Origin of the sequence: Phytopseudomonas daroniae, from assembly GCF_004327275.1 — a bacterium.
In the GTDB taxonomy this organism is placed as follows: Bacteria; Pseudomonadota; Gammaproteobacteria; order Pseudomonadales; family Pseudomonadaceae; genus Aquipseudomonas; species Aquipseudomonas daroniae.
The window spans coordinates 336,238-450,288 of the sequence record NZ_QJUJ01000001.1 but is presented as its reverse complement, the minus strand read 5'-3'; the positions used below and the strand labels follow the sequence as shown (position 1 = coordinate 450,288).

99 protein-coding genes, 2 tRNA genes, 1 other RNA gene and 4 pseudogenes (1 of these 106 only partly in view) are annotated in these 114,051 nt (G+C 61.8%); 80 read left to right on the top strand and 26 right to left on the bottom strand.

The genetic code is table 11. From position 1 onward, the window contains the following. The first annotated feature begins 129 nt into the window (after positions 1-129). A complete protein-coding gene (locus tag DNK10_RS02175) occupies positions 130-897 on the top strand; it encodes a GntR family transcriptional regulator (RefSeq protein ID WP_131190435.1) in 768 nt (255 codons plus the stop codon). Between the two features lie 267 nt (positions 898-1,164). Here DNK10_RS02175 and smpB read toward each other — a convergent pair whose 3' ends face one another. Then, a complete protein-coding gene (gene smpB / locus DNK10_RS02170) occupies positions 1,165-1,647 on the bottom strand; it encodes an SsrA-binding protein SmpB (RefSeq protein WP_131190434.1) in 483 nt (160 codons plus the stop codon). A gap of 205 nt (positions 1,648-1,852) precedes the next feature. Between smpB and DNK10_RS02165 the strand changes: the two genes are divergently transcribed. Beyond that, positions 1,853-2,290, top strand: a complete 438-nt coding sequence (locus DNK10_RS02165; RefSeq protein WP_131178796.1) for a type II toxin-antitoxin system RatA family toxin — start codon at positions 1,853-1,855, stop codon at positions 2,288-2,290. After that, positions 2,280-2,609 carry an RnfH family protein gene (locus DNK10_RS02160; protein ID WP_131178797.1) on the top strand — a complete coding sequence of 110 codons (330 nt, stop codon included), beginning with the start codon at positions 2,280-2,282 and terminating at the stop codon, positions 2,607-2,609. Before DNK10_RS02165 ends, DNK10_RS02160 begins: the two co-directional genes overlap by 11 nt. A 91-nt stretch (positions 2,610-2,700) precedes the next feature. Here DNK10_RS02160 and DNK10_RS02155 read toward each other — a convergent pair whose 3' ends face one another. After that, a complete protein-coding gene (locus DNK10_RS02155) occupies positions 2,701-3,210 on the bottom strand; it encodes an outer membrane protein assembly factor BamE (protein ID WP_131190433.1) in 510 nt (169 codons plus the stop codon). A gap of 96 nt (positions 3,211-3,306) precedes the next feature. Between DNK10_RS02155 and fur the strand changes: the two genes are divergently transcribed. Further along, on the top strand, positions 3,307-3,720 hold the full coding sequence (fur, locus tag DNK10_RS02150) for a ferric iron uptake transcriptional regulator (RefSeq protein ID WP_131178799.1): 414 nt from the start codon (positions 3,307-3,309) through the stop codon (positions 3,718-3,720). Positions 3,721-3,793: 73 nt separating this feature from the next. Here fur and recN read toward each other — a convergent pair whose 3' ends face one another. After that, positions 3,794-5,467 carry a DNA repair protein RecN gene (recN, locus tag DNK10_RS02145; RefSeq protein WP_131190432.1) on the bottom strand — a complete coding sequence of 558 codons (1,674 nt, stop codon included), beginning with the start codon at positions 5,465-5,467 and terminating at the stop codon, positions 3,794-3,796. 178 nt (positions 5,468-5,645) lie between these two features. Between recN and grpE the strand changes: the two genes are divergently transcribed. From grpE to DNK10_RS02120, 5 genes are all read left to right on the top strand, one after another. Further along, positions 5,646-6,212, top strand: a complete 567-nt coding sequence (gene grpE / locus DNK10_RS02140) for a nucleotide exchange factor GrpE (protein WP_131190431.1) — start codon at positions 5,646-5,648, stop codon at positions 6,210-6,212. 99 nt (positions 6,213-6,311) lie between these two features. Continuing rightward, entirely contained in the window at positions 6,312-8,231 is a 1,920-nt protein-coding gene (gene dnaK / locus DNK10_RS02135) for a molecular chaperone DnaK (RefSeq protein ID WP_131178802.1), read from the top strand. A 123-nt stretch (positions 8,232-8,354) separates the two neighbouring features. After that, positions 8,355-9,482, top strand: coding sequence for a molecular chaperone DnaJ (dnaJ, locus tag DNK10_RS02130; RefSeq protein WP_131178803.1), 1,128 nt, complete (start codon positions 8,355-8,357; stop codon positions 9,480-9,482). A gap of 85 nt (positions 9,483-9,567) precedes the next feature. Next, a complete protein-coding gene (gene dapB, locus DNK10_RS02125; RefSeq protein ID WP_131190430.1) occupies positions 9,568-10,368 on the top strand; it encodes a 4-hydroxy-tetrahydrodipicolinate reductase in 801 nt (266 codons plus the stop codon). A gap of 70 nt (positions 10,369-10,438) precedes the next feature. Then, complete coding sequence (locus tag DNK10_RS02120) at positions 10,439-11,170, top strand: PmeII family type II restriction endonuclease (RefSeq protein WP_131190429.1); 732 nt, start codon at positions 10,439-10,441, stop codon at positions 11,168-11,170. 10 nt (positions 11,171-11,180) lie between these two features. On the opposite strand, the gene DNK10_RS02115 is transcribed toward DNK10_RS02120, so the two are convergent. After that, complete coding sequence (locus DNK10_RS02115; protein ID WP_131190428.1) at positions 11,181-12,584, bottom strand: DNA cytosine methyltransferase; 1,404 nt, start codon at positions 12,582-12,584, stop codon at positions 11,181-11,183. Between the two features lie 259 nt (positions 12,585-12,843). Here DNK10_RS02115 and carA point away from each other — a divergent pair, with 259 nt between their 5' ends. The 4 genes from carA to DNK10_RS02095 are packed head-to-tail and all read left to right on the top strand — an operon-like array spanning position 12,844 to position 18,144. Beyond that, a complete protein-coding gene (carA, locus tag DNK10_RS02110) occupies positions 12,844-13,980 on the top strand; it encodes a glutamine-hydrolyzing carbamoyl-phosphate synthase small subunit (protein WP_131178807.1) in 1,137 nt (378 codons plus the stop codon). A gap of 36 nt (positions 13,981-14,016) precedes the next feature. Beyond that, on the top strand, positions 14,017-17,238 hold the full coding sequence (gene carB / locus DNK10_RS02105) for a carbamoyl-phosphate synthase large subunit (protein WP_131190427.1): 3,222 nt from the start codon (positions 14,017-14,019) through the stop codon (positions 17,236-17,238). Next, a complete protein-coding gene (gene greA, locus DNK10_RS02100; protein ID WP_131178809.1) occupies positions 17,235-17,711 on the top strand; it encodes a transcription elongation factor GreA in 477 nt (158 codons plus the stop codon). The genes carB and greA overlap by 4 nt, the downstream gene beginning before the upstream one ends. Further along, entirely contained in the window at positions 17,689-18,144 is a 456-nt protein-coding gene (locus DNK10_RS02095) for a DUF4149 domain-containing protein (RefSeq protein WP_341869457.1), read from the top strand. The genes greA and DNK10_RS02095 overlap by 23 nt, the downstream gene beginning before the upstream one ends. A gap of 9 nt (positions 18,145-18,153) precedes the next feature. Here DNK10_RS02095 and yhbY read toward each other — a convergent pair whose 3' ends face one another. Continuing rightward, positions 18,154-18,465, bottom strand: a complete 312-nt coding sequence (gene yhbY, locus DNK10_RS02090) for a ribosome assembly RNA-binding protein YhbY (protein WP_131178810.1) — start codon at positions 18,463-18,465, stop codon at positions 18,154-18,156. Positions 18,466-18,563: 98 nt separating this feature from the next. Between yhbY and rlmE the strand changes: the two genes are divergently transcribed. The 15 genes from rlmE (at position 18,564) to pnp (ending at position 33,822) form a co-directional block, all read left to right on the top strand. Then, positions 18,564-19,196: a 23S rRNA (uridine(2552)-2'-O)-methyltransferase RlmE gene (gene rlmE / locus DNK10_RS02085; RefSeq protein ID WP_131190426.1), complete on the top strand. Its 633-nt coding sequence runs from the start codon at positions 18,564-18,566 to the stop codon at positions 19,194-19,196. Positions 19,197-19,383: 187 nt separating this feature from the next. After that, entirely contained in the window at positions 19,384-21,300 is a 1,917-nt protein-coding gene (gene ftsH / locus DNK10_RS02080; protein WP_131178812.1) for an ATP-dependent zinc metalloprotease FtsH, read from the top strand. Positions 21,301-21,308: 8 nt separating this feature from the next. Next, a complete protein-coding gene (gene folP, locus DNK10_RS02075; RefSeq protein ID WP_131190425.1) occupies positions 21,309-22,160 on the top strand; it encodes a dihydropteroate synthase in 852 nt (283 codons plus the stop codon). A gap of 22 nt (positions 22,161-22,182) precedes the next feature. Beyond that, positions 22,183-23,520 carry a phosphoglucosamine mutase gene (glmM, locus tag DNK10_RS02070; RefSeq protein WP_131190424.1) on the top strand — a complete coding sequence of 446 codons (1,338 nt, stop codon included), beginning with the start codon at positions 22,183-22,185 and terminating at the stop codon, positions 23,518-23,520. A gap of 65 nt (positions 23,521-23,585) precedes the next feature. Beyond that, positions 23,586-24,341 (top strand): triose-phosphate isomerase, encoded by a 756-nt coding sequence (gene tpiA, locus DNK10_RS02065; protein WP_131190423.1) that lies wholly within the window; start codon positions 23,586-23,588, stop codon positions 24,339-24,341. 4 nt (positions 24,342-24,345) lie between these two features. Then, entirely contained in the window at positions 24,346-24,735 is a 390-nt protein-coding gene (secG, locus tag DNK10_RS02060) for a preprotein translocase subunit SecG (RefSeq protein ID WP_131178816.1), read from the top strand. An 11-nt stretch (positions 24,736-24,746) separates the two neighbouring features. Continuing rightward, positions 24,747-24,832, top strand: a tRNA-Leu gene (locus DNK10_RS02055). A gap of 97 nt (positions 24,833-24,929) precedes the next feature. Then, positions 24,930-25,006, top strand: a tRNA-Met gene (locus DNK10_RS02050). Positions 25,007-25,132: 126 nt separating this feature from the next. Further along, a complete protein-coding gene (gene rimP, locus DNK10_RS02045) occupies positions 25,133-25,591 on the top strand; it encodes a ribosome maturation factor RimP (protein ID WP_131178963.1) in 459 nt (152 codons plus the stop codon). A 66-nt stretch (positions 25,592-25,657) separates the two neighbouring features. Next, complete coding sequence (gene nusA / locus DNK10_RS02040; RefSeq protein WP_131178817.1) at positions 25,658-27,139, top strand: transcription termination factor NusA; 1,482 nt, start codon at positions 25,658-25,660, stop codon at positions 27,137-27,139. Positions 27,140-27,165: 26 nt separating this feature from the next. Continuing rightward, positions 27,166-29,661, top strand: coding sequence for a translation initiation factor IF-2 (gene infB, locus DNK10_RS02035; protein ID WP_131190422.1), 2,496 nt, complete (start codon positions 27,166-27,168; stop codon positions 29,659-29,661). 109 nt (positions 29,662-29,770) lie between these two features. Then, positions 29,771-30,178 carry a 30S ribosome-binding factor RbfA gene (gene rbfA / locus DNK10_RS02030; RefSeq protein WP_131178819.1) on the top strand — a complete coding sequence of 136 codons (408 nt, stop codon included), beginning with the start codon at positions 29,771-29,773 and terminating at the stop codon, positions 30,176-30,178. A 4-nt stretch (positions 30,179-30,182) separates the two neighbouring features. Then, positions 30,183-31,100, top strand: coding sequence for a tRNA pseudouridine(55) synthase TruB (truB, locus tag DNK10_RS02025; protein WP_131190421.1), 918 nt, complete (start codon positions 30,183-30,185; stop codon positions 31,098-31,100). A gap of 140 nt (positions 31,101-31,240) precedes the next feature. After that, positions 31,241-31,510 (top strand): 30S ribosomal protein S15, encoded by a 270-nt coding sequence (gene rpsO, locus DNK10_RS02020; RefSeq protein ID WP_042554902.1) that lies wholly within the window; start codon positions 31,241-31,243, stop codon positions 31,508-31,510. A 206-nt stretch (positions 31,511-31,716) separates the two neighbouring features. Next, positions 31,717-33,822, top strand: a complete 2,106-nt coding sequence (gene pnp, locus DNK10_RS02015) for a polyribonucleotide nucleotidyltransferase (RefSeq protein WP_131178821.1) — start codon at positions 31,717-31,719, stop codon at positions 33,820-33,822. Positions 33,823-33,978: 156 nt separating this feature from the next. Here the strand turns inward: pnp and DNK10_RS02010 are convergent, their stop codons facing one another. The 4 genes from DNK10_RS02010 to DNK10_RS01995 all read right to left on the bottom strand — a co-directional run bounded on the left by DNK10_RS02010 (position 33,979) and on the right by DNK10_RS01995 (position 37,348). Then, positions 33,979-34,512 (bottom strand): BON domain-containing protein, encoded by a 534-nt coding sequence (locus tag DNK10_RS02010; RefSeq protein ID WP_131178822.1) that lies wholly within the window; start codon positions 34,510-34,512, stop codon positions 33,979-33,981. Next, the gene (locus DNK10_RS02005) at positions 34,509-35,102 is read right to left on the bottom strand and encodes a phosphoheptose isomerase (protein WP_042554905.1); all 594 of its coding nucleotides are present in this window, start codon (positions 35,100-35,102) and stop codon (positions 34,509-34,511) included. Before DNK10_RS02005 ends, DNK10_RS02010 begins: the two co-directional genes overlap by 4 nt. Before the next feature lie 102 nt (positions 35,103-35,204). Then, positions 35,205-35,570 (bottom strand): YraN family protein, encoded by a 366-nt coding sequence (locus DNK10_RS02000; RefSeq protein ID WP_131178823.1) that lies wholly within the window; start codon positions 35,568-35,570, stop codon positions 35,205-35,207. Continuing rightward, the gene (locus DNK10_RS01995) at positions 35,567-37,348 is read right to left on the bottom strand and encodes a penicillin-binding protein activator (protein ID WP_131190420.1); all 1,782 of its coding nucleotides are present in this window, start codon (positions 37,346-37,348) and stop codon (positions 35,567-35,569) included. Before DNK10_RS01995 ends, DNK10_RS02000 begins: the two co-directional genes overlap by 4 nt. A gap of 184 nt (positions 37,349-37,532) precedes the next feature. Between DNK10_RS01995 and rsmI the strand changes: the two genes are divergently transcribed. From rsmI to ltrA, 19 genes are all read left to right on the top strand, one after another. Continuing rightward, entirely contained in the window at positions 37,533-38,405 is an 873-nt protein-coding gene (gene rsmI / locus DNK10_RS01990; RefSeq protein WP_131190419.1) for a 16S rRNA (cytidine(1402)-2'-O)-methyltransferase, read from the top strand. A gap of 41 nt (positions 38,406-38,446) precedes the next feature. Then, an RNA gene (rnpB, locus tag DNK10_RS01985) (RNase P RNA component class A) lies at positions 38,447-38,804 on the top strand. Between the two features lie 302 nt (positions 38,805-39,106). After that, positions 39,107-39,562, top strand: coding sequence for a division/cell wall cluster transcriptional repressor MraZ (gene mraZ, locus DNK10_RS01980; protein WP_013792660.1), 456 nt, complete (start codon positions 39,107-39,109; stop codon positions 39,560-39,562). Positions 39,563-39,564: 2 nt separating this feature from the next. Beyond that, on the top strand, positions 39,565-40,506 hold the full coding sequence (gene rsmH / locus DNK10_RS01975; protein ID WP_131190418.1) for a 16S rRNA (cytosine(1402)-N(4))-methyltransferase RsmH: 942 nt from the start codon (positions 39,565-39,567) through the stop codon (positions 40,504-40,506). Further along, the gene (ftsL, locus tag DNK10_RS01970) at positions 40,503-40,796 is read left to right on the top strand and encodes a cell division protein FtsL (protein WP_131178827.1); all 294 of its coding nucleotides are present in this window, start codon (positions 40,503-40,505) and stop codon (positions 40,794-40,796) included. Before rsmH ends, ftsL begins: the two co-directional genes overlap by 4 nt. Then, entirely contained in the window at positions 40,793-42,532 is a 1,740-nt protein-coding gene (locus DNK10_RS01965; RefSeq protein WP_131190417.1) for a peptidoglycan D,D-transpeptidase FtsI family protein, read from the top strand. The genes ftsL and DNK10_RS01965 overlap by 4 nt, the downstream gene beginning before the upstream one ends. Next, positions 42,532-43,995, top strand: coding sequence for a UDP-N-acetylmuramoyl-L-alanyl-D-glutamate--2,6-diaminopimelate ligase (locus DNK10_RS01960; protein WP_131178829.1), 1,464 nt, complete (start codon positions 42,532-42,534; stop codon positions 43,993-43,995). Before DNK10_RS01965 ends, DNK10_RS01960 begins: the two co-directional genes overlap by 1 nt. After that, on the top strand, positions 43,988-45,367 hold the full coding sequence (locus tag DNK10_RS01955) for a UDP-N-acetylmuramoyl-tripeptide--D-alanyl-D-alanine ligase (RefSeq protein WP_131178830.1): 1,380 nt from the start codon (positions 43,988-43,990) through the stop codon (positions 45,365-45,367). The genes DNK10_RS01960 and DNK10_RS01955 overlap by 8 nt, the downstream gene beginning before the upstream one ends. Further along, complete coding sequence (mraY, locus tag DNK10_RS01950; RefSeq protein WP_131178831.1) at positions 45,368-46,450, top strand: phospho-N-acetylmuramoyl-pentapeptide-transferase; 1,083 nt, start codon at positions 45,368-45,370, stop codon at positions 46,448-46,450. 7 nt (positions 46,451-46,457) lie between these two features. Then, positions 46,458-47,804 carry a UDP-N-acetylmuramoyl-L-alanine--D-glutamate ligase gene (gene murD, locus DNK10_RS01945; RefSeq protein ID WP_131190416.1) on the top strand — a complete coding sequence of 449 codons (1,347 nt, stop codon included), beginning with the start codon at positions 46,458-46,460 and terminating at the stop codon, positions 47,802-47,804. Then, on the top strand, positions 47,801-49,030 hold the full coding sequence (ftsW, locus tag DNK10_RS01940; protein ID WP_423228045.1) for a putative lipid II flippase FtsW: 1,230 nt from the start codon (positions 47,801-47,803) through the stop codon (positions 49,028-49,030). Before murD ends, ftsW begins: the two co-directional genes overlap by 4 nt. Continuing rightward, on the top strand, positions 49,020-50,090 hold the full coding sequence (murG, locus tag DNK10_RS01935) for an undecaprenyldiphospho-muramoylpentapeptide beta-N-acetylglucosaminyltransferase (protein ID WP_131178834.1): 1,071 nt from the start codon (positions 49,020-49,022) through the stop codon (positions 50,088-50,090). The genes ftsW and murG overlap by 11 nt, the downstream gene beginning before the upstream one ends. A 34-nt stretch (positions 50,091-50,124) precedes the next feature. Then, a complete protein-coding gene (gene murC, locus DNK10_RS01930; protein ID WP_242674621.1) occupies positions 50,125-51,531 on the top strand; it encodes a UDP-N-acetylmuramate--L-alanine ligase in 1,407 nt (468 codons plus the stop codon). Beyond that, positions 51,528-52,478 carry a D-alanine--D-alanine ligase gene (locus tag DNK10_RS01925; protein ID WP_131190415.1) on the top strand — a complete coding sequence of 317 codons (951 nt, stop codon included), beginning with the start codon at positions 51,528-51,530 and terminating at the stop codon, positions 52,476-52,478. Before murC ends, DNK10_RS01925 begins: the two co-directional genes overlap by 4 nt. 2 nt (positions 52,479-52,480) lie before the next feature. Next, positions 52,481-53,338 (top strand): cell division protein FtsQ/DivIB, encoded by an 858-nt coding sequence (locus tag DNK10_RS01920; RefSeq protein WP_131178837.1) that lies wholly within the window; start codon positions 52,481-52,483, stop codon positions 53,336-53,338. Between the two features lie 22 nt (positions 53,339-53,360). Continuing rightward, positions 53,361-54,608, top strand: coding sequence for a cell division protein FtsA (ftsA, locus tag DNK10_RS01915; RefSeq protein WP_131178838.1), 1,248 nt, complete (start codon positions 53,361-53,363; stop codon positions 54,606-54,608). 78 nt (positions 54,609-54,686) lie between these two features. Continuing rightward, positions 54,687-55,877: a cell division protein FtsZ gene (gene ftsZ / locus DNK10_RS01910; RefSeq protein WP_131178839.1), complete on the top strand. Its 1,191-nt coding sequence runs from the start codon at positions 54,687-54,689 to the stop codon at positions 55,875-55,877. A 112-nt stretch (positions 55,878-55,989) separates the two neighbouring features. Continuing rightward, positions 55,990-56,901, top strand: coding sequence for a UDP-3-O-acyl-N-acetylglucosamine deacetylase (gene lpxC, locus DNK10_RS01905; RefSeq protein WP_131178840.1), 912 nt, complete (start codon positions 55,990-55,992; stop codon positions 56,899-56,901). Positions 56,902-57,354: 453 nt separating this feature from the next. Next, on the top strand, positions 57,355-58,722 hold the full coding sequence (gene ltrA, locus DNK10_RS01895; protein ID WP_131190414.1) for a group II intron reverse transcriptase/maturase: 1,368 nt from the start codon (positions 57,355-57,357) through the stop codon (positions 58,720-58,722). Between the two features lie 285 nt (positions 58,723-59,007). Here ltrA and DNK10_RS01890 read toward each other — a convergent pair whose 3' ends face one another. Next, entirely contained in the window at positions 59,008-59,466 is a 459-nt protein-coding gene (locus tag DNK10_RS01890; protein WP_131178841.1) for a DciA family protein, read from the bottom strand. 86 nt (positions 59,467-59,552) lie between these two features. On the opposite strand from DNK10_RS01890, the gene DNK10_RS01885 reads away from it, so the two are divergent. The 7 genes from DNK10_RS01885 (at position 59,553) to DNK10_RS01855 (ending at position 68,760) form a co-directional block, all read left to right on the top strand. Further along, entirely contained in the window at positions 59,553-60,479 is a 927-nt protein-coding gene (locus DNK10_RS01885; protein WP_131190413.1) for a M23 family metallopeptidase, read from the top strand. Positions 60,480-60,647: 168 nt separating this feature from the next. Then, entirely contained in the window at positions 60,648-63,401 is a 2,754-nt protein-coding gene (gene secA / locus DNK10_RS01880; protein ID WP_131190412.1) for a preprotein translocase subunit SecA, read from the top strand. 261 nt (positions 63,402-63,662) lie between these two features. Further along, positions 63,663-64,880, top strand: coding sequence for a bifunctional glutamate N-acetyltransferase/amino-acid acetyltransferase ArgJ (gene argJ / locus DNK10_RS01875; RefSeq protein ID WP_131190411.1), 1,218 nt, complete (start codon positions 63,663-63,665; stop codon positions 64,878-64,880). Between the two features lie 171 nt (positions 64,881-65,051). Beyond that, positions 65,052-65,675 carry a glutathione S-transferase family protein gene (locus tag DNK10_RS01870; protein WP_131190410.1) on the top strand — a complete coding sequence of 208 codons (624 nt, stop codon included), beginning with the start codon at positions 65,052-65,054 and terminating at the stop codon, positions 65,673-65,675. Between the two features lie 2 nt (positions 65,676-65,677). Continuing rightward, positions 65,678-66,622: a Nudix family hydrolase gene (locus tag DNK10_RS01865; protein WP_131190409.1), complete on the top strand. Its 945-nt coding sequence runs from the start codon at positions 65,678-65,680 to the stop codon at positions 66,620-66,622. Positions 66,623-66,918: 296 nt separating this feature from the next. Beyond that, the gene (locus DNK10_RS01860) at positions 66,919-67,848 is read left to right on the top strand and encodes an AEC family transporter (RefSeq protein ID WP_131190408.1); all 930 of its coding nucleotides are present in this window, start codon (positions 66,919-66,921) and stop codon (positions 67,846-67,848) included. 21 nt (positions 67,849-67,869) lie between these two features. After that, on the top strand, positions 67,870-68,760 hold the full coding sequence (locus tag DNK10_RS01855) for an RluA family pseudouridine synthase (RefSeq protein ID WP_131190407.1): 891 nt from the start codon (positions 67,870-67,872) through the stop codon (positions 68,758-68,760). Here the strand turns inward: DNK10_RS01855 and DNK10_RS01850 are convergent. The 4 genes and pseudogenes from DNK10_RS01850 to DNK10_RS01835 all read right to left on the bottom strand — a co-directional run. Next, the gene (locus tag DNK10_RS01850; protein ID WP_131190406.1) at positions 68,750-69,325 is read right to left on the bottom strand and encodes a cob(I)yrinic acid a,c-diamide adenosyltransferase; all 576 of its coding nucleotides are present in this window, start codon (positions 69,323-69,325) and stop codon (positions 68,750-68,752) included. The genes DNK10_RS01855 and DNK10_RS01850 overlap by 11 nt on opposite strands. 14 nt (positions 69,326-69,339) lie before the next feature. Beyond that, positions 69,340-71,343 carry a sensor histidine kinase gene (locus DNK10_RS01845; RefSeq protein ID WP_131178850.1) on the bottom strand — a complete coding sequence of 668 codons (2,004 nt, stop codon included), beginning with the start codon at positions 71,341-71,343 and terminating at the stop codon, positions 69,340-69,342. A gap of 46 nt (positions 71,344-71,389) precedes the next feature. Further along, a complete protein-coding gene (locus DNK10_RS01840; protein ID WP_131190405.1) occupies positions 71,390-72,301 on the bottom strand; it encodes a putative 2-dehydropantoate 2-reductase in 912 nt (303 codons plus the stop codon). Beyond that, positions 72,298-73,269, bottom strand: a pseudogene (locus tag DNK10_RS01835) (GGDEF domain-containing response regulator); the annotation flags it as partial. The pseudogene DNK10_RS01835 and the gene DNK10_RS01840, both read right to left, overlap by 4 nt. A gap of 269 nt (positions 73,270-73,538) precedes the next feature. On the opposite strand from DNK10_RS01835, the gene DNK10_RS01830 reads away from it, so the two are divergent. Continuing rightward, complete coding sequence (locus DNK10_RS01830; protein WP_131178853.1) at positions 73,539-74,018, top strand: YajQ family cyclic di-GMP-binding protein; 480 nt, start codon at positions 73,539-73,541, stop codon at positions 74,016-74,018. Positions 74,019-74,153: 135 nt separating this feature from the next. Further along, positions 74,154-74,990 (top strand): mechanosensitive ion channel family protein, encoded by an 837-nt coding sequence (locus tag DNK10_RS01825; protein WP_131178854.1) that lies wholly within the window; start codon positions 74,154-74,156, stop codon positions 74,988-74,990. Positions 74,991-75,041: 51 nt separating this feature from the next. On the opposite strand, the gene DNK10_RS01820 is transcribed toward DNK10_RS01825, so the two are convergent. Continuing rightward, the gene (locus tag DNK10_RS01820; RefSeq protein ID WP_131190404.1) at positions 75,042-76,598 is read right to left on the bottom strand and encodes an AmpG family muropeptide MFS transporter; all 1,557 of its coding nucleotides are present in this window, start codon (positions 76,596-76,598) and stop codon (positions 75,042-75,044) included. 102 nt (positions 76,599-76,700) lie between these two features. Next, a complete protein-coding gene (locus DNK10_RS01815) occupies positions 76,701-77,069 on the bottom strand; it encodes an MGMT family protein (protein ID WP_131190403.1) in 369 nt (122 codons plus the stop codon). Positions 77,070-77,221: 152 nt separating this feature from the next. Here DNK10_RS01815 and DNK10_RS01810 point away from each other — a divergent pair, with 152 nt between their 5' ends. Then, complete coding sequence (locus DNK10_RS01810; RefSeq protein WP_131190402.1) at positions 77,222-78,226, top strand: DUF481 domain-containing protein; 1,005 nt, start codon at positions 77,222-77,224, stop codon at positions 78,224-78,226. A gap of 330 nt (positions 78,227-78,556) precedes the next feature. Here DNK10_RS01810 and DNK10_RS01805 read toward each other — a convergent pair whose 3' ends face one another. Next, positions 78,557-79,315, bottom strand: a complete 759-nt coding sequence (locus DNK10_RS01805) for an SDR family oxidoreductase (protein ID WP_131178858.1) — start codon at positions 79,313-79,315, stop codon at positions 78,557-78,559. Positions 79,316-79,407: 92 nt separating this feature from the next. On the opposite strand from DNK10_RS01805, the pseudogene DNK10_RS01800 reads away from it, so the two are divergent. The 7 genes and pseudogenes from DNK10_RS01800 (at position 79,408) to DNK10_RS01770 (ending at position 84,958) form a co-directional block, all read left to right on the top strand. Beyond that, positions 79,408-80,139 (top strand): annotated as a pseudogene (locus DNK10_RS01800) (HugZ family pyridoxamine 5'-phosphate oxidase). A 63-nt stretch (positions 80,140-80,202) separates the two neighbouring features. Continuing rightward, the gene (locus DNK10_RS01795; protein ID WP_131178860.1) at positions 80,203-80,667 is read left to right on the top strand and encodes an FxsA family protein; all 465 of its coding nucleotides are present in this window, start codon (positions 80,203-80,205) and stop codon (positions 80,665-80,667) included. Between the two features lie 271 nt (positions 80,668-80,938). Then, on the top strand, positions 80,939-81,232 hold the full coding sequence (locus DNK10_RS01790) for a co-chaperone GroES (protein WP_042554944.1): 294 nt from the start codon (positions 80,939-80,941) through the stop codon (positions 81,230-81,232). A gap of 48 nt (positions 81,233-81,280) precedes the next feature. After that, positions 81,281-82,921: a chaperonin GroEL gene (gene groL / locus DNK10_RS01785; protein ID WP_131178861.1), complete on the top strand. Its 1,641-nt coding sequence runs from the start codon at positions 81,281-81,283 to the stop codon at positions 82,919-82,921. A 174-nt stretch (positions 82,922-83,095) separates the two neighbouring features. Continuing rightward, the gene (locus tag DNK10_RS01780; protein WP_131178862.1) at positions 83,096-83,323 is read left to right on the top strand and encodes a hypothetical protein; all 228 of its coding nucleotides are present in this window, start codon (positions 83,096-83,098) and stop codon (positions 83,321-83,323) included. A 112-nt stretch (positions 83,324-83,435) separates the two neighbouring features. Beyond that, the gene (locus tag DNK10_RS01775) at positions 83,436-84,266 is read left to right on the top strand and encodes an isocitrate lyase/PEP mutase family protein (protein WP_131190401.1); all 831 of its coding nucleotides are present in this window, start codon (positions 83,436-83,438) and stop codon (positions 84,264-84,266) included. Between the two features lie 2 nt (positions 84,267-84,268). Next, positions 84,269-84,958, top strand: a complete 690-nt coding sequence (locus DNK10_RS01770) for an extensin-like domain-containing protein (protein WP_131190400.1) — start codon at positions 84,269-84,271, stop codon at positions 84,956-84,958. Between the two features lie 4 nt (positions 84,959-84,962). Here the strand turns inward: DNK10_RS01770 and DNK10_RS01765 are convergent, their stop codons facing one another. Continuing rightward, positions 84,963-85,370, bottom strand: a complete 408-nt coding sequence (locus DNK10_RS01765) for a hypothetical protein (protein WP_131190399.1) — start codon at positions 85,368-85,370, stop codon at positions 84,963-84,965. 237 nt (positions 85,371-85,607) lie between these two features. Between DNK10_RS01765 and DNK10_RS01755 the strand changes: the two genes are divergently transcribed. Continuing rightward, a complete protein-coding gene (locus DNK10_RS01755) occupies positions 85,608-86,387 on the top strand; it encodes a class I SAM-dependent methyltransferase (protein ID WP_131190398.1) in 780 nt (259 codons plus the stop codon). Positions 86,388-86,453: 66 nt separating this feature from the next. Here the strand turns inward: DNK10_RS01755 and DNK10_RS01750 are convergent, their stop codons facing one another. Next, positions 86,454-87,365, bottom strand: a complete 912-nt coding sequence (locus DNK10_RS01750) for a DMT family transporter (RefSeq protein WP_131190397.1) — start codon at positions 87,363-87,365, stop codon at positions 86,454-86,456. Positions 87,366-87,463: 98 nt separating this feature from the next. Here DNK10_RS01750 and DNK10_RS01745 point away from each other — a divergent pair, with 98 nt between their 5' ends. From DNK10_RS01745 to DNK10_RS01735, 3 genes are all read left to right on the top strand, one after another. Next, the gene (locus DNK10_RS01745; protein ID WP_131190396.1) at positions 87,464-88,318 is read left to right on the top strand and encodes a LysR family transcriptional regulator; all 855 of its coding nucleotides are present in this window, start codon (positions 87,464-87,466) and stop codon (positions 88,316-88,318) included. Positions 88,319-88,773: 455 nt separating this feature from the next. Further along, positions 88,774-90,111, top strand: coding sequence for an MFS transporter (locus tag DNK10_RS01740; protein ID WP_131190395.1), 1,338 nt, complete (start codon positions 88,774-88,776; stop codon positions 90,109-90,111). Positions 90,112-90,132: 21 nt separating this feature from the next. Next, on the top strand, positions 90,133-91,395 hold the full coding sequence (locus DNK10_RS01735) for a gallate dioxygenase (RefSeq protein WP_131190394.1): 1,263 nt from the start codon (positions 90,133-90,135) through the stop codon (positions 91,393-91,395). A 19-nt stretch (positions 91,396-91,414) separates the two neighbouring features. On the opposite strand, the gene DNK10_RS01730 is transcribed toward DNK10_RS01735, so the two are convergent. Continuing rightward, positions 91,415-92,617, bottom strand: a complete 1,203-nt coding sequence (locus tag DNK10_RS01730) for a LysR family transcriptional regulator (RefSeq protein WP_131178871.1) — start codon at positions 92,615-92,617, stop codon at positions 91,415-91,417. A 157-nt stretch (positions 92,618-92,774) separates the two neighbouring features. Between DNK10_RS01730 and galB the strand changes: the two genes are divergently transcribed. Genes galB through DNK10_RS01715 form a run of 3 tightly spaced genes read left to right on the top strand, consistent with a single transcriptional unit; the run spans position 92,775 to position 95,291 of the window. Beyond that, a complete protein-coding gene (gene galB / locus DNK10_RS01725) occupies positions 92,775-93,509 on the top strand; it encodes a 4-oxalmesaconate hydratase (protein ID WP_131190393.1) in 735 nt (244 codons plus the stop codon). Beyond that, complete coding sequence (locus DNK10_RS01720; protein ID WP_131178873.1) at positions 93,506-94,222, top strand: 4-carboxy-4-hydroxy-2-oxoadipate aldolase/oxaloacetate decarboxylase; 717 nt, start codon at positions 93,506-93,508, stop codon at positions 94,220-94,222. The genes galB and DNK10_RS01720 overlap by 4 nt, the downstream gene beginning before the upstream one ends. Before the next feature lies 1 nt (position 94,223). Beyond that, positions 94,224-95,291 (top strand): 4-oxalomesaconate tautomerase, encoded by a 1,068-nt coding sequence (locus DNK10_RS01715; RefSeq protein WP_131190392.1) that lies wholly within the window; start codon positions 94,224-94,226, stop codon positions 95,289-95,291. An 87-nt stretch (positions 95,292-95,378) separates the two neighbouring features. Here DNK10_RS01715 and DNK10_RS01710 read toward each other — a convergent pair whose 3' ends face one another. After that, complete coding sequence (locus tag DNK10_RS01710) at positions 95,379-95,771, bottom strand: GFA family protein (RefSeq protein ID WP_131178875.1); 393 nt, start codon at positions 95,769-95,771, stop codon at positions 95,379-95,381. Between the two features lie 161 nt (positions 95,772-95,932). Then, positions 95,933-96,568, bottom strand: coding sequence for a TetR/AcrR family transcriptional regulator (locus DNK10_RS01705; protein WP_131190391.1), 636 nt, complete (start codon positions 96,566-96,568; stop codon positions 95,933-95,935). A gap of 90 nt (positions 96,569-96,658) precedes the next feature. On the opposite strand from DNK10_RS01705, the gene DNK10_RS01700 reads away from it, so the two are divergent. Both DNK10_RS01700 and DNK10_RS01695 read left to right on the top strand, forming a co-directional pair. Next, positions 96,659-97,762 (top strand): efflux RND transporter periplasmic adaptor subunit, encoded by a 1,104-nt coding sequence (locus DNK10_RS01700; RefSeq protein WP_131190390.1) that lies wholly within the window; start codon positions 96,659-96,661, stop codon positions 97,760-97,762. A gap of 6 nt (positions 97,763-97,768) precedes the next feature. After that, positions 97,769-100,855 (top strand): efflux RND transporter permease subunit, encoded by a 3,087-nt coding sequence (locus DNK10_RS01695; protein ID WP_131190389.1) that lies wholly within the window; start codon positions 97,769-97,771, stop codon positions 100,853-100,855. Positions 100,856-100,938: 83 nt separating this feature from the next. On the opposite strand, the gene DNK10_RS01690 is transcribed toward DNK10_RS01695, so the two are convergent. Together DNK10_RS01690 and DNK10_RS01685 are read right to left on the bottom strand one after the other, a co-directional pair. Then, positions 100,939-101,616, bottom strand: coding sequence for a DUF4197 domain-containing protein (locus DNK10_RS01690; RefSeq protein WP_131178879.1), 678 nt, complete (start codon positions 101,614-101,616; stop codon positions 100,939-100,941). A gap of 127 nt (positions 101,617-101,743) precedes the next feature. Further along, on the bottom strand, positions 101,744-102,841 hold the full coding sequence (locus DNK10_RS01685) for a peptidoglycan-binding domain-containing protein (protein WP_131190388.1): 1,098 nt from the start codon (positions 102,839-102,841) through the stop codon (positions 101,744-101,746). 134 nt (positions 102,842-102,975) lie between these two features. Between DNK10_RS01685 and DNK10_RS01680 the strand changes: the two genes are divergently transcribed. Beyond that, positions 102,976-103,745 (top strand): IS5 family transposase gene (locus DNK10_RS01680; protein WP_131190387.1). Its coding sequence is split into 2 segments (ribosomal slippage): positions 102,976-103,306 and positions 103,306-103,745, totalling 771 coding nucleotides; the frame shifts between segments, so codons are not numbered across the junction. 308 nt (positions 103,746-104,053) lie between these two features. Here the strand turns inward: DNK10_RS01680 and plsB are convergent. After that, positions 104,054-106,537 (bottom strand): glycerol-3-phosphate 1-O-acyltransferase PlsB, encoded by a 2,484-nt coding sequence (plsB, locus tag DNK10_RS01670; RefSeq protein ID WP_131190385.1) that lies wholly within the window; start codon positions 106,535-106,537, stop codon positions 104,054-104,056. A 605-nt stretch (positions 106,538-107,142) separates the two neighbouring features. Here plsB and DNK10_RS01665 point away from each other — a divergent pair. From DNK10_RS01665 to DNK10_RS01640, 6 genes and pseudogenes are all read left to right on the top strand, one after another. Continuing rightward, the gene (locus DNK10_RS01665) at positions 107,143-108,411 is read left to right on the top strand and encodes an SfnB family sulfur acquisition oxidoreductase (RefSeq protein ID WP_131190384.1); all 1,269 of its coding nucleotides are present in this window, start codon (positions 107,143-107,145) and stop codon (positions 108,409-108,411) included. 3 nt (positions 108,412-108,414) lie between these two features. Beyond that, a complete protein-coding gene (locus tag DNK10_RS01660) occupies positions 108,415-109,614 on the top strand; it encodes an SfnB family sulfur acquisition oxidoreductase (protein ID WP_131190383.1) in 1,200 nt (399 codons plus the stop codon). Further along, a complete protein-coding gene (locus DNK10_RS01655; protein WP_131190382.1) occupies positions 109,614-111,014 on the top strand; it encodes an LLM class flavin-dependent oxidoreductase in 1,401 nt (466 codons plus the stop codon). Before DNK10_RS01660 ends, DNK10_RS01655 begins: the two co-directional genes overlap by 1 nt. Before the next feature lie 19 nt (positions 111,015-111,033). Further along, entirely contained in the window at positions 111,034-111,828 is a 795-nt protein-coding gene (locus DNK10_RS01650; protein WP_131190381.1) for a MetQ/NlpA family ABC transporter substrate-binding protein, read from the top strand. 59 nt (positions 111,829-111,887) lie between these two features. After that, positions 111,888-112,928: pseudogene (locus tag DNK10_RS01645) on the top strand (methionine ABC transporter ATP-binding protein); the annotation flags it as partial. After that, positions 112,912-113,565 (top strand): methionine ABC transporter permease, encoded by a 654-nt coding sequence (locus DNK10_RS01640; RefSeq protein ID WP_165493573.1) that lies wholly within the window; start codon positions 112,912-112,914, stop codon positions 113,563-113,565. The pseudogene DNK10_RS01645 and the gene DNK10_RS01640, both read left to right, overlap by 17 nt. Before the next feature lie 183 nt (positions 113,566-113,748). Here DNK10_RS01640 and DNK10_RS01635 read toward each other — a convergent pair. Beyond that, a pseudogene (locus DNK10_RS01635) lies at positions 113,749-114,051 on the bottom strand (LysR substrate-binding domain-containing protein) (its annotated part continues 126 nt past the right edge of the window); the annotation flags it as partial.

Below are 114,051 nucleotides of genomic sequence, written 5' to 3'. Positions count from 1 at the left end.
GCTTGGATGCTCTGTCAAATCGCGATGCTTGGACTTTGGTCGTAGAATGGTCGCTTGTTCCCCGATGATGAGCGCTATAGGCTTGTGCCACGGGGCTTGCGGCCTGGTCGAAGCAATGGAGAGTATGGGATGGAGGTAGGGCTGGTGCGGCAACGTCGTCTATCGGACGACATCGTCGCGCAACTGGAAACCATGATTCTCGAGGGCACCCTGCGTGCTGGCGAGAGGCTGCCCGCCGAACGTGCCTTGGCCGAGCAATTCGGTGTCTCTCGGCCATCGCTGCGCGAGGCGATCCAGAAGCTGGTAGCCAAGGGGTTGCTGGTCAGCCGCCAGGGGGGCGGCAACTATGTCGTTGAGTCCCTCGGCTCGACCTTCAGCGACCCGTTGATGCAGTTGCTGGAAAGCAATACCGATGCCCAACGTGATCTTCTCGAGTTCCGCCATACGCTGGAAGGTTCTTGCGCTTACTACGCCGCACTACGCGCGACGGATATTGATCGCGGGCGCCTGGCCGAGGCGTTCGACAGGTTGCAGGACTGCTACGGACGTGTCGGCGAAGTGACCCGTGCCGAGGAGGGGGCCGCCGATGCGAATTTCCACCTGGCAATTGCCGAGGCCAGCCACAATGCGGTGTTGCTGCATACCATCCGTGGCCTGTTCGACCTGCTCAAGCGCAACGTGGTAACCAACATCGGCGGTATGTACGCCTTGCGCGGCGATACGCGCGGCATGCTGATGGCGCAGCACCGGGCGCTCTATGACGCGATCATGCAGGGGCGTGCCGAGGATGCGCGGGCGCTCTCCAACCAGCATATCGATTACGTGCAGGAGGTGCTTGCGGATGTGCTGCAGCAGGAAGTTCGTGAACTGCGCGCGCAGCGGCGGCAGGGGCTTTAGGGCAGCCACAAGCGGCAAGTAGGAACAGGACGCCCGTAGGGTGGGTTGGCGCCGCCGGGCGTCGAACGATCAGGCAGCGCAATCGTGGAGCGCCGCGTAACCCACCAGGCGATATCCGGCATTGCGTCAATGGAGGGTTACGGCGCCACGCGGATCGGAGCGTTCATAAAAGGTTGCGTTAGGCGCCTAACCCACCCTGCGGATGGGTCGGGTAGGTTAAGAGTGTATGCCGCCGACGGGCTTGCAGCTTGAGGCTTGCCGCTGCTTCTATTCGTCCTTGCCCTTGCTGCGCATGGCGCGTTGTACTTCGCGGTCGGCGTCGCGTTCTTTCTCGGTGTGGCGCTTGTCGAAATCCTTCTTGCCCTTGGCCAGAGCGATTTCGCATTTCACCAGATGCTTCTTCCAGTACAGGGACAGGGCGACGCAGGTGTAACCCTTCTGCTGCACGGAACCGAACAGCTTTTCCAGCTCGCGCTTGTTCAGCAGCAGCTTGCGCGTGCGTGTCGGGTCGGCGATGACGTGGGTGCTGGCGGTTTTCAGCGGCGTGATGTGGCAACCCATCAGCCAGGCTTCGTCGTCTTTGAGCAGCACGTAGCTGTCGACCAGTTGGGCCTTGCCGGCGCGCAGACTTTTCACTTCCCAGCCGGACAGAGCCAGGCCGGCTTCGAAGCGTTGCTCGACGAAGTAGTCGTGCATCGCTTTCTTGTTCTGCGCGATGCTGCCTTGCGGATGTTTCGTTTGTTTAGCCATAGGCGGCGCATTATATGGAGTATGGCGGCGGTGCGCCATGCATCCTCACGCTAAAACCGCTGCGGCAGCGGTACGCTTGAGCCCTCCGGGTGAATCCTCGACAATGTGGGCGCTTCTCGCCTTGTGGTCGATGCCTGTTTGCATGCCGTATCGCCCTGCGCCGTCGCGGTAATGCGATGTCGCCAACCGTGGAAATCCAATTGTTATGAGCACTCACATTCAACGCTCGGCCTTGCTGCCTTACCCGGCACAAGCGCTGTATGACCTGGTCAACGATGTTGCGCGCTATCCGGAGTTTCTGCCCTGGTGCGCCTCGAGCGAGGTCATCGAGGTCAGCGACACGCATATGCGCGCCAGCCTGGAAGTGGCCAAGGCCGGATTGAGCCAGCGCTTTACCACCAGCAATGTGCTGGTGCCTGGTCAGTTGATCGAGTTGAATCTGGAGAGCGGCCCATTCGAGCACCTGCATGGGCAGTGGACATTCAAGGCGCTGGGCGACAAGGCCTGCAAGATCAGCCTGGATCTGACTTTCGATTACGCCGGCCCGATCATGCGCGCGACCCTTGGCCCGCTGTTCAATCAGGCGGCCAATACCATGGTCGATGCGTTCTGTCTGCGGGCCAAGGAACTCCATGGCCAGTGAGTGGGTGTCGGTCGAAGTGGTCTTCGCCGCTCCTGACAGGCAGTTGCTGATTAAGCTGCAATTGCCGTCCGGCAGCACTGTACGCCAGGCTGCGCTGCAGTCTGGTCTGCAGGATCATTTCCCTGATATCGATCTGGCTGGCGCGCCACTGGGGATATTCGGCAAGGCCGTGGTCTCGCCTGAAGCCCGCGTGCTCGAAGAGGGTGATCGCGTGGAAATTTATCGCCCGCTGCTCGCAGACCCCAAGGATGTCCGCAAGCGTCGTGCTGCTCAGGCCGTCGAGCGGGCAAAGCTGGCAGGCGACGCCGGCAAGCGCTGAGCGAGAGGCATGAGGGTAGAGCCGTGCGGCTCTACGCAGGCATCAACAAAAAGCCCCGGCATTGGCCAGGGCTTTTTTATGGAGGCGTGCCTTACTGGGGAGAGGTTTCCAGTGGCTCTGGTGTCGGTACCGGTACGGTTTCGACGTCATCCACATCGCGCTGGATCTGCTCGAGCAGCGAGCCGGGAGCGGCGGGCTCTTCCTGCTGCTGAGTCGGTGCGGTCTGTGGAGCGCCATCGCGGCCCAGGATCGCATCGTCACGGCTGACACCGGGCACGAAGTCGCCGGACAGACCGACCAGCTGATCCTCGCCGTTGAATATCACGCTTACGCGCTCCTGCTGACGCTGACTGCCGCCGGCCTGCATGCTGTACAGGTAATCCCAGCGATTGGCGCGGAAGGTGTCGGTCAGCAGAGGATTGCCCATGATAAACCGCACTTGACGTCGGGTCATTCCCGGCCTCAACTGGTCTATCATGTCCTGCGTGACGACATTGCCCTGTTGGATGTCGATTTTATAAACCCCGGGGAATGAGCAACCGGCGAGTGCGATGAGCCCCATGAACATGAGGCTGGTCAGCAGGAGTTTGGTTTTTTGCATCGGTGCGCGTCTTCCACTATCTTGGCTGGGCAACGTAAACCCCGATCATACCCGCAATAAGGGAAGCTGCGAAGCGCTTCCGCGAGAAAGCAGACCATGGTTGAAAATAGCGAACTCCGCAAAGCTGGCCTGAAAGTGACCCTGCCACGGGTCAAAATCCTGCAGATGCTCGACTCTGCTGAGCAGCGTCACATGAGTGCAGAAGATGTCTACAAGTCCCTGATGGACGCCGGTGAAGATGTCGGTCTGGCTACTGTGTACCGGGTTCTGACCCAGTTCGAAGCGGCCGGTCTGGTGGTACGCCACAACTTCGATGGCGGCCATGCCGTCTTCGAGTTGGCCGATGGTGGTCACCACGATCATATGGTGTGCGTGGATACCGGCGACGTGATCGAGTTTTTCGATGCCGAAATCGAAAGACGTCAGAAGGAAATCGTTCGTGAGCACGGTTTCGAGCTGGTGGATCACAACCTGGTTCTGTACGTGCGCACCACCGGTGCTCAAAAGTAAGTACGGCCAGTAGTGAAAAAGGCGACCCTGGGTCGCCTTTTTCATGCCTGCCATAAAATGGTGGCTGAATTGCCTAACCTTGCGCGTTACTGACCAGCTTGCGGGCGTGAGCCAGTGACTCTTCGGTGAGGTCGATGCCGCCGAGCATGCGGGCAATTTCTTCCACCCGCTGGGCATCGCTCAGTTTGCTGACCGCGGTGCGGGTGGCATTGTTGGCGCGCACCTTGTGCACGAACAGGTGCTGGTGACCCTGGGCCGCGACCTGGGGTAGGTGAGTGACGGTGAGTACCTGGCCGCGCTCGCCCAGGCGACGCAGTAGCTGGCCGACGACTTCGGCGGTGGGGCCGCCGATGCCCACGTCCACTTCGTCGAACACCAGTGTCGGTACGCGCGACGTCTGTGCCGTGATCACCTGGATCGCCAGGCTGATACGCGACAGCTCGCCACCGGACGCGACCTTGGCCAGTGCCTTGATCGGTTGCCCCGGGTTGGCGCTGACCAGGAACTCCACCTGCTCCAGGCCGTTGGCGTTTGGTTCGCCGCTGGCATTTTCCTGTAGCTGGATGCTGAAACGTCCGCCGGGCATACCCAGCGCCTGCATTTCCTTTTCCACTGCCTTACCCAGTTTGCCTGCCGCCTTTTGTCGGCGGGCGCTCAGTTCTGCGGCCTTTTCCTGGTAATGCCGGCCATAAGCCGCCAGCTCTTCGCTCAGGCGTTCCGTGGCCTGGTCATCGGCATTCAGGTCTTCCAGTTCGTCGAACAACTGTTGCTGCATGGCGGGCAGTTCACTGGGGTGAATGCGATGCTTGCGGGCCAGGGTGTAGATGGTGTCCAGGCGCTCTTCCAGTTGTTGCTGGCGCTCGGGGTCGGCCTCGAAATGGTCGAGAAAGCGGTTCAGCTCACCCACCGCTTCTTCGACCTGGATCTGCGCGCTGGCCAGCAGGTTGGCAGCTTCGTTGAGCGCACCCGGCTGGCCCTGGACGCCGCTGAGTCGGCTCAGGCTGCTGGTCAGGGCGGACAGTACGTTGCCGGCATCGCTCTCGCTGCATTGTTCGATAACCTGACGGCAGGCGGCGAGCAGGCCTTCGGCATTGGTCAGGGCCTTGTGATCCTGTTCGAGTTGCTCCAGTTCATTGTCGCCGAGCCCCAGGTTCTCCAGCTCTTCCAGTTGATAGCTGAGCAGTTGATGGCGCGCGCGCTGCTCATCGCCCTGGGAGGCGAGGCGTTCGAGTTCGCTGCGGGTCTGCTTCCAGCGCTGCGCGGCCAGGTGCACCTGGCGGGCCAGCTCCTGGGCATTGGCATACTCGTCGAGCAGGCGGCGATGGGTATCGGCCTTGAGCAGGGACTGATGTTCATGCTGGCTGTGGATGTCGATCAGCAGCTCGCCCAGCGCCTTGAGGTCGCCGAGCGGGCAGGGCGTGCCATTGATGTAGCCACGCGAGCGGCCTTCGGCGGTGATTACGCGGCGCAGAATGCACGGGCCGTCATTGTCCAGATCGCGCTCGGCGAGCCAGGTGTGGGCTTCGGGGATGTCGGCCAGGTCGAAGCTGGCGAGAATGTCGGCCTTGTCGGCACCGGGTCGCACTACGCCGCTGTCCGCGCGATCGCCCAGGGTCAGGCCGAGGGCATCGAGCATGATCGATTTGCCGGCGCCGGTTTCGCCGCTGATGACGCTCATGCCGCGATCCAGTTCCAGATCGAGGTGTTCGACGATGGCGTAATTGTGTACGGACAGGTGCACCAGCATGGCGGGGCCTCCCAGAATTTTGTCTGGTTATTTATACAGTGTTTTGTTCGTGGGTGGCAATCCTGTGTCTTCTGTAGCGCTGTGATGTGGTCGCGCCCCTTGAAACCCTACAAATCGTCCTTATATAGGCGGCAGACGCGCGAGTTGAGGCTCGTCGAATCATTTAGAGGAGAAATGCATGGCTGACGAACAGAACCTGGATCCGCAGACTCCCGAGGCTGAAGCGAATGACGCTGCGCTGAGTGACGACCTGGCTGCTCGCGTGCAAACGCTGGAAGAGCAACTGGCGGCTGCGCAGGATCAGTCGCTGCGCATGGCTGCCGATCTGCAGAACGTGCGCCGCCGCGCTGAGCAGGATGTCGAGAAGGCGCACAAATTCGCCCTCGAGAAATTCGCCAACGACCTGTTGCCGGTGGTGGATAGCCTGGAGCGTGGTCTCGAGCTGTCCAGTGCCGACGACGAGTCGATCAAGGCGGTACGCGAAGGTATGGAGCTGACGCTCAAGTTGCTGCTCGACACCCTCAAGCGTCATCAACTGGAAGCCATCGACCCGCATGGTGCGCCGTTCAATCCGGAGCACCATCAGGCCATGGCCCTACAGGAAAGCACCAATGTCGAGCCCAACAGCGTGCTCAAGGTGTTCCAGAAGGGCTATATGCTCAACGGTCGCCTGCTGCGTCCGGCCATGGTCGTGGTCAGCAAGGCACCGGCCGAAACGCCGCCGTCCATCGACGAGCAGGCTTGAAATCGGCCAGCGAGCCCCCATTTAGTAAGTCAAGCGTATTAGTGCTACCGCAGCAGTCACGACACCGCTGCGGATATATCAAAGTTTCGGGAGAGTGAAATGGGCAAAATCATCGGTATCGACCTGGGGACCACCAACTCCTGCGTCTCCATTCTTGAAAACGGTAACGTCAAAGTCATCGAAAACGCCGAAGGCGCGCGCACCACGCCGTCGATCATCGCTTACGCCAACGATGGCGAGATTCTGGTCGGCCAGTCCGCCAAGCGTCAGGCCGTGACCAACCCGCACAACACCCTGTATGCGGTGAAGCGTCTGATCGGCCGTCGCTTCGACGAAGAAGTCGTACAGAAAGACATCCAGATGGTTCCGTACAAGATCGCCAAGGCGGACAACGGCGACGCCTGGGTCGAAGTCAACGGCCAGAAGATGGCGCCGCCGCAAATCTCGGCTGAAATCCTCAAGAAGATGAAGAAGACCGCCGAAGACTACCTCGGCGAAGCGGTCACCGAAGCGGTGATCACCGTTCCGGCCTACTTCAACGACAGCCAGCGTCAGGCTACCAAGGATGCCGGTCGCATCGCCGGTCTGGACGTCAAGCGCATCATCAACGAGCCGACTGCGGCTGCGCTGGCCTATGGCATGGACAAGGCCAAGGGCGACCACACCGTGATCGTCTATGACCTGGGCGGCGGTACCTTCGACGTGTCGGTGATCGAGATCGCTGAAGTCGATGGCGAGCACCAGTTCGAAGTACTGGCCACCAACGGTGACACCTTCCTCGGTGGCGAGGACTTCGACATCCGCCTGATCGACTACCTGGTCGACGAGTTCAAGAAAGAAACCGGCATGAACCTCAAGGGCGACCCGCTGGCCATGCAGCGCCTCAAGGAAGCTGCCGAGAAGGCCAAGATCGAGCTGTCCTCGAGCCAGCAGACCGACGTCAACCTGCCGTACATCACTGCAGATGCCACCGGTCCCAAGCACCTGAACGTGAAGATCTCCCGCGCCAAGCTGGAATCGCTGGTCGAGGATCTGGTGCAGCGCACCATCGAGCCTTGCCGCATCGCGCTGAAAGATGCCGGTATCGACGTTGCCTCGATCAACGACGTGATCCTGGTCGGCGGTCAGACCCGCATGCCGCTGGTACAGAAGCTGGTCACCGAGTTCTTCGGTAAGGAAGCACGCAAGGACGTCAACCCGGACGAAGCCGTGGCCATGGGCGCTGCCATTCAGGGCGCGGTTCTGGCTGGCGACGTCAAGGACGTACTGCTGCTCGACGTTTCCCCGCTGACCCTGGGTATCGAAACCATGGGCGGGGTGATGACCGCGCTGATCGAGAAGAACACCACCATCCCGACCAAGAAGTCGCAGGTGTTCTCCACCGCCGACGACAACCAGAGCGCCGTGACCATTCACGTGCTGCAGGGTGAGCGTAAGCAGGCGGGTCAGAACAAGTCCCTGGGCAAGTTCGACCTGGCCGAGATTCCGCCGGCTCCACGCGGCGTACCGCAGATCGAAGTGACCTTCGATATCGATGCCAACGGCATCCTGCACGTCGGCGCGAAGGACAAGGCGACTGGCAAGACTCAGTCGATCGTGATCAAGGCCAACTCCGGTCTGTCCGATGACGAGATCGAGCGCATGGTGCGCGACGCCGAGGCCAATGCCGAGGAAGACCGCAAGTTCGAAGAACTGGCCACTGCCCGTAACCAGGGTGATCAGCTGGTTCACGCCACGCGCAAGATGCTCACCGAAGCGGGCGACAAGGCCACTGCGGACGAGAAAGCGGCCATCGAAACTGCGTTGGGCGAGCTGGAAGTTGCCGTCAGAGGCGACGACAAGGCTGCCATCGAAGCGAAGATGAATGCCCTGTCCGAGGCGACCACGCCGCTGGCGCAGAAAATGTATGCCGAACAGCCGCAGCCAGGTGCTGCCGACGCGACGGATGCCGGCGAAACCAAAGGCTCTGCGGACGACGTGGTCGACGCCGAGTTCGAGGAAGTCAAGGACAACAAGTAAGCCCCGGCTTGCCTGTGTTTGCGCCCTGCCGCACTGCTGTGCGACAGGGCGATCCGCCGCGCGGGGGCTTGCTCCCGCGTTGGCGTGTCTGGACGGTACGAATTTTGAGAGTGTTAGAAACCAATGTCTAAACGTGACTACTACGAAGTGCTCGGGGTCGAGCGCGGTGCCAGTGAGGCGGAGCTGAAGAAGGCATACCGTCGCCTGGCGATGAAGCATCACCCCGATCGCAACCCCGGCGACAAGGCTGCCGAAGACGCCTTCAAGGAGGCCAACGAGGCCTACGAAGTGCTGTCCGATGCGGGCAAGCGCAGCGCTTACGATCAGTACGGTCATGCCGGTGTCGACCCGCAAATGGGTGGCGGTGGCGGCTTTGGCGGCGCAAGTGCCAACTTCTCCGATATCTTCGGCGACGTGTTCAGCGATTTCTTCGGTGGCCAGCGTGGCGGGCAGCGCGGCGGTGCGCAGCGCGGCAGTGACCTGCGTTATACCCTGGAGCTGGATCTCGAAGAGGCGGTGCGTGGCACCACGGTGACCATTCGTGTGCCGACCCTGGTCAACTGCAAGGTCTGCGAAGGCTCTGGCGCGAAGAAGGGTACCAGCCCGGTTACCTGTACCACCTGCGGCGGCATCGGCCAGGTGCGCATGCAGCAGGGCTTCTTCTCGGTGCAGCAGACCTGCCCGCGCTGCCACGGCAGTGGCAAGATGATCACCGACCCTTGTGGTTCCTGCCACGGCCACGGCCGTGTCGAAGAGCACAAGACACTGTCGGTCAAGGTGCCGGCTGGCGTCGATACCGGCGACCGTATTCGTCTGTCCGGCGAGGGCGAGGCGGGCACCATGGGTGGCCCTGCGGGCGATCTGTACGTGGTGGTCAACGTGCGTGAGCACGCGATCTTCCAGCGTGACGGCAAGCACCTGTACTGCGAAGTACCGATCAGCTTTGCCGATGCGGCGCTGGGCGGCGAACTGGAAGTGCCGACCCTTGACGGTCGGGTCAAGCTGAAGATCCCGGAAGGTACTCAGACCGGCAAGCTGTTCCGTCTGCGCGGCAAGGGCGTGGCCCCGGTGCGTGGCGGTGGCGCAGGCGACCTGATGTGCAAGGTGGCGGTGGAAACGCCGATCAACCTGGATCGTCGTCAGCGCGAGCTGCTCGATGAGTTCCGTCAGTCCCTGGCGGGCAACAGTTCTCACTCGCCCAAGGCCAACGGCTGGTTCGAAGGCGTCAAGCGCTTCTTCGGCGATCTCTGAAACCAGCCGCAAGCTGCAAGACCCGGGCAACCAGAAGTGGTGCGCTTGGCTTGTAGCTTGAGGCTTGCAGCTTGGAGCTGTTTTTATGCGTATTGCAGTGACAGGCGCCGCCGGGCGCATGGGCAAATACCTGATCGAAGCCGTGCAGCAAGCCGAAGGCGCCAGCCTTGGTGCTGCGCTGGCGCGCCCTGAAAGCACGCTGCTGGGGGCTGATGCTGGCGAGCTGGCGGCTGTCGGCAAGCTGGGTGTGGCGCTGTCCGGAAACCTGGAAAGCGTGCTCGATCAGTTCGACGTACTGATCGACTTCACCCATCCCTCGGTGACCCTGAAGAATCTTGAAATCTGCCGTCAGGCAGGCAAGGCGATGGTGATAGGTACCACGGGTTTCAGTGCGGCCGAAAAGCAACTGCTGGTCGATGCGGGCAAGGAGATTCCAATCGTCTTCGCCGCCAACTTCAGTGTTGGCGTCAACCTTTGCCTGAAGCTGCTGGATACCGCGGCCCGGGTGTTGGGGGACGACGTGGATATCGAGGTGCTCGAAGCCCATCACCGCCACAAGGTCGATGCGCCGTCCGGTACGGCACTGCGCATGGGCGAAGTCGTCGCCAATGCCCTGGGGCGTGATCTCGAGAAGGTCGCGGTCTATGGTCGTGAAGGCCAGACTGGCGCCCGCGCTCGAGAAACCATCGGCTTCGCCACCGTGCGTGCCGGCGATGTGGTCGGTGAGCACACCGTGCTGTTCGCTGCCGACGGCGAGCGCGTGGAAATTACCCACAAGGCATCCAGCCGCATGACCTTCGCCAAGGGCGCCGTACGCGCGGCCTCCTGGTTGCGCGAGCGTTCCGCGGGTCTGTACGACATGCAGGATGTACTTGGTCTGAAGTGACCGTGATGCGGATGGGGCCACTGGCGCTATCCGTTGTCATGCGCAAGTCTCGTGAGCAAGGATGTCGGCGATGAGTCCGTTGAACCTCAATGATGTGGCGCGTTACGTCGAGCTGAATATTGGTGCCTTTCACCAGAAGCGTATCGCCAGCCTCGGGCGGCTCAAGCTCAAGGATGTGCTCAAGCGCAAGAACCCTTACATGTATCGCGCCAAGCACGTCCTCACTGCGGAACAGATCATTCGCGGGATCGTCGACGCGCATATTTCCTCCAATGAAGAGACCCTGTTCGGCGACTGGCTCGAGGGGCTGGCGATCTTCATCAATGGTCAGGTCTATGGCGGCTGGAAGTCCGGAATCACCGGCGTCGACCTGGAGTTCGACAACGAGGGTTTGCGTTACATCGTGGCGATCAAGTCCGGGCCTAACTGGGGCAATAGCTCGCAGATCGGTCAGATGAAAAGCAATTTTCTCACCGCCCAGCGCACCCTGCGTACGGGCAACTCGGGGCTGCAGGTGGTTGCGGTCAATGGTTGTTGCTACGGGCGCGACAACAATCCTGACAAGGGCGGCTATTTCAAGTACTGCGGTCAGCGCTTCTGGGCGTTCATTGCGGGTGATGAGAATCTTTATTTGGAGCTGATCGAGCCGCTGGGCTTCAAGGCCCGCGAGCGCAACGACGAGTTCGCCGAGAGCTACGGGCAGATGATCAACAAGTTCACCCGGGAATTCACCCTTGAGTTCTGCGATGAACAGGGTGCGATCGATTGGGCGCGCTTGCTGCGTTTCAACTCCGAAGCCTGAGCGCCTGGGGCTAGCTGATTGCCAGTTCCAATTGCGCCTTGCGTCGCTGCTGTTCGAAGGCTTTCAGCCATTCCTCGTGGCAGGTCGCCTGGTAGCGCGAGAACTTGAAAGGGCTCGGCGCAGGGCGAGCCTTGCCAGCGAGCAAGTCGCGCAACAAGACGCCGACAGCGTGGCCGAGGCTCACCGGTACCGCGTTGCCGACCTGCTTGTACTGCTGGATCAGCGGCCCTGCCAGTTGCCAATCGTCCGGAAATTCCTGAATGCGCTTGTACTCCTGGATCGACAGCGGACGATCTTCCTGTGGGTGTGCCAGATCCGTGGCGGGCATCGCTGGGTGAGTGACCAGTGTTGGCGAGGGTTTGTCCCAGGCCAATCGACGCAGGAAGCCGGTCTTGCCGCCGCCGGAGAAGTAGGACTTGCCCATCGCCTCGCGCTGCAGATCCTCTGGCAGGTTGCGCCAGTTCTGCCCAGCCTCGAGCTGGCGGTAATAGCGCAGGCGTTTTTCCGGGAAATTCAGGTGGGTGTGGCTGCTCAGGCCCTCCAGCGCCTGCCGTACCGTGCGCCAGGCGGGTAACCCCAGCGCGCCGTTCTCGCTGTGGGTTGGCGTCATGAAGGGTGCGGTTTGTCCATCTCGCGAGCAGATGATGATGACCCGCTCGCGCACTTGCGGGGTGCCGAAGTTTGCCGAGTTGTACAGGTTGAACGAGCAGGCGTAGCCCGCACTGCGCAGCTTGCTGAGCACGAAGTTCAGTGCGCCGCCTTTCATCTCGTCCAGCGAAAGATCTGGGAAATCCGCGCCGCGTTGGTCGTGAGGGCGATGATCCATGGGGCAGGAGAGCAGGCCGCGGACGTTTTCGATAACGATGAATGGCGGGCGAATCTCCAGCGCCAGGTCGATGTACTTGAGAAAGGCGTTGCCGCGCTGGTCATTGAAGGCCTTGCGCTTGCCGGCGGTGCTGAAGGCCTGGCAGGGCGGGCCTCCGACTATCACGTCGACCTCATTGGCCGCTGCGCCAGCGGCTTCCAGTACCTGCTCGGCTGAGCAGGTGTTGATATCGCCGAGCAGTGCGGTGTCCGGACGGTTCAGGGCGATGGTCTGGCGGCAGTACTTGTCCGACTCGCAGGCCAGGCGAATATCGAAGCCGGCTTTCTCCAGGCCCAGATCCAGGCCCATGGCGCCGGAAAAGAAGCTCAGGGCGATGGGGTTGCCGCTCTGGCGCTGCCGCGCCGGGTGATCGTGTGCAAGCATATGGGCCGTTTTCAAACCGTAGTGGGTGACGCTGAGTGGGTCGATGATCCAGCTGCTACCGATCTTTTCGGCGGCCAGCTCGCCGTTTCGGCACAGGGTTCTCACGCGCTGTACGCTGATCTTCAGTGCGGCCGCGGTGGCTGTAATACTGAGGTGGGTACTCATTTAGAGTTTCCCTGCCGAAACCTGTAGGAAGTACCGAATTTTACGGCCAGGGGATGGTGTGTCAATTCGCGTTGGATCGGATGTTAAGTTTTTCCCTGGTTATGGCTTTCGAAAAACCGGGTTTTCCTGTAAGCTTTTCGCTTTAGTGTGTCCACTAAAAGTTGCGCAGAATGAATCAATCAAAAAAGCGGGATGACCTTCACACGTCATCCCGCTTTTTTACAATCTGCGTTCGCTCCACGATCTACGGGAGGTCTTCTTGAGTAAGCCAGCCATACTCGCCCTTGCTGACGGCAGCATTTTTCGCGGCGAGGCCATCGGGGCCGATGGCCAGACTATCGGAGAGGTGGTGTTCAACACCGCCATGACCGGCTATCAGGAAATTCTCACCGATCCTTCCTATGCCCAGCAGATCGTCACCCTGACGTATCCGCATATCGGTAATACCGGCACCACCCCAGAGGACGCCGAGTCGAATCGCGTCTGGGCTGCCGGCCTGATCATCCGTGACTTGCCGCTGACCGCCAGCAACTGGCGCAACAAGCAGTCCTTGCAGGATTACCTCAAGGAAAACGGCACAGTCGCCATCGCCGGTATCGATACCCGCCGCTTGACTCGCATTCTGCGCGAGAAAGGTTCGCAGAACGGCTGCATCCTGGTCGGTGCTGATGCCACCGAGGAAAAAGCCCTCGAACTGGCGCGTGGCTTCCCGGGCCTCAAAGGCATGGATCTGGCCAAGGAAGTCAGCTGCACCGAGCGCTATGAGTGGCGTTCCAGCGTGTGGGATCTGAAGGATGACAGCCATCCCGAGATCGCCGCCAGCGAGCTGCCTTACCACGTGGTCGCCTACGATTATGGTGTCAAGCTGAACATCCTGCGCATGCTGGTCGCGCGTGGCTGCCGCCTGACCGTGGTGCCGGCGCAGACTCCGGCCAAGGACGTGCTGGCGCTCAACCCCGATGGCGTATTCCTGTCCAATGGCCCTGGCGACCCCGAGCCTTGCGATTACGCGATCCAGGCGATCAAGGACGTGCTGGAAACCGACATCCCGGTATTCGGCATCTGCCTCGGCCATCAGTTGCTGGCCCTGGCCTCCGGCGCCAAGACCGTGAAGATGGGAACTGGCCACCATGGTGCCAACCACCCGGTTCAGGATCTGGATACCGGCGTGGTGATGATCACCAGCCAGAACCACGGATTCGCCGTCGACGAGGCGACCCTGCCGAGCAATCTGCGCGCGATCCACAAGTCGCTGTTCGACGGCACCCTGCAGGGCATCGAGCGTACCGACAAGGACGCCTTCAGCTTCCAGGGGCACCCCGAGGCCAGCCCGGGCCCGAACGATGTCGCTCCGCTGTTCGACCGCTTCATCGAAGCCATGGCCAAACGCCGCTAAGCCCGCCGACTGACCTACGGATTCGAGAGAGAGAAAATGCCAAAACGTACAGACATCAAAAGTATCCTGATCCTCGGCGCCGGCCCCATCGTCATCGGCCAGGCCTGCGAGTTCGACTACTCCGGCGCCCAGGCCTGCAAGGCCCTGCGCGAGGAAGGTTTCCGCGTCATCCTGGTGAACTCCAACCCGGCCACCATCATGACCGACCCGGCCATGGCCGACGCCACCTACATCGAACCGATCAAATGGGCCACCGTGGCCAAGATCATCGAGAAGGAGCGTCCTGACGCCCTGCTGCCGACCATGGGTGGCCAGACCGCACTGAACTGTGCCCTGGATCTCGAGCGCCATGGCGTGCTGGAAAAATTCGGCGTCGAAATGATCGGCGCCAACGCCGACACCATCGACAAGGCCGAAGACCGTTCGCGTTTCGACAAGGCCATGAAGGACATCGGCCTGGCCTGCCCGGTTTCGGGTATCGCCCACAGCATGGAAGAAGCCTACGGCGTCCTGGAGAAGGTCGGTTTCCCGTGCATCATCCGTCCGTCCTTCACCATGGGCGGCACTGGTGGCGGCATCGCCTACAACCGCGAAGAGTTCGAGGAAATCTGCACCCGTGGTCTGGATCTGTCGCCGACCAACGAACTGCTGATCGACGAATCGCTGATCGGCTGGAAGGAATACGAGATGGAGGTGGTCCGTGACAAGAAGGACAACTGCATCATCGTATGCGCCATCGAGAACTTCGACCCGATGGGCGTGCACACCGGTGACTCGATCACCGTCGCACCGGCCCAGACCCTGACCGACAAGGAATACCAGATACTGCGTAACGCCTCCCTGGCGGTGCTGCGTGAGATCGGCGTGGAAACCGGCGGCTCTAACGTGCAGTTCGGCATCTGTCCGAACACCGGCCGTATGGTGGTCATCGAGATGAACCCGCGCGTGTCGCGTTCCTCGGCCCTGGCTTCCAAGGCTACCGGTTTCCCGATCGCCAAGATCGCCGCCAAGCTGGCTGTCGGCTACACCCTCGACGAGCTGTCCAACGACATCACCGGCGGCCGCACTCCGGCATCGTTCGAGCCGGCGATCGATTACGTGGTCACCAAGATCCCACGTTTCGCCTTCGAGAAATTCCCCAAGGCAGACGCTCGTCTGACCACCCAGATGAAGTCCGTCGGTGAGGTCATGGCCATCGGCCGTACCTTCCAGGAATCCCTGCAGAAAGCTCTGCGTGGTCTGGAAGTTGGCGTGTCCGGCTTCGATCCGAAGCTGGATCCGACTGACCCCGAGGCTGAAAGCACACTCAAGCGCGAACTGATCGTGCCGGGCGCGGATCGTATCTGGTATGTGGGCGACGCCTTCCGTGCCGGCAAGACGGTCGATGAAGTGTTCGAGCTGACGCGCATCGACGAGTGGTTCCTGGTGCAGATCGAGGATCTGATCAAGGACGAGGAGCGAGTGAAGACCCTCGGCCTGTCCAGCATCGACCGCGATGTCATGTACAAACTCAAGCGCAAGGGTTTCTCCGATGCGCGCCTGGCCGAACTGCTCGGTGTCACCGAGAAGAACCTGCGCAACCATCGCCACAAGCTCAAGGTGTTGCCGGTGTACAAGCGCGTGGACACCTGCGCCGCCGAGTTCGCCACCGATACCGCCTACATGTACTCGACCTACGAGGAAGAGTGCGAGGCCAATCCGAGCGGTCGCGACAAGATCATGATCCTCGGGGGCGGTCCGAACCGCATCGGCCAGGGGATCGAGTTCGACTACTGCTGCGTGCACGCGGCGCTGGCCATGCGTGAAGACGGTTACGAGACCATCATGGTCAACTGCAACCCGGAAACCGTTTCCACCGACTACGACACCTCCGATCGCCTGTACTTCGAGCCGGTGACCCTGGAAGACGTGCTGGAAATCGTTCGCGTAGAACAGCCGAAGGGGGTGATCGTGCAGTACGGCGGGCAGACCCCGCTGAAGCTGTGCCGCGCTCTGGAAGAAGCTGGCGTGCCGATCATCGGTACCAGCCCGGACGCCATCGACCGCGCCGAAGACCGCGAGCGCTTCCAGCAGATGGTGCAGCGCCTCGGCCTGCGTCAGCCGGCCAACGCCACCGCGCGTAGTGAAGAGGAAGCCCTGGCGCTGTCCAAGAACATCGGTTACCCGATGGTGGTGCGCCCGTCCTACGTACTGGGCGGTCGGGCGATGGAAATCGTCTACCAGGAAGAAGAACTCAAGCGTTACATGCGCGAAGCGGTGAAGGTGTCCAACGACAGCCCGGTGCTGCTCGATCGCTTCCTCAACTGCGCCATCGAAGTGGACGTGGATGCCGTGTGCGACGGCGAGACCGTGGTCATCGGCGCCATCATGCAGCACATCGAACAGGCTGGCGTGCACTCCGGTGACTCCGCCTGCTCGCTGCCGCCGTACTCGCTGCCGGCTCACATCCAGGACGAGATCCGCGACCAGGTCAAGAAAATGGCTCTGGAGCTCGGTGTGGTCGGGCTGATGAACGTGCAGATGGCCGTGCAGGGCGAGGACATCTACGTGATCGAGGTCAACCCGCGTGCCTCGCGTACCGTACCGTTCGTGTCCAAGTGCATCGGCGAGTCGCTGGCCAAGATCGCGGCGCGTGTGATGGCCGGCAAGACCCTGGCCGAAGTGGGCTTCACCCAGGAAATCATCCCGCCGTTCTTCAGCGTCAAGGAAGCGGTGTTCCCGTTCAACAAGTTCCCGGGTGTCGACCCGATCCTTGGCCCGGAAATGAAGTCCACCGGTGAAGTGATGGGCGTCGGTGACAGCTTCGGTGAGGCGTTCGCCAAGGCGCAGTTGGGTGCCAGCGAGATTCTGCCCAATGCTGGTGTCGCATTCATCAGTGTTCGTGAGGACGACAAGCCAGAGGCCGTTCAAGTGGCGCGTGATCTGGTCGGCCTGGGCTTCGATGTGGTTGCTACCGCCGGAACCGCCAAAGTGATCGAGGCTGCCGGTCTGCCGGTGCGTCGCGTGAACAAGGTGACCGAGGGTCGTCCGCATGTGGTCGACATGATCAAGAATGACGAAGTCACCCTGATCATCAACACTACCGAAGGTCGTCAGTCCATCGCTGACTCCTACTCCATTCGTCGTAACGCTCTGCAGCACAAGATCTACTGCACCACCACCATCGCGGCTGGTCAGGCGATCTGCGAGGCGCTGAAATTCGGTCCAGAGAAGACCGTGCGCCGCCTGCAGGATCTGCACGCAGGAATCAAGGCATGAATAAATACCCCATGACCATCGAGGGCGCTCGCGCCCTCGAGGAAGAACTGGCCCACCTGACCAAGGTGGTTCGGCCCAAGCTCAGCCAGGATATCGGCGAGGCGCGCGAGCTGGGTGACCTGAAAGAGAACGCCGAATACCACGCCGCCCGCGAACAGCAGGGCATGGTCGAGGCGCGTGTGCGCGATATCGAAGGGCGCCTGCAGAATGCGGTGGTGATCGATGTCACCACCATCGCCCATACCGGCAAGGTGATCTTCGGTACCACGGTGGAAATCGCCAACGTCGAGACCGATGAAAGCGTGTCCTATCGGATCGTCGGCGAAGACGAAGCCGATATCAAGCAGGGCAAGATTTCCGTCGGCTCGCCCATCGCCCGTGCCCTGATCGGCAAGGAAGAGGGCGACGTGGTCGCGGTGAACACCCCAAGCGGTCTGATCGAGTACGAGATTGTCGAAGTTCGCCACATCTGATCCGGCGGTAACGCCCGACATGGCCGCAGGTTTCTGGGTGCTGCTGCAAACCCTCTGGGTGGGCGGCATCTGGATACTGCACTTCGTGGTGCTGCCGGGCATGTCCAGCGTAGGGCTGGCATCGCTGCTGATCGAAGAAATCGCCGGCGTGCTGATGCCGCAGATGGTGTTCATCACCCTGATCTGCGTGCTGATGCAGGCTGGCTTGTTGGTCAGGCAGTGCCGCTTGTCGGCACTCTGGGGCGAGCGCCGCGGGCAGTTGCTGCTCGCGGTGCTGGCGATTGCCTCTGGCTTGCTGGTTTCGCTCGCGCTATGGCCAGATGCCGTGCGCTGGCAACTCTTCAGTTACCTGCTGCTGGCATTTTTCGGTCTGCTGTTGGTGCTGCAGCCCGTGCCTCGCAAATCCGTGGCAGCCGACCCGACGATCGGCTGATCCACCGGCTCAGCCCTGAAAGCGGCTGATGTTGGACAGGTTGCGATTGGCCTTGGGGTTCTTGCGGTACAGCAGCGCCATTTTACCGATCACCTGCGCCAGGTCGGCCTTGCTGGCCTTGCACAGCTCGTCGATCACCGCCAGGCGGTCTTCACGTTCGGTGATGCGCAACTGAATCTTGATCAGTTCGTGATCGTTCAGGGCGCGCTCCAGCTCTGCCAATACGCCTTCGGTAACACCGTTATCGGCAACGATCAATACCGGTTTCAGGTGGTGGCCGATAGATTTGAACTGTTTCTTCTGCTCTTGAGTGAGCGGCATAATCTGAACCCTGCGTCTTAATCTGGGGAAAGCGGGCTATTTTAACCGAGCCGCTTGAAGACCGCCCAGTTATTCATTTTGTTCTTCCGAGGTGTTGTGTGGCCCGTTCCAAGACCAGCCTGCGTTGGCTGAAAGAGCATTTCGACGATCCGTACGTCAAAATGGCGCAAAGGGACGGCTACCGTTCACGTGCCAGTTACAAGCTGCTGGAGGTTCAGGAGAAGGATCGCATCCTGCGTCCCGGCATCACCGTGGTCGATCTCGGTGCCGCACCAGGTGGCTGGTCTCAGGTCACCAGCCGGGTCATCGGTGACAAGGGCCGATTGATCGCCTCGGACATCCTGGAAATGGACAGCATTCCCGACGTGACCTTCATTCAGGGTGACTTCACCGAAGATACGGTGTTCGCGCGCATCCTCGAGGCCATCGACAATCATCCGGTAGACCTTGTGATTTCCGATATGGCCCCCAATATGAGTGGAGTAAGGGAGTCGGATCAGCCTCGTGCCATGTATCTGTGCGAGCTGGCGCTGGATCTGGCTACTCGGGTATTGCGCCCTGGTGGTGATTTCCTGATCAAGATCTTCCAGGGCGAAGGTTTCGATGAGTACCACAAGCAGGTGCGCGGTCTGTTCGAGAAGGTGCAGATGCGCAAGCCGCTGTCGTCACGCGGTCGCTCCCGCGAGCAGTACATGTTGGCGCGCGGATTCAAGGGCCCGCGCGAAGAGTAAAACCAAAGGCTTGGTTGTCAGTCCAAGCCGATGCGCGCATCGTTACGGGCGGATGTCTCATAAAGGGTTACAGACGGTGTCAGCCACGAGCGGGCGTTTGTAGTAAGTTAGATCGGTATATAACTGGTCGTCATGCGAAGCACGCTTCGGCAAGAGGCCTGCTTCAGAGGGTAGCTAATTGAACGACATGGCAAAGAATCTGATCCTGTGGCTGATCATCGCCGCCGTCCTGGTTACGGTGATGAACAATTTCTCCAGTCCGAGCGAGACCAACAAGCTCAACTACTCGGAGTTCATCCAGCAGGTTCAGGATGGTGGGGTCAAGCGCGTTACCGTCGATGGCTACATCATCAGCGGCATGCGTTCCGACGGCTCGTCGTTCGAGACCGTGCGCCCGGCGATCCAGGACAATGGCCTGATCAAGGATCTGATGGACAACAATGTCGAGATCGTCGGCAAGCAACCTGAGCAGCAGAGCATCTGGACTCAACTGCTGGTCGCCAGCTTCCCGATCCTGGTGATCATCGCCGTGTTCATGTTCTTCATGCGCCAGATGCAGGGCGGTGCCGGCGGCAAGGGCGGGCCGATGAGCTTTGGCAAGAGCAAGGCGCGGCTGCTCTCGGAAGACCAGGTCAAGACCACTTTCGCTGACGTTGCCGGTTGTGACGAGGCCAAGGAAGAAGTCAGCGAGCTCGTCGAATTCCTGCGCGACCCGGGCAAGTTCCAGCGCCTCGGTGGCCGTATCCCACGCGGTGTGCTGATGGTCGGCTCGCCGGGTACTGGTAAGACCCTGCTGGCCAAAGCCGTTGCCGGTGAGGCGAAAGTGCCTTTCTTCACCATTTCCGGTTCCGATTTCGTGGAAATGTTCGTCGGTGTCGGCGCGTCCCGCGTGCGTGACATGTTCGAGCAGGCCAAGAAACATGCGCCTTGCATCATCTTCATCGACGAGATCGACGCCGTCGGTCGCCACCGTGGCGCCGGCATGGGTGGTGGTCACGACGAGCGCGAGCAGACCCTCAACCAGTTGCTGGTCGAGATGGACGGCTTCGAAGTGAACGATGGCATCATCGTCATCGCGGCGACCAACCGTCCGGACGTGCTCGATCCTGCGCTGCTGCGCCCGGGCCGTTTCGACCGTCAGGTCGTGGTTGGTCTGCCGGATATTCGTGGTCGTGAGCAGATCCTCAACGTGCACATGCGCAAAGTGCCGATGGGCGAAGACGTCAAGGCTGCGGTCATCGCCCGCGGCACGCCTGGCTTCTCCGGTGCCGACCTGGCCAACCTGGTCAACGAGGCGTCGCTGTTCGCCGCTCGCTCCGGTAAGCGTGTGGTGGAGATGAAGGAGTTCGAACTGGCCAAAGACAAGATCATGATGGGCGCCGAGCGCAAGACCATGGTCATGTCGGACAAGGAAAAGCTCAATACCGCATTCCACGAGGCAGGCCACGCCATCGTCGGGCGCCTGGTGCCTGAGCATGACCCGGTCTACAAGGTATCGATCATTCCCCGCGGCCGTGCCCTGGGCGTAACCATGTTCCTGCCGGAAGAAGATCGCTACAGCCTGTCCAAGCGTGCGCTGATCAGCCAGATCTGTTCGCTGTACGGCGGCCGTATCGCCGAGGAAATGACCCTGGGCTTCGACGGTGTCACCACGGGCGCTTCCAACGACATCATGCGTGCCAGCCAGATCGCCCGGAACATGGTCACCAAGTGGGGCCTTTCCGAGAAGCTCGGCCCGCTGATGTATGCAGAAGAAGAGGGTGAGGTCTTCCTGGGTCGAGGTGGTGGTGGTCAGAGCAGCAATATCTCTGGCGAGACTGCCAAACTGATCGACCTGGAAGTGCGTAGCATCATCGATCACTGCTACGACACGGCCAAGCGTTTGCTCGAGGAGAACCGCGACAAGCTCGATGCCATGGCCGAAGCACTGATGAAGTACGAGACCATCGATGCCGATCAGATCGACGACATCATGAGTGGTCGCACGCCGCGTGAGCCGCGTGATTGGACTGGCGGCGGCAGCGATGCCGGCAAGCCGGCAGCCAAATCCGACGAGGCCGATCGTCCCGAGAAACCTATCGGCGGGCCTGCCGCCGAGTTGTAAGGTCACTCATGTCGCTTGCAATACCCCGGAGCCGGCTGCCTTGTGGCAGCCGGTTTCTTGATTTGACCCGTCCCCAGGTAATGGGGATTCTCAATGTCACGCCTGACTCCTTTTCCGACGGGGGGCGCTTTGCCAGGCGTGATGCGGCGCTGCGCCATGCCGAAAGCATGGTGCGGGCGGGGGCTACCCTGATCGATATCGGCGGGGAGTCCACGCGTCCTGGCGCCCAGGCGGTTTCCGTGGAGCATGAACTTGCCCGCGTAGCGCCCATGGTGGAAGCCATAGCTGCCGAGCTGGACGTGATCATCTCCGTGGACACCTCGACCCCGGAAGTCATGCGTGAATCGGCAAGGTTGGGCGCCGGGCTGATCAACGACGTGCGTTCGTTGCAGCGCGACGGCGCGCTACAGGCGGCTGCCGAAACAGGCTTGCCGATTTGCCTGATGCATATGCGCGGCGAGCCCACAACCATGCAGCAAAGCCCGCAATACGATGATGTATTGGTCGCGGTGGAGGACTTCCTGCGTGAACGTCTGGCTGCCTGCGAGCAGGCAGGTATCCCGGCGGAGCGTGTGGTGCTCGACCCGGGGTTCGGCTTTGCCAAGACCCTGGAACATAATCTCAGCCTGTTCCGGCGCATGCCGGCCCTGCATGCCTTCGGTCTTCCGCTTCTGGTCGGTGTTTCGCGCAAGAGTATGATTGGTGCGGTGCTGGGGCGTGAGGTCGATCAGCGTCTGTATGGCAGTCTGGCCCTGGCGGCCCTGGCCGTTGCCAAGGGCGCAAGCATTCTGCGCGTTCACGATGTGGCGGAAACCGTCGACGTGGTGCGCATGGTCGCCGCAGTCGAAGCGGCGCAGTAATCAGAAAAAGGGAGTTGTCGTTTTGAGTCGCAAGTATTTTGGCACCGACGGTATTCGTGGGCGCGTCGGTCACTACCCCATTACCCCGGATTTCATGCTCAAGCTCGGCTGGGCTGCCGGCATGGCCTTTCGCAAGCAGGGCAAGTGCCGGATTCTGATCGGCAAGGACACGCGTATTTCCGGCTACATGTTCGAATCGGCGCTGGAGGCGGGCCTGTCGGCCGCAGGCGCGGACGTCATGCTGCTGGGGCCGATGCCGACACCGGCGATCGCCTATCTGACGCGTACCTTTCATGCCGAGGCGGGCATCGTCATCAGCGCTTCGCACAACCCTCACCATGACAATGGCATCAAGTTCTTCTCCGGCCAGGGCACCAAGCTGCCGGACGACGTCGAGTTGATGATCGAAGAGTTGCTCGATACGCCGATGACCGTGGTCGAATCCGAGCAGTTGGGCAAGGTCTCGCGGATCAACGATGCGGCGGGTCGCTACATCGAATTCTGCAAGAGCAGTGTGCCGAGCAGTACCGATTTCGCCGGCCTGAAAATCGTCCTCGATTGCGCCCATGGAGCGGCCTACAAGGTGGCTCCGGCTGTTTTCCAGGAGTTGGGTGCCGAGGTTTCGGTGCTCTCGGCCCAGCCTGACGGGCTGAACATCAACGCGGGTTGCGGTTCGACTCACATCGAAAACCTGCAGGCTGAAGTGGTGGCGCGCCAGGCGGATCTGGGGATCGCCTTCGACGGTGATGCCGACCGGGTGTTGATGGTCGATCACACTGGTGCGGTGGTGGATGGTGACGAGCTGCTGTTTATCATTGCCCGTGATCTGCATGCCCGCGGCAAGCTACAGGGCGGGGTTGTCGGTACCTTGATGAGCAACCTTGGTCTTGAGCTTGCCCTCGACGAGCTGCAGATTCCCTTCGTGCGCGCCAACGTTGGTGATCGTTATGTGATTGCCGAGCTCCTGGGGCGCGGTTGGCAGTTGGGTGGTGAGAATTCGGGGCACCTGGTGTGCTTTCAGCATGTCACCACGGGCGATGCCATTGTCGCAGCGCTGCAGGTTCTGCTCGCCATTCGTCGTCGCGAGCAAGGCCTGGCCGAAGCGCGCCAGGGCTTGCACAAGTGTCCGCAAGTGCTGGTCAATGTGCGTTTCGGCGGCGGTGTCGATCCGCTCAAGCATCCAGAAGTTCAGGCTGCCAGCGATAGCGTGACCGCGCGTATGGCCGGGCGTGGGCGAGTACTGTTGCGCAAGTCCGGTACCGAGCCGTTGGTGCGAGTCATGGTCGAGGGCGAGGACGAAGTCCAGGTGCGGGCCTATGCCAATGAATTGGCTGAGGTTGTCTCTCGAGTCTGTGTCTGATTCGGCTTGCCAGTCCACAAGCTGTTGGGTAACATCTGCGCCCTCTTTGACCAACGAGGTAAAGCATGCGCCGCCCAATGGTTGCTGGTAACTGGAAAATGCACGGTACCCGCGCCAGTGTCGCAGAGCTGATCGAAGGTCTGAATCGACAGGCGTTGCCTGTCGATGTCGAGGTCGCTGTGTTCCCTGTCAGTGTTCATCTCGGTCAGGTTGTCGAGGGGCTGAGTGGTATTGCTGTGTCGATAGGCGCGCAAAACTGTGCAGTAGAGCCGGGGCAGGGGGCGTTGACTGGCGAGGTGTCGGGCGAGCAATTGCGCGATGCCGGTTGCAGGCTCGTGTTGGTTGGCCATTCCGAGCGTCGCCTGATTCTGGGTGATAGTGAGGAGCAGGTCGTGCGCAAGTTCGCAGCGGCCCAGGTCGGCGGGCTCGTTCCGGTGCTGTGTGTGGGGGAGACCCTCGAGCAGCGCGAGGCGGGTGAGACGCTTGCGGTCGTCGAGCGTCAGCTCGATAGCGTGATCGATGCGCTGGGTGTTACGGCGCTTTCGCGCGCTGTGGTGGCGTACGAGCCAGTCTGGGCCATTGGTACCGGTCTGACGGCATCACCCGAGCAGGCTCAGGATGTGCATGCGGCGATTCGTGCTCGTGTCGCGCGCAAAGATGCAGATGTAGCAGGTGCTTTGAGAATTCTTTATGGCGGCAGTGTCAAGGCCGCCAATGCAGCCGAGCTTTTCGGCATGCCTGATATCGATGGGGGGCTTGTGGGTGGAGCCTCTCTGAATGCGGATGAGTTCGGCGCGATCTGTCGCGCTGCAGGAAACTAAGAATATGCTGGAAACAGTCGTTGTGGTTCTTCATCTGCTGGGCGCGATCGGTGTGGTTGTGCTGGTTCTGCTGCAGCAGGGTAAGGGTGCCGATGCAGGTGCTTCGTTTGGTGCTGGTGCTTCGAATACCGTTTTCGGTAGTCAGGGAACTACTACCTTTCTGAGCCGAGTTACTGCTATACTCGCCACCGCTTTTTTCATTACCAGCTTGGGGTTGGCGTTCTTTGCTAATCAAAAAGCTGATACGCTAGGCCAGGCTGGTTTGCCTGATCCGGCAGTGATGGAAGTGCCGCGGGAAAGCAAACCTGCAGCGGAAGATGTACCGGTGCTTGAGCAGCAGCAGGCGCCAACTTCGGGTGAGCAAGACGTACCTCAAACTCCCGAAGAGCAGTAAGCGTTAAATTTGCCGAGGTGGTGGAATTGGTAGACACGCTACCTTGAGGTGGTAGTGGCCATAGGCTGTAGGGGTTCGAGTCCCCTTCTCGGTACCAATTGAACAGGAGAGCCCGCTGCATGCGGGCTTTTCTGTTTCTGGGGGTTGGTTGACCCACAGAGTGGTTCGGTCGTATAATCCGCTCCCAGTTTTGAAGCGGGGTGGAGCAGTCCGGTAGCTCGTCGGGCTCATAACCCGAAGGTCGTTGGTTCAAATCCAGCCCCCGCAACCAGTAGTAGCGGAGCCCCTTTCAAGGGGCTTTTTGCTAGCTGGTGGACAGATTTGCCGTCGCACGGACGGTTTTATGGATGGGCGTTTCGCCCATTTTTCATTTGCACAGCATGCGCGAGGGGTTCGGGTGTCGAGCAAGCTAGAACAGTTGCAGGCCTTGGTGGCCCCGGTAGTCGAGGCGCTTGGCTACGAGTGCTGGGGTATCGAGTTCCTGTCTCAGGGGCGGCATTCGCTGCTACGTATCTACATCGATCATGCCGATGGCGTTCTCATCGACGATTGCGAGAAGGTCAGTCGGCAGATCAGCGGTGTTCTCGATGTCGAGGATCCAATTGCGGCGGAGTACACCCTCGAGGTGTCCTCTCCGGGCATGGATCGACCGCTGTTCACGTTGGCGCAGTTCGCCAGTCACGCCGGCGAGCAGGTAAAAATCAAGTTGCGCTCGCCGTTCGAAGGGCGCCGCAACTTTCAGGGTCTGCTCCGCGGTGTGGAGGAGGAAGACGTGGTGGTGCAGGTGGATGACCACGAGTTCCTTTTGCCGATCGATCTGATCGACAAGGCCAACATTATCCCCCGGTTTGATTGAGACACGGATCCCGCGGGATTCGCGGAATGCGTGGATCCCAATGGATTGCGAAAGGCGAGGCGTACGATGAGCAAAGAAGTACTGCTGGTTGTTGAGTCGGTATCCAATGAAAAGGGTGTGCCGGCCGCTGTGATTTTCGAGGCGCTCGAGTTGGCCCTGGCCACGGCGACCAAGAAACGTTTTGAAGACGAAGTCGAGCTGCGCGTGGCGATCAATCGCCAGAGCGGTAGCTATGAGACCTTCCGTTGCTGGACTGTGGTCGATGAAGAGCACTTCGAAGATCCGGCACATCAGGTGACCACCGACATGCCGCGTGCTGTCGAGGCGAATGCCAAGGTCGGTGATGTACTCGAAGAAAAAATCGATTCCATCGAGTTTGGCCGCATTGCTGCCCAGACCGCCAAGCAGGTCATCGTGCAGAAAGTGCGCGAGGCCGAGCGTGCTCAGGTCGTCGAAGCCTATCGCGAGCGCCTTGGCGAGATCATCGCCGGCACCGTGAAGAAGGTGACCCGTGACAATGTCATCGTCGATCTGGGTGCCAATGCTGAAGCGTTGCTGGCTCGCGAAGACATCATTCCGCGTGAAACCTTCCGGGTTGGCGTGCGCTTGCGTGCGCTGCTCAAGGAAATCCGCACCGAGAACCGCGGCCCTCAGCTGATCCTGTCGCGTACCGCGCCGGAAATGCTGATCGAGCTGTTCCGCATCGAAGTGCCGGAAATCGCCGAAGGTCTCATCGAGGTCAAGGCCGCTTCTCGTGATCCGGGCTCGCGGGCCAAGATCGCAGTGCGTTCCAAGGACAAGCGTATCGACCCGCAGGGCGCCTGCATCGGTATGCGCGGTTCGCGCGTGCAAGCGGTTTCCGGTGAGCTGGTCGGTGAGCGCGTGGACATCGTGTTGTGGGACGACAACCCGGCGCAGTTCGTCATCAACGCCATGTCGCCGGCTGAAGTCGCAGCGATCATCGTTGACGAAGACGCTCATGCCATGGACATCGCCGTTGGCGAGGACAACCTGGCTCAAGCGATTGGCCGTGGTGGCCAGAACGTTCGCCTGGCCAGCCAGCTGACCGGCTGGACGCTGAACGTGATGACCGAAGCGGACATCCAGGCCAAGCAGCAGGCAGAGACCGGCGACATCCTGCAGGGCTTCATCGACGAGCTGGAAGTCGACGAAGAACTGGCCCAGGTGCTGGTCGAAGAGGGCTTCACCAGCCTGGAAGAAATCGCTTACGTGCCGATGGAAGAGATGCTCAGCATCGATGGTTTCGACGAAGAAATCGTCAACGAACTGCGCTCGCGAGCGAAGGATCGTTTGCTGACCAAAGCCATCGCCACAGAAGAAAAGCTGGCAGACGCCCAGCCGGCCGAAGACCTCCTCGAACTCGAGGGTATGGACAAAGGCCTGGCGCAGGAACTGGCAGTACGCGGTGTGGTTACCCGCGAAGACCTGGCCGAGCAGTCTATTGACGACCTGCTCGACATCGACGGCATCGACGAAGAGCGTGCCGGCAAGCTGATCATGGCCGCCCGAGCCCACTGGTTCGAGTAAGTTTTACGGCCTGAGGAGAGAAGTGCATGACGCAAGTCACGGTGAAAGAACTGGCCCAAGTGGTCGACACACCGGTAGAGCGCCTGCTGCAGCAGATGCGAGAGGCGGGTTTGCCGCACAGCAGTGCCGAGCAAGTTGTCACCGATAACGAGAAGCAGGCCCTGCTTGCTCATCTGAAGAGCAGCCACGGCGAGAAGAAAGCCGACGCGCCGCGCAAGATTACCTTGCAGCGCAAGACCACCAGCACCCTGCGGGTCGCTGGCAGCAAGACCATCAGCGTTGAAGTGCGCAAGAAGAAGACCTTCGTCGAGCGCAGCAACGAAGAGATCGAAGCCGAAAAGCAGCGTGCGCTCGAAGAGCAGCGCGCCGCCGCGGAAGCCGTTCGCCTGAAGGCCGAGGAAGAAGCCAAGCGCAAGGCCGAAGAAGAGGCCAAGCGTCAGACTTCTTCGCCAGCCGCCGAGCAGGCTCCTGTGGTCGAAGCCGCTGCACCGGCACCGACTATTGCCCCTGTCGCAGCTCCTGCTGTCGATGAGCGCAAGAAGGACGAGCCGCGTCGCCCGGACAAGGCCCGTAACGACGACGCCGATCGCCGTGGTGGTGATCGCAAGACCACCCAGCACCGCCCGACTGTCAAAGAGAAGGCGCCTGCTCCGCGCGTGGCCCCGCGTACCACAGACGAAGAAAACGATAGCTTCCGTCGTGGTGGTCGTGGCAAGGGCAAACTGAAGAAACGCAACGTCCACGGTTTCCAGAGCCCGACTGGCCCTATCGTGCGCGAAGTGAAGATCGGCGAGACCATCACCGTGGGCGATCTCGCCCAGCAGATGTCGGTCAAGGCTGCTGAAATCATCAAGTTCATGTTCAAGCTGGGCACGCCGGCGACCATCAATCAGGTATTGGATCAGGAAACTGCCCAACTGGTTGCTGAAGAGCTGGGCCACAAAGTGACCCTGGTCAGTGATACGGCACTGGAAGATTCTCTTGCCGAATCCCTGAAGTTCGAAGGCGAGACGTTCTCCCGTGCGCCAGTGGTGACCGTCATGGGTCACGTCGACCATGGTAAGACATCGCTGCTCGACTATATCCGTCGTGCCAAGGTGGCTTCCGGTGAAGCGGGTGGTATCACCCAGCACATCGGTGCCTACCACGTGGAAACCGAGCGCGGCATGGTCACCTTCCTCGATACCCCGGGTCACGCCGCGTTCACCGCGATGCGTGCCCGTGGTGCCAAGGCTACCGACATCGTGATTCTGGTGGTTGCGGCGGACGACGGCGTGATGCCGCAGACCATCGAAGCTGTCCAGCATGCCGTCGCTGCTGGCGTGCCGCTGGTGGTTGCCGTGAACAAGATCGACAAGCCAGGTGCTGACCTCGATCGCATCCGTAGCGAACTGTCGGTGCACGGCGTGACGTCGGAAGAGTGGGGCGGTGACACGCCGTTCGTGCCTGTCTCGGCCAAGGTCGGTACCGGTGTGGACGAACTGCTCGAAGCCGTTCTGCTGCAAGCCGAAGTTCTGGAACTCAAGGCAACCCCGTCGGCCCCTGGCCGTGGTGTGGTGGTCGAGTCCCGTCTGGACAAGGGGCGCGGTCCGGTTGCTACCGTACTGGTTCAGGACGGTACGTTGCGTCAGGGCGACATGGTGCTGGTCGGTTCGAACTACGGCCGCATTCGCGCCATGCTCGACGAGAACGGCAAGTCGATCAAGGAAGCAGGCCCGGCCATTCCGGTCGAGATCCTCGGTCTTGATGGTACGCCGGAAGCCGGTGATGACATGACTGTCGTCGCCGACGAGAAGAAGGCGCGTGAAGTTGCACTGTTCCGTCAGGGCAAGTTCCGCGAAGTGAAACTGGCGCGTGCTCATGCAGGCAAGCTGGAGAACATCTTCGAGAACATGGGGCAGGAAGAGAAGAAGACGCTCAACATCGTCCTCAAATCCGACGTCCGTGGTTCTCTGGAGGCTCTGCAGGGCTCGCTCAGCAGTCTGGGTAACGATGAAGTGCAAGTGCGCGTCGTCGGTGGCGGGGTGGGTGGTATCACCGAATCCGATGCCAACCTGGCACTGGCTTCCAACGCTGTACTGTTCGGCTTCAACGTGCGTGCCGATGCGGGCGCTCGCAAGATCGTCGAGCAGGAAGGTCTGGACATGCGTTACTACAACGTCATCTACGACATCATCGAGGACGTCAAGAAGGCGCTCACCGGTATGCTCGGCAGCGACGTTCGCGAGAACATCCTCGGCATCGCCGAAGTACGTGACGTGTTCCGTTCGCCGAAGTTTGGCGCGGTCGCCGGTTGCATGGTGGTCGAAGGTACCGTGCACCGTAACCGTCCGATCCGCGTGCTGCGCGACGACGTGGTGATCTTCGAAGGCGAGCTGGAGTCGCTGCGTCGCTTCAAGGACGACATGGCCGAAGTGCGTAACGGCATGGAGTGCGGTATCGGCGTGAAGAGCTACAACGACGTCAAGGTCGGCGACAAGATCGAAGTGTTCGAGAAAGTCCAGGTGGCTCGCAGCCTGTAATCGCGAGTCGCAACACGCAGCGCCCGGCCCCGCATTCGCGCGGCCGGGCGTTTGCCGCTTTTGAGTCCGATGCTTTTTCAGGCATCGCGACGAGTGGAAGGTAGCAGAGATGGCAAAAGACTATAGCCGTGCCCAGCGTATCGGCGACCAGATTCAACGCGAATTGGCGCAGCTGATTCGAACCGAAGTCAAAGACCCGCGCCTGGGTGGCCTGGTGACCGTCACGGCGGTCGATGTCAGCCGCGACGCCAGCCATGCCAAGGTGTTCGTCACCATCATGGGCGCCGAGCCGGAAGAGGGCGTCGACCCTGTCGTGCAGGGTCTCAGGGTGCTCAATGACGCCAGCGGCTTCCTGCGCATGCAGTTGGGCAAGGCGATGAAGCTGCGCAGCGTGCCGAACCTGCGTTTTCACTATGATGAGAGCGTGATTCGCGGTGCTCAGCTGTCGGCGCTCATCGAGCGTGCGGTGAGCGAGGACAGCAAGCACGGCGACACCGATACCGAAGCCAAGGAGTAAGTACGTGGCTCAGGTAAAGCGTATTCGTCGCAAGGTCGACGGCATCATCCTGCTCGACAAGCCCAAGGGCTTCAGCTCCAACGCTGCGCTGCAGAAGGTGCGCTGGCTGCTCAATGCCGAGAAAGCCGGGCACACCGGCAGCCTCGACCCGTTGGCCACTGGCGTATTGCCGTTGTGCTTCGGTGAGGCGACCAAGTTTTCCCAGTACCTGCTCGATGCCGACAAGGGCTACGAAACGGTCATGCAGCTTGGCGTCACTACCACCACGGCCGATGCCGAGGGTGAGGTGCTCGAGCGTCGTGAGGTGAAGGTTGCGGCTGCCGATATCGAAGCGCTGTTACCGCGTTTTCGCGGTGACATCAGCCAGATCCCGCCGATGTACTCGGCACTCAAGCGCGACGGCCAGCCGCTGTACAAGCTGGCCCGGGCAGGAGAAGTAGTGGAGCGCGAGGCGCGTTCTGTTACTATTGCGCGCCTGGAGTTGCTCGACTGCACCGCCGACAAGGCGAGCCTGGCAGTCGATTGCAGCAAAGGCACCTATATTCGTACCCTGGTCGAGGATATCGGCCAGTTGCTGGGTTGCGGTGCTCACGTCGCCGAGCTGCGTCGAGTCAAGGCCGGGCCGTTCGGGCTGGTACAGACGGTCAGCCTCGAAGAGCTCGAGCGTGTGCACGCCGAAGGCGGCAACGAGGCGGTAGATCGTTTTCTGCAGCCCGTGGACAGTGGTCTGGAACATTGGCCGCTGCTGAGCTTCTCGGAGCACAGCTCGTTCTATTGGCTGCAAGGGCAGCCCGTCCGTGCGTCGGATGCGCCGAAGTTCGGCATGGTGCGGGTGCAAGATCACAATGGTCGCTTCATCGGTATCGGTGAAGTGAGCGAAGACGGGCGCATTGCGCCGCGTCGACTGATTCGGTCTGCATGACCGTGGCGAGCCGCTCAGGCGGCTCGTATCGAGGGTGGCTGTCAATAGGCACGGTCATTCCTCCTTTTAAAACACGGGAAGCGATTCCTGGCCTATTGAGACCGTCGTTCGCGACGATCTCCAGATGAGAGGATGCCCACATGGCACTCAGCGTTGAGGAAAAAGCTCAGATCGTTAACGACTACAAGCAAGCCGAAGGCGATACCGGTAGCCCGGAAGTCCAGGTTGCTCTGCTGTCCGCCAACATCAACAAGCTGCAAGGCCACTTCAAGGCCAACGGCAAAGACCACCACTCGCGTCGTGGCCTGATCCGCATGGTCAACCAGCGTCGTAAGCTGCTGGATTACCTGAAGGGTAAAGACACCAGCCGTTACAGCGCCCTGATCGGTCGCCTGGGTCTGCGTCGCTAAGCAATGCTTATGCGCCGTTGACCGCAAAAGCTGGAAGTGAGCTCGCCTCGCTTCCAGCTTTTGCGTTTATGCTTCACCCGTTTTGATGCTTGAACCGTTGGATGCTTCACCCATTTTGGACAGCGCCGGGCCGATCCCCGAAGCCACTGCCCACGAATTCGCAAGAAACCGTTTCCCCCAAAGGCAACAGAGAGAAGGAAAACACCGTGAACCCGGTAATCAAGAAATTTCAGTTCGGTCAGTCGACCGTCACCCTCGAGACTGGCCGTATCGCCCGTCAAGCCTCCGGCGCAGTGCTGGTCACCGTCGACAACGATGTCAGCGTGCTGGTCGCTGTCACCGGTGCCAAGAGCGCCGATCCGAGCAAGGGCTTCTTCCCCCTGTCGGTGCACTACCAGGAAAAGACCTACGCAGCGGGCAAGATCCCTGGCGGTTTCTTCAAGCGTGAAGCGCGCCCAAGCGAGAAAGAAACCCTGACTTCGCGTTTGATCGATCGTCCGATCCGTCCGCTGTTCCCGGAAGGTTTCCAGAACGAAGTGCAGGTCATCTGCACCGTGGTTTCCACCAGCAAGAAAACCGATCCGGACATCGCTGCGATGATCGGTACCTCGGCTGCCCTGGCGATCTCCGGCATTCCGTTCAACGGCCCGATCGGTGCCGCCCGTGTGGCCTTCCACCCGGAAACCGGCTATCTGCTGAACCCGAACTACGAGCAACTCAAGGCCTCCAGCCTGGACATGGTCGTAGCCGGTACCAAGGACGCCGTGCTGATGGTCGAATCGGAAGCCAAAGAGCTGACCGAAGACCAGATGCTGGGCGCCGTGCTGTTCGCCCATGACGAATTCCAGGCCGTTATCCAGGCCGTTACCGAGCTGGCTGCCGAAGCCGCCAAGCCGACCTGGGACTGGCAGCCGAAAGCGGAAAACACTGCACTGCTGTCTGCCATTCGCAGCGAATTCGGTGAGGCTATTTCCCAGGCTTACACCATCATCATCAAGCAGGATCGCTACGCGCGCCTGGGTGAGCTGCGTGAGCAGATCGTCGCCAAGTTTTCCGGTGAAGAAGGTCAGCCTTCCGCTGCTGAAGTCAAAGACGCCTTCGGCGAAATCGAATACCGCACCGTTCGCGAGAACATCGTCAACGGCAAGCCGCGTATCGATGGCCGTGACACCCGTACCGTGCGTGGCCTGAACATCGAAGTCGGTGTACTGGACAAGACTCACGGTTCGGCGCTGTTCACCCGTGGCGAAACCCAGGCGCTGGTCGTTGCCACCCTCGGTACTGCCCGTGATGCGCAACTGCTGGACACCCTCGAAGGCGAGCGTAAAGACCCCTTCATGCTGCACTACAACTTCCCTCCGTACTCGGTGGGCGAGTGTGGTCGCATGGGCGCCACTGGCCGTCGCGAAATCGGTCACGGTCGTCTGGCTCGTCGTTCGGTGCAGGCCATGCTGCCGGCCGCTGACGTGTTCCCGTACACCATCCGCGTGGTTTCGGAAATCACCGAGTCCAACGGTTCCAGTTCCATGGCTTCCGTTTGCGGTGCTTCCCTGGCGCTGATGGACGCTGGTGTGCCGATGAAGGCGCCGGTAGCCGGTATCGCCATGGGCCTGGTCAAGGAAGGCGAGAAATTCGCCGTTCTGACCGATATCCTCGGTGACGAAGATCACCTGGGCGACATGGACTTCAAAGTAGCCGGTACCGCCAATGGCGTCACCGCGCTGCAGATGGACATCAAGATCCAGGGCATCACCGAAGAAATCATGGAAATCGCTCTGGGCCAGGCCCTGGAAGCGCGCCTGAATATCCTCGGCCAGATGAATCAGGTCATTGCTCAATCCCGTAGCGAGCTGTCGGCCAACGCACCGACCATGATCGCCATGAAGATCGACCAGGACAAGATTCGTGACGTCATCGGTAAAGGCGGCGCCACCATCCGTGCCATTTGCGAAGAGACCAAGGCTTCGATCGATATCGAAGACGACGGCTCGATCAAGATCTTCGGCGAGACCAAGGATGCTGCAGAAGCTGCGCGTCAGCGCGTACTGAGCATCACCGCGGAAGCCGAGATCGGCAAGATCTACGTCGGCAAGGTCGAACGCATCGTAGACTTCGGCGCCTTCGTCAACATCCTGCCGGGCAAGGACGGTCTGGTGCACATCTCCATGCTCAGCGATGCGCGCGTCGAGAAGGTCACCGACATCCTCAAGGAAGGTCAGGAAGTCGAAGTGCTGGTACTGGACGTCGACAACCGCGGTCGCATCAAGCTGTCCATCAAGGACGTTGCAGCTGCCAAGGCCTCGGGTGTCTGATCCGGGCTAACGCCGCTGCTACAAAAAAGCCAGTCAGGGTGACCTGACTGGCTTTTTTATTGGTGTCGGGTCAAGGCGTTTTCAGTACCCCGGGGCACAAAAAAACGCCAGCTAGGCCAAGCCTGACTGGCGTTTTTTATGGACGTGGCGTTGTTGTCAGTCGGTGTACTGGAACAGCTTGATGATCTTTTGTACGCCGGAGACGCTCTGCACCACGTTGCTGGCGGCATTGGCTTCCTGGCGGCTGACCACGCCGAGCAAGTAGACGATACCGTTTTCGGTGACTACCTTGATGCGGCTACCCGGCACGCCGCTGTCGGCGAGCATCTGGGTCTTGATCTTGGTGGTCAGCAGTGAATCGTTGCTGCGGGCCAGCAGCGAGTTGGGCTGCTGAACCTGCAGTTCGTTGTGCACTTTGCGCACGCCCTGCACCTTGCGGGCCGTCTGTTCGGCGATACCTTTGAGATCTTCGCGCGGGGTCTGGCCGGCGAGCAGGATCACGCCGTTGTAGCTGGTTACCACGATACGCGAGGTGGGGCTGGCCAGGTCTGTATGAGCCCGGCTGATGGCGTTGGCGACATCAGGGCCGACGAATTGGTCGTCGATCTTGTTGCCGATGCTGCGGCTGCCGCAACCGCCAAGGATCAGGCTCATTGCCAATACGGCGAAGATCAGTGGTGAACGGGTCATTCTTCACTCCCAAACAGTTGACTGTCGATAAGGTCGCACAAGCAGTGGATGGCCAGCAAATGGACTTCCTGAATGCGTGCCGTGACCTTCGACGGCACGCGGATTTCCACATCTTCGGGTAGCAGCAGCGAAGCCATGCCGCCGCCGTCACGGCCGGTCAGGGCGACCACGGTCATTTCCCGATCATGGGCGGCCTGAATGGCCTGGATCACGTTGGCCGAGTTGCCGCTGGTGGAAATGGCCAGCAACACGTCGCCCGGTTGGCCCAGGGCACGAATCTGTTTGGAGAATATTTCGTTGTAGCTGTAATCGTTGGCGATCGAGGTGATCGTCGAGCTGTCGGTGGTCAGTGCGATGGCCGGCAGGCTCGGGCGCTCGCGCTCGAAACGGTTGAGCAGTTCCGAGGAAAAGTGCTGCGCGTCGCCAGCGGAGCCGCCGTTGCCGCAGGAGAGGATCTTGCCTTCGCTGAGCAGGGCCTGAACCATCACCTGGCTTGCATGCTCGATGAACGGGGGTAGTACTTCCATCGCGTGGTGCTTGGCTTCGATGCTGGCTTGAAACAGCTGGCGAATACGGGCTTGCATATCCATGTGGATGTTTGACCTTGACTGTAACGGTACGCCGAGCCGGATGGGGCGCAGCGCTGTCGTTGAAAATGGCGATGATGCAGGGATGTTGCAGGAAGCCGAGGGTCAGCTGTCGAAGGCGTTCCTGATCCACTCCAGTGACGCGGATTTGCCATGGCCTATGGCTATGACATCGAAACGACAGGGATGTTTGGCCCAGCGCTTCTCTTGCTGCAGAAACTGCATCGCGGTGGCAATCAGCTTGTCTCGCTTGCGCTTGTCGACGCTCTCGATCGCGCCGCCCCAGGCACTGTGCTTGCGGTAGCGCACTTCGGCGAATACTACTGTATCGCCATCGAGCATGACCAGATCGAGTTCGCCGCGCTGGCCGCGCCAGTTCTGGGCGATAGGCTGCAAACCATGGGTTTCGAGATGCTCGCGGGCAAGGGCCTCAGCCTCTCGCCCACTGGCATGTCGCGGGTCGTCGCTCAACGCAGGGTATCGGGCAGGCGCTGGATCTGCCCGCCACGAAATTCTGCCCAGGGCAGCTGGCGTTCGACACGCTGTGCGGCGTTCAGGCTGAGGCTGCCGGAAAGGCCGTCGATGCGGCTATCCGGCAGCGCCTTGAGTTGACCCAGGCGCGGGGCCAGACGGAAGGCATCGACGCCCATGGCGTACAGGCGGCCCAGGCTGCCGCCAGCCTGTGGCCACTGCGTGTTGACCTGCTGGCGCAGCGGGTCGTTGGCGTCCAGTAGCCAAGGCGTTTCGCAGAAGCGAATGCCATCGAGATCACGATACTGGGCGGCACTCATGCTGCCGCTGAACAGGTGCGATGTGGCATAGACCGGTACTTCGCCAGCGTACTGATAGGCCAGCGTCGGTTTGATCTGCTGGGCCTGCTGCGGCGTGGCCGCGAGGAAGATGAAGTCGACATCCTGGCGGCGAGTCGGTGCAGCGCCGGAAGCCGAGCTGGTATTGCCGCTGAGCTGGAACAGGTTGGCGATCTGTCGAGCCATGTCTACCGGCTGGTCGATATGTTCGGCGCCCAGGAAGGTACCGCCAGCGGCCAGCCAGCTCTGGCGGAAAGCGTCCAGTACACGGTCACCCCAGTCACCTTTCGGCACTAGCGCGACGGCGCTACGCATGCCGTCGGCCCAGGCGCGACGGGCGACTTCGCGAGCTTCGTCTTCGGCGGCCAGGCCGAACTGGAACAGCTGATCCGGGTTTTCCGCAGCGGACTCACTGTAGTTGAGGGCCAGCGTGGTGATCGGCAGCTGTTCGCGGTTGCCCAGTTGGGTGGCCAGGTTCTTCTCCAACGGGCCGACGACCAGTTGCACGCCGTCAGCCTGAGCCTGGCGGTAGAAGTCATCCAGGGAGGTGAGGCGGGCGCTGTCGTAAAGCAGAATTTGCGGCGGCTTCTCGCCGTCCTGTTGCGCTTGGTAATGAGCGGCGAGGAAGCCATCACGCAGCGCACGGGCCACCGCAGCCAGCTGACCTTCCTGGGGCAGCAGCAGGGCGATTTTTTCCAGTGGCTGGCTCGACAGCGCCTGCAGATCGGCCAGGGCTTTCGGCAGTTGCTGTGCGGCAGGGTGGTTCGGGTGTTGGGCCAGCCAGTTATCGATGGCGTCCTGCTGTTGTTGCAGGGTGCCAACGGTTTTGGCGACCTGTGCCAGAGACAGCCAGCCGGCCAGGTCGGCATCGTCGGTGCTGGGGATCGGCTCGGCAGGCAGGCTGGAAACCAGGCTCCAGATCTTGTCCTGATTGTGCTGCTCTTCGTCGCCGCTCAGCAGGGGGGCGATGAATACACGTTCGCGGGCTGCAGCCAGGGTCTGGCCGTCTTCCTCCAGGGCATTGGCGCGCGCGAGCTGCGTGCGCGTCTGCTGTTCGATAGGCAGTTCGCCAAGGCGCTCGAGGCTGGGGTGGGCGAGGGCGCTCAGGGCTGCATTGGCATCATTGCGAGCCAGCGCGAGCTCGGCCTGGAGGGTGCTGGCGTAGATCTGTTGTGCCGGCTTGAGCGTCGCCAGGTCGACTTGCTCGAGAATGCTGCCGGCACGTGCGACATCGCCCTGCTTGTAGGCCAGGTCGGCAGCGGAAAGGCGCAGCAACTGGGCGTTCTCGCTCTGACTGGTGCCGGCCTGCTGGAGCATCTGCTCGAGGCTGGCTTGAGGTGTGCGGGGCAGTTCGCCGAGGTTGGAGGTGGGCGAGCTGCTGCAGGCAACGAGCAAGCCGGCTAGGCAGAGTGCAGAGAGCGGACGCAGGCAGGCGATCATGTAAGCGATTCCGGTTCTTGAGCAAATGAACGCGCAATTGTACCCAAGGCACGGCGTCGGCGCGATGTTGAAGGTGTTAACCGGTGCGCAGACAGTGGGTATCGTCTGTTGGGAGCCTGTGCTGGAGCCTCTCGGGTGCCGCACGCGTTACAATGGCGGCTTTCCGATTACATGAGGCGCCGCCGTGACTGCTAGTGAAGCTCCCCGTTCCGCCACGGGCACCTTGTTCGTGGTGGCGACGCCTATCGGCAATCTCGATGACCTCAGTGCGCGCGCGTTGAAGGTGCTGAGCAGTGTTGCGCTGATCGCCGCCGAAGATACTCGGCACTCGGCGCGGCTGATGCAGCATTTCGGTATCGGTACGCAGTTGGCGGCCTGCCATGAACACAACGAGCGTGACGAGGGCAGTCGCTTTCTCGAGCGTTTGTGCGCTGGAGAGGATGTCGCGCTGATTTCCGATGCTGGCACGCCACTGATCTCCGATCCTGGCTATCACCTGGTGCGTCAGGCGCGTGCTGCGGGTGTCCGGGTGGTTCCGGTGCCGGGCGCCTGCGCGCTGATCGCGGCGTTGTCCGCGGCCGGGCTGCCGTCCGATCGCTTCGTCTTCGAGGGTTTCCTGCCCGCCAAGAGCGTTGGCCGGCGTACGCGCCTGGGGTCGGTGCGTGAAGAGCCGCGTACGCTGATCTTTTACGAGGCGCCGCATCGCATTCTCGAATGCCTGCAGGATATGCGCGACGTGTTCGGTGGCGATCGCCAGGCCTTGTTGGCGCGTGAACTCACCAAGACCTTCGAGACTCTGCAGGGGTTGCCGCTCGATCAGTTGTGCGAGTGGGTGGCTGCGGATGCCAATCAGCAGCGTGGCGAGTGCGTGGTGCTGGTAGCGGGCTGGCAGGCACCTGAAAACGAAGCGGCAGTGAGCGTCGATGCTCTGCGCGTGCTCGATCTGCTGCTCGCCGAGTTGCCACTCAAGCGCGCGGCTGCCCTGGCTGCGCAGATCACCGGTGTGCGCAAGAACCTGCTCTACCAGGCTGCGTTGGAGCGCCAGCAGGACGTTTGAACTTGTTCTCACTGTGCCCCAGCGGTTACCCTTGTCGGCGGAGAGTCGATCGGACAGTCGCTGCCGTGCTTCGTTCGCGAAGTGTGGGGGAGGAAAGTCCGGGCTCCATAGGGCGGAGTGCCAGGTAATGCCTGGGGGGCGTGAGCCTACGGAAAGTGCCACAGAAAATAACCGCCTAAGCGCTTCGGCGCCGGTAAGGGTGAAAAGGTGCGGTAAGAGCGCACCGCACGGCTGGTAACAGTCCGTGGCTAGGCAAACCCCACTCGGAGCAAGACCAAATAGGGTTCCATTGGCGTGGCCCGCGCTGGAACCGGGTAGGTTGCTAAAGACGTACAGTGATGTCCGTCGTAGAGGAATGACTGTCCTCGACAGAACCCGGCTTATAGATCGACTCTCCACCTCCTTTCGCGTTTCTGCTTTACGTTCTCCTTTCTAAGACCGAAAAAATCTTACTCTTCACAAATTACTTTAAGTTTGTGGGGCAGTTGCTTGTATGTGCTTGTTTTTACCCCGCATGTTGCTCTGTAGCCCTTCTCCGTCCCTCTCTTTTATTCGCTAAATCTCCGATCTATAAGGACTTTTTCCTCACGGCGCGCCTTGACGGTGGGGTGTGCGCGTTCCTATAGTGTCTCTCAGTGGTGAAAAGTGGCGTGAAGTGGGTTTTTTTGGATGCAGATGGTTAATTAAGGGGAAGCGCAGCGATGTTTCGCGGGGCGAATGCCATAAGTCTTGACGCCAAGGGGCGGCTCGCGATGCCTAGCAGGTATCGGGACGAGCTCGTTTCGCGTTCGGCTGGCCAGCTCATCGTCACCATCGATGCCATCGATCCCTGCCTTTGTGTCTATCCGCTGCCGGAGTGGGAAATCATCGAAAACAAGCTGCGTGAGCTGGCGTCCTTCCGTGAGGAAAACCGTCGCCTGCAGCGTTTGCTGATTGGTAATGCCGTCGATCTCGAACTGGACGGCAGTGGTCGTTTCCTGGTTCCGCCGCGTTTGCGCGAATACGCCAAGCTGGATAAGCGCGCGATGTTGGTGGGGCAGCTAAACAAATTTCAACTGTGGGATGAGGATTCCTGGAATGCCGTGGCTGACGCCGATCTGGCCGCCATCAAGCAACCGGGTGCTCTTTCCGATGACCTACGTGACCTGATTTTGTGAATATGACCAGTACCTTCCGCCATATTACCGTGCTGCTCGAGGAGGCTGTCGAAGGCCTCTCGCTGCGCGCGGATGGCTGTTATGTGGATGGTACTTTCGGGCGGGGGGGGCACAGCCGGCTGATCCTGGAACGGATCGGGCCGGACGGTCGCTTGCTGGGATTCGACAAGGATCCCCTCGCAATCGCGACTGGAAATACGCTGGCGGCCGAAGACGGCCGCTTTGTCGTTGTGCAGCGTAGTTTTGCGGAACTTGCCGATGAGCTTGCTGTCCGCGATCTCGCGGGCCAGGTCAGTGGCGTGCTGCTGGATCTGGGGGTGTCGTCTCCCCAGCTTGACGACGCCGAGCGCGGCTTCAGTTTTCTCAACGACGGCCCGCTGGACATGCGCATGGATCCGGCGCGTGGCGTCAGTGCTGCGCAGTTCATCGCCACTGCCGCCGAAGAGGAAATCGCCCGGGTATTCAAGGAATACGGCGAAGAACGCTTTGCCAAGCGCATGGCTCGCGCCGTGGTGGCCCGCCGCGCCGAGCAGCCGTTCGAGCGTACCGCCGACCTGGCTCAAGTGCTGACCGTCGCCAACCCCGCCTGGGAGAAGGGCAAGAATCCGGCAACCCGTGCTTTTCAGGGGCTGCGCATCCACGTCAACAATGAATTGGGTGATCTGGAGCGTGGTCTCGACGCCGCGCTGGAAAACCTGGAGGTCGGTGGCCGCCTGGTGGTGATCAGCTTCCACTCCCTGGAAGATCGCATCGTCAAGCTGTTCATGCGCAAGCACGCCAAGGGCGAGATGGACAAGCTGCCGCGTGACCTGCCCATCATCCCCAAGGCTTTCGAGCCGCGCCTGAAACTGATCGGCAAGCCGCAGTTCGCTTCGGAAGCCGAGCTGAAGGCCAATCCACGTTCGCGCAGTGCGGTCATGCGTATTGCGGAGAAGCTGCGATGAGCGGCGTGCTCGCCAAGCGTTTCCCCAAGGGCAGCCTGCTGATGCTGGTGCTGTTCATCGCTGTGCTCGGTTCGGCGCTGGCGGTGTCTTACAGCGCGCACTGGAATCGCCAATTGCTCAACAGTCTGTACGCCGAACTCAGCGTGCGCGACAAAACGCAGGCCGAGTGGGGGCGACTGATCCTCGAGCAAAGTACCTGGACGGCTCACAACCGTATCGAGGCCTTGGCCAGCGAACAGCTGAAAATGCGCATTCCCGACGCCGCCGAAGTGCGCATGGTGGCGCCATGATGAGGCTGGAAGGGGCTCTCTACCCATGGCGCTTCCGCCTGGTCATGCTGCTGCTGGCGTTGATGGTCGCGGCGATTGCTGCGCGCATCGTCGAGCTGCACGTGTTCGACCATGACTTCCTCAAGGCCCATGGCGATGCGCGCAGCGTTCGGCACATTCCGATCCCCGCACACCGTGGCCTGATCACCGACCGCAATGGCGAGCCGCTGGCCGTCAGTACACCGGTTACCACGCTGTGGGCCAACGGCAAGGAACTGCAGGCTGGCAAGGCTCAGTGGCCGGTTCTCGCTGCTGCGCTCGGCCAGGAGCCGAACGCCTTCGCGACTCGCCTGCAGGCCAATGCCGAGCGCGAGTTCATGTACCTAGTTCGCGGCCTGACCCCGGAGCAGGGCCAGCGTGTGCTCGACCTCAAGGTGCCGGGCGTTTATCCGATCGAAGAATTCCGCCGCTTCTACCCGGCCGGTGAAGTGACTGCGCACATGGTCGGCTTCACCGATATCGACGACCGCGGTCGCGAAGGTGTCGAGCTGGCGTTCGAGGATTGGCTGGCCGGGGTTCCCGGCAAGCGCCAGGTGCTCAAGGATCGCCGTGGTCGTCTGATCCGTGATGTACAGGTTACCCAGAACGCCAAGGCCGGCAGAGCCCTGGCGCTGTCCATCGACCTGCGTCTGCAATACCTGGCTCACCGCGAACTGCGCAACGCGCTGACCGAATTCGGTGCCAAGGCCGGCAGCCTGGTGATGGTCGACGTGAAAACCGGCGAGATACTCGCCATGGTCAACCAGCCGACCTACAACCCGAACAACCGCCGCAACCTGCAGCCGGCTGCGATGCGTAACCGGGCGATGATCGACGTGTTCGAGCCGGGTTCGACCATGAAGCCATTCTCCATGAGCGCAGCGTTGGAGACCGGGCGCTGGAAGCCTACCGACAAGGTCGACGTGCAGGGTGGCACGCTGCAGATCGGTCGTTACACCATCAAGGACGTATCCCGTGCGCCGGACGGTGTACTCGACCTGACCGGCATTCTGATCAAGTCCAGTAACGTCGGCATGAGCAAGGTCGCCTTCGATATTGGCGGCGCAGCCATTTATAACATCATGCAGCAGGTCGGCCTCGGCCAGGATACCGGTCTGAGTTTCCCGGGCGAGCGCGTCGGCAACCTGCCCAACCACCGCGAGTGGCGCAAAGCCGAGACCGCGACGCTCTCCTATGGCTACGGCCTGTCGGTAACCGCTGTTCAGTTGGCCCATGCCTATGCCGTGCTCGGCAATGGCGGGCGCAGTGTACCGATGTCCTTGACCCGCACCGATCGTGTGCGCGACAGCGTTCAGGTGATTCCGGAAGACGTTGCCCGCACCGTGCAAGGCATGCTGCAGCAAGTGATCGAAGCGCCGGGCGGCGTATTCCGCGCCCAGGTGCCGGGCTACCACGTAGCCGGCAAGAGCGGCACGGCACGTAAGACCGCTGCCGGCACCAAGGGCTATCAGGCCAATGCCTACCGTTCGCTGTTCGCCGGTTTCGCCCCGGCAAGTAACCCGCGCATCGCCATCGCCGTGGTCATCGACGAGCCGAGCAAGAGTGGCTACTACGGCGGCCTGGTTTCGGCGCCGGTGTTCAGTCGCGTCATGGCCGGCGGCCTGCGCCTGATGAACATCACCCCGGACAATCTGCCTGAGACTGCAGCGGCGAAAGCCGAGGCTCCGACGGCTGCCAACAATGGAGGGCGCGGCTGATGCCCATGCCATTGAACCAGTTGCTGCCCCAAGCGCAGAGCGGTGTATTGATTCGCGAACTGACCCTGGATAGCCGTCAGGTGCGTCCGGGCGATCTGTTCCTGGCGGTGCCGGGTACGCGTCAGGATGGCCGCGTGCATATCGCTGACGCGATTTCCCGCGGCGCTGCCGCTGTTGCCTACGAGATCGACGGCTCCCTGCCGATGACCGCCGAAAGTGCCGAGCTGGTCGCCATCAAGGGGCTGGCAGGGCAACTGTCGGCGATTGCCGGGCGTTTCTACGGCGAGCCGAGCCGCGGCTTGCACATGGTCGGTATCACCGGCACCAACGGCAAGACCAGTGTCAGCCAGTTGCTGGCTCAGGCGCTGGATCTGCTCGGCGAGCCTTGCGGTATCGTCGGTACCCTGGGCAATGGTTTCTATGGTTCCCTGGCTCAAGGCCTGCATACCACGCCCGATCCCATCGGCGTGCAGGCGACCCTGGCTGGGCTGAAGAAGAATGGCGCGCGTGCGATCGCCATGGAAGTGTCGTCCCACGGCCTGCATCAGGGCCGCGTGGCCGCACTGGATTTCGACGTGGCGGTGTTCACCAACCTGTCGCGCGACCACCTCGACTATCACGGCTCCATGGAGGCCTATAAGGCTGCCAAGGCGGCCCTGTTCGCCTGGCCGAGCCTGCGCAGCCGGGTGATCAACCTGGACGACGCGGTGGGTCGCAAGCTGGCCGAGGAAGAGCGCGAGTCGCGGCTGATCGGTTACAGCCTGGAAAACGATAGCGCCTACCTGTTCTGCCGTGACATCCGCTTCGATGATCAAGGCGTGCGCGCCACGTTGGTCACGCCGCGCGGCGAAGACAGCCTGCGCAGCTCGCTGCTGGGGCGCTTCAACCTCAGCAACCTGCTCGCGGTAGTGGGCGCGCTGGTGGCCATGGATTACCCGCTCGACGAAATTCTCAAGGCCTTGCCGCGTTTGCAGGGCCCGGTCGGGCGCATGCAGCGTCTGGGTGGCCGGCAGGCACCGCTGGTGGTGGTCGATTACGCCCACACCCCGGATGCCCTGGAAAAAGTGCTCGGCGCTCTGCGCCCGCATGTTACGGGTCGCCTGCTGTGCCTGTTCGGTTGCGGTGGTGATCGTGATCGTGGCAAGCGTCCGTTGATGGCCGAAGTCGTCGAGCGCCTGGCCGATGCCACGCTGGTTACCGACGACAATCCACGTAGCGAGTCACCCGAGCAGATTTTCGAAGATATCCGCGGCGGTTTCCGTGCGGCGGATCAGGTGCGTTTCGTTCATGGCCGTGGCCGCGCGATCGCTCAACTGATCGGTGAAGCCGAGGTTGGCGACGTGGTGGTGCTGGCTGGCAAGGGCCACGAGGACTACCAGGAAATCGACGGCGTGCGCCAGCCGTTCTCCGATCTGCAGGAAGCCGCTCGCGCCTTGGCGGCATGGGAGGCGGCACATGCTTAAGGCACTGCGTTTGAGCGAAGTGGCCGGGCCGCTGAATGGCCGCCTGGTCGGTGAGGATCGTACCTTCGATGCCGTCAGTACCGATAGCCGCAGCATCACGCCCGGGCAACTGTTCATCGCCCTGAGCGGCCCACGCTTCGACGGTCATGACTATCTGGCCCAGGTCGCTGCCAAGGGTGCGGTGGCAGCACTGGTCGAGCGTGAAGTAGCGGATGCCGGCCTGCCGCAACTGGTGGTCGCCGATACGACGTTGGCCCTCGGGCAGTTGGCAGCACTGAATCGCCAGGCCTACGGTGGCCCTCTGGCGGCCGTTACCGGTTCCAGTGGCAAGACCACGGTCAAGGAAATGCTCGCCAGTATCTTGCGCGCCGCGTTCATGGAGCTCGGCGGTACCGTGCTGGCAACCCGCGGCAACCTTAATAACCAGCTCGGTGTGCCACTGACCCTGCTGGAGCTGGCGCCCGAGCACAAAGGCGCGGTGATCGAACTCGGTGCTTCGGGCATTGGTGAGATCGCTTACACGGTCGGCCTGACGCAGCCGCAGGTGGCGATCATCACCAACGCCGGCAACGCTCATGTGGGTGAGTTCGGCGGCCCTGAGAATATCGTGTTGGCCAAAGGCGAAATTCTCGAAGGGCTGAGCGAAAGCGGTGTTGCCGTGCTCAATCTCGATGATGTGGCCTTCGAACGCTGGGTCAAGCGTGCCGCTGGCCGACGGGTACTGAGTTTCGCCCTGCGTGATACGTCCGCTGATTTCCATGCCAACGAATTGAGCCGCGATCCGCGCGGTTGCCCGGCCTTCACCCTGTATTGCCACGAGGGTCAGGCCCGCGTGCAACTGAACCTGCTGGGTGAGCACAACGTCGCCAATGCCTTGGCCGCGGCCGCGGCCGCCCATGCCTTGTCGGTGCCGCTGGTGGCCATCAAGGAGGGCCTCGAAAGCCTGCTGCCGGTCAAAGGGCGTGCCGTTGCGCAACTGGCGCAGAACGGCGCACGGGTGATCGACGATACCTACAACGCCAACCCGGCTTCGATCTGCGCTGCCATCGACATTCTCGCCGGCTTCTCCGGTCGCAAGGTGCTGGTGTTGGGCGATATCGGCGAGCTGGGTGCGTGGTCGGAGCAGGGCCACCGCGAAGTCGGCGAGTACGCGCTCGGCAAGGCGGACGTTCTGTACGCGGTCGGGCCACAGATGAAACATGCCGTACAGGCTTTCGGTTCCGAAGGCCGGCACTTCGCCGACCAGGCTGCGCTGATCGATGCGGTACGCGCCGAGCCCGGCGACAGCACCATTCTAATTAAAGGTTCACGCAGCGCCACGATGGAAAACGTCGTCGCCGCGCTGTGTGGCAATAGTGGGGAGAGTCACTAAATGCTGCTGCTGCTGGCAGAGTATCTGCAACAGTTCCACAAGGGCTTCGCGGTCTTTCAGTACCTGACGCTGCGCGGGATTCTCGGCGTGCTGACGGCGCTGGCGCTGGCGCTGTTCCTCGGCCCCTGGATGATCCGTACTCTGCAGATTCGGCAGATCGGCCAGGCCGTGCGCAACGACGGCCCGCAGTCGCACCTGTCGAAAAAGGGCACGCCGACCATGGGCGGAGCGCTGATCCTCTCGGCGATCGCTGTCAGTACCCTGCTGTGGGCCGACCTGAGCAACCGCTACGTGTGGGTGGTGCTGATCGTCACCCTGCTGTTCGGCGCCATCGGCTGGGTCGACGATTACCGAAAGGTGATCGAAAAGAACTCGCGCGGTTTGCCGAGCCGCTGGAAATATTTCTGGCAGTCGGTGTTCGGCCTGGGCGCAGCGGCCTTCCTTTATATGACTGCGCAGACGCCGGTGGAAACCACCCTGATCGTGCCGTTGCTCAAGGATGTCAGCATCCCGTTGGGTATCGGCTTCGTGGTACTGACCTATTTCGTCATCGTCGGCTCCAGCAACGCGGTGAACCTGACCGATGGTCTCGACGGCCTGGCCATTCTGCCAACAGTGATGGTGGGCGGTGCCCTGGGCATCTTCTGCTACCTGTCGGGCAACGTGAATTTTTCCGAATACCTGCTGATTCCCTATGTTCCGGGCGCCGGTGAATTGATCGTGTTCTGCGGTGCGCTGATCGGTGCGGGCCTGGGCTTCCTGTGGTTCAACACCTACCCGGCTCAGGTCTTCATGGGGGATGTCGGCGCACTGGCACTGGGTGCTGCGCTGGGCACCATCGCGGTGATCGTGCGTCAGGAAATCGTGCTGTTCATCATGGGCGGCGTGTTCGTCATGGAAACCCTGTCGGTGATCATCCAGGTCGCCAGCTTCAAGCTGACCGGCAAGCGCGTGTTCCGCATGGCACCAATTCACCACCATTTCGAATTGAAGGGCTGGCCCGAACCACGGGTCATCGTCCGTTTCTGGATCATCACCGTGATTCTGGTGTTGATCGGTCTTGCCACCTTGAAACTGCGTTGAGGAACGAATGAGCCTGATCGCTTCCGACCAATTCCGCATCGTTGTCGGCCTCGGCAAGAGCGGCATGTCCCTGGTGCGCTACCTCGCGCGCCAGGGTGTGCGCTTTGCCGTGGTCGATACCCGTGCCAATCCGCCGGAGCTGAGCACCTTGCGTGAACAGTTCCCGCAGGTCGAAGTGCGTTGTGGCGAACTGGACGTGGAATTCCTCGGCCGGGCCAGCGAACTGCTGATCAGCCCCGGCCTGGCCGTGGCGACCCCGGCGTTGCAGGAAGCTGCAAAACGTGGCGCCAAATTGTCCGGCGACATCGACCTGTTCGCCCGCGCGGCGAAGGCGCCGATCATCGCTATCACCGGTTCCAACGCCAAGAGCACAGTGACCACCCTGGTCGGCGAGATGGCCGCAGCGGCTGGTCGCAAGGTTGCCGTGGGCGGCAACCTCGGCACGCCGGCGCTGGATCTGCTCGCCGATGACGTCGAGCTGTACGTGATCGAACTGTCCAGCTTCCAGCTGGAAACCACCGAGCTGCTCAATGCTGAAGTGGCGACCTGCCTGAACGTCAGCGAAGACCATATGGATCGTTACGCCGACCTGCCGGCCTATCACCTGGCCAAGCATCGCGTATTCCGCGGCGCCCGCCAGGTAGTCGTGAACCGTGACGACCCGCTGTCGCGGCCGATGATCGCCGACCAGGTTCCATGCTGGAGCTTCGGCCTCGGTAAGCCGGACTTCAAGCGTTTCGGCCTGCTCGAGGAAAACGGCGAGAAGTACCTGGCCTACCAGTTCGAGGCACTGCTGCCGGTGCGTGAGCTGAAAATCCGCGGCGCGCACAACCAGTCCAACGCGCTGGCGGCGCTGGCGCTCGGCCATGCCGTGGGCCTGCCGATGGCGACCATGCTCGATACCCTCAAAGGCTTCACCGGTCTGCCGCACCGCTGCCAGTGGGTTGGCGAGCGCGCGGGCGTGAGCTATTACGACGATTCCAAAGCCACCAACGTGGGCGCAGCCCTGGCTGCCATCGAAGGCCTGGGCGATGACATCGCCGGCAAGCTGGTGCTGATCGCCGGCGGCGATGGCAAAGGCGCCGATTTCTCCAGCCTGCGCAAACCGGTGGCCGCCCATTGCCGCGCCGTGATTTTGCTTGGCCGTGATGCCGACAGGCTGACGGCAGTGCTGGAGGGCGCGGTCGAGATCGTTCGTGTCGACAGCCTGCAAGCCGCTGTCGAGCAGGCCGCGCGCATCGCTCAAGACGGTGACGCCGTGCTGTTGTCGCCGGCCTGCGCCAGCCTCGATATGTTCAAGAACTTCGAAGAACGCGGGCGCCTGTTCGCCCAGGCCGTGGAGGCGCTCGTCTGATGCTGTCCTTCCTGCGCCCGTATCCGTCTCCGTTGTTCAGCCGTCGTGGCCTGGACATGGATTTCCCCATGCTCGCCGGCTGCCTGGCGCTGCTCGGTCTCGGGCTGGTGATGATCTCCTCGGCATCCACCGAAGTGGCGGCAGTCAACACCGGCAGCCCGCTGTACTACATGATCCGCCACCTGGTGTATCTGGTGATCGGCCTGGGCGCCGCTGGCGTGGTGCTGATGATCCCGCTGGCCACCTGGCAGCGCCACAGCTGGTTGCTGCTGCTGGTCGCGATTGCGCTGCTGGTGATGGTGCTGGTACCGGGCATTGGCCGCGAAGTGAATGGCGCACGGCGCTGGATCGGTTTCGGCGCGTTCAACATTCAGCCCTCGGAGATCGCCAAGGTCTTCGTGGTGCTCTACCTCGCCGGCTATCTGGTGCGTCGCCAGGAAGAAGTGCGCGAGAGCTGGGCCGGCTTTTTCAAACCGTTCGTGGTGTTGTTGCCGATGGCCTTCCTGCTGCTGCTGGAGCCGGACTTCGGTGCCACGGTCGTGATGATGGGCGCGGCGATGGCCATGCTGTTCCTCGGCGGCGTCGGCCTGCTGCGCTTCGGCTTGATGGTGGCTCTGGCCGTGGGCGCGGTGTTCGTGCTGGTGCAGACTCAGGAATACCGCCTGCAGCGCCTGATCACCTTCACCGATCCGTGGGCCGACCAGTATGGCTCCGGCTATCAGCTGACCCAGGCGCTGATCGCCTTCGGTCGCGGCGAGTGGCTGGGCGTGGGCCTGGGCAACAGTATCCAGAAGCAGTTCTACCTGCCGGAAGCGCACACCGACTTCGTATTCTCCGTGCTGGCCGAGGAGCTTGGTCTGGTCGGCGCGCTGCTGACCGTGGGGCTGTTCGTTTTCGTCAGCGTACGAGCCTTGTACATCGGCCTGTGGGCGGAGCGCGCCAAGCAGTTCTTCTCCGCTTATGTGGCCTTCGGTCTGGCGTTCCTGTGGATTGGTCAGTTCCTGATCAACATTGGTGTGAACATCGGCCTGTTGCCGACCAAAGGTCTGACCCTGCCATTCCTCAGCTACGGCGGCAGCTCCCTGGTGATCTGCTGCGTCAGCCTGGCGCTGCTGCTGCGCATCGAGTGGGAGTCGCGCAATCAACTGGGCAGCGAAGACGTCGAGTTCGACGAGTCGGACTTCCCCGAGCCCGCTATCGGCAGGGAGGCGCATCATGGCCGGTAACGTGCTGATCATGGCGGGCGGCACCGGGGGCCATGTGTTCCCGGCCCTGGCCTGCGCGCGTGAATTCCAGGCCCGCGGCTACCGCGTGCACTGGTTGGGCACGCCACGCGGTATCGAGAACGAGCTGGTGCCGGCTGCCGGCCTGCCGCTGCATCTGATCAACGTCAGCGGGTTGCGCGGCAAAGGCAAGCTGTCGCTGCTCAAGGCGCCGCTGCAACTGCTCAAGGCGCTGTTCCAGGCCCGCAAGGTGGTGCGTGAGCTGCAACCGGTCTGTGTGCTCGGTATGGGCGGCTACGTGACCGGCCCGGGCGGCCTGGCTGCCCGCCTGGCTGGCGTGCCGCTGATCATTCATGAGCAGAATGCCGTGGCCGGTACCGCCAATCGCAGCCTGGTGGCATTCGCCAGTCGGGTCTGCGAGGCTTTCCCCGACACCTTCGCCGCGTCGGACAAGCGTCGTACCACCGGCAACCCGGTGCGCGAGGAACTGTTCCTGGAAACGCCCCGCGATTCCTTGACCGGTCGTCGCCCGCGTCTACTGATTCTGGGCGGCAGCCTGGGTGCCGAGCCGCTGAATAAACTGTTGCCCGAGGCGCTGGCGCAGGTATCTGCCGAACTGCGGCCGGAAGTCTTCCACCAGGCGGGCAAGCAACACGCCACGGTTACCGGCGAACGTTACACCGCTGCGGGCGTCGAAGCGCAAGTCGCGCCTTTTATCAGCGATATGGCCCGTGCCTATGCCTGGGCCGATCTGGTGGTCTGCCGCTCCGGCGCGCTGACCGTCAGCGAACTGGCTGCCGCCGGTCTGCCGGCTTTCCTGGTGCCGTTGCCCCACGCGATCGACGACCACCAGACGCGTAATGCCAGCTATCTCGCGAAGGACGGTGCTGCCGTTCTTCTGCCACAACGCTCCACTGACGCTGCCGATCTGGCAGCGCAGCTGACCGAGGTCTTGATGCACCCCGAACGACTCAAAGAAATGGCCAGCACGGCACGTCGCCTGGCCAAGCCCGATGCCACCCGTAGCGTTGTCGATGTTTGTCTGGAGGTGGCCCGTGGCTAAGTCTCCCGCAGCGGTCAAGGCAGAAGTGCGGCGCATGCGCCGTATCCGCCGTATTCATTTCGTCGGCATCGGCGGAGCCGGGATGTGCGGCATCGCTGAAGTGCTGCTCAACCTCGGTTACGAAGTTTCCGGTTCCGACCTGAAGACTTCGCCCGTCACCGAGCGCCTGGAAAACTTCGGTGCCCACATCTTTATCGGCCACCGTGCCGAGAACGCCGAAAACGCCGATGTGCTGGTGGTTTCCAGTGCCATCAATACCTCCAACCCGGAAGTCGCCACAGCGTTGGAGCGCCGTATCCCGGTGGTGCCGCGTGCCGAGATGCTCGCCGAACTGATGCGCTACCGCCATGGCATCGCCGTGGCCGGTACCCATGGCAAGACCACCACCACCAGCCTGCTGGCGTCGGTGTTCGCCGCTGGTGGCCTGGATCCGACCTTCGTGATCGGCGGCCGCCTGAACGCTGCCGGCACCAACGCGCAGCTCGGCACCAGCCGTTACCTGATCGCCGAGGCCGACGAGAGCGATGCCAGCTTCCTGCACCTGCAGCCCATGGTTTCGGTGGTCACCAACATCGATATGGATCACATGAGCACCTATGAGGGCGACTTCAACAAACTGAAGAAGACCTTCATCGAGTTCCTCCACAACCTGCCGTTCTATGGGCTGGCAGTGGTGTGCGTGGATGATCCGGTGGTGCGCGAGATTCTCTCCCAGGTGGGGCGCCCGACGGTGACCTACGGGTTCAGCGAAGACGCCGACGTGCGCGCCATCAACGTTCGCCAGCAGGGCATGCAGACGTTCTTCACGGTACTGCGCCCGGACTGCGAGCCCCTCGACGTGTCGGTGAACATGCCGGGCAACCACAACGTGCTCAATGCCCTGGCGACCATCTGCATCGCCACCGACGAAGGCATCAGCGACGAGGCCATCGTTCAGGGCCTGTCGCAGTTCCAGGGCGTCGGTCGCCGCTTCCAGGTCTACGGCGAGCTGCCGGTCGAAGGTGGCGAAGTGATGCTGGTCGACGATTACGGCCACCACCCGCGTGAAGTCGCGGCAGTGATCAAGGCCGTGCGTGGCGGCTGGCCGGAGCGCCGTCTGGTGATGGTCTACCAGCCGCACCGCTTCAGCCGTACCCGTGACCTGTACGACGATTTCGTCCAGGTACTGGCCGATGCCAACGTGCTGCTGCTGATGGAGGTCTATCCGGCCGGCGAAGAGCCGATTCCCGGTGCCGACAGCCGTCAGCTGTGCCACAGCATCCGCCAGCGCGGTCAGCTGGATCCCATTTATGTCGAACGTGGTGCCGAACTGGCGCCGCTGATCAAGCCGCTGCTGCGTGCCGGCGACATCCTGCTTTGCCAGGGTGCCGGCGACATCGGCGGGGTTGCCCCACAACTGCTGCAAAGCCCGCTGTTCAGCGTGCAAGGTCAAGGGAAATGAGTGCCGAAACCCTGAAATCCAAACTGCCGGCCTCGGCGTTCGGCCGCGTCGCCGTGCTGTTCGGTGGCAAGAGCGCCGAGCGCGAGGTCTCGCTGAAATCCGGCAATGCCGTGCTGTCTGCACTGCAGAGCGCTGGCGTGGATGCCTTCGGCATCGATGTGGGTGATGATTTCCTCGAGCGCCTGCTCAGCGAGAAGATCGATCGCGCCTTCATCGTATTGCATGGTCGTGGTGGCGAAGACGGCAGCATGCAGGGCCTGCTCGAATGCGCCGGTGTTCCCTACACCGGTAGCGGCATTCTGGCCTCGGCCCTGGCCATGGACAAACTGCGCACCAAACAGGTGTGGCAGAGCCTGGGGCTGTCCACGCCGCGTCATGCCGTGCTGGCCAGCGCCGACGACTGCCGTCGTGCCGCTGCCGAACTGGGCTTCCCGCTGATCGTCAAGCCGGCCCATGAAGGTTCCAGCATCGGCATGGCCAAGGTCGCCGATGTCGAGGCGCTGATCGCTGCCTGGCAGGATGCTGCCGTCTACGACAGCCAGGTACTGGTCGAACAGTGGATCCACGGTCCCGAGTTCACCATCGCCATGTTGCGCGGCGAAGTACTGCCGCCAATCGCTCTGGGCACGCCGCACAGTTTCTACGATTACGACGCCAAGTACCTGGCCGATGACACCCAGTACCGCATTCCCTGTGGCCTCGATGCCGACAAGGAAGCCGAACTCAAGGCGCTGACCGCCAAGGCCTGCGAGGCCGTGGGCACGCAGGGCTGGGCGCGTGCCGACGTGATGCAGGATGCCGAAGGGCGTTTCTGGCTGCTCGAAGTGAACACCGTGCCAGGCATGACCGATCACAGTCTGGTGCCGATGGCGGCGCAGGCCGCCGGCCTGGATTTCCAGCAACTGGTGTTGGCGATTCTTGCCGATAGCGTCGAGGCCCGGGGGTAATCATGAGCACCGTCTTGCGTCACCAGCCAGGTTCAGCCCGCGCGCCCATGCGCAGCAAGGCTGTGCCACGCGGCGCCAGCCGTCTGGTGGCGAAGGATCCGATCAGCCTGCGCTTGCCGCGGCCCAATTTCAGCCTGCTCAAGCGCATCACCTGGCCGGTGTTGTTGCTGGTGCTGGGTTTCGCTGCCTATGAGTTGTCGCTGCGCCTGCTGCCTTACGCGGATCGGCCGATTGCCAAGATCAGCGTCGAAGGCGACCTGAGCTACATCAGCCAGCAATCGGTGCAACGGCGCATTGAACCTTTCGTCAGTGCGAGCTTCTTCAGTGTCGACCTTGTGGGAATGCGCCACGAACTGGAGCGGATGCCCTGGATCGCCCATGCCGAAGTACGTCGTGTATGGCCGGATCAGGTGATGGTGCGTCTGGAGGAGCAGTTGCCGATCGCTCGCTGGGGTGACGAAGCGCTGCTCAATAACCAGGGCCAGGCATTCGCGCCGAAGGAGTTGGCGCACTACGAGAATCTGCCGCAGCTGTATGGGCCGAAGCGAGCGCAGCAGCAAGTGATGCAGCAGTACCAGGTGTTGAGCCAGATGCTGCGACCAATGGGATTCACCGTGGCACGCCTGGAGTTGCGTGAGCGCGGCAGCTGGTTCCTGTCCACCGGGCAGGGCATCGAAGTGCTGCTGGGACGCGACCATCTGGTGGAAAAAATACGTCGTTTCGGCGCCATCTACAGCAAGGCGCTGAAGGATCAGAAAGACAATATCGCGCGGATCGATCTGCGCTACGCCAATGGCCTTGCCGTTGCGTGGCACGAGCCGCCAGCGTCCGTAGCGGTCGAAACCGCTGCGGCGCAATGAATCAGGAGAGAAGGCAAGAGTCATGGCAAACGTGCAGAGCGGCAAGATGATCGTTGGTCTCGACATTGGCACCTCCAAGGTGGTGGCGCTGGTGGGCGAAGTGACCGCTGATGGTCAGCTGGAAATCGTCGGTATCGGTACCCATCCGTCGCGCGGCCTGAAGAAGGGCGTAGTGGTCAATATCGAGTCCACGGTGGCCTCGATCCAGCGTGCGGTCGAAGAAGCCCAACTGATGGCGGGTTGCCGTATCCACTCGGCGTTCGTCGGCGTGGCGGGCAACCACATCCGTAGCCTCAACAGCCACGGCATTGTCGCCATCCGCGACCGTGAGGTCAGCAGCGCCGACCTGGAGCGTGTGCTCGACGCCGCCCAGGCCGTGGCCATTCCGGCCGACCAGCGCGTGCTGCATACCTTGCCGCAGGATTACGTGATCGATAACCAGGAAGGTGTCCGTGAGCCCCTGGGCATGTCCGGCGTGCGCCTGGAAGCCAAGGTGCACGTGGTGACCTGTGCAGTGAACGCGGCGCAGAACATCGAGAAGTGCGTACGCCGCTGCGGTCTGGAAGTCGACGACATCATCCTCGAGCAGCTCGCTTCCGCGTATGCGGTGCTGACCGACGACGAGAAGGAACTGGGTGTGTGCCTGGTCGACATCGGTGGTGGCACCACCGACATCTGCATCTTTACCGAAGGTGCGATCCGCCACACCGCGGTGATCCCGATCGCCGGCGACCAGGTCACCAACGACATCGCCATGGCGTTGCGTACCCCGACCCAGTACGCCGAGGAGATCAAGATCCGTTACGCCTGCGCCCTGGCCAAGCTGGCTGGCGCTGGCGAAACCATCAAGGTACCGAGCGTGGGCGACCGTCCGCCGCGCGACCTGTCGCGCCAGTCCCTGGCCGAAGTGGTCGAGCCGCGTTACGACGAACTGTTCACCCTGATCCAGGCCGAGCTGCGTCGCAGCGGCTACGAAGACCTGATCCCGGCGGGCATCGTGCTCACCGGTGGCACGGCGAAGATGGAAGGCGCGATCGAACTGGCCGAAGAAATCTTCCATATGCCGGTGCGCCTCGGCGTGCCCCATAGCGTCAAGGGGCTCAGTGATGTGGTGCGCAATCCCATTTATTCGACGGGCGTTGGCCTGTTGATGTACGGGCTGCGCAAGCAGTCCGACGACATCCCGATGCCCGGAAACGGTGGCTACGGCGATGAAACGAAAACCCCGGTGCTGGAGCGGCTCAAACGCTGGATCCAGGGCAATTTCTAATGTTGGGCGGCGCGTGCACGGGCGTGTGCGGCGTCATCAGCAGTAGGCGTTAAAACTAGAAAGTACAGGAGAGATACCATGTTTGAACTCGTAGACAACCTTCCGCAAAGCGCGGTCATCAAGGTAATCGGTGTCGGTGGTGGTGGTGGCAACGCCGTCAATCACATGGCCAAGAGCAACATCGAAGGCGTCGAATTCATTTGCGCCAACACCGATGCCCAGGCACTCAAGAACATCGGTGCACGCACCGTGCTGCAACTCGGCACAGGTGTGACCAAGGGGCTGGGTGCTGGCGCCAACCCGGAAGTCGGCCGTCAGGCGGCTCTGGAAGATCGTGAGCGTATCGCCGAAGTGCTGCAGGGCTGCGACATGGTCTTCATCACCACGGGCATGGGTGGCGGTACCGGTACCGGTGCTGCGCCGGTGATCGCCGAAGTGGCCAAGGAAATGGGCATCCTGACCGTTGCGGTCGTGACCCGTCCGTTCCCGTTCGAGGGCCGCAAGCGCATGCAGATCGCCGATGAAGGCATCCGTGCGCTGCAGGAAAGCGTCGATTCGCTGATCACCATCCCCAACGAAAAACTGCTGACCATCCTCGGCAAAGACGCCAGCCTGCTGTCCGCCTTTTCCAAGGCCGATGACGTGCTGTCCGGTGCCGTACGTGGCATCTCCGACATCATCAAGCGTCCTGGCATGATCAACGTCGACTTCGCCGACGTGAAAACCGTGATGAGCGAAATGGGCATGGCAATGATGGGCACCGGCTGCGCCAGCGGTCCCAACCGTGCTCGCGAAGCCACCGAGGCGGCCATCCGCAATCCGTTGCTCGAAGACGTCAACCTGCAAGGCGCTCGCGGTATCCTGGTGAATATCACCGCAGGCCCTGATCTGTCCCTGGGTGAATACTCCGATGTGGGTAACATCATCGAACAGTTCGCTTCCGAGCACGCTACCGTCAAGGTGGGTACCGTCATCGATCCGGACATGCGCGACGAGCTGCACGTGACCGTTGTCGCTACCGGTCTGGGGGCGCGCATCGAGAAGCCGGTCAAGGTCGTCGACAACACCGTTCAGGTCGCTGCCGCTCAGCCCACCGCACCCGTAGCTGCCCCGGTTCGCAGCGAGCAGAACGTCAACTACAAGGATTACGAGCGCCCGACCGTACAGCGTCAGAGCCATGGTGGCGCAGCCACTGCGGCGAAGATGAATCCTCAGGATGACCTGGATTATCTGGACATTCCGGCGTTTCTGCGTCGTCAGGCAGATTGATGAAATCTATCAGGAGTATAAGGGCGATTGGTGTTCAGCAAAGGTTGGTTCTGCTATTATCGCCAGCCTTTGTTGAAAACAATTCGCACCTAGCGCTATAGCGGCCAGAGCAATGATCAGACAACGCACCCTGAAGAACATCATCCGCGCCACGGGTATCGGCCTGCACTCCGGGGAAAAGGTTTACCTGACCCTGAAGCCGGCTCCGGTGGATACCGGCATCGTGTTCCGTCGCACCGACCTCAACCCCGTAGTAGAGGTTGTCGGTTACGCCCTGAACGTCGGTGAAACCACCATGTCGACCACGTTGGTCAATGGTGATGTCAAGGTGGATACGGTAGAGCACCTGCTTTCGGCCATGGCCGGTCTGGGCATCGATAACGCCTATGTCGAGCTCTCTGCATGTGAAGTGCCGATCATGGATGGCAGTGCTGGACCCTTCGTTTTCCTGATTCAGTCGGCTGGTCTGCAAGAGCAGGACGCCCCCAAGAAGTTCATCCGCATCACCCGTGAAGTGACCGTGACGGACGGCGACAAGCGCGCCACCTTCGTCCCGTTCGAAGGCTTCAAGGTGAGCTTCGAGATCGATTTCGACCACCCGGTGTTCCACGACCGTACCAAGACCGCGAGTGTGGATTTCTCCAGCACTTCGTTCGTCAAGGAAGTCAGTCGTGCGCGCACCTTCGGCTTCATGCGCGACATCGAGTTCCTGCGTTCGCAGAACCTGGCACTTGGCGGCAGCGTGGACAACGCCATCGTGGTGGACGAATTCCGTGTACTCAACGAAGACGGCCTGCGTTACGAGGACGAATTCGTCAGGCACAAGATTCTCGATGCGATTGGTGACCTTTATCTGCTCGGCAACAGCCTGATCGGTGAATTCCGCGGCTACAAATCCGGCCACGGCCTGAACAATCGCCTGCTGCGCGCCTTGATCGCACAGCCGGACGCTTGGGAAGTGGTCACTTTCGAAGACGCCGATGCTGCACCGATTTCCTACATGCGCCCGGTTGCGGCGGTGTAAGACACTCTCCTTGCTTTATCTTCAAGGCCACCTCCGGGTGGCCTTTTTTTGTGCGCCCAGCATGGGCGCACTCTTGGAGGTGCAAGTCCTCCCGTGAGCTGGCCACAGCGAACGAAGCGAAGCGCAACTGCGTGAGGGTGACCGAGCGTGGGGAGGAAGCGTGGAGCGTAATCTGCGAGCCGATGGACAAGAATCGGATATGAGGCGCTGCCGAGCAGGGCGAGCGGGCAAGGAACCGCGAAGCTCTCGTGGCCAAGGCGAAGCGGCGTAAATCCGGCGGTTGTGCAGAGAAGGAGTGCACTCTTACCTGGGGAGATCTCGCTTTGCGCCTGAAAGGGCGACGGTGTTTGCTCGGAGCGAGAAGTCAGCAGAGGTCGTAGTAGTCGAACAGTTGAGCCACTGTAGGCTCGAAACACCAGACGAAGGGCCGAACGAGAAGGAGCATCAAACGTCTTGTCGATGAGTCGTGCAGTGCATCAGATGCCTGTGAGAACGGGGCGGGTCGCTCAGGGTCGAGGTGAAGCCTCGATGCTGCCGTCCAGCGATGAAGCACGCCTCCCGCGGCAAGGAACGGGGGATGCAGGGCGATGCCTGTTGGAACAGGTCGTCGCACAGGAGAATATGCAGCGCGCCTGGAAGCGCGTGAAGGCGAACAAGGGAGGTGCCGGGGTGGATGGTCTGGACATCGCCCAGACCGAATCCCATCTCAGGCAGGTATGGTCGAGTATCCGACGTCAACTGCTGACGGGAACCTACCAGCCATTACCGGTACGGCGCGTATGCATACCGAAGCCGGACGGGCGTGAGCGAGAGCTGGGCATCCCCAGTGTGACCGACCGTCTGATCCAGCAAGCGCTGCTGCAAGTGCTGCAACCGCTGATTGATCCCACTTTCAGCGAGCACAGCCACGGGTTCCGGCCAGGTCGCCGAGCCTGGGATGCGATCTTGTCTGCCCAGAAGTATGCCCAGGAAGGCTACTGCACCGTTGTGGACGTCGATCTGTCCAGGTTCTTTGACCGAGTCAATCACGACATCCTGATAGAGCGATTGAGTAGGCGTGTGAGTGATGCTGGCGTGATCCGTCTGGTTCGGGCCTATCTGAATGCTGGAATCATGGATGGTGGTGTGGTGGTCGAGCGATTGGAAGGCACACTGCAAGGTGGGCCGCTGTCGCCACTGCTGGCTAATGTGCTGCTCGATGAGGTGGATAAAGAGCTTGAACGCAAGGGGCATCGTTTCGCCCGTTACGCCGACGACTGCAACGTCTACGTGCGCAGCCAGAAGGCCGGTGAGCGAGTGATGATCCTGCTCAAACGCTGCTACGACAAGCTGCGCCTGAAGATCAATGAATCGAAAAGCGCGGTGGCGAGCGTGTTTGGGCGTAACTTCCTCGGCTACTGCTTGTGGCAAAGCCACGACGGTGAAGTACGCCGTGGCGTATCGAAGAAGACGCTGGAGGTGTTCAAGCAACAGATCAGGCGGTGTACTCGCCGCAATGGCGGGCGCAGCCTTGCCGAGGTGATCGAAAAGCTTTGCAGCTATCTGCCGGGATGGAAAGGCTACTTCAGCTTGGCGCAAACACCGCGAGTCTGGCGAAGGTTGGATGAGTGGATGCGTCGCAGGCTAAGAGCCATTCAACTCAAACAGTGGCGGCGCGGCAAAACGATCTACCGGGAACTGCTTCGCCTAGGGGCTACGCAGGGTGTGGCGCAATCGGTTGCGGCGCTGAGCCGCCGCTGGTGGCATAACAGCCTGTCTGCTGGGCATCATGTTTTGACGATCAGCTATTTTGATCGTCTGGGTGTGCCAAGACTCTCCTGACCTCAACATCTCGAACCGCCCGGTGCGGACCCGCATGCCGGGTGGTGTGGGAGGGGAACGGCTTTAGCCGTCCCCTATCCCGATTGTTGCCTGCCATCCCTGGCAGCAACCCTACGGGCCGTCGCGGAGCGACGTCAAAAATTGCTCCCGGCCATTTTTTGTGCCCGTGTTTTTGCTCACGCATGGCGCTGCCGGGCAGCATTCAGCGCAGCCAAGGGGCACTGGAGCAGGAGGGTCGACGTTCTTCGTCTGCTACCGATTGGGCCGGTAACAGCTTGACCCGTTTTACGAATCGCTACGTCGGCGATGGCTGGCCAGGCGCTCCAGGGCCTCACGCAGGCGCGGATCGCTGACGCCATCAGCGGTTGCCTGAATGCTGTCTGCGGCGCTGTCGGAAAGTTCGAAAGGGCGACCGGGTTCACGCCTTTCGGTACTGGGAGGTTGCACCTTGAAGAGAATTTTCGTTAAGGTCGCGAACGTTTCGAGCGCTTGCAACTGCCTCTGCAGGCGTCGCTGTTGATAGCGCAACCGGGTGGCCCAGTGGCCGTCGGTGACGATTAGAAGTAGACAGCCTTCTCGCCAGGACGCCACGTGGCAATGTTCCCGTGCGGCTGGTTGCAGTTGGCTTTCCAGCAACTGCTGCAGGTGATCGATCCGCTGAGCCTGATTGAACAGGGCTTTCAGTGGCTTCGCCTCGCGCAGCAGTGCGGCGGGAGCCTTGGCCGGCAAGGGACGAAAACTCATGGCGGGAAGCCTGCGACTTTTGGAGCCGTCATGTTAGCAGAACCTTGCTGACCACTTCTGGTTCCTCCTTTTTACATGGGGATGTCATGCACATCATTTTGCTCAGTCGACGCCACGGCGCCGCGCGCTCGCTCAGTCTCGATCTGCGTTGGCTGGTGCTTGCCCTGGCGCTGCTGATCGCTGTCGCAGTCGGCGGTGGCGCTGCGGTGGGCGCCTGGCTGGCACCGAATGCCGCGGGCATACCGGAAAGCATCGAGATCACTCAGGCGCTGGATGCCCAGCGTGACGAAGTCGGCGCGGTACGTATCAATGCCCAGCGTCAGCTGGATGCCTTCGCTGCTCACGTCGCCGAGTTGCAGGCTCGACTGACCCGGCTCGATGCATTGGGTGAGCGGCTTACCGAACTGGCGGAACTGGATGCCAGTGAATTCGACTTCTCTCTAAGCGTCGGCCAGGGTGGTCCCGAAGAACTCCTCGGTGGCGCCGCCTATGCACCGCCACCGTTCATGAGCACGCTGGATGAGCTGGCGCTGCGCATGGACAGCCGAGAACAGCAGCTTGAAGTGCTGGAACAACTGCTGGCGGATCGTCGTATCGACGAGGCCGTGATGCTGTCCGGGCATCCGGTGTTGCAGGGTTATATATCTTCGCCGTTCGGCCGTCGTGTCGATCCGCTGACCGGTCGTATCAGCGTGCACAAGGGTGTGGATTTTGCCGCCAAGGGAGGCAGTGACGTGGTCGCTGTTGGCGCAGGCGTGGTGACTTTCGCCGGCCGCCGTAACGGTTATGGCAACACCGTGGAAATCAGTCACCCCGATGGTTATGTGACCCTGTACGCCCACAATCGCGACAACCGCGTGCAGGTCGGTGATCTGGTGCAGCGTGGTCAGACCATCGCGACGGTGGGCAGCACCGGGCGTTCGACCGGCAATCATGTTCATTTCGAAGTCAGCCGTAATGGGCAACTGATCAATCCGCACAGTTACATTGCGCGAGTCAGCGACGGGGAATGAGCAGACCGTAGCGGTCGGCCTCATGCATCGACCAATGGCCCTGTGCCAATAACGCAGCTTTCCTCAAGTCCTTTTCCGGGTAGAATGCCCCTTTGCACGCAGCCATAAGGGCTGCATGGGCGCCTAACGGGGCCGCCCTCCATCCATAGCGTGGAAGATCCTGTCGATATGTTTGCGCCTTTGTTGAAAAAACTCTTTGGAAGCAAGAACGAGCGTGAGGTCAAGCGCCTGCTCAAGGCGGTTCAGACCGTCAATGCATTCGAGGAGCAGATGCTCGCGCTCTCCGATGAGCAACTGCGCGCCAAGACCGAAGAATTCAAGGCCCGCCTGGCCAAAGGCGAAACCCTGGATCAACTGTTGCCCGAGGCCTTCGCCGTCGCCCGCGAGGCCGGCAAACGCGTGATGGGCATGCGTCACTTCGACGTCCAGTTGATCGGTGGTATGGCCCTGCACGAAGGCAAGATCGCCGAGATGCGTACCGGTGAAGGTAAAACCCTGGTCGGGACTCTGGCCGTTTACCTCAATGCACTGGAAGGCAAAGGCGTGCACGTGGTCACGGTCAACGACTACCTGGCCCGCCGCGACGCCAACTGGATGCGTCCGCTGTATGAGTTCCTCGGCCTGTCGGTCGGTATCGTCACCCCGTTCATGCCGCCGGATGAAAAGCGTGCTGCCTATGCCGCCGACATCACCTACGGCACCAACAACGAATTCGGTTTCGACTACCTGCGCGACAACATGGCGTTCAGCGTGGAAGAGAAATTCCAGCGCGAGCTGAATTTCGCCGTGATCGACGAAGTCGATTCGATCCTCATCGACGAAGCTCGTACGCCGCTGATCATCTCCGGTCAGGCTGAAGACAGCTCCAAGATGTACATCGAAATCAACAAACTGATTCCTCGCCTCAAGCTGCACATCGAGGAAGAAGAAGGCGTGGTCACTCAACAGGGCCACTACAAGGTCGACGAGAAGAGCCGCCAGGTCGAGCTCAACGAGGAAGGCCACCAGTACATCGAAGACATGCTGGCCCAGAACGGTCTGCTGGCCGAGGGCGAGAGCCTTTATTCGGCGCACAATCTGGGTCTGCTGACCCACGTGTACGCAGGCCTGCGCGCTCACACCCTGTTCCAGCGCAACGTCGAATATATCGTGCAGAACGGCCAGGTCATCCTGATCGACGAGCACACCGGTCGTACCATGCAGGGCCGTCGTTTGTCCGAAGGTCTGCATCAGGCCATCGAGGCGAAGGAAGGCGTGAATATCCAGGCCGAGAGCCAGACCCTGGCTTCGACCACCTTCCAGAATTACTTCCGCCTGTACAAGAAACTGTCCGGGATGACCGGTACCGCTGACACCGAAGCCTTCGAATTCCGCCAGATCTACAGTCTGGATGTGATGGTGATCCCGACCAACAAGCCGGTTTCCCGTAAAGACTTCAACGATCTGGTCTACCTGACCCAGGAAGAGAAGTACGCGGCGATCATCAACGACATCAAGGAGTGCCAGGCCCAGGGCCGGCCGATCCTGGTCGGCACCGCGACCATCGAAACGTCCGAGTACATGTCGCGGTTGCTGGAACAGGAAGGCATCGAGCACAAGGTGCTCAACGCCAAGTTCCACGAAAAGGAAGCCGAGATCATTGCCCAGGCCGGTCGCCCAGGCGCGCTGACCATCGCTACCAACATGGCGGGTCGTGGTACCGACATCCTGTTGGGCGGCAACTGGGAAGTGGAAGTCGCCGCGCTGGAGCTTTCCAGCCAGGAGCCGCCCACCGAGGAGCAGGTTGCGCAGATCAAGGCCGATTGGCAGAAACGCCACCAGCAGGTTCTGGAATCCGGCGGTCTGCACGTGATCGCGTCCGAGCGTCACGAGTCACGCCGTATCGACAACCAGTTGCGTGGTCGTGCCGGTCGCCAGGGTGACGCCGGTTCCAGCCGCTTCTACCTGTCGCTGGAAGACAGCCTGATGCGTATCTTCGCCTCCGATCGGGTGAAGAACTTCATGAAGGCATTGGGCATGCAGCCCGGCGAGGCCATCGAGCACCGCATGGTGACCAACGCCATCGAGAAGGCGCAGCGCAAGGTCGAGGGCCGTAACTTCGACATGCGTAAGCAACTGCTCGAGTTCGACGACGTGGCCAACGAGCAGCGCAAGGTGATCTACCACATGCGCAACACCTTGCTGACCGCCGACAATGTTGGCGAGACCATCGAGGACTTCCGCAGGGAAGTGCTGGACAACACCATCAACGCGCACATGCCACCGCAGTCGCTGCCCGAGCAGTGGGACATCGCAGGTCTGGAAGAGGCGCTGTACGCGGGCTTCAACCTGCGTCTGCCGATCCAGCAGTGGCTCGACGAAGACGACAAACTGTACGAGGACACGCTGCGCGAGCGCATCCTCAAGGAGCTGGTCGAGGCTTACAACGAGAAGGAAACCCAGGCCAGCGCCGAGGCGCTGCGTACCTTCGAGAAGCAGATTCTGCTGCGTGTGCTCGACGACCTGTGGAAAGATCACCTGTCGACGATGGATCACCTGCGTCACGGTATCCACCTGCGCGGCTACGCCCAGAAGAACCCGAAGCAGGAATACAAGCGCGAGTCCTTCACCCTGTTCCAGGAACTGCTGGATTCGATCAAGCGCGATGCCATCCGCGTGCTCTCGCACGTTCAGGTTCGCCGCGAAGATCCGGCCGAGGAAGAAGCCCGTCTGCGTCGCGATGCCGAAGCGTTGGCCCAGCGCATGCGGTTCCAGCATGCCGAAGTTTCTGCGCTCGAAGAGCCTGAAGCCGAAGCGCAGGATGGTGGCGATGTCGCCGTTGCCACTGCACCGGTGCGTGCCGAGCAGAAGATCGGTCGCAACGAGCTCTGCCCGTGCGGTTCCGGCAAGAAGTACAAGCACTGCCACGGTCAGGTCAACTGAGAACCTGCCCACGACTAGCTACGCGTCGGCCCTGCGGCGTTGAAAACAGGCTCGGACTGCTCATGTACAAAAGTACACTCCGCGTCCTCGCCTGTTTTTGTGGGGCCGCCTAGGCCTGGCATGGCTCTAGCTCGCAAGGTCGTGAACTGGTTCTGATCCTGAGCTGGCTGTAACGTCCAAACGCCGCGAAGGGTCTACCCCTTCGCGGCGTTTTCGCATCGAACACGCTGTGCAATTCCACCTAATTCGAGGAGCTTTCCCATGGCTGTTGGTCTTGGCCCGCTGTCTACCCTGCACCCGGTTCCAGGTTTCGAGCTGGGCATCGCCTCTGCCGGCATCAAGCGCCCGGGGCGCAAGGATGTGGTGGTGATGCGTTGTGCCGAAGGTAGCAGCGTGGCGGGCGTGTTCACCCTCAATGCGTTCTGCGCGGCGCCGGTGATTCTGGCCAAGAAGCGCGTGTCCGGCAGTGTGCGCTACCTGCTCACCAACACCGGCAACGCCAATGCCGGCACCGGTGAGCCGGGGTTGCAGAATGCCATTCGTACCTGCGCCAGTCTGGCCAGTCTGGCGGACGTGGATGAAAGCGAAGTGCTGCCGTTTTCCACGGGCGTGATCGGTGAGCCGCTGCCGGTGGAAAAGATCGAGGGCGCGCTGCAGGCGGCTCTGGACAACCTCTCCGTGAACAACTGGGCCGATGCCGCTACCGGCATCATGACCACCGATACCCTGCCCAAAGGCGCCAGCCGTCAGTTCAACCATGAAGGCGTGACGGTCACCGTGACCGGCATCAGCAAGGGTGCGGGCATGATCAAACCGAACATGGCTACCATGCTCGGCTATATCGCCACCGACGCCAAGGTCGCCCAGGGCGTGCTGCAGGATCTGCTGCGCGACGCGGCGAACAAGTCGTTCAACCGCATCACCATCGACGGCGACACCTCGACCAACGACTGCTGCATGCTGATCGCCACCGGTCAGGCGGCACTGCCGGAAATCACCCAGGCCAGCGGCGCGCTGTTCGCGGCGCTCAAACAGGCGGTGTTCGAGGTGTGCATGGACGTGGCCCAGGCCATCGTGCGTGACGGTGAAGGCGCGACCAAGTTCGTCACCGTGCAGGTCAATGGCGGGGCCACCCACCAGGAGTGCCTGGATGTCGGTTACGCAGTGGCTCACTCGCCATTGATCAAGACCGCACTGTTCGCTTCCGACCCCAACTGGGGGCGTATCCTCGCCGCCGTTGGCCGCGCCGGTGTGGCGCAGCTCGACGTCAGCAAGATCGATGTGTTCCTTGGCGACGTATGCATCGCCAGCAAGGGCTGCCGTGCTTCCAGCTACACCGAAGAGCAGGGCTCGGCGGTGATGGCCGAAGAGGAAATCACCATCCGCATCGAACTGGGCCGCGGCACCTGTAGCGAAACCATCTGGACCACCGATCTGTCCCACGAGTACGTGAAGATCAACGCCGAATATCGGACGTAGGGTAGCCACAAGCTGCAAGCGAGCCGTTCGCTGTCCAGCTTCCACTTGCAGCTTGAGGCTTGCAGCTCAAACCCATTCCCCTCGTGCATGGCCCCATGAACGAGGGGAATTTGCTATCGGGCCGATCACGGCGGAAGCTGCGTGAGTATTCATGGCAGATGGAGAGCGCTCATGTCATTGGAACTGGTCATAGGCAACAAGAACTACTCGTCCTGGTCGCTGCGTGGCTGGCTGGCGATCGAACTCAGTGGCGCCGCTTATGTGGAAACCCTGGTACCGCTATATGCGGCCGATAGCCATGCCCGTCTGCTGAGCCAGTCGCCGACGGCCAAGGTGCCGGTGCTCAAGACCGACGCTGGGGTGATCTGGGATTCCCTGGCCATCGCCGAATACCTTGCCGAGCGTTTTCCCGAATCCGCCCTGTGGCCGCGCGACGTAGCGGCTCGTGCCATGGCGCGCTCCGTCTGTGCGGAGATGCACAGCGGTTTCAGCGCGCTGCGTAGCCATATGCCGATGGACATGCAGCGTAATGCGCCGTTGACCAGCATCGCTGACGAGGTGCAGAACGACATCCAGCGCATCGTTGCCTTGTGGGCAGATTGCCGTCAGCGTTTTGGCCAAAGCGGGCCGTATCTGTTCGGCCAGGTCAGCATCGCCGATGCCTACTTCGCTCCGGTTGCCAGCCGGCTGCGCAGCTACGCAGTGCAATTGCCGGAAGACGCCGCGGCCTATGTGGACACCATTTTTCAGTGGCCGGCATTCCAGCGCTGGCTGCAGGCAGCCTTGAAGGAGTGAATGTGAAGCGCGTGCATGTAGCGGCAGCGGTGATTCGCGGTGAGGATGGTCGCATCCTCATCGCCAGGCGTCCCGATGACAAGCACCAGGGCGGGCTCTGGGAGTTTCCGGGTGGCAAGGTCGAGGAGGGCGAGGCCGTGCTGGCGGCTTTGTCCCGCGAGCTGGAAGAGGAATTGGGTATCCGCCCGGAAACCGCCCGGCCGCTGATCCAGGTACGCCATGACTATGCCGACAAGCATGTGTTGCTCGACGTCTGGGAGGTCAGCCGTTTCAGTGGCGAGCCACACGGCGCCGAAGGCCAGCCGCTGGCCTGGGTGAGTGCGCGGCAACTGGGCGACTACGCGTTTCCGGCAGCCAACCGGCCGATCGTCGCGGCCGCGCGTTTGCCCGAGCACTACCTGATTACCCCGGACGGCCTGGACGGCCCCGAGCTGCTGGCTGGCATTCGTGCAGCCATCGGTCGTGGCGTGCGTTTGATCCAGTTGCGTGCGCCGGCGATGTTCGATGCCCAGTACCGGGATCTTGCCGTCGATATCCAGGGCCTGTGCGCCGGCAAGGCGCAATTGATGCTCAAGGGGCCGCTGGAATGGTTGGGGGATTTTCCCGCTGCGGGTTGGCACCTGACGGCCGAACAATTGCGCAAGTATGCCGCCAGGGGCCGCCCGCTAGCGGCAGACCGTTGGCTGGCGGCTTCCTGCCATAGCGCTGAAGAATTGCAGCTGGCAACGCAGATCGGTGCCGATTTCGTCACCCTGTCGCCACTGCAGGCGACCCAGAGCCACCCCGATGCGCAACCCTTGGGTTGGGAGCAGGCCGGCGAGCTTCTGCAGCGCTTCAACCAGCCCTGCTATCTGCTCGGTGGAGTTGGCCCGCAACACAGCGAGCAGGCCTGGCAGGCCGGCGCGCAGGGTGTAGCCGGGATTCGGGCTTTCTGGCCTGAGCACTAGTGTCGCGTCACACATCAAATGTCGTGTCCGAGCGATCGGGCTGAGTGGTCGCTCAAAGGGGCGAAGGCAGCCGTAGGATGGGTGAAACCCATCATTGGCCGATGGGTTGCACCTGCGCGGCCCGACCCATCCTACGACCGTCCGCTTCCGCCGCCTCGGGCACATCGACCATCCTGTCCGACATATGACCGTTGTCGCGACACCAGGAGTTTCAGCACGACCGCGCCGCCGCTTGTACTGGACGGCGGCAGCACCTACCCTGCGTCGTCCCGTTTTCGCTAAGAGTTCTCTGGCCCATGGCCTCGGTTTTCAATGTCATCCTGCCGGTTTTTGCACTGATCCTCGCGGGCTTTACCTGTCGGCGGCTGGGCCTGCTCGGTGCCAATGCCGCCTCGGAGATCAACCGCATGGTGGTCTGGCTGTGCCTGCCGGCGCTGCTGTTCGAGGCCATGGCGACGGTCGTCTGGGAGGAGATCTGGCAACCCGGTTTCATCCTCGCTTACGGCATCGCCACCCTGGGCATTTTTGCCCTGGTGCTGCTGTGGCGTCTGCGCCGTACCGGTAGCCTGGCCGATGCCAGTGTGCAGGGGCTCAGCGCGTCCTACGCGAATACCGGTTACATGGGCATCCCGCTGTGTCTGCTGGTGTTCGGCGAGGCCGGTATGGAGCCGGCGCTGATCGCGTGTCTGATCGTCATCTGCGTGCTGTTCGCCCTCTCGGTGGTGTGCATCGAGGTGGGCCTGCAGAACGAGAAGAGCGTCCTGCTGGCCGTGCGCAAGGTTTTCATCGCCCTGCTGAAGAACCCCATCGTCATGGCCCCGCTGCTCGGTGCATTGTGGGCCGCGACGGCGCAGCCGCTGCCAGAACCGTTGCATCAGTTTCTCAAGCTGCTCGCCGCCGCTACCGGCCCCTGTGCGTTGATCGCTCTGGGCCTGTTCCTGGCGCACAAGCATGACGGGCCGAAAGAGCGCGGTACCAGCCTGGTGCTGATCAAGCTGATCGCTCACCCGTTGATCACCTGGGTGCTGGCCGTTTACGTTTTCCGCCTGCCGCCCTTATGGGCTCATGCCGCGCTGCTGCTCAGCGCGTTGCCGACCGGCACCGGGCCATTCATGCTCGCCGAGTTCTACCGTCGTGAGGGCTCTCAGGTGTCGAGCACCATCCTGTTGTCGACCTTGGGGTCGCTGGTGACGCTGTCGATCTGTCTGTACCTGATCGCGCCCTGAAACCGCGTCTGGAGCCCTCGCATGTCCGTATCCGATTACCCGCCAACCACCCTGCGCCCCAGCACCTTGCATCTGCCGGCAGGCCCGTGGACGACTGTGCTCGACTGTCTGTGTGCGCACTTTCCGGCGATTTCACGGGAGGTCTGGCTGGAGCGTGTGATGCGGGGGCGGGTGCTGGATGCGGATGGAGCGCCCATCGGTATCGATCACCCTTACCGGGTCGGCTTGCGCGTGCATTACTTTCGCGAGGTACCGGCCGAGCCGCAGATTCCTTTCGAAGAGACGATCCTGCACGTCGACGAGCACCTGCTGGTCGCCGACAAACCGCATTTCCTGTCGGTGATGCCGGCGGGCACCTATGTCGAACAAACGCTCTTGGCGCGCCTGGTCAAGCGCACCGGCAATGCCGACCTGGTGCCGCTGCACCGTATCGATCGGCATACCGCCGGGCTGGTGCTGTTCTCCACCAACCCGCAGAGCCGTGGTCGTTACCAGGCGCTGTTTCGTGAGCGAAACATCGACAAGCGTTACGAGGCGCTGGCAGCGCCGTTGCCACACTTGCAGTTTCCGTTGCTGCGCGAGACCCGTTTCGAGGCGGGTGAGCCGTTCTTTCGCATGCGCGAAGCGCCGGGCCCGGCCAATACCCGGACGCGAATCGAGGTGATCGAGGTGCGCAGTGATTGCTGGCTTTACGGTCTCGAACCGGTTACCGGCAAGAAGCACCAACTGCGGGTACACATGGCGGCGCTGGGGGCGCCGATCCTCAACGATCCCTTCTATCCCGAGGTGAGCAGCGCCGAGGCTGAGCCCGACGATTACAGCCGACCGCTGAAGCTGTTGGCCCGCGGGTTGTCCTTTGTCGATCCGCTGAGCGGCGAGTCGCGGCGTTTCGAGAGTCGTTTCAGCCTTTAGGCACCGCCTGCCAGAGCACTTCGTCGATCCCCTGGCGCCTGGCGATCAGCCGCGCCGCCACGAACAGCAGATCGGACAATCGGTTGATATAGGCCAGCAGCTCGCCGCGCAGGGGCTCGATCGCATTGAGCTGCCCGCAACGCCGTTCGGCACCCCGTGCAGTACTGCGGCACAGGTGGGCCTGGGCGATCAGACGGGAGCCGCCGGGCAGGATGAAGTTCGTCAGCGGGCCGACTTCCTCGTTCCAGCGATCGATGGCCGATTCCAGGCGCTCGATCTCGACCGCTTGCAGCGCCTGGTAGTCCGGCATCGCCAACTCGCCACCCAGGTCGAACAGACGGTGCTGACAGGGCGACAGCACATCGATCAGTTCGGCAAGCGCCGGACAGTGGCTCTGCTGCTCTATCAGCTCGGCCAGCAACAGGCCGAGCTGACTGTTCAGCGTGTCCACCTCACCTATGGCTTCGATGCGCGGGTGATCCTTGCCGACCCGGCGGCCGTCGGCCAGCCCGGTTTCACCGGTATCGCCGGTGCGTGTGTAGATTTTCGAGAGTCGATAACCCATAGGGTCTCCGTGCTTCAGCTACTGACACCGATGGGCAGGCGCAGGGTGAAGCAGGTGCCCTGGCCGGTGCGTGATTGCACTTCCATCTGTCCCTTGTGGTTGTTGGTGACGATGAAGTACGAGACGGAAAGGCCCAGGCCGGTGCCCTGACCGACTTCCTTGGTGGTGAAGAACGGCTCGAAGATGCGCTTGCGCACGGCCTCCGGGATGCCCACGCCGTTGTCTTCCACCTGGACTTCGGCCCATGGCGGTGCCAGGCGCGTACGCAGGATGATCTTGCCCGGAACGCTGTCGTCATCGCGCTGGTGAATGGCCTGGGCGGCGTTCTTCAGCAGGTTGAGCAGCACCTGTTCCAGCTCGTTGGCGATGCCGGGAATTGGCCCCAGTGCCGGGTTGAACTCGCGCTGAATCAGTAGGCTCTTGAAGTCGAAACTTTCGGTCAGGTCGAAGTCGTTGCTGGCGATCTCCACGGCCTGGTCGATCAACGCGGGCAACTGGCAGGGCGCCAGTTGGCGGTTGCTCAGACGGCTGAAACTGAGCATGTGGGTAACGATCTTCGAAGCACGGGTACCGGCTTGCTGAATACCGTCGAGCAGCATGGGGATTTCCCGTGCCGTCAGGTATTCGTCGATGGCCGGCAAACTGACGCCGGCCAGTTCGGCTTGCTCCTGGTTGCGCGGCAGCTCCGGTGACAGGCGTCGGCGGATGTTCTGCACGTTGTGCAGGATGGCGCCGAGGGGGTTGTTGATCTCGTGGGCCATGCCGGCAGCCAGGCCGCCCACGGAGAGCATCTTCTCCGACTGCACCATCACCTCTTCCAGGTTCAGGCGCTGGGTGATGTCGTCGATACGGATCACCACGCCGCGGCCAATGCTGCCGATCAGCGGATAGAAGGTCAGGGCATAGTGGTGTGGCTCGTCGTCGCGAATCCAGGTGACCCGTTCGATCTTCTCCACCCGGTGCTGCTCGGCCGTGCGCTTGAGTTTGGACAAATAGGGTTTGAGCAGCGGAAAGGCGAGAAACACCGGCTGGTTAACCGCTTCGTCCAGGGAAGTGCCGGAGAGGGCGCTGGCTTCCTGGTTCCACTGCGCCACGTAGAGCTGCTCGTCAAGGGCGATCAGCGCCGAGGGCATGGAGTCGATGATGCTGTTGAGGTAGTTCTGGAAGCCGGTGAGCTTCTTCTCGATCTTGCTGCGCACCTGCACTTCGAGTTCCAGCTTGCGGTTCGACAGGCGGGTTTCCTCGGCCAGACCCTGGGCCTGATTGTAGGCTTCTTCGGAGTCGTCACGAGCCCGCTTGAGCTGTTGTTCGCGGGCTTCGATACGCGTCAGCATGGTATTGAAGGCCTCGGCCAGGCTGCCGATTTCATCCTGGTTGCCGCGCCGGGCGCGTAGCGAGTAGTTCTCTTCGCGGGTGACCTGACGGGTCAGTTCTTCCAGGCGCTTGATCGGGCTGGTAATCAGGCGACGGATCTGCCGCGCTACCAGCAGCCACAGCACCAGGCTGAAACCGAGGATCACCAGACTGGCGGTGACCGTGCCGGTGTAGAACGCGCCGGGTAGCTCACTGGAGGCGACCAGCAGCAGGTAGCCCGGCGGTGCGTCGACCTGTGGCAACTCGACCAACTGATTGGCGCGAAATTCGCTGAGGCGCCAGTTCTCCAGGTCGTCCACCCGTGATGGCAACTGCAGCTTTTCGCCGCGCTGCAATTGCGCCAGGCTGTCGCCGTGGGCGTCGTAGATCACCGCCGCACGTAGCGGCGCATAACCATCCAGGCGTTTGAGCAGGTCGCCCGCGGCCTGGGGCGAGCTCAGGGCTTCGCGGCTCAGGGCCGGGCTGGCGATCAGTCGACTGAGGGTCTGCAAGGCCTGGGGCGCGACGCTTTCCTGGGAAATCCAGTAGGCCGCACTGATGAAGGTCAGGTTGGCCACCACCAGCACCGCCGCCAGCAGCACCAGCAGGGCGGCGAGCAGTTTACGGCCAACGGGGAGATTCTTCAGGCGATGGCGCAGGCGCATGGGGCTTTGTCGTGGTGGCAGGTGAGGGGGCAGGTTAGCGCGTGACTCAATGGCGCGGCAATCCGCGGGCGTCCAGGTGGGCGAGCAGGCGCTGCTGCACGGCCTGTAATTGCGGCAGTTGCAGCCCCGCTCGGGCGCCCGCCGCGCAGGCATAACCGAGCAGGTAACTGACCTCGGTGCGACGGCCCTGGGCGACATCCTGGTACATGGATGAGTAATTGGCGGCGGTGGCGTGGATCACCCGCCAGACATCGTCCTGGAGGTTTTCGGCCGCTGCGGCCTGGCCGCAGCCGCGTAACAGACTTGTCAGCTCCGCACACAGGCCGTCGACGTCTTCACGGTACGCCGCGAGCTCGCCGTTGCGGCAGCCGTGCAGTACGGTCAGCGGGTTGATCGCGCAGTTGAGTGCCAGTTTGCGCCACAGCCGCGCGAGGATATCCGGGCTCCAGGTATGAGGAATGTGGCTGTGTTGCAAATCGGCCAACCAGGCCGGCGGCGTGGCGTCCGCTGGATCGCCGATCCAGGTATGGCCCTGGCCGGCGAACACCACGTGCCAGTCATCGGTACGAAAGGCACCTTCGGTGCTGGAGGCGAACAGGCAGCGACGGCCTGGTAGCAGGTCGACCACCTCGTCCTGACTGCCCAGGCCGTTCTGGAGCAGGATCACGTCGGCGGCAGGGGCGAGGCGATGAGCGACGCGCTCGATCGCGCTCGCTGCGTCATAGGCTTTACACGCAAGGAGCAGACGCGGGATGGGTGTGTCGTCGTCGAGGCTGTGTGCAGGGAGCACGTAGCGGTTGGCTTGGCCCTGCTCGACCAGGGTCAGCGCGCCAGCCTGACGATAGGACGCCAGGCGTTTTTCATCGCGCAGGATCAGTTGTACCGGCACGCCAGCCCGGAACAGGCGCGCGGCCCACAGGCTGCCCAGGCTGCCTGCACCGAGCACGTGCCAGCTCATGTGGGGGGCAGGCGTACGGCGGTGACCCGGCCGCTGGAGTGGGCTTCGGGAAGCAGGCGGGTAGCGAGGTCGAGCAGCTGTTGCGGTTCCAGGGGCAGCGCCTTGGCGTCCATCCCGACCACCGCGATACCGGCCTTGAGGGAGATAAAGCCTTCGCTGGTCTTGAAGGCCTTGAGGTTGAGGCCTTCGTGCAGACGCTTGAAGCTGCTCGGTGAGCACTCGTGGAGATCTTCGAGCAGGGTGATCAGTGCGAAGTGACGGTCGTCCAGGCTCACCAGTACATCCAGCGGCCGCACCAACTGCTGCAGGCGCCGGGCGACGCTGCGCAGCAGCTCGTTGTAGAACGCCGCACCATGACGGCTGCGCAATTCGTCGACGCCCTGCAGACCAATCAGCAGGTAACACAGCGCACCACCACGCGACTCCACCTGGCGCAGGCTGTCAGCGAGTTTCTGCTTGAGGTAACGGCTGTTGCCCAGACCGGTCAGCGGGTCGACCAGATTGCGCTCTTCCAGGCTGGTGATGTTCTGCACCAGCAGGGCGTTTTCCTGAAGCAGTCGCTGCAGGGTGTTGCACAGGCGGTCGGCGGCGAACACCCGCGGCAGCAGTTGTTCGTTCATCGCCGATTTGCTGATGAAATCATCGACGCCGCGGTCGAAGGCTTCGTTCAGCACGTTTTCGCCTTCCTTGCCGGTGAGCAGGATGATGTAGGTGTAGTGCTCGGCCGATTCGTCGAGTTGACGCACTCGCCCGGTCAGCTCAAGACCGTCCATTTCCGGCATCAACCAGTCGGCCAGCAGCACGCTGGCGGGGCGTTGTTCGAGGTTGCTGATGGCTTCGGCTGCACTGCTGGCGAAGCGTATGTCTTGATAACCAGCCTGACTCAGCGCACGGCCGATCATGGCGCTGGAGAACTTGGCATCGTCCACCACCAGAATGCTGAGATGGGGGTTGGGCATGATGGTACTCGCTGGCAAGAAAACGGGTCGAGGGAGGGGAGTAACCAATACAACGCCGAACGGTCTGTATCAGAGCGGATATAATGATCGCGCCAATTTTATCGTCAAGCCATCCGCGCGGTTTCGGAGAACTTATTCACGATCTCGCGAACTGGCGCCCAGCTAGACGCAATTATCAGCCCGGATAACGGCTGTAAGGTTAGCGTAGCCGGGTCCATGCGCAGTAGATCGAGAATGAGAGATCCATCAGGATCGCGCCTTTTATCAGGAGTAATTCCATGCCCTCGTTCGACGTGGTGTCGGAGCTGGATAAACACGAACTCACCAACGCCCTGGACAACGCGGCCAAGGAGCTGGAGCGGCGTTTCGATCTGCGCGGCAAATGCAGTTTCGAGGCCAAGGACAAGGCCGTCACGCTGACTGCCGAAGCCGATTTCATGCTTGAACAGATGCTCGATATCATTCGCTCCTGCCTGATCAAGCGCAAGATCGACAGTCAGTGCATGGAGACCAAGGATGCCTATGCATCCGGCAAGGTGGTCAAGCAGGAGGTCGAGTTTCGCGAAGGCATCGACAAGGAGCTGGCGAAGAAGATCGTTGCGCACATCAAGGACGCCAAGCTCAAGGTGCAAGCCGCCATTCAGGGTGAGCAGGTACGGGTCACCGGCAAGAAGCGTGACGACCTGCAGGAGTGCATCGCCTCCCTGCGCGGCAAGGATTTCGGGATGCCCCTGCAGTACAACAACTTCCGCGATTAAGAGCGTACACGCCTGTTGGCGCGTCGCTGATTATGGAACCCAGGCGCGGCAATGGCGTCGCACATTCTGTAACGCTCGTGCAAACGCCATGACAGATCATGGCGTTTTCGTTTCAATCCTTAGAAGGAGTGCCATATGGATATGAGCGTCGACCAGTTGGTCGTCATGTCGCAGGCCTGGATCCCGCTTTTGCTGCAGTACAGCGGCAAGCTGACCCTGGCTATCTTCACGTTGTTGATCGGCTGGTGGCTGATCAGCAAATTGACCAGCAAGATCAGCGCGCTGATGGATGGCCGCAAGGTCGACCGTGCCCTGAGCAGCTTTATCGGCAGCCTGGCGAGCATCGTGCTCAAGGTGCTGCTGATCATCAGCGTGGCCTCGATGATCGGCGTGGAGACCACCTCCTTCATCGCCATGATCGGTGCGGCCGGTCTGGCCATCGGCCTGGCCCTGCAGGGCAGCCTGGCGAACTTCGCCGGTGGTGTACTGATCATGCTGTTCCGCCCGTTCAAGGCTGGTGACTTCATCGAGGCCCAGGGCGTTTCCGGTTCGGTCGACTACATCCAGATCTTCCACACCGTGCTGCGCACTGGCGACAACAAGGTGGTGATCGTGCCCAACGGCACTCTGTCCAACGGCATCATCACCAACCACTCGCGGCACAATACCCGCCAGGTGCTGTACGACGTGAAGCTCGACTACGGCGCTGACCTGTCGAAGGCCCGTGAAGTGCTGCTGGAGTTGTCCAAGGATGCTCGCGTGCATCAGGATCCGGCACCGGTGGTGGTGGTTTCCAATCTGGGCGAGACATCGATCAACCTGTCGCTGCGAATGTGGACGTCGGCGGGCGATTACTGGCCAGTGATCTTCATGCTCAACGAAAGCGTGCGTGATCGGCTGCGTGCCGAAGGCGTTGAGCTGGCGCAGCCACCGCGGATGGTTCAGGTGGTGCAGCAGGGTAAGGCTGACTGACCCGTAGCGGCCCTGCCAAAAATGAAAAAAGCCGACGACTGTCGGCTTTTTTCATGCGCCGGGGTCAGGCCTGGGCTTGTCCGGCTCGCTGCTCTGGGCCATCGGCTGGTCGCCCTGGCGATGCCACTGCACGGCGATCAGGATCAGGGTTGGAATGCCCATCAGCGCGGTGATCAGGAAAAAGTCGGCATAGCCGTACTTTTCCACCAGCACCCCGGAATAACCGCCGATCAGTCGCGGCAGCAGCAACATGATCGAGCTGAGCAGGGCGTACTGGGTGGCCGAGAACTTCAGGTTGGTGAGGCTCGACAGGTACGCGACAAAGGCTGCGGTGGCCATCCCGGAGCTGAAGTTGTCGGCGGAAATGGTGAAGATCAGCATCTGCAGATCCGCGCCCATGCCAGCCAGCATCAGGAACAGCAGGTTGGTCGCCGCCGACGCTACACCGCCGATGAACAGGATCGGCATGATGCCGAAACGCACGATCAGCAGACCGCCGGCACCGGCGCCGAGCAGAGTCATGATCAGCCCGAAGAGCTTGCTGACGCTGGCGATCTGATCCTTGGTGAAACCCTGGTCGATATAGAACACGTTGGCCATTACGCCCATGACCGTATCGGACATACGATAGGTGGCGATCAGCCCGAGCAGCAGCAAGGCTTGCCAGCGGTAGCGCAGGATGAAGTCGTTGACCGGTGTCAGCACCGGTGCCAGACCGCTACGGCCAAAGGAGGACAGGCACAGGCAGGTGAGGATGGTGTAGAGGAGGGCGCGCAGGAAGGCGCGATCTTCGAGCAGCAGATCCAGCAGGGTGGCTTCGCCGGTGACCAGGCTGGGGAAATCGGTGTTGTACAGCTGGGTGAACATGGCCGGTACCGATACCAGCAGCACGATCAGCACCAGCACCGAGGCGATCTGGTGGCTGAATCCGTACTTGGCGGCTGCCAGCTGGGTTTTCAGGGAGACGTCGGGCTCTTTCATCCACAGGCTGGTCAGCAGGCCGGGCAGCATCAGCAGGGCGAACAGCAGGTAGGTGCCGGCCCAGGCGGCGTGCTGGTAGAGCAATGTGGTGGAGCCAAGCCCCTCGGCGACATACAGCGCGCCCGCGGTGGCCAGCAGCGCGGCGACCCGGTAGCCGGCCATGTAGCTGGCTGCCAGGGCGGCCTGGCGGGAGTCGTCGACGATCTCCAGGCGGTAGGCATCGACGGCGATGTCCTGGGTTGCCGAGGCGAACGCCACCAGCACCGCAAGAGCGATCAGCCAGGTCAGGTGAGTATGGGGATCGCACAACGCCATGCCGGCCAGACCGATGGCGATCAGTATCTGCGACAGCACCAGCCAGGAACGCCGCCTGCCGAGCTTGCCGAGCAGCGGCAGGCGCCATTGGTCGAGTAGTGGAGACCACACCCACTTGAAGGCATAGGCCAGGCCGATAAGGCTGGCAAAACCAATGGTTTCCCGCGCCACGCCGGCTTCACGCAGCCACACGGAAAGGGTGGAGAACACCAACATGTAAGGCAGGCCAGCGGCGAACCCGAGCAGCAGGAGAACCAGTGTCGAAGGACTGGAATAGGCGGCGATCGCGTCGCGCCAGCTTTTACGATGCATTGAACGGGTTCGGCCTGGAGGGAGGAAACATGAACAAATGGGCACTCTAGGGGCTAGGGTCGGGTCAGTGCAAGCCAGCTATGCCGTGGTCGCGCCGAGGTTTCAGGTCTCGTGCTCCAGGGGGCGCCAGCCATGACGTCGGATATCCACCCGGCCATTGTGGGATAGCACCCCTTCGACGCGCAATCGGGCGCGTTGTTCAACACCGCTTGGCGTATCGGCCCCCAGGCTCAGGCGGCCCCCAGCGGCGACCACTCGGTGCCAGGGCAGGGCGGTGCCATCAGGCAGTTGGCCGAGGGTGCGCCCTACCCAGCGTGCAGCGCGGCCGAGGCCTGCCATGCTGGCCAGTTCGCCGTAAGTGACGACCTTGCCGGCCGGCACCTGAGCGAGTACCAGGTACAAGGCATCACGCCGGGCCTGCTGGTCGGCATCGGCCAACGAGGTACTGCAAGCCGCTTGTCTTGTGGTCATGAGAGGCTCCTGACGGCATGAAAGGTCGGCTGGAGCGGTATTTCGCCGGCCAACCCTGAACTCGCACGAATTCCGTCGGTCATTTCTTGCTCATATAACGGGTATGCGGATAATGCCCGATTTACCGCGAACCGGAGCAGTAGCATCCGCTTATGTTTACTCGAACCCTGTTGTGCCTGAGCCTCAGTGCCGCCGCGATGCCGCTGATGGCCGATACCGTCTGGATGAAGAACGGCGATCGACTGACCGGAACCATCAAGCTTCTCGACGGCGGCAAGCTGCTGTTGGAAACCGACTATGGCGGTTCCATCCCTCTGGACTGGAGCAAGATCGCGACCCTCGACAGTGAGCAGGAGTTGCTGGTCAAGGAAAACGACGTGACTGGCGAGCGTGCCAAATCCCTGCAGGCCTCTGACGCCGGCAAGGTTACCTTGGCCAACGGCGATGCGCCGAAGACCGTGGAATTGGCGAGTATCAAGCAGATCATGAAGCCCAAGCCTTTCGTCGAAGACTTCCTGTGGAAGGGTAATGTCGACGTGGCCATGGACTACAAGCGCGCCGAGAACGACACCGATGACTACGACATCGATTTCAAGACCCAGGCGCGTCACGGCAAATGGCGTCACAACGCCACGGTGGATTACAACCGCGAGCTCAGGAACGATGTGGTCAGCACCGACAATTGGAGCACCGAGTACGCTCTCGACCGCTTCCTCGACGAACAGTGGTTCTGGCAGGGGCGCCTGGAGTACAAACGCGACAAGGTCGAGGATTTGTCCCGCCAGCGTACCGTCGGTACCGGTCCGGGTTACCAGTTCTGGGACAACGAGCTGGGTGCCTTCTCTGTGGCCGGCCTGTTCAACCGCTCCGACTATCAGTACGCCAATGGCGAGAAGGATAACTTCTACGCCATCAGTATGAGATGGGATTACAACCGTTACCTGGTCGGCAAGACATTCGAGCTGTTCAGTACCGGTGAAGTGGGCAAGCCGTTGGCGGGCGCCGCGGACTACTCTTTGGATGCCGCAGTGGGCCTGCGTTACAAGGTCACCGACTGGGCCTCGTTGAACATGAAGGCCTCGAAGGATCAGGTCAGCGGTTCGGACGGCGACAAAGACGAAACCCGTTACACCGTCGGCTTCGGCGTGGGCTGGTAACATAGCCTGCGAGACGCTCTACGAAAAAGCCCCGCCTTTCTTAGAACCTGTTCACGATCTTTCGAGCAATGACAGCAAAAAGGCGGAAGCAGCCGGTCGGTGATTCGCGTTGAACCATGGATCACGGCCTTCGGCCCCGGATTACGCCTGCGGCTAATCCAGGCTACGTTCTACAGCCCGTAGGATGGGTGAAACCCATCAATTTCCGATGGGTTTCACCCATCCTACGACCGGCCGCTTCCGCCACATTGCCGCCGATCTATAGGGATACGGGTTCCTGTTTGCCAAGTGCACAAAGATCGTGAACAGGCTCTTATGGGCGATCAGGTGTTACAGGCGTACGCCGCCGTCGAGTTCGAGAATACGCCCGGTGAAGTAATCGTTCTCCAGCAGGTACGCCACCGAGTGGGCGATTTCCCGAGGTTTGCCCAGTCGCTTCAGCGGAATCACCGAGGTCATGCGTTCCAGAGCTTCGGGTTTCATGCTGGCGACCATGTCGGTTTCGATGAAGCCTGGTGCCACGCCGGCTACACGGATGCCATAGCGAGCCAGTTCGCGAGCCCACACCACGGTGTCGGCTGCGACACCGGCCTTGGCGGCCGAGTAATTGGCCTGGCCGATATTGCCAGCCCGTGAGACCGAAGAAATATTGATGATCGCGCCTTCGTTCTGCAGCTCGATCATCTTCGCCGCCACTTCCCGGGTACACAGGAATACGCCGGTCAGGTTCACATCGATCACCGACTGCCACTGCGCCAGGCTCATCTTGCTCATTTCGCCATCCTTGACCTTGATGGTCAGGCCGTCGCGCAGGATGCCGGCGTTGTTGACCAGGCCATTGATCGAGCCGAAGTCTTCGGCGATCTGGGCGATGGTCTGAGTCACCTGTTCCTCGCTGGCCACGTTGCACAGATAGGTGCGGGCCTGAACGCCCAGCGCCCGGCAGGCGGCAGCGGTTTCGTCGAGTTTTTCCTGGTTGAGATCGACCAGTGCCAGGCGTACGCGTTTTTCCGCGAGGTATTCGGCCATGGCCCGTCCGAGCCCCTGGCCGCCGCCGGTGATGATGATGACCTTATCTTCGAGTTGCATGCCAATCCCCTTCAATTGAGTCGAGCAGGATGCCGTCGCTAGCGATTATTCTAATCCGATGTTCGGCCCATCCATGCAGAGGAAGTCACCCCGTGAGCGAAAAAGCCAAGCGACAGGCCCGGGAGTTGTTGCTCAAGGAGTACCGCGCAGCGCTGTCCACTCACTCCAGGGCGATGCCCGGCTTTCCCTTCGGCTCGGTGGTGCCTTATTGCCTGGATGCCCAGGGCTGGCCGCTGATCCTGATCAGCCGAATCGCCCAGCACACGCGTAACCTCAAGGCGGATGGCAAGTGCTCGCTGCTGGTTGGTGAGCGCGGCGCCGAGGACGTGCAGGCGGTTGGCCGCCTGACCCTGCTGGCTGAGGCGAAGATGCTCACTGAAGCGTCTGAAATCGAAGCGGCCGCCGAGCGTTATTACCGTTACTTCCCCTAGTCGCACGGTTATCACGATGCCCACGACTTCGATTTCTGGCGCCTGGAGCCGGTGCGCTGGCGGTATATCGGTGGCTTCGGTGCGATTCACTGGCTCGATCAGGTGGCCCAGGGTAATACCTTCGCGGGTGACAGTGAGCGGCGTATGCTCGAACACATGAACAGCGACCATACCGACGCCATCGCGCACTATGTCGCGCTGTGCGGGTTGCCAGCCACGGAGCCGGCGCAGATGGTGGGCATCGACAGCGAAGGTTTTCACCTGCGCATCGGCCAAAGCCTGTATTGGCTGGCTTTTCCAATATCCTGTAACACTGCCGGGGAGGTGCGCGAAGCCTTGGTGCGCCTGGCACGGGCTGATGCCTGGCCGACCGGCGGTGAGGTTTCAGCTTGAATTAAGCGCAATACCCCATATTTCTCTCCTACTGGAAGTCGTTCTTCCGTCAAGGAAACCGTGATGCGCATTTTCATGTTGTTGTTCCTGCTGTTCCCGATCCTCGAGTTGGCTGTGCTGATCTCGGTGGGCAGCGCCATCGGTGTATTACCGACCATCGCGCTGGTGATCGCCACGTCGATCTTCGGTGGCCTGATGCTGCGTATTGCCGGTATCACCACCGCCTGGCGTGCCCGCGAAAGGCTGGCCCGTGGCGAAATGCCGGATCAGGAAGTGCTGCAAGGGCTGATGATGGCCGTAGGTGGCGGCCTGCTGCTGCTTCCGGGTTTCATCAGTGATGTTATCGGCGTGCTCTGCCTGCTTCCGTTTACCCGCCGCAGGTTGGTCGAGCGTGTGCGTCGCCGCGCTGCCGAGCAGGCGGCGCGCCAGCGTGCCTTCGCTGACGACCTGGCTGCCCGTAACGGCCAGCCAGGCTCTGGGTCGAGTCGGCCTAACGTGCTCGAGGGCGAGTACGAGCGTCGCGACTGATTGAGTGCATCGGATACAAACGAGCCCCGGTTCTGGCCACGCTAGACTGGGGCTCGGTGTTTTTGCGTAGGCGAACGGTATGCTCCATGGGGTAAAAAAATTCGCCTCGTGCCCTTGAATTGCTCTTGTTCGACCTTATGTAGCGGTCACCGCAAGGTTTTTCAGCGTATCTGCGCTGAAACATATTTCGGCGTTACGTGTAATGCGCAACGCCATGATCCTGCCGGTGAGAGCACCGGTTGAAGTCAACAACTATTGGGAGAGATCGACAATGAAGCTTCGTCCTTTGCATGACCGCGTCGTGATCCGTCGCAGCGAAGAAGAAACCAAAACCGCTGGCGGTATCGTGCTGCCGGGCTCGGCCGCTGAAAAGCCGAATCAGGGCGAAATCGTTGCTGTTGGCACTGGCCGCGTTCTGGATAGCGGTGAAGTCCGCGCGCTGGCCGTCAAGGTCGGTGACAAAGTGGTTTTCGGCCCTTACTCGGGCAGCAACACCGTCAAAGTCGACGGCGAAGACCTGCTGGTGATGAGCGAGAACGAAATCCTCGCTGTTGTCGAAGCCTGATTTCCCGCGAATCTCCGTTTAACCGTCAAGAATTGAGGATCAATTTCCATGGCTGCTAAAGAAGTTAAATTCGGCGACTCCGCCCGTAAGAAAATGCTCGCCGGTGTGAACGTCCTGGCTGATGCCGTTAAAGCTACCCTGGGCCCGAAAGGCCGCAACGTGGTTCTGGAAAAGAGCTTTGGCGCTCCGACCATCACCAAGGACGGCGTTTCCGTCGCTAAAGAAATCGAACTGAAAGATCGCTTCGAGAACATGGGCGCGCAACTGGTCAAGGACGTTGCGTCCAAGGCCAACGACGCTGCCGGTGACGGCACCACCACCGCTACCGTTCTGGCTCAGGCCATCGTCAACGAAGGCCTGAAAGCCGTCGCTGCCGGCATGAACCCGATGGATCTGAAGCGCGGCATCGACAAGGCCACCATCGCCATCGTCAAAGAGCTGAAAGAGCTGTCCAAGCCGTGCGCCGACACCAAGGCCATCGCTCAGGTCGGTACCATTTCCGCCAACTCCGACAACTCCATCGGCGACATCATTGCCGAAGCCATGGAAAAAGTCGGTAAAGAAGGCGTGATCACCGTTGAAGAAGGCTCGGGCCTGGAAAACGAACTGTCCGTCGTCGAAGGCATGCAGTTCGACCGTGGCTACCTGTCCCCGTACTTCATCAACAAGCCGGACACCATGGTTGCCGAGCTGGACAGCCCGCTGATCCTGCTGGTCGACAAGAAGATCTCCAACATCCGCGAAATGCTGCCGGTGCTGGAAGCTGTCGCCAAGGCCGGTCGTCCGCTGCTGATCGTGGCTGAAGACGTCGAAGGCGAAGCGCTGGCTACCCTGGTAGTCAACAACATGCGCGGTATCGTCAAGGTCGCTGCCGTCAAGGCACCGGGCTTCGGTGATCGTCGCAAGGCCATGCTGCAGGATATCGCCATCCTCACTGGCGGTACCGTCATCTCTGAAGAAGTCGGTCTGAGCCTGGAAAGCGCCACCCTGGAGCACCTGGGTCAAGCCAAGCGTGTTGTCCTGAACAAGGAAAACACCACCATCATCGACGGTGCTGGCCAGCAGGTCGACATCGAAGCCCGCGTTGCGCAGATCCGCAAGCAGGTCGAGGACACTTCTTCCGACTACGACAAGGAGAAGCTGCAAGAGCGTCTGGCCAAACTGGCTGGCGGTGTTGCCGTGATCAAGGTCGGTGCCGGTACCGAAGTCGAGATGAAAGAGAAGAAAGCCCGCGTTGAAGACGCCCTGCACGCTACTCGCGCAGCCGTCGAAGAAGGCGTGGTACCTGGCGGCGGTGTTGCCCTGGTACGTGCTCTGCAGGCTATCTCCGAGCTGAAAGGCGACAACGACGACCAGAACGTCGGTATCGCTCTGCTGCGCCGCGCTGTCGAAGCGCCGCTGCGTCAGATCGTGGCCAACGCTGGCGACGAGCCGAGCGTAGTGGTCGACAAGGTCAAGCAGGGTAGCGGCAACTACGGCTACAACGCTGCCACCGGTGTCTACGGCGACATGATCGAGATGGGTATCCTCGATCCGGCCAAGGTCACCCGTTCGGCACTGCAAGCGGCCACCTCCATCGCCAGCCTGATGATCACCACCGAAGCGATGATCGCCGAAGTGGCTGACGACAAGGCCGCTCCGGCCATGCCGGACATGGGCGGCATGGGTGGTATGGGCGGCATGATGTAAGCCACCCGGCACCTGCTCCAAGAAGAAACCCCGCGCTTGTCGCGGGGTTTTTTTATCTGTAGTTTCTGGCGACTGCCGTGGCGGTATACCGTTCGTCTTGAGAAAAGTTGCAACGGCTTATCGTGATCTAGTGTTAGCAGACGGCGTTTGCAGCGCCATCAAGAGATTGCAATCATGAGATTAGAAATAGCGCGAGGTTTGTTCCTCGTCGCGGCGCTCAGTGTATCGGTGGCAGCGGCTGCTTCCTGGTACGAGCCTGGCCATGGCGTGGTGAGCAGCCATGGGCGCAGCTATTGTGCCAACCCTGATCTCAAGCGCATCTCGGCTGCTCAGGCGCAGGCCAGTCAGAATCTACTCTGGTTGGTGTTGGGCCTGTCTCAGGGCATGCGACCGCAAGGTTGAAAGCGCCCACTCATATCCCGCTGACAAAACAGTGAATTTCTCCCCTGCTGGAAAACTCCGATACCCTGCGAGCTGACCCGAGCACATCGGCCAGATTTCAGGGAGACTCCGCATGTCCACACAGCAGCGCCTCGGCGAACGCTTCAGCCAGTTGCATCGGCAGGATGGCCTGCTGGTGTTGCCCAATCCCTGGGACGCCGGTTCGGCGAAGATGCTCGCCAACCTGGGTTTCCAGGCGCTGGCGACCACCAGCGCAGGGTTGGCGTTCTCCCTGGGCCGGCGTGATGCCGAGGGCGCGGTATCGCGTGATGAAGCGCTGGCCAATGCCCGTGACATCGTCGCCGCTACGGTTCTGCCGGTGGCCGCGGATCTGGAGAACGGCTACGGCGACAGCCCCGAGGAATGTGCTCGGACCTTGCGGCTGGCCGCAGCGGTCGGACTGGTCGGCGGCTCCATCGAGGATGCAACGGGTCGCATCGACGCGCCCATCTATGATTTCGAGTTGGCGGTGGAGCGCATCCGGGCATCGGTCGCCGCTGCGCGTAGCCTGGACTTCCCCTTTACCCTGACCGCGCGTGCAGAGAACTACCTGCACGGCCGCGCGGATCTGGACGACACAATCCGCCGTCTGGTGGCCTACGCCGAGGCCGGAGCCGATGTGCTCTATGCACCGGGCCTGACCCAGCGCGACGAGATTCATGCGGTGGTGCAGGCGGTGGCGCCACGACCGGTCAACGTGTTGGTCGGCTCACCAGGTCTGAGGCTGTCGCTGGACGAGTTGGCCGAGCTTGGCGTCAAACGTGTCAGCCTGGGCTCCAACCTGGCGCGGGTGGCCTATGGCGCCTTTCTGCAAGCCGCCACGGTGCTGGCCGATTCCGGTGACCTGCGCGGTGCGCAGGAGGCGCTGGCGTTCGATCGCATCAACGATCTGTTTCGCGGCTGAGCATGCGCCGTTTTCTGATCGCGCTGCTGTTGTTCGTCGTGGTGGGTGGCCCGCTGGCGTTGTACCGGCAGTGGATCGACGTACCGCCGCGCTGGAACCCCTGGGCGCCGCTGGATCTGCGCGATGCGCCCAATTGGCTGACGAGCTACAAGCTTGGCCGCCTGCAGAACGATCCAGCACTGTGCCGCAGGGTGCTGGACACCTCATCGCTGCGCTACGTGGCGCTGGCGGACAGCACGCCTTCAGCCGATTGCCCGCTGACCAACACGGTGCGGGTGCAGGGCAGCGATGTGCGCTTGAGCAGCAGCTTCATCGCCACCTGCCCGGTAGCAGCGGCATTCGCGCTGTTCGAGCACCATGGTCTGCAGCCGGCCGCACAGCAGCGCTTTGGGCAGCGCGTCACGCAGGTCGACCATGTCGGCAGCTTCGCCTGTCGCAGCATTGCCGGCAGTCAGCGGCGCAGCCAGCACGCTTCGGCCAATGCCCTGGATATCGTCGGCTTTCGCCTGGCCGATGGCCGCCGTATCAGCGTGCTGCGCGACTGGCCGGGCAGCGACGAAAAATCACTGTTCCTGCGTCAGGTGCAGCAGGCGGCCTGTGACAGCTTCAACACCACGTTGGGGCCAGATTACAACGCGGCGCACCGCGATCATTTTCATCTGGATATGGGCATGTTCCGGATGTGTCGCTGACCGATCAACCTGCCAGGCGCTGTTGCAGCGTCAGGCGGCCGAGCAGCAGTTCCCAGGGATCCAGTGATTCCTCGAGCAGCTCGTCGGTCTTGCCGTGTTCGCTTTCGCCAGGCACTGCCAGCGATTGCGGTTGCAGCGCCAACTGATCGAGGGTGACGGCATTGTCGATATCGTTCACCGAACAGACGAACTGACGCTGCATCATCACGTCTTCCAGCGTGCGATTTTCCCGCCAGTGCGTCTCGTCCACTGGTACTGGCGACGTGAGTGGGTTGGTCGCCGGAGTCTCCATCGACAGCAGCACGCTGCGCAGAATCTGGTCATACAGCGCCGAGCTGGCGCTGGAGGACGTTCCGGTTTTTTGAGAGGCAACCTGGGAGTCACCAGGAATACGGGAGATGACGTTGAACATCGAACGGCTGGCTCTGGCAAACTATCGCATATACAGGGTATCGGCCGCGTGAGGCCTGAGTTGAGCCCCAAGGGCACCGCTAAAAACTACCTGCGTTGTCATCACTGCGTTAAAAACAGGCTCAAATGCTCATTTACAGCCAGTAAACTCCGCATTTTCACCTGTTTTTGCCTTGTGCTGACTGCCTCGCCTACGTTTTTAGAGGTGCCCTCTACTGTTATCGATGGACGATCCGTAATGAGTGAAAAACAGCCCGCCGCGCGCATTCGCATGGAGGCCCTCGCGCCGCATCTGCATGAGGCCGCGCAACAGTGGGCGCAGCGCCTTGGATTGCCAGTGGAAGGGGAGACCGAGTTCGCGCTGCAATTAGGCGAGGGCGGCCTGCAACTGGTCGAACTTGGCCCCCAGGCGCCAGGGCCGGTGCGGGTGGATTTCGTCGAGGGCGCGGTCGCTCATCGACGTCAGTTCGGTGGCGGCGCCGGGCAGATGATCGCCAAGGCCGTCGGCATTCAGCCAGGCATCCGGCCTCGCGTGCTGGATGCCACCGCGGGGCTGGGGCGCGACGCTTTCGTGCTGGCCAGCCTCGGCTGCACCATCAGCCTGATCGAACGCCAGCCGCTGATCGGCGCCTTGCTGGAGGATGGCCTGCAGCGCGCTGCCGCTGATGCCGAGGTAGCGGCCATCGTCGCCCGCATGCGCTTGCTGCAGGGCAATGCCATCTCGATCATGGCCTCCTGGCAGGAGGAAGCCCCCCAGGTGATCTACCTCGACCCGATGTTTCCCCATCGCGACAAGAGTGCGCTGGTGAAGAAGGAAATGCGCCTGTTCCGCCCCTTCGTGGGGGATGACCCTGACGCTCCCGCGTTGCTCGAGGCGGCCCTCGGACTGGCCAGCCACCGTGTGGTGGTCAAACGCCCACGCAAGGCACCGATCATCGAGGGCGCCAAGCCGGGCTATGCCCTGGAAGGTAAATCCAGCCGTTACGACATCTACCCGCTGAAGAAACTGACCCCGTGAGTGGACAGTACAGGGGTTCATTTCGAGTAGATTGCGCGCAGTGGAGCTGCCTACCCAAGGCAGCTCCTATCGCCTCTCGATGGGCTCGCTGCGAACGACCATCCAGATCCCCACGCCAGACACGGCCGTACCAAGCGCCATCAGCCAGGACAGGGGTTCATCGAACATGGCCCAGGCCCACAACAGGGTCACTGCCGGGCTGAGATACAGTACGCTGGCGACTCGCGTTGCTGTGGAGCGACGCAAACACACCCAGTAGAGCCCGTAACCGCCGAGTGTCGAAATGCCGGCTGTCCACAGCACGCTCATTGCAAACCCCGTCGAAGGTATCGGTTTCAGGCTGCTGTCCATGGCGGTGAGCAGAGCGAAGGCAATGCTGGAAACGCAACACTGCAGCCACAGGTTGGTAAGAAGATCCAGCGAAGTTGATGCGTTCGAGCGCTTCTGCCACAGCGTGGCAACGGCAAGCGACAGCATGCCGAGCACTGGCAAGCCGTAAGCCCAGAGCGGCGCGTTGCCCCAGGCCAGGGCGTCGGAGGTCACCAGTACCACGCCCGCCAAACCGATAGTCAAACCCGCCCAGGTACGCCAAGAGAGCCGTTGCCGGAAGGCCGCAGCCGCGAGCACGGCTACGCCGATCGGCAACAGGTCGGCCAGCAACGCTACAAGCCCTGCCGGAACGCCCATGGCAATGCCCTGAACGACGCCAGCGAGATATCCAGCCATCGCCAGAAAGCCGATGCCGGCGTTGTGCAACAGTGCAATTGGCGACGCCTGGCGCAACTGCCTGAATACGAATGGCAGCAGCACCAGCGTGACCAGTACGCAGCGCCAGAACACCACCAGCATGGCCGGCGCGTGATCGATGGAGAACCGTGCCCCCACGAATCCTGAGCTCCAGGCCAGCACCAATCCGGCTTCGAGAAGCAGCAGGGGAATGGTTCTGTGCCAGATACGCATCGAGTGTTGGCCGGGCATGACAGTCCAGGAGACGAAGGGTGTATGCGCAGGCTAAGGAATGCGGTTAGTCTAATAAATCAAAATTGGTTTGATTAGTAATTCGGATTTTTTGAATCATGAGTGGTGTTCTCGATATCGAACTGGTGCGTACCTTTCACGCGGTGGCGCGCAGCGGCAAGTTCAAAGCCGCCGCCGAGCAGCTTCACAAGAGCCCGGCGGCCATCAGCGTCCACATCCAGCGACTCGAAGCCGTCGCTGGAGGGCGTCTGCTGGATCGCGACAATCAGTCGGTGGGGCTCACGGCCCTGGGCAGACGATTGCTGACCTCGACAACCGATCTGCTTTCCACCCACGACCGAGTGCTCGCGGAGTTGCATGGCCCGCGCCTGGTCGGGCGCATCAAGCTGGGGATGCCTGATGAGTATGCAGCGCACGTCATCCGCGACATCCTCCCGGTTTTCGCGGCAGCCTGGCCCAACGTCGTGCTGGAAGTGAAAACGGCGCCAAGCCACTCACTGCGTGACTACGTACAGCGTGGCAAGCTACACGCCGCGCTGATGACCCAGCCCAAGGGGCAAGAGGGCGAGCAGGCGCACGTTCTCGTCGCCACTACCCCGGTCTGGGTCGGTGCAGCGATAAGCCTGTTCGAGTGGAGTGATCCATTGCCACTTGCCGTCCATGCAGCGGATTGCCCTTACCGCAGTGCGATGCTGGAGTCGCTGAAGCAGAGTGGGCGCAAGTGGCGCGTCGTGCTCGACAGCCCCTCGAGTCAGGCCATCAAGGCCTGCGTGGAAGCAGGTCTCGCCATCACTCTGATAGACCGTGCGCGCGTCTCCGACAGCATGCGCATTCTCGACGGCTTGCCGCACGTACCCGAGCATGAGGTCGTGTTCCTGCGCTCATCGACAGCACAAACCAACGAGGCGATCGAGTTGCTCGCCCAGGCCATTCATCAACACTTTCGGCTGTGATGGGGCGAGTTGGCTGGCATTGTCCAGCGCCTGGCCTCGAGGGCCGGCTGCAATACCCATGAGTACGCCGATGAGCTTAGGACGGGCTCGGGATCACAAAGCAGCCTTCTCAGGCCTCCATGGAGGTCGCGACGCTTAACGTCAATGGCAGCAGCATCCACCGAGCGCATGCTTACTGCATGACGTGCCCGCCCCGAATAGCGCAGCGGACGCCTCATCCACACAGGAGGCTACCCATGCTCACATGCCGAATCCGTGTCTTCCGTATCTTTGGTGCAAGTACGAAATAAATAAAACAGATACCCGGTTAAGGATTTCCCAGAGGCCGGACATGCTGCCAAGCGCTTACATTCGACCTCAACGCCGCTCGACGGCGAGGTGATTTCGATTGATCGACGCCACTCGTGCGCGCTTTCGAAATGCTCACCATTACAAGAACAACTAGGTGAATGCGAATGCTCAAGCAATCTGTCGATGTGAAAGACTGGATCGATGGTCAACCGGTCTCAGCTTATCAGTGGCTTATCCTCTCCCTGTGTTTCCTGATCGTATTGTTCGATGGCTTCGATGTCGCCGTAATGGGCTTCATCGCGCCTTCGCTAATGCAGGAATGGGATCTGTCACGTACCGCTTTCGGCCCGGTGATGAGTGCCAGCATGGTTGGTCTAGCAATCGGCGCGCTGACTGCCGGCCCCTACGCCGACCGGATCGGGCGCAAGAAGGTGCTGCTCACTGCAGTGACGTCCTTCAGTGTACTGACCGTAGCATGTGCCTTCGCCGGCGGGCCTATCGAACTCGCCTTGCTTCGCCTGTTGGCGGGCATCGCCCTGGGCGCGGCGCTGCCAAACACCACGACGCTGCTGTCTGAATACCTGCCCGAGCGTAGCCGTTCGTTTCTAATCACCATCATGTTCACCGGCTTTAACCTTGGCTCCGGCCTCGGTGGCTTCGTGGCGGCGTGGCTGATTCCGAATTTCGGCTGGCACTCGGTACTGCTCGCAGGCGGGGTGCTGCCGTTGCTGCTGGTGCCGTTGCTCTGGCTGCTGCTGCCTGAGTCCGCACGCTTTCTCGCCGCTCGCAAGGCTCCGGCCGAGCAGATCGCCGCGGCGCTGAGCAACATCGGCGGACGCTTCGCCGAAGGCACTCGCTTCACTGTCAGCGAGCCGGAGGTTCCAGGCAAGGCGCCCATTAGCATGTTGTTCTCTGAGCGTTATCGTATGGGAACCCTGGCACTGTGGACGACGTATTTCATGGGCCTGCTAGTGATCTATTTGACCATGGGGTGGATGCCGACCCTGTTGCGCGATGGTGGACTGTCCATCGAACGAGCGGCGTCCATCACCGGGCTGTTCCAGATCGGCGGTACCATTGGTGCCATTGTGGTCGGTTGGATCATGGACAAGCGTAACCCCAATTATGTCATCGCCACGGCTTACGTCATGGGCGGGTTGTGCATTCTCTCGCTGGGTACGATGAGCCTCGAATCCAGCCTGCTGGTAATTGGCGTGACTCTCGCGGGGTTCTGCATGAGTGGCGCGCAAACCGGCCTGAACGCTTTCGCGCCGGGCTACTACCCGACCGATTTCCGCGCTACCGGCGTTAGCTGGATGCTTGGTATCGGCCGTTTCGGAGCGATTTTCGGCTCCCTGATCGGTGGTGCAGTGCTCAGCCTCGGCTTAAGCCTGGCTACACTTTTCACCCTTCTCGGCCTACCGGCCTTCATCGCGGCGCTGGCGATCATTGCCAATGGCCGCGCCCGTCGCCGTGCGGCCGCCGCACTGGTGATCCCGTAATCTGCCCGGAGGCAAACCCGTATGGCACGCATCATTGGCGGCCTTGCCGTTTCACACACGCCCACCATCGGCTTCGCGGTCGACCATAACAAGCAGGAAGAAGCGGCCTGGGCACCTATTTTCAAGAGCTTCGAGCCGATGCAGGCCTGGCTCGAAGAACAGAAACCGGACGTGCTGTTCTATATTTTCAACGATCACGTGACCTCGTTCTTCTTCGATCATTACAGCGCATTCACCCTGGGCGTCGACGATCGCTACGAGGTAGCCGACGAAGGTGGCGAACCACGTGCTCTGCCGCCGATCGGTGGCGATGCCGCGCTGTCGCGGCATATCGGCCAGAGCCTGATGGCGGATGAGTTCGACATGAGTTTCTTCCGTGATCGGCCGCTGGATCACGGATTCTTTTCGCCGATGTCGGCCTTGCTGCCCAGCAGCGATCGCTGGCCGGTGCAGATCGTGCCGCTACAGGTCGGCGTGCTGCAGTTTCCGATTCCCACGGCGCGCCGCTGCTACAGGTTGGGTCAGGCACTGCGTCGCGCCATCGAAAGCTATCCAGAAGACATCAAGGTAGCGATCGTTGCCACAGGTGGCGTTTCGCACCAGGTGCACGGCGAGCGCTGCGGCTTCAACAACCCTGAATGGGATGCGCAATTTCTCGACCTGCTGGTCAACGACCCCGAGCGCCTGACTGAAATGACCCAGGCCGAGTACGCCACGCTCGGCGGCATGGAAGGTGCCGAAGTGATCACCTGGCTGATCATGCGCGGTGCCCTGTCCTCACGGGTCAACAAGCGGCATCAGGATTATTACCTGCCTTCGATGACCGGGATCGCCACGCTCCTGCTGGAAAACCTCGACCAGCCGCTTCCGGCGCCGGTGAACGAGCGCCACCGTGAGCACATGCGCCATCAGCTGGCAGGCGTGGAAAAGCTCGAAGGAACCTATCCGTATACCCTGGAGCGCAGCGCCAAAGGCTATCGGCTGAATAAGTTTCTACACCGCATGATCGAGCCGCAATGGCGCCGGCGCTTTCTCGAAGAACCCGAAACGCTCTTCGTCGAGGCCGAACTCAGCGACGAGGAGCGCGACCTGCTGCGGCGTCGCGACTGGCGCGGGATGATTCACTACGGCGTTATCTTCTTCGTGCTGGAGAAGCTTGGTGCCGTGCTAGGTGTTTCCAACCTCGATATCTATGCTGCCATGCGCGGCCAGAGCGTCGAGGATTTCATGAAGACGCGTAACCAGCAGGTGCGCTATTCGGTAGCCGCCAAGGCGGTGAGCTGAACGCGCCGTGCCTGACCGGCTAGAACGGCTGCGCCTGTTCCCGAACCACCTGACGAATAGTTTCCATCAGGGCCGCCGAAGCAGGCGAATGCAGGCAGCCGCTTCTGCAGGTCAGGCCGATCGGCCGAGTGGTTCGATTCAGCTGCAAGGTCAGGCCGCATAGTTCACCGGAGCGAATTTCATGCTCCAGTTGATGCATGGAGACCGCTGCAAGCATGTCGGAATTAAGCAGCAGGCCGCGGATGATCGCCAGATCGCCGCTCTCCACTACTGGCCAGGGGGCCGCCATGCCGGAGGCTTCGAAGCACGCGTCGAGCAGATGACGCGCTGGTGAGCCCGCACGCGGCAGTACCCAGCGCGCCTGCTGCAGGTCATCCAGGACGACCCTTCGTCCAAGCAAGGGATGGCCGCGGCGTGCCAGCAACATCATCTCCTCGGTGAGCAGCGCCTCGCCATCCAGATCACTGGCATAGTCAGTCGAACGCAGGGCGCCAAAGACGAAATCCACATCACCGGTACGCAGCTCGGTAGCCAGAAGGTCGAAGGGGCTCTCGTTGGTGATCACCCGCACGCCCGGATGCTCGGCGGTCAACCGCGCAATGGCCTCCGGCAGGATGCGTGCCCGCCCCAGCGGCAGGGCGCCAACATGAACGACGCCCCGCAGCGCACCCCGCATGGCGCTCAGGTCGGCGCGGATATGGCGCAGTTCGTTTAGTGCCCGGCGGATCGGAAAGAGAATGTCGTGACTCGCCTGAGTCGGCTGCAGGCCTCGCGGCGTGCGCTCGAACAGCGAACACCCGCAGCCTCCTTCCAGCACCTTGAGCGCCGAGCTGACCGCCGGCTGGCTGAGACCGAAATGACTGGCCACGGTCTGCATGTGGCGGGCTTCGCAGAGCTTCACGAAAATCTCCAGCCGCCGCGCCTGGAACAGATACAGCGGTTCCACAGGTGTAGCGCCGAGCGAGCGCGGTACCTCGCCCAGCTCCACCAGTACGCGACGTGCCCGGGGCAGGACGCAACCGCCAAAGTCGGTCAGCCGCATACCGTTGACGTGGCGCTCGAACAGCGGCACCTGCAGCCAGGCCTCCAGTTCGGAAATCGCCCGGGTAACCACCGACTGCGCCCTGAACAGAGTCTCGGACGCGCGCGACACGCTGCCCAGATCGGCCACGCGGACGAAGGCACGCACTTGCATCAGGTTTGGAAGCTCGTCTCGATTCATCTGTACCTTCGGGCCGCGATCATGCTCAAAGGGGACTATGCACTTCGCCCCTGATCATCTCAATAAATAAAACGCATACCAAAAAAAACTGAACGCATTAGTCCGCCCCCGCTACGCGGTGACATTCTGGGTTCCTCACCCACAGGAGCCATTCACTATGCATGCACGACAAAAAGCCGCCCTGGTGGTCAGTGCCCATTCCGCCGATTTCGTGTGGCGTGCAGGCGGCGCCATCGCCCTTCACGCTTCCCAGGGCTATGCCATGCACATCGTTTGCCTGTCATTCGGCGAGCGTGGGGAATCGGCCAAACTATGGCGTAAGGGCGAAATGACCGAGGAGAAGGTCAAGGCCGCGCGTCGCGAGGAAGCTCAGAGCGCTGCCGAGATTCTGGGGGCCAGTGTCGAATTCTTCGATATCGGTGACTACCCGATGCGCGCCGACAAGGACACTCTGTTTCGCCTCGCCGATGTTTTTCGCCGCGTGCAGCCGGAGTTCGTAATCAGCCACTCGATGAAAGATCCCTACAACTACGATCATCCGTTAGCCATGAACTTGACCCAGGAAGCGCGCATCATTGCCCAGGCGGAAGGTTACAAACCGGGTGAAAAAATCGTCGGCGCCCCACCGGTGTACGCGTTTGAGCCACATCAGCCGGAGCAGTGCGAGTGGCGCCCAGATACCTTCCTCGACATCACCGAGGTGTGGAACAGGAAATACGCCGCCATTCAGTGCATGGCCGGTCAGGAACACCTATGGGAGTACTACACCCGCGTCGCTCTGCAGCGTGGCGTGCAGGCCAAGCGTAACGTCGGCATCACCAGTGCACGCAACATCATCTATGCCGAAGGGTTCCAGAGCGTATTCCCGCGGGTCACGGAGAACCTGGCATGAGTGCGCTGATAGGCAGAACCGGTATCGTCGTGCGCAATATCCCTCGCGCTCAGCCGGACGTCATTGACGCCTTGGGTCGCCTGGGCGTCGCCACGGTGCACGAAGCGCAGGGGCGCAAGGGTTTGTTAAACACCAGCATTCGCCCCATTCAGCAAGGCGTGAGCGTGGCCGGTTCGGCGGTGACCGTGCTGGTGGCGCCCGGCGATAACTGGATGTTTCACGTTGCCGTTGAGCAATGTCGCGAGGGCGACATCCTGGTCGTCGCGCCCAGTTCGCCATGCTGCGATGGCTATTTTGGCGACCTGCTGGCTACCTCGCTGAAGGCTCGCGGCGTGCGCGCCTTGGTGATCGATGCGGGTATCCGCGACAGCCATACCCTGCGCGAAATGGGGTTCTGCGTATGGTCGAAGGCGGTCAATGCTCAAGGCACGGTCAAGGAAGTGCTCGGCTCTGTGAACCTGCCGCTGGTATGTGCCGGGCAGTTGGTAAACCCCGGCGATATCGTTATCGCTGATGATGACGGTGTGGCGGTGGTTCGGCTTGGCGAAGCCGAGCAAGTGCTTGAGGCCGCCAACAAGCGGGCCGATCTCGAAGAGCAGAAACGCCTGCGTCTGGCCGCCGGGGAGTTGGGGCTGGACATATACAACATGCGCCCACGCCTGGAAGAAAAAGGCCTGCGTTACGTGGATAGCCTCGACGAATTGGATGCCTGACATGAGCCAAACCCGCATTCCCTGCCTGATGATGCGCGGCGGTACTTCCAAGGGGGCCTATTTTCTGGCTGATGACCTTCCAGATGACCCCGCTCTTCGCGATCGGGTGCTGCTGGCGGCCATGGGCTCACCCGACAAGCGTCAAATCGACGGCATTGGCGGGGCTGACTCTCTGACCAGCAAGGTGGCTATCGTCCGCAAGTCGCAACGCGAGGACGCCGACGTCGACTATCTCTTTGCCCAGGTGCAGGTGGACGAACCGCGGGTCGATTACGGACAGAACTGCGGCAACATTCTGGCCGGCGTTGGCCCGTTCGCCATCGAGCGAGGCTTGGTGCCCGCCGGCAAGCCGTACACATGGGTGCGGATCTTCATGCAGAACACCGGCCAGACCGCTGTCGCCCAAGTACCCACTCCGAATGGCGAAGTGGAGTATGCCGGCGACACCAGGATCGATGGTGTGCCGGGTTCTGCTGCCGCCATGGTGGTGGAGTTCGCCGATATTGCCGGCTCCACTTGCGGGGCCCTGCTGCCGACTGGCAATGCCCGCGATACCTACGACGGCATTGAGGTGACGTGTATAGACAACGGCATGCCGGTGATTCTCTTGCGTGCCGAGGATCTGGGCTGCAGCGGCTACGAAAGCAGAGAGGAACTGGACGCCAATCACGCCCTGAAAGTACGTCTGCAATCCATTCGTTTGCAGGCCGGGCCACACATGAATCTTGGGGATGTCAGCCAGCGCAATGTTCCAAAGATGTGCCTGGTCTCAGCGCCCCGTCACGGCGGAGCGCTCAACACCCGTTCGTTCATTCCTCATCGTTGCCACGCCGCCATTGGCGTGTTCGGAGCGGTGAGTGCAGCGGTGGCCTGCCTGGTCGAAGGCAGCATAGTCGAGGGTCTGGCAAACAAGGGTACAGGCGATCTTCGTCGCTTGTCGGTGGAGCATCCAAGCGGGGAATTTAGCGTTGATGTTCGCCTGCGAGATGGCCGAATAACAGGTTGTGGGTTAGTTCGCACTACACGTCTTCTGTTTGCTGGAGATGTATGCGTACCTCGGAATCTATGATCCGGATCATGAGCCGCTTTTTTAAAGCTCGGGTGATCTCAGCACTCGGTCCGGTACCGACCTTCTCTGGCGTCTGGCGCGTGCGGCTCAATCCTCGGAGCGGCCTGTGGCGTCACGGTCGTGCCTGTAGTGCGTTTTGAAAGGGAAGGCCGGTAGCCAGGATTCGCGGCGGGTCGTCCAGCTTTCGTAGGTTGGTACCAATTGGTCTGGCGCATCGAGGGCACCCAGGTGCACTTCGATTTCGTCTGCGCTACGGGCGAAAACCGATGAGCCACAGCGGGGACAGAAAAAACGCCCGGCATAATCCTGTGTTTCGCCGCTGATGGTCACGGCATCCCGAGGGAATACGGCTGCAGCGTAGAAGAGGGCGCCATGATGCTTGCGGCAATCGAGGCAATGGCAAAGACCGACCCGGTAGGGAGCCCCCGACGCCTCGATTCGAACGTTGCCACACAGGCAACCGCCGGTGAATCGATCCATCCTGCACCTCCTCTGAAATCAAGCCGTCGGCATGGCCGGTCGTTTAAAGGGGCGAACCGGTATCCGCTCGCAAATGCCGATTGTCGTGGTAAAGAAAGTAGCAGTTCAGCGACGGCCAGGATGGTTTCTCAGCAGTTATGCGCCTTAGGCGCATAACGCGATCAAGGTCGATAGGCGCGCAGGAACATCTGTACCGCCGCCTGGGCGTGCTGCTCCTGTTCTGCTTCATTCTGAGGGGCGCCGCAGCCGATCAGCAGGCGGAAATTGGCGCAGCCTTTGAGCAGGGAAAAGAACTGATCCGCCGCCACCTTGGCCGACTCGATGCGCAACTGGCCATGCTGATCCGCCTTGCTCAGCAAACGCTCCATTTCCGCGAGCAGCCGCAACGGGCCGGCTTCGTAAAAGACTTTCGCGAGCAGCGGATCCTGAGTACCGAGGCTGGTCATCAGGCGATGCAGTTCGACGGATTCGGCGCTGTTGATCAGGCGACTGAAGCCGCTGGCGATGTTCAGCAGCACAGCCTCCACGGCGGCATTCTCGGGCAGCTCGAAGAACAGTTCGGGTAACTGCTCTTCGCACTTGGCCTTCACCGCTGCGCAGAACAGCGTCTCCTTGTCGGTGAAATGGCTATACACGGTCAGCTTGGATACACCGGCGTGGGCCGCAATGGCATCCATGCTGCTGCCTGCGTAGCCATAACGCAGGAACAGGCATTTGGCGGCTTCGAGGATGGCCTCGCGCTTGGCGGGATCTTTGGGGCGGCCGGGGCCGCTGGGGGGCAATGAAGTATTCGACATCGGGCTATCTTAATACTGGACTGGCGAGTACGCTATTTTTACTATACCGAGCAGTACAAGTATTAAAAGTTTCCTGAAAGGACATTCATCATGTTCCGCCATGCTCTGTCTCGCGTTGTGCCTGTCTGTCTTGTCCTGTCTCTGCTCGCCTGCAGCAATGCGGAGGCGCCACCGCCCGGCATTCGCCCTGCAATGGTGGCGCAGCCCCAATTGGCGGCGGAGTTGATGGATACCTACCCTGGCGAGATAAGAGCGCGGCTGGAACCGGAACTGGCATTCCGCATTGGCGGCAAGGTGACCAAGCGCCTGGTAGAGGTGGGGCAGCGGGTCGAGAAGGACGCGCCGCTGGCCGAGCTGGATCCGCAGGACGTGCGCCTGCAGCTGGATGCGTCGCGCGCCCAGGCGTTGGCGGCCGAAGCCAATCTGCAGTTGGCGCGGGCCGAGCGTGAGCGCTACCGCATCTTGCAGCAGCGGCAGATGGTCAGTCAGTCGCAGTTCGATAATGCCGAAAACACTTTCCGCGCCGCCGAAGCGCGCCTGCGCCAGGTGCGTGCAGAACTCAACGTCGCCGATAATCAGGCAGGTTATGCCGTACTCAAGGCTCCGCAGAGTGGCGTGATCGTGCAGCGCAGCGCCGAGGTCGGGCAGGTGGTTTCGGCTGGCCAGACGGTGTTCGTGCTGGCGGCCGATGGCGAGCGCGAGGTGCTGATCGACCTGCCCGAACAGGTGATCAGAAGCCTGCGCATCGGCCAGGACGTAGCCGTGGAGCTGTGGTCGCAGCCGGGCGAGCGGCTGGCCGGTCGTATCCGTGAGCTGTCGCCCGCGGCCGATCCACGTTCGCGTACCTACGCCGCGCGCATCGCCCTGCAGCAGCGCGATGCGCAGGTGGAGCTTGGCCAGAGCGCGCGGGTGTTCATCGCTCACAACGGCGATGTGCCGCTGGCGGTGCCGCTGTCGGCACTGACGGCGGAAAAGGATCAGCCCTACGTCTGGGTGGTCGATCCGCAAACCTCGAAACTCAAGCGCACCGCGGTGCGGGTCGGCCCCTATGGCGAAAAGCTGGTGCCGGTGCTGGAGGGTCTGAAGGCCAACGACTGGGTGGTGGTGGCCGGCGTACAGGTGCTGCTGGAAGGGCAGCAGATACGCCCGGTGGATCGGCAGAACCGCTCGGTAGAACTGGCGGCGAAGGAGTAGGCGTCCATGTCTTTCAATCTTTCCGCCTGGGCGCTGCATCATCGTCAGATCGTCCTGTACCTCATGTTGCTGCTGGGCATCGTCGGTGCGCTGTCCTATTCCAAACTCGGCCAGAGCGAGGATCCTCCCTTCACCTTCAAGGCCATGGTGGTGCAAACCAACTGGCCGGGCGCCACGGCCGAACAGGTGGCACGGCAGGTCACCGAGCGCATCGAGAAGAAGCTGATGGAGACCGGCGAGTACGAGCGCATCGTGTCCTTCTCGCGGCCCGGTGAATCCCAGGTCACCTTCATGGCCCGGGACTCCATGCACTCCAACGAGATTCCCGAGCTCTGGTACCAGTTGCGCAAGAAGATCGGCGACATTCGCCATACGCTGCCGAGCGGCGTCCAGGGGCCGTTCTTCAACGACGAATTCGGCACCACCTTCGGCAACATCTACGCCCTGACGGGTAGCGGTTTCGACTACGCGGTGCTCAAGGATTATGCCGACCGCGTGCAGTTGCAGCTGCAGCGCGTCAAGGACGTCGGCAAGGTCGAGCTGGTCGGCCTGCAGGACGAGAAGATCTGGATCGAGCTGTCCAACACCAAGCTGGCCACTCTCGGGCTACCGCTCAGAACCGTGCAACAGGCCCTCGAACAACAGAACGCGATGGCCGTGGCGGGGTTCTTCGAAACCGCTTCCGACCGTGTGCAGCTGCGGGTCAGCGGCAGTTTCGAGACGGTCGAGCAGATTCGCGATTTTCCCATCCGTGTGGCTGACCGTACCTTCCGCATCGGCGACGTGGCCGATGTCAGCCGCGGCTTCAACGATCCCCCCGCGCCACGCATGCGTTTCATGGGTGAAGATGCCATTGGCCTGGCGGTGTCGATGAAGCCGGGCGGCGACATTCTGGTGCTCGGCAAGGCGCTGGAGGGCGAATTCACCCGCTTGCAGAACAACCTGCCGGCGGGCATGCAGCTGCGCAAGGTCTCGGATCAGCCGGCAGCGGTGAAGACCGGGGTCGGTGAGTTCGTCAAAGTGCTCACCGAGGCGCTGATCATCGTGCTGCTGGTGAGCTTCTTCTCCCTGGGCCTGCGCACCGGACTGGTGGTGGCGCTGTCGATTCCCCTGGTACTGGCGATGACCTTCGCCGCCATGTACTACCTGAACATCGGCCTGCACAAGATTTCCCTCGGTGCCCTGGTTCTGGCTCTGGGCCTGCTGGTGGACGACGCGATCATTGCCGTGGAGATCATGGCGATCAAGATGGAGCAGGGCTACGACCGCCTCAAGGCGGCGAGCTTCGCCTGGACGAGTACGGCGTTCCCGATGCTCACCGGCACGTTGATCACCGCAGCGGGCTTTCTGCCGATCGCCACGGCACAGTCGGGCACCGGCGAATACACCCGTTCGATCTTCCAAGTGGTGACCATCGCCCTGCTGATGTCCTGGGTAGCGGCGGTGATGTTCGTGCCTTATCTCGGCGCTCGCTTCCTGCCGGATCTGGCCAAGCGTGCGGCGCAAAAACATGGCGGCAGCGATACCGGGCATGACCCTTACAGCACGCCGTTCTACCAGCGTGTACGGCGTGTGGTGGACGGCTGCGTACGGCGGCGCAAGACGGTGATCGTGCTGACCCTGGCACTGTTCGTCGGCTCGATTCTGCTGTTTCGCTTCGTGCCGCAGCAGTTTTTCCCGGCGTCGGGGCGGCTGGAACTGATGGTCGATTTCAAACTGGCCGAAGGCGCTTCGCTGGTCGCCACCGAGGCCGAAGTGCGGCGCCTGGAAGAGCGCCTGGCCGGGCATCCCGGTGTGGATAACTATGTAGCTTATGTCGGCACCGGTTCGCCGCGCTTCTATCTGCCGCTGGATCAGCAACTACCGGCGACCAGCTTCGCGCAGATCGTGGTGCTGGCGAAAACCATCGAGGATCGTGAGGTGCTGCGCAGTTGGCTGATCGGCGTGCTGCACGATGAGTTCCCGAGCCTGCGTACGCGCATCTCTCGCCTGGAGAACGGGCCTCCAGTGGGCTATCCGGTGCAGTTCCGCGTTTCCGGCGAGCATATCGACGAGGTGCGCGGGCTGGCCCGCCAGGTCGCCGACAAGGTGCGTGACAATCCCCACGTGGTCAACGTGCACCTGGATTGGGAAGAACCGAGCAAGGTGGTGTACCTGAACATCGATCAGGATCGTGCGCGAGCCCTGGGCGTGAGTACCTCCGACGTGTCGAGTTTCCTGCGCAGCGCGCTGAATGGCTCATCGGTCAGTGACTACCGCGAGGACAACGAGCTGATCGAGATCCTCCTGCGTGGCACGCCGCTGGAACGTCAGGCTCTGCAACTGCTGCCGAGCCTGGCGGTGCCGACCGAGAGCGGCAAGAGCGTGTCGCTGTCGCAGATCGCAACCCTCGAGTATGGCTTCGAGGAAGGTGTGATCTGGCACCGTAACCGCCTGCCGACGGTGATAGTGCGCGCCGATATCTACGGGCCGCAGCAGCCAGCGACCCTGACTCAGCAGATCCTGCCGACCCTGGCCGAGGTGCGCGATAACCTCCCGGATGGTTACCTGCTGGAAGTGGGTGGCACGGTGGAGGATTCCTCCAAGGGGCAGGCCTCGGTGAATGCCGGTGTGCCGCTGTTCATCGTGGTGGTGCTGACGCTGCTGATGCTGCAGCTGAAGAGTTTCTCGCGTTCGGCGATGGTGTTTCTCACCGCGCCGCTGGGGCTGATCGGCGTGACGCTATTCCTGCTGCTGTTCGGTCAGCCGTTCGGTTTCGTCGCCATGCTCGGCACCATCGCGCTGTCGGGGATGATCATGCGCAACTCGGTGATTCTGGTCGATCAGATCGAGCAGGACAGAGCGGCGGGGCTGGATGCCTGGAATGCCATCGTCGAGGCGACGGTTCGGCGCTTCCGGCCCATCGTGCTGACCGCCCTGGCCGCGGTGCTGGCGATGATTCCGCTGTCGCGCAGCGTATTCTTCGGGCCGATGGCAGTGGCGATCATGGGCGGGCTGGTGGTGGCCACTGCACTGACCCTGATGTTCCTGCCCGCACTGTATGCGGCGTGGTTCCGGGTGCAGAGAGACGACAAGCCAACGCACACTGCATAGTCGAGAACCCGTAGGGTGGAACACGCTTCACCGTTCAACCAACGTTCTTCGCGCGCTCGATCCACCCTACGGTTGAACCCTTCTTACAGCGCGCCGAAGACTTTCTTCGCCAGGCTGGTCGCGGCGGCTGCGGGGTTCTCGCGAATGCCGGCTTCCTGTTGGGCAATCATCTCGAACAGGCCGTCGAGCGCCTGCTCGGTCACGTAGTTTTCGATATTCGCGCTCTTGGCGTCGATCACGCCGAAGGTGGCTGCCTGGCTGGCGAAGCTGTTGTATTGCTTGGCCAGGCCGACCTGGTCGGTAGCCTGTTTGACGATGGGCAGGAACTTGGCGCGGATCTGCTCACGGCTGCTCTTGTTCAGGTATTGAGTGGCCGAGTCCTGGGGGCCGGAAAGGATGCTCTTGGCATCCTGCACGGTCATCTTCTTCACCGCGTCGACCAGTAGCGCCTGGGCTTGCGGCACGGCGGCTTCGGCGGCCTTATTCATGCTGGTTTCCAACTGCTCGACCTGGGCACCCATGCCCATCATCTTCATGGTCTTGGCGGCCTTGCCGAGTGTACCCGGCAGCTCGATGCGCACGTCCGGATTGCCACTGAAGCCGCCAGGCTTGCCGAGTTGTTGCACGGCCACTTTGGCGCCCTGGGTGAGGGCATCCTTCAGGCCGCCGCTGGCGTCCTGTTGGCTGAGATCGGAAAGCGACAGGGCGAACACGTTGGCGGACAGCAGCAAGCCGGTGACGAGGGTGGAGATGCGGAGCATGGCGGTGACCTTCAGACGATGAGTTATGCAGCGAGCTTAGCAGGCGGCAGAGGTACTCGGCGAAGGTTGAAGAGCGGAGGAGGGGACGAGGGGAGGCGGCACGCCCTCTGAGGGCGTGCCGGGTGCATCATCGTTCGATTTCGAGAACGGTCAGGCTTTCCAGGGTCAGGGCGCCGACGGCCAGGCCGTTGGCGGTCTGGAATTCGGTCAGTGCGTCAAGGGTACGCTTGCCTAGCAGGCCGTCGACAGTACCCGGGTTGAAACCGCGCTTGACCAGGCTCTGCTGCAGGCGGGTCACCAGGTTGTCGTCGATATCGTTGTCGCAGACGGTCTGGCGCGACACGATGCGGGCGTTACCCTCGAAGCGGGTGATCTGCAACTGGCGCTTCTCTTCCGGCACGATGATCTGGTTGGCTTCGACCGGCTTGACCAGCTCGGTGGAGGCGACCTTGGTGTATTCCGGATCTATGATCACTTCCACTGCCTGGGCCGGCTTGTCGACGATCCAGCGAGTGACGCTCTTGTACTCGGCCGGATCGGTTTCGACCCGCACGGTTTCCGGCGACACCAGCTTCTTGATCTTGACCACTTCCTGCTTGGCCGGCACCTGGCGTGCGCAGAAAGACATGACGCCAGTACCGCTCGAGTAGCGGGTACCTGCTGCGCGGCACTGGTCGAGTACGGTCTTGGCTTCTTCGAGGGTGACGGTTTCCTGGGCATCCTCGTAGACCGCCGGCACTACCACGTAGCGCTTGACCTCAGGGCGGATCATCACCTGCTCGGATACCACGCGGTAGGTCGGCGGCTCGATGCGGTAGGTCTTGGTGCCTTCGCGGGTGACCACCTGCTTGAAGCCCTTGTCGAGCTCGGCAGGGGTGACGGTGATCTTGTTGACCGAATCCTTGACCACGATGTCCTGGGTGCTCTGCACCGGACGCGGCCTGACCTGGGCGTAGACCCAGCACTGGCCAGGCTGGATTTCGTATTCCTGGGGCTCCTGGGAACTCAGGGCGGCCACCGGCGCCTGAGCCTGCACGGGCTGGCCACTCGGCGCTGCGCGGGATACGCCCTGAGGCGCCGGCTGCGGTGTGGCTGGCGCGGTAGCGGCTTGCTGAGCGACTGGTGCCGGTTGTGCCGGTTTGTCTTCGTTATTGGTCGATGACGGCTGCATGGCGCAACCCGAAACCATGATCGCCAGTGATCCCAGAATGGTGTAATAACGCACGAAAATCCCTGCCCTGAATGGCCTCGACGACGCATAGTAGGGGCTGTCGCGGTAAAGCTCAATAACGGACGAAGCCTAGGGCTTGTTGAGATACAGCTTTCCCTACCCCGCCTTCCTGTGGTGAAATTTTGGGTATGACTAGACTTGTACTCACCGACGCCCAATGGGCGAAGATGGAGCCACATTGCCTGGGCAAGCCAAGCGATCCAGGCCGTAGTGGTACGAATAATCGACTTTTTATCGAAGCGGTTCTGTGGATTGCTCGCACCGGCAGCCCATGGCGCGACCTCCCCGTTGAGTTCGGTAATTGGAATACCGTTTTCAAGCGATTTCGGGACTGGGTGAAGGCCGATATCTTTCAGCGTCTATTCGATGCCGTAAGTGATGAGCCCGACATGGAATATGCAATGGTCGACGCTACGATCATCAAGGTTCATCGCCACGGCCAAGGCGCAAAAGGGGGGCTCAAAGCCAGGCCATAGGCAAGTCCAGAGGGGGCATGACGAGTAAGATTCTAGCCCTGACAGATGCCTTGGGGAATCTGGTTCGCTTTGTCCTGCTGCCTGGCCAGCGCAACGATATTACGGGGGTTGCTCCCTTGATCAAGGGCGTTGAGTTCGATGGGCTGATTGCTGACAAAGCATTCGATGCAAACTGGCTGATTGCTGATTTGAACCAGCGAGGAGCCAAGGTTGTCATTTCCCAAATGCCGCAACGCAGAGAACCTCTGGATATTGATTTGGAGGTTTACAAGTGGAGGCACTTGATCGAAAACTTCTTTTGCAAACTCAAGGAGTTCAAGCGTATTGCAATGCGCTGTGACAAGACCGATGCAAGCTTTTGCGCCATGGTCAATCTTGCCGCTGCCATTAATCAATTCACGATGTATCTCAACAGGCCCTAGGGTCTGTTGACATTTCATGCACGGCCGCGCCGGAACCCGTTTTGCCGCGAGGCAAGGCACGAGCCGCGAAGTTTAGCTGGCTAAATGAGCCGGCGAGAAACGCAGCATCGCGGCAAAACGGGCCCGGCCCTACGGGTTGCGCGGGAAATTTCGCCATGCGTCGTTGGAGGACTTGAAAAGGGAACGCCATTCCCTGCGTCCTCCGCCTCGCTTGGCGAGATTTCTCGCAGCAACGCGGCTCGCGTTGAAAGGTCAACAGACCCTAGCGTCGTATCAGAACGACATTACGGCCCAGGAACCCAATCGGTCTACATCCCGTCCAGCAACTCCTCGCTACGATCCATCGTCACCTGGCGGATGGACAGGCGGATTTCCGCGGGTAGCACGCGCTTGGCGGCACCTTCGGCCAGTTCGGCGAATTCGGGGTGATGACTGAGTTTTCCGGCTTCGTCCTTGCGCAGCACGCCCTGGTCGAGCAGCGTCTGGATGAAGTGGCGGAACAGGCTCTTGTCGAAGAACTCCGGGGCATTCAAACCATGCAGGATCGACAGGCGCTGAGCCATGACCGTACACAGGTCTTCCAGCTCTTCGGCGCTGATGCTGTTCTGCCCGGCGTTGAGCAACAGGGCGCTGGCCATGTAGAAACGCTGCAGGGTCTGGACGATGGCGCGTGATAGCAGGGTCAGCAGCACGAAGTGCCGCGAGCTGGGTGCCGGGCGCACGTAGAGATCGTTCTCCACCTTGAGCAGGCCCTGTTCGACGAACGCCTCCAGCCACTGATCGACCACGCCTTCGAGTTCGTCCGCGGACCAGCGGATGTACAGCTCGGCCTGCAGATAGGGATACAGCGCATGAACGAAACGCAGAATCTGCTCGCGGCTCATTCGCCCGCTGTTCTGGAAGAAGCTTGCCAGCAGGCCGGGCAGGGCGAAGATGTGCAATACATTGTTGCGGTAGTAGGTCATCAGGATGGCGTTCTGCTCATCCAGATAGAGAATGCGACCCAGGGCGTCCTTCTGCTCGGAAAGCAGTTGCATGCCGCGTACGTATTCGATCAGCGCCAGGCCATCGCCTTCCGGCAGGGTGGTGTGCGGTGAGTAGGGCACGCGGCGCAGCAGGCTCTGGTAAAGATCGAGGATGCGCGTCAGCGCACGTTCATCCAGGGCCAGCTTGCTGGTGGAGAGCAACGCCAGGGCCACCAGGTTGACCGGGTTGATCGCCGCCGCCTCGTTGAGGTGTTGAGCCACGCGTTCGCCAAGTCGATTGGTGGTTTCGTTGAGCCAGGTCGGGCGATAGTCCGGCCCCAGGTTCTGGTCGCGCCAGTCAGGCTGCTGCCCATCGAGAAAGCTATCGAGCTTGATCGGTTCGCCGAAGTTGACCCAGACATGGCCGAAACGCTGCTTGAGCGCGCCGATGACCTTGAATATATCGAAGATCGATTCCTTCTTCTTGCTCGCGCCGCGCAGCTCGCCCAGGTAGGTACGGCCCTCCAGCACGCGCTCGTAGCCGATGTACACCGGCACGAACACCACCGGCAGGCGATGGCTCTGCAGGTAGCTGCGCAGGGTGATGGCGAGCATGCCGGTCTTCGGCCGCAGCATGCGACCCGTGCGCGAACGGCCGCCCTCTACGAAGTATTCCACCGGATAGCCCTTGCTGATCAGGGTACGCAGGTACTCGTTGAACACCGCGGTGTAGAGCGGGTTGCCCTTGAAGGTACGGCGCATGAAAAAGGCGCCACCGCGACGTAGCAGGCCACCGATGATCGGCATGTTGAGGTTGATGCCGGCGGCGATGTGCGGTGGCGTCAGGCCGTTGCGAAACAGCAGGTAGGACAGCAGCAGGTAATCGATATGGCTGCGGTGGCAGGGTACGTAGATCACCTCGTGACCCTGGGCGATGTCCTGCACCCCTTCGATATGGTTGACCTTGATGCCGTCGTAGATCTTGTTCCAGAACCAGGACAGGATCAGCTCGAGAAAGCGAATCGCCGTGTAGGTGTAATCCGAGGCGATTTCGTTGCCGTAGCGAAGGGCCAGGGCCTCGGCCTTCTGCGCCGAGATGTTCTCGCGCTCGGCCTCTTCGGCGATGGCCTGGCGTACCTGCGGGCCATGCACCAGGCCTTTGACCAGGTTGCGTCGGTGCGACACGTCCGGGCCGATGACCGCGGCCTTCTGGTTGCGAAAGTGCACCCGCAGGATGCGGTGAACCATGCGCAGGGTGCGCTCCTGGCCCTTGTTCTGGGCGATCAGTTCGCGCAACTGGATAGGCGTGGAAAACTGCACACGGGTGGTGCGGCCCAGGATCAGAATGCTGACCAGACGGCGCAGGCGGCCGGTAACTGCCCAACTGTCGGCGAACAGCAGCTTCCAGGCGCTGGTTTCATGATCCGGCGATTGGCCCCAGAACACGCTGACCGGAATGATCTGAGCCTCTTCCGCGCTGTGCTCGCCGAGGGCGCTGACCACCCGTTGCAAGGTCGGCGAAATGCCGCGTTTGTCCTGCCGGCCGAGCCAGTCGGGCTCCGGGGTCAGGTAGAAGAACGCCGCCGGCTCCATCAGGTCGCCCACTGCCACCGGCAACACCGGCCGTGGCAAGCCGGCCTTGGTGCACTCGCGGTCGAGCACCGCCAGGTCGCTCACCGAAGGCTGCTGCAACACGTAGAACACCGGCTTGCTGCGGTCGAGCTTGAGGGTGAAGGCCGACTGGTTGATGGTTTCCGAGCGCACCCACAGGTACAGCAGGCGGCGCAGGGTACCGAATGCGAGACGGCGAAGCGGGGAGCGGGTCATACGGGATCTGGCTGTGGCGACGAGCCTGGGCTCTGGGGGCGTTAGTGTGCCGGATCACCGCCCTGTCGGCAAAATCTTGTAAAACTTGGCGTTTCGCCGCGAAAAGCACATCTGGTGACCGTCTGGTTAGCAGTGAGGCGCTAGAGCACCGCCTGCTGGCCTGTCAGTCACATGCGGCCGTTCGAAGCCCTCTTAGACGCTGTTCACGATCTGCTGCGTTCCGCCAGCAGACGTAACATGTTCGACTGCAAGAAGGCGAGAGCAGCCGGTCGTAGGATGAAAAGAGCGTCATCCACCCTACGGGGTGAGCGTCCGCTTACGCCTTGTAGCGTTCTCTTGATTTCGTCTCGCGAGATCGTGAGCAGGCTCTTACACCCTCGAACAGGCGTCGCACCACTTTCACCAGCCCCAGGTCGCCGATCTGATGGCCGATGAATAGCACGACGGTTTCCCAGGCGCCGGATCGGCTTCGGCGCTTCCAAGCCCGTCTAACCTTATGCGAAAAAGCTATTTAATTATTTTGTATTCCTTCAATTAGGGTATATCGATCCTGCGTCGTGGCCCCTCGTTTTGCCTGGCGCGATGTCCTGCAAATCGAGGTGTGTATGGTTCGTCCGACGGCTGCCGAGAACGGTGTGTCTGCGCTGCAAAATCCCCGAGAGGTCGAACCGGACGTGGCGCCGCGGCTGGCGCCAGCGCGCATTTTGCGCAGTGACGCAGAAGCCCTGCAGGCTGCCCACGAGCTTGCCGACGCGGCCAGGGCTCAAGCCATCGAACGTGATCGTGAGCGGCAATTGCCCTGGGCGCTGGTCGAGCAGTTCACTGCCAGCGGCCTGGGTAGCATCGCCGTGCCCCGTGAGTTCGGTGGCCCACAGTTATCCTTCGGCACTATTGCCGAGGTGTTCCGCATCATCTCCGCGGTGGATCCCGCACTGGGGCAGATTCCGCAGAACCAGTTCGGCATCCTCGCCCTGCTGCAGTTGCTGGCGACCCCGGCCCAGCGCCAGCGCTTGTTCGCCAGCGTGTTGCAAGGCTGGCGCATCGGCAATGCCGGGCCCGAGCGCAGCAGCAAGCACACGCTGGATCTGCGCGCTCGTCTGCAGCGCGAGGGGGAGCGGTATTTCATCAGTGGCGAGAAGTTCTATTCCACCGGCGCGATCTTCGCGCACTGGGTCGCCGCCAAGGCGCTGGATGACCAGGGGCGGCCGGTGTTGGCGCTGATCCAGCGCGGGCGCCAGGGGCTGCGCATCGTCGATGACTGGTCCGGCTTCGGCCAGCGCACCACGGCCAGCGGCACGGTGCTGCTGGATCGGGTCGAGGTGGATGCCGACAACCTGATCCCGCTGTGGCCGTTCGGCGAGCAGCCCAGTATCCAGGGTGCCGTTTCGCAATTGATCCAGGCGGCCATCGATGCGGGCATCGCCGCTGGCGCGCTGGGCGACGCGATTGCCTTCATCCGCGAGAAGTCCCGCCCTTGGGTCGATGCCAATGTCGAACGGGCCAGCGACGATCCCTATGTGATCGCCGATATCGGCCGCCTGCAGGTCGACCTGCACGCTGCCGAGGCGCTGCTGCGCAAGGCCGCTCGGGTACTGGATGAGATCAATGTCGGGCCTATCGATGCCGAGGCGGCCGCGCGTGCCTCGATCGCCGTCGCCGAAGCCAAGGTGCTGACCACCGAAATCAGCCTGCTGGCCAGCGAAAAGCTGCTGGAACTTGCCGGCAGCCGCGCCACCCTGGCCGAGTTCGGCCTCGACCGGCACTGGCGCAACGCCCGCACCCACACCCTGCACGACCCGGTGCGCTGGAAGTACCACGCGGTCGGCGCCTACCACCTCAATGGGCGGCATCCCGCCCGTCACTCCTGGATCTGAGCCATGAATGCACCCTTGCATACCGCGCCGGCGCTGATCGGTAGCGATGCCGAAGCGCTGGAGATCGCCAACGCCCTGGCCGAGGTATTTCGTACCGGCGCCGCCCAGCGCGACCGCGAACGCCTGCTGCCGCATGCCGAACTGGAGCGATTCAGCCGTTCCGGCCTGTGGGCGATCAGCGTACCCAAGGCGTTTGGTGGCGCCGGCGTATCCAGCGTCACCCTCGCCAAGGTGATCGCGCGAATTGCCCAGGCCGACGGCTCGTTGGGGCAGATTCCCCAGAACCATTTCTATGCCCTGGAGGTGCTGCGCATCAACGGCACCCCCGAACAGCAGCGTCGCCTGTACGGCGAGGTGCTGCAGGGCGTGCGTTTTGGCAATGCCCTGGCGGAACTGGGCACCAGGACTTCCCAGGATCGCACCACGCGGCTGATCGCCGATGGCGAAAACTTCCGCATCGACGGGCGCAAGTTCTACGCCACGGGTGCCTTGTACGCCCAGCGCATCCCCACCCTGGCGGTGGATGAGCAGGGCGTCGGCCATCTGGCTTTCGTACCTCGTCATGCTCCGGGGCTGGAGATCATCGATGACTGGAGCGGCTTCGGTCAGCGCACCACGGGCAGCGGCTCGGTGCTGTTGCGACAGGTGCCGGTGGCCGCCGCGGACGTGGTGCCGTTCCAGGCTTCGTTCGAGCGACCGACCACGGTCGGGCCGTTCGCCCAGTTGCTGCATGCCGCCATCGATATCGGCATCGCGCGCGGCGCTTACGAAGACACGCTGAGCTTCGTGCGCAGCAGTTCGCGGCCGTGGATCGACTCGGGCGTGGACAAGGCCAGCGACGACCCGCTGACCCTCAAGGCGATAGGCCGGCTGGCCATCCACCTGCACGCGGCCGAAGCGCTGCTGGAACGCGCCGGTGAAATCCTCGACCTCGCTCAGGCTGCACCCGATGCGGCCAGCGTGGCGGCCGCATCCATCGCCGTGGCCGAGGCGCGGGCGATAGGTACCGAAGCCTCGCTGGCGCTGTCCAGCAAGCTGCTCGAACTGGCTGGCAGCCGCGTCACCCTGGCCGAGCACAATCTCGATCGCCACTGGCGCAACGCGCGAACCCACACCCTGCACGATCCGGTGCGCTGGAAATACCACGCGGTGGGCAACTACTACCTCAACGATGCACTACCGCCACGTCGGGGCACCATCTGATGGCCAGACAGATTCTGCTCAACGCCTTCAACATGAACAGCGTGGGGCATATCCATCACGGCTTGTGGACGCACCCGCGGGACAACGCCACGGCGTTCAACGAGCTGGAGTACTGGACGGATCTGGCCAGACTGCTCGAGCGCGGGCTGTTCGATGGTTTGTTCATCGCCGATATCCTCGGTGTCTACGACGTGTACGGGCAGGGTGTCGATCTGACGTTGCAGGAGGCCATCCAACTACCGGTCAACGATCCATTGCTGCTGGTCTCGGCCATGGCCGGGGTGACCCGACACCTGGGCTTCGGGGTGACCGCCAACCTGACCTACGAGCCGCCTTACCTGTTTGCCCGGCGCCTCTCCACCCTCGACCACCTGAGCGGCGGCCGGGTCGGCTGGAACATCGTCACCGGCTATCTGGACAGCGCCGCCAAGGCCATGGGCCTGCGCCAGCAGGTCGAGCACGATCGCCGCTATGACCAGGCCGACGAGTACCTGGAGGTGCTGTACAAACTGCTAGAGGGCAGCTGGCAGGATGATGCCGTGGTCGCCGACCGCGCCCGGCGTGTCTATGCGCAGCCGGGCAGGGTGCACAAGGTGGTGCACCAGGGCGAGTTCTACCAGGTCGAGGGCTACCACCTCAGCCAGCCGTCGCCACAGCGTACGCCGGTGCTGTTCCAGGCCGGCTCGTCGGCGCGCGGGCTGCGCTTCGCCGGTCAGCATGCCGAGTGCGTCTTCATCGGCGGGCACGACAAGGCGGCGGTGCGCGAGCAGGTCGACAAGGTGCGCGCCAGTGCGCTGAGTGCCGGGCGTCCGGCCGAGGCGATCAAGGTGTTCATGGGCATCAGCGTGATCGTCGCGCCGAGCGAGGCCGAGGCGCGCGACAAGCACGCCGAGTACCTGCGCTACGCCAGCCCGGAAGCGGGCCTGGCGCATTTCTCCAGCTCCACCGGCATCGACTTCGCCGAGTACGACCTGGACGAACCGATTCGCTACCAGAAGACCAACGCCATCGAGTCGGTGGTCAAAGCCTTCACCGCCCCGGACAGCGGCTGGACCAAGCGCCGCCTGCTGGAACAGCACGCCCTCGGTGGCCGTTACCCGGTAGTGATCGGCTCGCCGGCCCAGGTGGCCGATCAACTGCAGGCCTGGTTCGAGGAAACCGGCCTGGACGGTTTCAACCTGACGCGCATCGTCTCGCCGGAAAGCTACGCCGACTTCATCGAACTGGTGGTGCCCGAGCTGCAGAGCCGCGGCCTGTACAAGACCGCCTACGCCGAAGGCAGCTTGCGCCACAAGCTGTTCGGCCAGGGGCCACGCCTGCCGGAAAACCACAGTGGCGCCGCCTGGCGACGGGCTGACGCTGCATCGCCGATTGCCAATGCTGCAAACAACGCTCACTGATCGACCAAGGATGAAAGCCATGTCTACGTTATTGAAAACCCTCGCTCTGGGAGCCCTGCTGAGCGTTTCCGGCCTGGCCGCGGCGGCGCAACCGCTCAAGCTGGGCACCACCGCTGCCTTCGCCCCTCCGTTGGAAGTGGCGGTCGCCGAAGCCAGGAAGCAGGGCCTGGAGGTGGAACTGATCGAATTCAGCGACTGGATCGCGCCCAACGTCAGCCTGGCCAACGGCGATATCGACGTGAACTACTTCCAGCACGTGCCGTTCCTCGAGAACGCCAACAAGGATGGCGGCTACGACCTGGTGCCCTACGCGCCGGGCGTGATCAACAACGTCGGCCTGTACTCGAAGAAATACACCGACATCGCCAGCTTGCCCGAAGGCGCCAAGGTGGCCATCGCCAATGACCCGATCAACGGCGGCCGTGGCCTGCAACTGCTGCAGAAGGCCGGGTTGATTACCCTCAAGCCGGGCGTCGGCTACCGCGCCACCCTCGAAGACGTGACCAGCAATCCGAAGAACATCCGCATCATCGAGCTGGAAGCCGTGCAACTGGTTCGCGCACTGGATGAGGTCGATCTGGCCCAGGGCTACCCGCACTACATCCGCCTGGCCGGCACCCACGATCCGGAGTCGGCACTGCTGTTCGATGGCGTGGACAACCCGGAGTACATCATCCAGTTCGTCATCCAGCCGGCGAGCAAGGACGATGAGCGCCTGCGTAAGTTCGTCGATATCTACCAGCATTCGCCGGCCGTGCGCGCCGCCCTCGACAAGGCCCACGGCAAGCTCTACCAGCCGGGTTGGGAAAGCTGAGCATGAGCGGTTTCGATCCCCATCTGCAGCAGGTCGCCCAGGCCCGCCAGGACAGCGCGGCGCAACTGCGCTTCGTCGGCCTGAACAAGGTCTACGACAGCGCCGAGGGCTCGGTGCAGGCGCTGCGCGATATCGATCTGGCGATCACCCGCGCCGAGGTGTTCGGCATCATCGGCCGCAGCGGCGCTGGCAAGTCTTCGCTGATCCGCACCATCAACCGCCTGGAAACGCCGAGCAGCGGTCAGGTGCTGATCGATGGCGAAGACATCGGCCTGCTCGACGAGGATCACCTGGTGCAGCTGCGCCGGCGCATCGGCATGATCTTCCAGCATTTCAACCTGATGTCGGCCAAGACCGTGTGGCAGAACGTCGAGCTGCCGCTGCGCGTTGCCGGCGTGCCCCGTGAACAGCGCCAGCACAAGGTGCGCGAGCTGCTGGAACTGGTCGGTCTGCAGGACAAGCATGGCGTCTATCCGGCGCAACTGTCCGGCGGGCAGAAGCAGCGCGTGGGCATCGCCCGCGCCCTGGTGCACGATCCGCAGATCCTGCTGTGCGACGAGGCGACCTCGGCCCTCGACCCGGAGACCACCCAGGCGATCCTCGGCCTGCTGCGCGAGATCAACCGGCGCCTGGGCCTGACCATCGTGCTGATCACCCACGAGATGGCGGTGATCCGCGATATCTGCGACCGCGTGGTGGTGCTCGAACAGGGCGAAGTGGTCGAGCAGGGAGAGGTCTGGCGGGTGTTCGGCGCGCCCCGCCACGAAGTCACCCGTACGCTGCTGGCGCCTCTGCGCCACGGGCTGCCGGCGGACGTGCAGGCGCGGCTCAGCGAACACCAGCAGCAACCGGAAGACGCGCTGGTGCTGCGCCTGCAGTTTTCCGGCAACAACCCCGAGCCGGATCTGACCGCGGTGGCCGGCGCACTCGGCGGCCGCCTGGCACTGCTCGACGGTGGTATCGAACGCATTCAGGGGCATGCCCTGGGTTACCTGCTGCTGGCGGTGAGCGCTTCACCGCACAGCCGCGAAGCACTCTTGCACAACGCCCACCAGTTAGCGGATCACGTGGAGGTACTGGGTTATGTCGCTGCTGCTTGAGCGCCTCTGGCAGGCGTTTCTCGACACCCTGCTGATGGTCGGCGTGTCGTCGTTGCTGGCCCTGCTGGCGGGCATTCCGCTGGCGGTGTTCCTGGTCACCAGCAGCAAGGGCGGGATCTTCGAAGCGCCGCGGCTGAACCAGGTGCTGGGCAGCTTCGTCAATCTGTTCCGCTCTATCCCCTTCCTGATCCTGATGGTCGCGCTGATCCCCTTCACCCGCTGGATCGTCGGCACCAGTTACGGCGTGTGGGCCGCGGTGGTGCCGCTGACCATCGCCGCCACGCCGTTCTTCGCCCGCATCGCCGAAGTCAGCCTGCGCGAGGTCGACCACGGCCTGATCGAAGCGGCCCAGGCCATGGGCTGCCGCCGCTGGCATATCGTCTGGCACGTGCTGTTGCCCGAGGCCCTGCCGGGCATCGTCGGCGGTTTCACCATCACCCTGGTGACCATGATCAACTCCTCGGCCATGGCCGGAGCCATCGGCGCCGGCGGCCTTGGCGACCTGGCCTACCGCTACGGCTACCAGCGCTTCGACAGCCAGGTGATGCTCACCGTGATCGTCGCCCTGGTGGTGCTGGTCAGCCTGATCCAGTTCGCTGGCGACCGCCTTGCCAGGGGGCTGAACAAGCGGGCGTAGGGGCGAGCCACACCGCCAATGTCGGTAGGCGGCGATAGGGCGGGAGCGATCTGTCGTAGGGTGGACGACGCTTTACCTACGCGGCCCGACCCGTCCACCGCTCTGCAATCGCAATGGTGGATGAAAAGAGCGTCATCCACCCTAGATGTGGAACGGCTATCGCTTTCAAACCGCCAGGCAGACTCACTCGGCCATGGACGCGTCCTGGTTCGTGGCGTGTTCGCCCTTCACCGCATCGATGAAGGCCTGCATGGCTGAAGACTGGATGCGGTGGCGTCGGGTGATCAGGCCGTAGGGCGGCAGGCGTGGTACGAAGGTGATCGGCAGCACCTTGAGCAGGTGCTTGCCCGGGTAATCGTTGACCACCGATACCGGGGTGACGCCGATCATGTCGGTCTGCTGCAGCAACGACAGCAGGGTCATGATCGAAGTGGTTTCGACGATGCTGCTGGGAATGTCCACCCGCGCATTGTGGAACGCCTGGTT

What these genes read in the sequence shown, in the direction of transcription:
- DNK10_RS02175 (WP_131190435.1), top strand. Translation starts at nt 130, where the DNA reads ATGGAGGTAGGGCTGGTGCGGCAACGTCGTCTATCGGACGACATCGTC.
- smpB (WP_131190434.1), bottom strand. Translation starts at nt 1,647, where the DNA reads ATGGCTAAACAAACGAAACATCCGCAAGGCAGCATCGCGCAGAACAAG.
- DNK10_RS02165 (WP_131178796.1), top strand. Translation starts at nt 1,853, where the DNA reads ATGAGCACTCACATTCAACGCTCGGCCTTGCTGCCTTACCCGGCACAA.
- DNK10_RS02160 (WP_131178797.1), top strand. Translation starts at nt 2,280, where the DNA reads ATGGCCAGTGAGTGGGTGTCGGTCGAAGTGGTCTTCGCCGCTCCTGAC.
- DNK10_RS02155 (WP_131190433.1), bottom strand. Translation starts at nt 3,210, where the DNA reads ATGCAAAAAACCAAACTCCTGCTGACCAGCCTCATGTTCATGGGGCTC.
- fur (WP_131178799.1), top strand. Translation starts at nt 3,307, where the DNA reads ATGGTTGAAAATAGCGAACTCCGCAAAGCTGGCCTGAAAGTGACCCTG.
- recN (WP_131190432.1), bottom strand. Translation starts at nt 5,467, where the DNA reads ATGCTGGTGCACCTGTCCGTACACAATTACGCCATCGTCGAACACCTC.
- grpE (WP_131190431.1), top strand. Translation starts at nt 5,646, where the DNA reads ATGGCTGACGAACAGAACCTGGATCCGCAGACTCCCGAGGCTGAAGCG.
- dnaK (WP_131178802.1), top strand. Translation starts at nt 6,312, where the DNA reads ATGGGCAAAATCATCGGTATCGACCTGGGGACCACCAACTCCTGCGTC.
- dnaJ (WP_131178803.1), top strand. Translation starts at nt 8,355, where the DNA reads ATGTCTAAACGTGACTACTACGAAGTGCTCGGGGTCGAGCGCGGTGCC.
- dapB (WP_131190430.1), top strand. Translation starts at nt 9,568, where the DNA reads ATGCGTATTGCAGTGACAGGCGCCGCCGGGCGCATGGGCAAATACCTG.
- DNK10_RS02120 (WP_131190429.1), top strand. Translation starts at nt 10,439, where the DNA reads ATGAGTCCGTTGAACCTCAATGATGTGGCGCGTTACGTCGAGCTGAAT.
- DNK10_RS02115 (WP_131190428.1), bottom strand. Translation starts at nt 12,584, where the DNA reads ATGAGTACCCACCTCAGTATTACAGCCACCGCGGCCGCACTGAAGATC.
- carB (WP_131190427.1), top strand. Translation starts at nt 14,017, where the DNA reads ATGCCAAAACGTACAGACATCAAAAGTATCCTGATCCTCGGCGCCGGC.
- greA (WP_131178809.1), top strand. Translation starts at nt 17,235, where the DNA reads ATGAATAAATACCCCATGACCATCGAGGGCGCTCGCGCCCTCGAGGAA.
- yhbY (WP_131178810.1), bottom strand. Translation starts at nt 18,465, where the DNA reads ATGCCGCTCACTCAAGAGCAGAAGAAACAGTTCAAATCTATCGGCCAC.
- ftsH (WP_131178812.1), top strand. Translation starts at nt 19,384, where the DNA reads ATGGCAAAGAATCTGATCCTGTGGCTGATCATCGCCGCCGTCCTGGTT.
- folP (WP_131190425.1), top strand. Translation starts at nt 21,309, where the DNA reads ATGTCGCTTGCAATACCCCGGAGCCGGCTGCCTTGTGGCAGCCGGTTT.
- tpiA (WP_131190423.1), top strand. Translation starts at nt 23,586, where the DNA reads ATGCGCCGCCCAATGGTTGCTGGTAACTGGAAAATGCACGGTACCCGC.
- secG (WP_131178816.1), top strand. Translation starts at nt 24,346, where the DNA reads ATGCTGGAAACAGTCGTTGTGGTTCTTCATCTGCTGGGCGCGATCGGT.
- nusA (WP_131178817.1), top strand. Translation starts at nt 25,658, where the DNA reads ATGAGCAAAGAAGTACTGCTGGTTGTTGAGTCGGTATCCAATGAAAAG.
- infB (WP_131190422.1), top strand. Translation starts at nt 27,166, where the DNA reads ATGACGCAAGTCACGGTGAAAGAACTGGCCCAAGTGGTCGACACACCG.
- rbfA (WP_131178819.1), top strand. Translation starts at nt 29,771, where the DNA reads ATGGCAAAAGACTATAGCCGTGCCCAGCGTATCGGCGACCAGATTCAA.
- rpsO (WP_042554902.1), top strand. Translation starts at nt 31,241, where the DNA reads ATGGCACTCAGCGTTGAGGAAAAAGCTCAGATCGTTAACGACTACAAG.
- DNK10_RS02010 (WP_131178822.1), bottom strand. Translation starts at nt 34,512, where the DNA reads ATGACCCGTTCACCACTGATCTTCGCCGTATTGGCAATGAGCCTGATC.
- DNK10_RS02005 (WP_042554905.1), bottom strand. Translation starts at nt 35,102, where the DNA reads ATGGATATGCAAGCCCGTATTCGCCAGCTGTTTCAAGCCAGCATCGAA.
- DNK10_RS01995 (WP_131190420.1), bottom strand. Translation starts at nt 37,348, where the DNA reads ATGATCGCCTGCCTGCGTCCGCTCTCTGCACTCTGCCTAGCCGGCTTG.
- mraZ (WP_013792660.1), top strand. Translation starts at nt 39,107, where the DNA reads ATGTTTCGCGGGGCGAATGCCATAAGTCTTGACGCCAAGGGGCGGCTC.
- rsmH (WP_131190418.1), top strand. Translation starts at nt 39,565, where the DNA reads ATGACCAGTACCTTCCGCCATATTACCGTGCTGCTCGAGGAGGCTGTC.
- ftsL (WP_131178827.1), top strand. Translation starts at nt 40,503, where the DNA reads ATGAGCGGCGTGCTCGCCAAGCGTTTCCCCAAGGGCAGCCTGCTGATG.
- DNK10_RS01965 (WP_131190417.1), top strand. Translation starts at nt 40,793, where the DNA reads ATGATGAGGCTGGAAGGGGCTCTCTACCCATGGCGCTTCCGCCTGGTC.
- DNK10_RS01960 (WP_131178829.1), top strand. Translation starts at nt 42,532, where the DNA reads ATGCCCATGCCATTGAACCAGTTGCTGCCCCAAGCGCAGAGCGGTGTA.
- DNK10_RS01955 (WP_131178830.1), top strand. Translation starts at nt 43,988, where the DNA reads ATGCTTAAGGCACTGCGTTTGAGCGAAGTGGCCGGGCCGCTGAATGGC.
- mraY (WP_131178831.1), top strand. Translation starts at nt 45,368, where the DNA reads ATGCTGCTGCTGCTGGCAGAGTATCTGCAACAGTTCCACAAGGGCTTC.
- murD (WP_131190416.1), top strand. Translation starts at nt 46,458, where the DNA reads ATGAGCCTGATCGCTTCCGACCAATTCCGCATCGTTGTCGGCCTCGGC.
- murG (WP_131178834.1), top strand. Translation starts at nt 49,020, where the DNA reads ATGGCCGGTAACGTGCTGATCATGGCGGGCGGCACCGGGGGCCATGTG.
- murC (WP_242674621.1), top strand. Translation starts at nt 50,125, where the DNA reads ATGCGCCGTATCCGCCGTATTCATTTCGTCGGCATCGGCGGAGCCGGG.
- DNK10_RS01925 (WP_131190415.1), top strand. Translation starts at nt 51,528, where the DNA reads ATGAGTGCCGAAACCCTGAAATCCAAACTGCCGGCCTCGGCGTTCGGC.
- DNK10_RS01920 (WP_131178837.1), top strand. Translation starts at nt 52,481, where the DNA reads ATGAGCACCGTCTTGCGTCACCAGCCAGGTTCAGCCCGCGCGCCCATG.
- ftsA (WP_131178838.1), top strand. Translation starts at nt 53,361, where the DNA reads ATGGCAAACGTGCAGAGCGGCAAGATGATCGTTGGTCTCGACATTGGC.
- ftsZ (WP_131178839.1), top strand. Translation starts at nt 54,687, where the DNA reads ATGTTTGAACTCGTAGACAACCTTCCGCAAAGCGCGGTCATCAAGGTA.
- lpxC (WP_131178840.1), top strand. Translation starts at nt 55,990, where the DNA reads ATGATCAGACAACGCACCCTGAAGAACATCATCCGCGCCACGGGTATC.
- DNK10_RS01890 (WP_131178841.1), bottom strand. Translation starts at nt 59,466, where the DNA reads ATGAGTTTTCGTCCCTTGCCGGCCAAGGCTCCCGCCGCACTGCTGCGC.
- DNK10_RS01885 (WP_131190413.1), top strand. Translation starts at nt 59,553, where the DNA reads ATGCACATCATTTTGCTCAGTCGACGCCACGGCGCCGCGCGCTCGCTC.
- secA (WP_131190412.1), top strand. Translation starts at nt 60,648, where the DNA reads ATGTTTGCGCCTTTGTTGAAAAAACTCTTTGGAAGCAAGAACGAGCGT.
- argJ (WP_131190411.1), top strand. Translation starts at nt 63,663, where the DNA reads ATGGCTGTTGGTCTTGGCCCGCTGTCTACCCTGCACCCGGTTCCAGGT.
- DNK10_RS01870 (WP_131190410.1), top strand. Translation starts at nt 65,052, where the DNA reads ATGTCATTGGAACTGGTCATAGGCAACAAGAACTACTCGTCCTGGTCG.
- DNK10_RS01860 (WP_131190408.1), top strand. Translation starts at nt 66,919, where the DNA reads ATGGCCTCGGTTTTCAATGTCATCCTGCCGGTTTTTGCACTGATCCTC.
- DNK10_RS01855 (WP_131190407.1), top strand. Translation starts at nt 67,870, where the DNA reads ATGTCCGTATCCGATTACCCGCCAACCACCCTGCGCCCCAGCACCTTG.
- DNK10_RS01850 (WP_131190406.1), bottom strand. Translation starts at nt 69,325, where the DNA reads ATGGGTTATCGACTCTCGAAAATCTACACACGCACCGGCGATACCGGT.
- DNK10_RS01845 (WP_131178850.1), bottom strand. Translation starts at nt 71,343, where the DNA reads ATGCGCCTGCGCCATCGCCTGAAGAATCTCCCCGTTGGCCGTAAACTG.
- DNK10_RS01840 (WP_131190405.1), bottom strand. Translation starts at nt 72,301, where the DNA reads ATGAGCTGGCACGTGCTCGGTGCAGGCAGCCTGGGCAGCCTGTGGGCC.
- DNK10_RS01830 (WP_131178853.1), top strand. Translation starts at nt 73,539, where the DNA reads ATGCCCTCGTTCGACGTGGTGTCGGAGCTGGATAAACACGAACTCACC.
- DNK10_RS01825 (WP_131178854.1), top strand. Translation starts at nt 74,154, where the DNA reads ATGGATATGAGCGTCGACCAGTTGGTCGTCATGTCGCAGGCCTGGATC.
- DNK10_RS01820 (WP_131190404.1), bottom strand. Translation starts at nt 76,598, where the DNA reads ATGCATCGTAAAAGCTGGCGCGACGCGATCGCCGCCTATTCCAGTCCT.
- DNK10_RS01815 (WP_131190403.1), bottom strand. Translation starts at nt 77,069, where the DNA reads ATGACCACAAGACAAGCGGCTTGCAGTACCTCGTTGGCCGATGCCGAC.
- DNK10_RS01810 (WP_131190402.1), top strand. Translation starts at nt 77,222, where the DNA reads ATGTTTACTCGAACCCTGTTGTGCCTGAGCCTCAGTGCCGCCGCGATG.
- DNK10_RS01805 (WP_131178858.1), bottom strand. Translation starts at nt 79,315, where the DNA reads ATGCAACTCGAAGATAAGGTCATCATCATCACCGGCGGCGGCCAGGGG.
- DNK10_RS01795 (WP_131178860.1), top strand. Translation starts at nt 80,203, where the DNA reads ATGCGCATTTTCATGTTGTTGTTCCTGCTGTTCCCGATCCTCGAGTTG.
- DNK10_RS01790 (WP_042554944.1), top strand. Translation starts at nt 80,939, where the DNA reads ATGAAGCTTCGTCCTTTGCATGACCGCGTCGTGATCCGTCGCAGCGAA.
- groL (WP_131178861.1), top strand. Translation starts at nt 81,281, where the DNA reads ATGGCTGCTAAAGAAGTTAAATTCGGCGACTCCGCCCGTAAGAAAATG.
- DNK10_RS01780 (WP_131178862.1), top strand. Translation starts at nt 83,096, where the DNA reads ATGAGATTAGAAATAGCGCGAGGTTTGTTCCTCGTCGCGGCGCTCAGT.
- DNK10_RS01775 (WP_131190401.1), top strand. Translation starts at nt 83,436, where the DNA reads ATGTCCACACAGCAGCGCCTCGGCGAACGCTTCAGCCAGTTGCATCGG.
- DNK10_RS01770 (WP_131190400.1), top strand. Translation starts at nt 84,269, where the DNA reads ATGCGCCGTTTTCTGATCGCGCTGCTGTTGTTCGTCGTGGTGGGTGGC.
- DNK10_RS01765 (WP_131190399.1), bottom strand. Translation starts at nt 85,370, where the DNA reads ATGTTCAACGTCATCTCCCGTATTCCTGGTGACTCCCAGGTTGCCTCT.
- DNK10_RS01755 (WP_131190398.1), top strand. Translation starts at nt 85,608, where the DNA reads ATGAGTGAAAAACAGCCCGCCGCGCGCATTCGCATGGAGGCCCTCGCG.
- DNK10_RS01750 (WP_131190397.1), bottom strand. Translation starts at nt 87,365, where the DNA reads ATGCCCGGCCAACACTCGATGCGTATCTGGCACAGAACCATTCCCCTG.
- DNK10_RS01745 (WP_131190396.1), top strand. Translation starts at nt 87,464, where the DNA reads ATGAGTGGTGTTCTCGATATCGAACTGGTGCGTACCTTTCACGCGGTG.
- DNK10_RS01740 (WP_131190395.1), top strand. Translation starts at nt 88,774, where the DNA reads ATGCTCAAGCAATCTGTCGATGTGAAAGACTGGATCGATGGTCAACCG.
- DNK10_RS01735 (WP_131190394.1), top strand. Translation starts at nt 90,133, where the DNA reads ATGGCACGCATCATTGGCGGCCTTGCCGTTTCACACACGCCCACCATC.
- DNK10_RS01730 (WP_131178871.1), bottom strand. Translation starts at nt 92,617, where the DNA reads ATGAATCGAGACGAGCTTCCAAACCTGATGCAAGTGCGTGCCTTCGTC.
- galB (WP_131190393.1), top strand. Translation starts at nt 92,775, where the DNA reads ATGCATGCACGACAAAAAGCCGCCCTGGTGGTCAGTGCCCATTCCGCC.
- DNK10_RS01720 (WP_131178873.1), top strand. Translation starts at nt 93,506, where the DNA reads ATGAGTGCGCTGATAGGCAGAACCGGTATCGTCGTGCGCAATATCCCT.
- DNK10_RS01715 (WP_131190392.1), top strand. Translation starts at nt 94,224, where the DNA reads ATGAGCCAAACCCGCATTCCCTGCCTGATGATGCGCGGCGGTACTTCC.
- DNK10_RS01710 (WP_131178875.1), bottom strand. Translation starts at nt 95,771, where the DNA reads ATGGATCGATTCACCGGCGGTTGCCTGTGTGGCAACGTTCGAATCGAG.
- DNK10_RS01705 (WP_131190391.1), bottom strand. Translation starts at nt 96,568, where the DNA reads ATGTCGAATACTTCATTGCCCCCCAGCGGCCCCGGCCGCCCCAAAGAT.
- DNK10_RS01700 (WP_131190390.1), top strand. Translation starts at nt 96,659, where the DNA reads ATGTTCCGCCATGCTCTGTCTCGCGTTGTGCCTGTCTGTCTTGTCCTG.
- DNK10_RS01695 (WP_131190389.1), top strand. Translation starts at nt 97,769, where the DNA reads ATGTCTTTCAATCTTTCCGCCTGGGCGCTGCATCATCGTCAGATCGTC.
- DNK10_RS01690 (WP_131178879.1), bottom strand. Translation starts at nt 101,616, where the DNA reads ATGCTCCGCATCTCCACCCTCGTCACCGGCTTGCTGCTGTCCGCCAAC.
- plsB (WP_131190385.1), bottom strand. Translation starts at nt 106,537, where the DNA reads ATGACCCGCTCCCCGCTTCGCCGTCTCGCATTCGGTACCCTGCGCCGC.
- DNK10_RS01665 (WP_131190384.1), top strand. Translation starts at nt 107,143, where the DNA reads ATGGTTCGTCCGACGGCTGCCGAGAACGGTGTGTCTGCGCTGCAAAAT.
- DNK10_RS01660 (WP_131190383.1), top strand. Translation starts at nt 108,415, where the DNA reads ATGAATGCACCCTTGCATACCGCGCCGGCGCTGATCGGTAGCGATGCC.
- DNK10_RS01655 (WP_131190382.1), top strand. Translation starts at nt 109,614, where the DNA reads ATGGCCAGACAGATTCTGCTCAACGCCTTCAACATGAACAGCGTGGGG.
- DNK10_RS01650 (WP_131190381.1), top strand. Translation starts at nt 111,034, where the DNA reads ATGTCTACGTTATTGAAAACCCTCGCTCTGGGAGCCCTGCTGAGCGTT.
- DNK10_RS01640 (WP_165493573.1), top strand. Translation starts at nt 112,912, where the DNA reads ATGTCGCTGCTGCTTGAGCGCCTCTGGCAGGCGTTTCTCGACACCCTG.